Genomic DNA, 111583 nt, shown 5'->3' with positions numbered 1-111583 from the left:
GAGCATCTCCACCATGTCGTCGAGCTTCTGCTCGACCTGCCGGACCTCGTAGTGGTAATACCCGACACCGGCGGCGGCGACCATGAGGCCGCCCACGATCAGTTTCCCTGGCATGTTTCTCTCCCTGTTTTGACTCATCCGGGCCGTGCGAGACCAGACCCGACAGCGGGATTGCCTTGTCCCGCGCCAACAAGATACCCACTCCGGGACATTTCCGCACTGCGGTCGAGGCTCGCTACGCGTCGGGGGTCTATCTAGGGATTGAGCCCGCCGGCGGGGTGGACGGAAGTCGGGCCCCCACGGCCCTGCGCCCTCCGGGCTCGTTGATGTCCGGTCCGGGCGGCGGCAGCAAAGGGGTCATTCCTCGCGGGCGGGAATCGAGGCGAAGTAGGCCGACACGGCGGCCATCTCTTCTTCCTCCAGCTCCTGGGCGATGCCCTGCATCAAACCGGCCAGGGCGGTCTTGCGGGCCCCCTGGGCATAGGCCTGGAGCTGTGCCATGAGATAACGCGGGGGATGGCCGGCGAGCGGTGGCAGGCTGGGGTTGCGCTCGCGCCCCTGTTCGCCATGGCAGGAGGCGCAGGACTGGATGTTTCGCTCCGGCAGCCCTTCGAGCGCAATCTCGCGCCCTTTTTCTACCAGGTCTTCGGGCACCCGGTGCGGCCCTCCCGCCGGTTTCATCTCGGCGTAGTGGCGGCTGACCGCCTCGATCTCGTCATCGTCCAGATGCTGGGCGATCTGGGCCATGGTGGCATTCGGGCGCTGGCCTTCCCGGTAGGCCGTCATCTGCTCGACCAAGTAGGCCTCCGGGAGCCCCGCCAGGCGCGGGAATGGGGGCTGTCCCTGGCCCTGGCCCTGTTCGCCGTGGCACTGGATGCAGGCGGTCGCGCCGCGATCATTGCCTTCCTGCGCAATTTGGGCGCCCGGGTCGTCCTCGGCGACGGCGGCGCCGCCCAGCAGCCACAGGGCGGTTAACAGCGCGAGTGGCCGGACAGTGATTCGGTTGAAGGTGTGCGCTCGTGCCATCGGATCACCACGATTGCAGGACGTTATCTTCAGGAACATAGGGCGGTTTCAACGATGGTGCAATTGCGGTGCACATTTGGCGGGCTTGTGAGGTGTGCGCCGCCGGATATAGCCGCGGTCCGGCGTGCCGCATCCGGGGCGACCAGGAAAGGACGGAAAGAGAGCAGGAAGAGGACACCCAGCTTCCTGGGTTTCGCACGGCGCGGCGGCGCATCCGGGAATCATTCCGCCGGGAGGCAGTCCGGAAGGGAATCCTCCAGCCTGCGGGGCGTGATGCCGAGGTCGGCGAAGCTTCCCGCCGTTTCGTCGGCGACGTTGTCCTGCTGCATCAGGAAGATCTGGTCCCGGGTCAGGGGTGCGTTCGGTAGCAGCGAGCCGAGCCGGGCCAGTGCGTGCCAGAGCGCGAAGGGCACAGGCACCATCGGGCGCTGGCGTTCCAGGTGAACCAGTACCCGAGTCAGGATCTGGCGGTACGTCATGATGTCGGGACCACCGAGTTCGAACACCGGGTGTGCGGGCGGGGTGGCGGCGAACAGCCTGGCCACGGCGCGGGCGACATCGGCCACGTGCACCGGCTGCAGGCGGGTCTCTCCGCGGCCGAACAGGGGGATCACCGGCAGGCGCGCAAGGCCGGCCAGGTTGCGCAGGAAGGCATCATGCGGGCCGAAGAGCACGCTGGGACGCACGATCAAGGCGTCGGGGAACGCGCGGATCACGGCCGACTCGCCTTCGGCCCTGGCGCGTATGTAGGCGGAGCGCGACTGGCTGTCGGCCCCGATCCCGGAGATCTGCACGACTCGCGCCAGGCCCGCCTCGCGCGCCGATCGGGCGAGGCGGGCAGCGCCTTCCACGTGGATGGTGGTGAAGTGGAGGTCGCGGTGTTCCACATACAGGCTGACCGCGTTCACCACGCCGCTGGCCCCCTCCAGGGCCCGGGTGACGGCGGCATCGTCACGGATATCGGCGCTGCAGTGCTCCACCTGGGCATGTTGTTCCAGCGCGGCGGGTAACGCCGCCCGGCGCGAAGCAATCCGCACGGGGTGTCCGGCGTCGATCAGCTCGTGCACGATCGCGCTGCCGAGAAAGCCGGTGCCGCCAAATACCGTGATCAGGTCCGGGCGCATGGCGAGTCCCCTTTGTGCGCTCTAGGTAGGCGCCAGATGTGGGGTGTCAATGATCAGTCGTCCAGGTACTGGGTGAGACCGCGCAGAAGTACGAAATGTCCCGGGCCGGCGTGGATTCAAGGGCTGTGTGTGCCTTTTGGGAACGGTCAGGCGTCCAGTCAGCGCGTGCGTCGACATCCGGCCAGCTGCCCGGCCCAGGCATCAAGCAGCCGCTGACGCACACCGGCGTCGTCGCCGCGCCGCAGCTCCTCGCGGCTAGCGGCGAAGGTTTGGGTCATCCAGCCGTCCTCGGCGGCGCATTCGACCCGAATCTCCCAGCCATCGTCGTGCGGCTCGACATCGAACGTGTAGGTCGCCAAATGCAGTTCCTCCAGCAGGCCGCTGACCATCTCCCGCGCCCGGGAGAACTCCTCGACGGATAACGTCATCGTGTCGTCCCTCATGTTGCCGTGCAGCCACTGTTCGAAGCGGCGGATGGAGTGCTCGAACTCCGAGCGGTAGTGCGCTGCCGGGGGGTGATTGCCCGCACCGGCCAGCGCTTCGCGGTAGATGTTCAATGTGCGCTCGACCCATTCCCGCGTGGCGGCCTCGCCGTCACGCTTGATCAGGAAGCGGATGCGTTGCAGTTCGTCGGTCACGGTCTGCTCTGGAACGGGGCTTGTATCTGCCATGATGTAGGGTATTGCGGGCGCCTCTGCAACCGGTGGCCCTTCGAGGCGAGTCCGTTATGGGCCGCCGGAGCGGGCGGGGCCGATGCGGGTGGGGCCCGCCCCGAGTGCGCTCCGGGTTGGCGAGGCCTGGGCGGACACCAGTGGAACTGTGCAACGCCGCGGCGCGAGAGGCGGCAGACCGGGAAGCGGATGCAGGAGCGTCTTTCACACGTGGTGGGTTTCGATGATGCGCCGTTCGCGCGGCCACATCGGGGTGATGTGCTGGTGGTCGGTGCGGTATTCGCCGGCATGCGGCTGGACGGTGTGATCTCGACGCGGGTGCGCCGTGACGGAGCCAACGCCACCGCGCGTCTGGCCGAATGCGTGCTGGACAGTCCGTTTGCACCGCAACTGCACGCGATCCTGTTGCAGGGGATCACCCTGGCCGGATTCAACGTGGTGGACCTGCCGGCGCTGCACGCGCGCACCGGGTTACCGATCCTCGCGGTAGCGCGCCACGCACCGGATCTGCCCGCGATTCGTCGCGCGCTGCTCGGGCCTGTTCCTGGGGGCGTGCGCAAGTGGCGACTGATCGAGGCCGCCGGCGTCATGGAACCGCTGGCGGGGTTGTACGTGCAGCGCTGCGGGCTGAGTCCCGAGGCGGCGCAGAGGCTTCTGGAAGACCAGCGCGTCCATAGCCGGTTGCCGGAACCACTGCGGGTGGCGCACATGATCGCAGGCGGTGTGACGACCGGGGCGAGTCGTCACCGTCCCTGACCCGGGGAGCCTCACCGGCGCGGTCAGGGGCGTGCGTCCACTGCATGAGTGCAGGCGAGATTGGGGCACCCTCCGGGTAGGGCGTCAGGCCTGTGGCTACACTCGTTGCAGGCAAGCCTGAAGGAGGTCTCGATGGCCTGTGCGTATGTCGGGACGTCCGGCTGGAACTACCGGGCGTGGAAGGAAGACTTCTACCGCGGGGTTCCACAGCGCGAGTGGCTCGCCCACTGTGCGCGGTATTTCAGCGGGCTGGAGATCAATGCCACCTTTTACCGCCTGCCCGCGAGTACGACCGTGCGGCGGTGGGCGGAGCAGACGCCGCCGGATTTCGGCTTCGCGATCAAGGGCAGCCGCTTCGTCACGCATATCCACCGACTCAAGGACGCCGGGGACCCGGTTCGGCTGCTGCGCGACCGCATGCAACCGATGGGGAGCCGGCTGCGGGCGGTCGTGTGGCAATTGCCGCCGAACTTCGCGGTGAACCAGGAGCGTCTGGAGGCGTTCACCAACGCGCTGGGCTTCTGGCCGGAGGTGCGGCATGCGATCGAGTTTCGCCATCCCAGCTGGTTTACCGTGGCGGTGGCGGGGCAGCTGGACGCGGCCGGAGTGGGGATCTGCCAGTCCGATGCCCCGGACTGGCCGTGCTGGGAGGCCATAGCGGGCCCGCTGGTCTACTGTCGTCTGCACGGGCATACCCGCACCTATGCCTCGGCCTACAGCGACCGCCTGCTGGACCAGTGGGCCGACCGCGTGCGGCAGTGGCTGGCACAGGGGCGCGAGGTGCATGTCTACTTCGATAACGATGCCGAGGGCGCCGCGCCCCGGGACGTCCAGCGCCTGATCGAACGGCTGCGGGATGCAGGCTGATGGCTCAGGCATCCGCCTCCGCGCGATGGCGGCGGTACAGCCGCAGGGCCGTTAGCCCGACCAGTAGCGAGGCCAGTCCACCGATCACGAACACATGTGCGGGCGTGGCACCGGCGGGCCCGGTAAGCAGCCAGAACAGGACCGGTGCCACCAGCATGGCGGAGAAAGCCAGGAAGTTGCTGGCGGCGATGAAGCGGCCGCGCCGGTCAGCGGGGCTGTGACCCTGCAGGTAGGCGGTGATCGGTACGATGAAGAAACCGGAGGCAATGCCCAGCAGGGCCATCAGCACCAGCGTTGCGGGGTAACTGTCGGTGGCGAAGTACAGCAATGCGCTGATCAGGGCCGCCGCGATCATGCCGGCCGGGGCATGGTGCATGGCGATGCCGCCACGCGACAGGTAGCCGGCAAGGATGCTGCCGGTTCCGATGCCGAGCGCCAGCGTAGTCAGGATGATGCCGGTCGCGAGCTCGCCCAGCTCCAGATGGACCTCGGCGAACAGTGGGACGTTGAGTTGGTACAGCGTGCCCAGAGCCCAGAACCATGCGATGCCGAGGATCACCATGAACAGGACGCGGTGTGGCCGGATCTCGGTGACCGACTGCATGACGGTCGCGAACGGGTTCAGGCGGAACGGCGCGGGGTTGTCGGTGGCCAGGGTCGGGGCGATGAACAAGCTGGTCACCAGACCGGTGACGGACAGCGCCACGATCAGGGCCGCCGGGACCCACAGCGCCTCGCCGGCGAACTCCATCACGAAGCCGGCCAGCGCGGTGCCGAGGATGATCGCCAGGAACGTCCATAGCTGGATGTGTCCGTTGGCGCGCGATAGCTGCGGGTAGCGCACCAGCTCCGGCAGGATGCCGAACTTCGCCGGGCTGAAGAACGTGCTTTGCAGGCCCATCAGGAAGGTGGTCACCAGCAGGCCGGGGAAGTTGTCGGTGATCAGCATCAGCGCGGCGGTCAGCAGCACCGCGGCCTCGGCCATGCGGGTGCAGACGATCACGATCTTCTTGCTGTAGCGGTCGGCGATGTAGCCCGCCCATGGCGAGAACAGCACGAACGGAAGCAGGAACACGAAACCGACCAGGCTGTAGTAGAAGGTGCCTTCGCCCTCGGCGACGAACTCGCGGATGGCGATGAAGATGACCACCAGCCGGAAGAAGTTGTCGTTGAGGGCGTTGATGAAGACCGTCGCCATGTGGGCGACGAAGCTCTTCCTGCGGATGTCCGAGGTCTCGGTCATGGGATCTGCGGCGCGGCGGGGTTTTTGAAAGAACTATAGGTCAGGTTTGAGCGCAAAACGGGGCGGAACACGCGCAATGTCGAAAAAAATGGAGATGAAACGAGGTTAAATCGGGTGTCATTGGCGCTCGAAGCTGCAATTTCTGCCGTCGAATGGGTATTCCAGGGAGGGGCCCATGCGACGAGCCCATCGCCACTACGTACCGGGTCATTGCTGGCATGTCACCCGCCGCTGTCAGAAGCGGAAATGCCTGCTGAAGTTTGCCCGGAAACCACGGCCGGCAAACAAGAAGACACCCATGACCTTGTTTGCGGACTGCATCGTCGGTTTTTGCAGTGAGTCCCGGATGCACGCGACCCGAGGAGAAGAAGGGGGCACCCATCATCCTCCATGAGCAAGAATTCACGTGGGCCGAGCTCATATGGCACTCCCGCGCCTACCAGGCGAGCGCCAGCAAGCCGGCCCCGAGGCAGACGACGATGACCGGGATGATGGTCTCGCGGATCACCTGACCCTCGCGGGCCTGCAGGCCGGCGGCCCCGGCCGCCATGGCGATGTTGTGCAGCGAGATCATGTTGCCCACCCCGGCGCCGATCAGTTGCAGGGCGAGGACGGTTGGGAGCGCCATGCCCAGGGCATCGGCAGTGTCTGCCTGGAGTTGTGCAAACAGCAGGTTGGAGACGGTCGCGCTTCCGGTCATGAACGAGCCCAGGGCGCCGAGGAAGGCACTGAACATCACGAAGGTCCCGCCCAGTGATTCCGCCAGGCCCTGCCCCAGCACCTGTGGCATCGACGGCAGGCCGGCGGCGTTGGAGCCGGAGCTCAGCAGGAGCTGGGTGAGGGCGATGATGAACGCCAGCACGATGGCCGCCACGCGCAGCTTGCCCCAGGTGGCGGCCACCGCCTGACCCAGCGTGGCGCGGCTTACGCGGAACAGGATCAGCGCGGTGAGCAGGGCCAGGCCAAAGTAGAAATAGGGTGTGTACAGCGGGGCGAGGCTTTGCCCCAGCTCAATGCCGTGGAACTCGCCCGGTGACCAGCGCACGGACTGCAGGGCCTCGCGCAGCGGCATGATGGTGCGCGAGGCGATCAGTGCCACGGCCATGACCGCGAACGGCACAAAGGCCAGGAGCACGCGCCCGACTGGGGCCCGCTCGACCTCTGGGCGCCGTTCGTGCCGGGGTAGCAGGAAGCCGCGATGGGCCGCCAGGGCAATCACCGCCATTGCCACCACGCCGCCGATGATCGCGGGCAGTTCCGGCCCCACCAGCCAGGCAACCAGCAGATAGGGGATGCCGAACGCCAGCGCCGACAGCACGGCGAAGGGCACGAACTCGCGGAAGCGCCCGCGTTCCTCGCCGAGGGTCGCCACCCAGACCATGAATAGCGTAATGAACGGTGCGAGGACGGTGTGGATGACCGCCGTCTGCAACACGGCCGAGCGGGTGGTCTCCGCATCCAGGCCGAGGCCGGCGAAGCCGATGATCACGGGCGTTCCGGCCGCACCGAAGGGGACGGCGGTGCTGTTGCCGATCAGGGCGATGGCGACCGCCTTCAGGGGCCGCATGCCGAAATACACCAGCAGCGGTGCCGCCAGTACCGCGGGGGTGCCGAAGCCGGCGATGCCCTCTACGAAACCGACCAGCCCCCACCCCAGCAGCATGGCCAGCACCCGGTGGTCGCGCGAGACGCTGGCGATGACTGACTGGATTGCACTCATGTGCCCGGTCCCGATCATCACGTTCAGCACCAGCAGTGCCATCAGGATGATCAGCAGGACCTCCACGAAAACGATGGCAGCATCCAGCAGACTCGCTACCAGCACCGTGCCCGATATCTGCCAGACCAGAACGGCCAGCACCAGGGTGGCGAAATAGGCGATGGGCGCCGCTTCAAAGGCCGGCCGCCGCAACGGCACCAGCCACACGAACAGCAACACGAACGGCACCAACGTGAGCCAGAACAGCACGATCCCTCTCCCGTTATGCGCAAGGCGTCATCCTAACCCGGGGCTCGGTTCGGGAATAACCGAATCAGGCTGCCACAAGGCCCCTTGGCGTTATGCCCCGCGAAGAGCTCGCAGGGTCGCGCAGCGTCCTGGAGGTCAGGGCCGGACGCTCGGCCCCATGGGCCGTGGATACTTGTCTATAGTGACGCTGAATTGCTCACGTCCGGGTCTACATGATGCAGAACTCCGAAACCCAGTCATCCGGGGGCGCCGCGGATGCCCTTGATACGGACTTCTTGAAGAAACTTCCGAAGGTGGTCGATGACCTCCGGGACCGCTGGTACATCGTGCGCCAGCGCGGGTTCCGGCCACAGGACGTGATGGATGTCCGGGGCATAACGCGGGCTTTGGTGAGCGGTCTGACCGGCTCGGCCATGGTTGACTCTTTCACCACCGCTCGCCGGATTGATGAGCGGCTGGCGCAGTATGCGGCCACCACGGTGCGTCCCAACCCGGCCGATCTCGAGACCATTGGAGCCCTGGTTCTGCGGCTGCGCGAAAGTGTGCGCGGCGAAGTGCCGTTCGCCGCGGACGACGCCGAGACGGCCGCGTCGGGCCCGATGATCCAGCGGCCTCTGGTATGCCTGTTCGGGGCGGATGCTTCGCCGGAGAGCGAGACCGCCTTGCTGCTGGGAATACACGGCTATTCGGTTGTTGCGTGCGCCGATGAGGCAGCCCTGCCGCATCCGGGCGACGCGACCCCACCCGACGTGATGATCGCCGAACTGGCGGCGATGGATGACGCCGAACTGTCGCGGCTTGTCCATCTGCGTGACGCTTCGCTGCCGGGCGTGCCGCTGGTCATCCTGGCGCCAGTCAGCGGAGGAGCCGCAGGACAGGCCGAGCTGCATGTGCTCCGCGCCGGTGCCGATGCCCTGTTGAAGCGGCCCGTGACGGACCTGGACTTGGTGGGGGCCATACGCGGGCTGGTGCAGGACGACTTTCTGATCCCGTACCGGGTGCTGATGCTCGGCGCGGACACCGGGTCTGTCGAGGAGCCGGCGTCCATGTTGCGGCAGGCCGGCCTGGAGGTGGGCATCAGCGTGGACCCGCTGGAGGTGGTTGATCGAGTGGCGGATCGTCGGCCAGAGGCGGTAGTGATCGCCGGGTCTTTGCCGGGGGTCACCGCGGAGGAGATCAGCCGTCTGTTGTTGCCCCACGACATGTCTCTGGATATCCCCCTGTTGGCTTTGGATGTGCCGGGGGCACCGGATGGCTCGCCCGGCAATGGGATGCTCGACTACCTGCCGCCCGCCAGTACCGATGCGGACATCGTCTGCCGGGTTCGTGCGCGGGCTGCATGGCACCGCCGTACTCGGTCGCGGGCGCACGGCCAGGCCGAGCGTGTCCGATCGCCGACACTGGTGCATCCCCTGGAGTTCGAGCGTCTCGTGTTATGCCATCTCGACGGCCTTGATCCTGCGCAGGGGGCCGCGGTGGTCCTGCAGTGGGCGTTCGATGACCCGGGGGCGCTACTCGCCCGCCTCGGTCCGATCGACTACCAGCAGACTCGCAACCAGTTCGTGCGCCGGATTCGCGAGGCCATGGCCCCGGGTGATCTGGTGGTGAGCCATGGTGAGGCGGGCTTGATTGCGATTGCCCAACGCAAGGACATGAAGGAGATCGTCGAACTCGCGCAACGCGTGCATGAGCAGACTGCCGGTGCCGCTGTGTCCGGTCTCCCCGGTGGAACCGTTGTGGCCAGCATTGGTGTCGGACAGGTGATGTGGGAACGTCCGCTCAAGGCTCTGGACCGTGCCATCGCGCTTTGTAGCGAGGCCCGCGACAGCGGCGGCAACCGGGTGCAACTGGATCCGGAGTTGCTGACGCCGGATCTGGAGGTCGAAGAGCGCAATCACTGGCGGCGCACCATTGCCCATGCCATCAAGGAAAAGCGACTGTTCCCGGTGTTTCAGCCGATCGCGAATATCAGTGGGTCCGATCAGATCGAACGCCATGAGGTGCTGCTGAGAATCCGCGAGCCGAATGGCAAGATCCTGTTGCCGGGACAGTTCGTCGAGATGGCGGAACGGCTCGAGCTCGACCGGCATCTCGATCGCTGGGTCATCAGTAATGCCCTTGGCATCCTCAATGCCCGAACCGTGAGCCACCCGCAGTCGCGGCTGTTTGTGAAGATGTCCCGCGGCTCGCTCGGCGATTCGAGCTTTTTGCCCTGGCTGGGCAAACAACTTGCCGTGCACCCGGTATGGCCGGGAAGCCTGGTTCTGCAACTCCGCGAGGGCGATGTGCTGGGCCGGATGGATCAGCTCTCGGCCTTCGGCGATGCGCTTCGGGATCTGGATATCCGCATCGCCCTGGAACACTTTGGCGCCAGTACCGATGCCGATACGCGCCGGATGCTTGCCGAAATGCGGCCCGACTACGTCAAGATCGCGCGGGAACTCACCGTGGGGCTGCATCACTCCGCCACGCCTTCGTTACGGCTCAACGGCCTCCTGGGTCAGGCCAAGGAGGTCGGTGCCTACACCATGGCCAGCTATGTGGAGGATGCCGATGGTCTGGCCTTGTTGTGGCAGGCCCAGATCGACCTGGTTCAGGGGAACTTCATCCGGCAGCCAGAGGAAGAGCTGCGCTACGAACTCGAGTTTCCAGGCCTGGACGACGCGGGCTGATCGGCTCGGTCAGACAGGACAGTACGCCTGCGAAGAATGCGGTCAGGCCGGCAAGGCGCAGGGGGTGGTCACGAGCAACGGATGGTCCAGGACGGTAGGATCGGCAGGCGGGGTCGCCAGGCCCCGCAGTGACGGACCGTTCCAATCACATGACGCAGGGAGGCGTTCATGATTCTTCTGGTTGTATACAGTTTCGCGGTACTGGCCGCATTGGTGATGCTGTTGTCGCGACGGCGCGCCGCGCTTGGCGTGCGGGTGCTGTATGCCCTCGCGACCTTGGTGCTGCCCTTTGCCACGGTATTGCTCGCGCATGCGCTGAACGGTGGCGAGACATCCGGGGCGGGGGCTTTCGGGCTGGTGCTGTTCGCGTTCCTTGGCAGCCCGTTGTTGATGTGGTGGGTGTTTGCCTATCGCCACCCTGCAGGGGGCCCCGAGGACCCTGCTGAGAGGGGCATCGCGCCGGGCTCACCGCCGCCGGAGGCGGCCAGATCGGCCGCGCCGGATGCCGTCCAGGAGTCCGCGGTGGCCGCGGCACAGCGGTCGACTGCGCGGATGCACCCCTTTCACCGTGCGGCGCTGGTGCAGACGCCGGGGTCGCTCCTGCTGGGATTGGGACTGGCTGAAAAGCTCGGGGGTAATGACGGTCCGATCTTTCCGTTTCTGGCGAATGGCTGGCTGGTCGACGGCATGCTGGTGCTGGGGACGGTTCTGTTTGCCGTATCGCTCCGTATGATCGTCGCAGAACTGCGCCGGCCGTCCGCACCGCAACGGGATACCGAAGCGCTGGGAATCCGTAACCCGCGTCGCTGAGCCACCCGCAGACGCAGTTTGCCGCGACCGCTTCTCGTACGCCCGGTGACTGTTCCGGTGGACTGGATCTTGTGAGCTCTCTAACGGAACGGCGCTTCCGGGTATGACGGATCGGTAGCAAGCCTCTCTGGCGCGGGCTATGTTCTGGGTGGAGCCGCTGTGGTGGACGAATTCCTCGACTCGCGGGATCGGCCCTAAAATGGTCGGTCGGCGTGGACGGAGGACTTGTGTGGGGTCGTGGGTATGGATGAGTAGCGCGGTACGGAGGGTTTCGTCATGCAGAGATACGTCGTCGGCAGGGTGGAATCCGATTCGCGGGCAGGGCCTGGCTTGCGGTACCCATGACGTCGGTGGTTGTCACCGCGGCTGGCTGGGGGACGAAGGTATGACGACCGCATGGGGTGACCCCGCTTGAAGGTGCTCGTCATCCTCGGCCACCCGCGCGCCGATAGCCTGTGCGGGGCGCTGGCCGAAGCCTACAGCGAAGGGGCGCGCGCGGCCGGGACCGAGGTGCAGTCCCTGAATCTGGCGAGCCTGGAGTTTGATCCGCACGTCCACACCCCTTCGCCCAATCAGCAGCCACTCGAAAAGGACCTGGAGATCGCGCGCGGCCTCGTCGAGTGGGCCGATCATCTGGTGTTTGTCTATCCCACCTGGTGGGGCACCATGCCGGCGCTGCTCAAGGGCTTTCTGGACCGGATCATGATGCCGGAATTCGCCTTTCGCTCCTGCGAGGGCGGTACCGGGTACGAAGGGTTGCTGCAGGGCCGCTCGGCGCAATTGATCACGACCATGGATACGCCGCCGCTGATCCACCGGCTGGTGTATCGCCAGCCAGGTGCCAATGCGATGGCGCGCGCCACGCTGGGGTTTTGTGGCGTCCGGCCGGTGCGCTCGTTGATGTTCGGTTCGGTGCGCCATAGCGACGAGGCCCAGCGCGAGGCCTGGTTGCAGCGCGCAGGCCAGGAAGGGCTGCGTCTGGCCAGGGGGCGCGAAAGTGCGGGCGAGTGGCTCGCGCACAAGGCCGGTGCCTGGCTCCAGGCGTTGCGCTTGCAGTTCTATCCGATGACCTTTGTGGCCTACGCGGTGGGGGCGCTGGCCGCCGCCCCGGCAGGCGGGGTGTTCGGCAACCCGGTGTTCTGGCTCGGGTACCTGTGCCTGTTTCTACTGGAAGTGGCCACGGTGCTGGTGAACGAGCGCGTGGATTTTGGCTCGGACCGGCAAAACCGGTTCTATGGCCCCTTTACCGGTGGATCGCGCGTGCTGGTGGAGGGGCTGTTGTCCGCGCGCGAGCTGGGCGGGGGGATTGCCGTCGCATTGGTGGGCTTCGCCCTCGCGTTCGTGGCATTGCTGGCGACCGCACCCGGGGATTCGGGGCCGATCCTGGTGGTGATGGCCGTCCTGGCGGTCCTGGCGATCGGCTACACGGCGGCGCCGCTGAAGCTTAGCTATCGGGGGCTGGGGGAGCTGGACGTTGCGCTGACGCACAGCCTGGGTGTGCTGCTGTGTGGCTATGTGTTCCTGGCGGGCGACTGGACCGCGTCCTTGCCCTGGCTGCTGAGCCTGCCGCTGTTCCTGGCGATTGTGCCGTCGATCACGCTATCCGGCATTCCCGATCGCGAGGCGGACGCCGCGGTGGGCAAGGGCACCCTGGCCGTGCGCCTGGGGAACGCCGGCGCGCTTTGGGTGGCGTTGTCGTTCACCATCCTGGCGGCCGTCAGCGGCGCGTGGTCCGATGCGCTGGGATGGGTTCAGGGGGCCTATGCCGGGATCGGGTATGTGGTGGTCCCGTATGCCGCCTGGCTGGTCTGGCTCCTGTGGCGTGCGCTGCACCGCGAAGGCCCCAGGGGGCGCATTGACGGATTGATGGCGGCATCCCTGGGCTATGTGCTCTGGTTCGGACTGTTCCCCCTGGTGAACCTGGTCATGGGCTGATGGTGATATCTCCGACGAAGCCAATAGCCATGGAAGGCAACGGAGAGGACAGACAGGAACAGGATGAAGCGCCATCGACCAGGCTCCAGCAAGGATGAGGGCATCGAGCCTGGTGTGCTGGGGAAACACTGATCACGGCGTATGTTCGCGCTCGAGTCGCTTTTGGGTGTCAGCAAGGGACGGCGACTGCCGTGCAGTCACTCTGCCGCAGGTGAGCCGCAACGCCGTGCGCGCACCCGTTTTTACCAACAGCGGGCGGCCGTGCCCCGTCGTTCAAGGCGTTGTGGGGTTGGTGCGCCTAGGGAAACACTGATCAATGTACACACTCGCGTTGGTACCCCAGGTTTTCCGAGACAAGGCGCGTCGTGCAGCGGGTAGTGGTTCTACCCGCAAGCGGCGCAACGCAGGATCGGGGAACCTGGGGTACCAACCCCACAAACCATTCAATGCAGGGGCTCGGCCGCTTTTGCGCGGGAACGGCGTTGCGGTTCCCTTGTGCAGAATGACTGCACGGCAGTCACCGCGCCTTGTTCGCACGCAAAAGCGACTCGAGCGCGAGCGTGTACATTGATCAGTGTTTCCCTAGTCTCGGAAAACATGGGACACCAACGCCAACATACTCCTTGATCAGTGTTTTCCTGGCGGCCAGGTTATGACAGGCCGACCCGTTGGGGCCGGCCTCTCGTTCAGGGTGGGTTTAGTTGTCGTCTTCGTCGTCGTCGCTGTCCAGGTCGAAGCCGCCTTCGGCCTCGGCATCGCCTTCCGCGTCGACTCCATCATCGTCCATGTCGGTGTCAGCGCCGGCTCCCGCGCCGGCCCCCATGCCGCGGTCGCTACCCATGCCACGGTCGTCACCCATGCCGCGGTCGCTACCCATGCCGCGGTCGCTACCCATGCCGCGGTCGCTACCCATGCCGCGGTCGTCACCCATGCCACGTTCGCTACCCATGCCGCCGCTTGCTTCGGCTCCGGTTTCGGCAGCGCCTTCGGCAGAGGAGCCCAGATCCTGGGCCTGGGCGGCGCCCAGGGCACCGAGTGTGAACAGCGAGCTCAGGGCAATGGCAATGCCGGTCTTTCGATAGTTCCACATGGTTCTTGCTCCTACGTTTTTGGCAAAAGTCGCACCGACTGGATGCCACCCCTCGGGGGGTGCATCGGTCGCGTGCAAGCCATGGATAACGCTGGTGGGGGGTCGGATAAACCCTGTGCGTGAGGAGTTGAACGCTAGTTCACAGATGTAGGCGGCAAGTTGTGGAGGGGTTCGCGTGCAGGCGGGAAGCGGGCGGGGGCAGCCATCATTGGCTCAGGTGTTGGCTTAAGGCCCGGGGATGCGGCTTATGCGGAGGGTGGCTCGCCAGTCAGCCGCTGCGGGCTGCTGGCATCGGCGGCGCCGCGCAGTTTCCTACGCGCCTTGTCCCGCCAGTTGGGGGCCAGGGCTTCACAATCGGCGAGTTGCTGCAGGTGCTGGTGGTTCGGGCGCCGATAGACCGCGGCCATTGCGGCAGCGATGCTGAGGCTTTCCGGCAGGCGTTCGAGCCGTTCGATGGTGTCGCCCGGAGTAAGGGTGCCGGGCTCCAGAACGCGGTAGAACCAGCCGCAACGCCCGGTTTCCTGGACCCGGCGTGCCAGGCCGGGGATGTCGAAGCGGACGTCCAGCTTCCAGCAGGGTGTTCGGGGCTGGCTGACCTGCACCCGGACGGAGCCGATGCGATAGACATCGCCGATGTGCACGCTGTGCTCGTCCATGTCGCGGCTTGCGAGGTTTTCGCCAAAGCCGGGGGGCTCGAAGCGCGTGGCCCGCGCCGGGTGCTCCGTCTGCCACCAGGCGTAATGGTCGAGGCAGTAGTGGAGCAGCGCCCGTTCGGGACCGCCGTGATTGTCAGGGTCGGCCTGTTCGTCACCGGTCAGGCCGAGGCGACACACTGATACCTCGCCTGGCACGGGTTGCTTGTCGATGGCGCTGGCGCGGCCCTTGGCGTAGTCGGGGGCCACGCGGCCGGTGTAAAGGCCACTGAGGGTGGAGATCGTCATCTGGGACCTTTCCCTGTTGTCGTGACGTTGACCATACAACAGCCCGGGCGCGCCGATAGAGGCCGAGAATGAGCGATCCGTTGGGCCTTCATCGCCCGCTCAGGTAGATCAGGCGGGCGATGAAGGCGATGCCCAGGATGATCCAGCCGACCGGGTAGGGCAGTACGCCCGAGAAGAATGCGGTCAGGCTGGCGACGAGCAGGACGCCGATGACGAGCAGAGGGATATCCATCCCCTTGAGAGCCAGGATTCCGGTAGACGTTCCGCGCGGGCGGGACACGCCGGGCACTTGCGCTTACGGGTCGCCTTGCCACTGATCGAGGATCTCCAGGATCTCGTCGATGGCCGGGGGCTCGTCCGTCAGCGGGCCGGGTACCAGCAGCCCACGATGCGAGGCCTCGAGGATCAGCGGGTCCGGATGCCCGTCCAGGTGCAGGGATTCGACCGGCACCACGCCGTCGCCCAGTTCGTCGTCGGTCTGCTCCCACCATTCGCTGATGCGCCCGGCCACCGCCTCGAGGTCGATCTGTTCGTCCAGCGCGGCGAGGCTCTCGCGCATGGCGGGAGTGGGTTCGGGCAGTTTGCCGCCGATGATGCGGACCGGTATGCCGTCCGGCCAGGGGCGTGCGTTGAGTTGGGCCAGGAAGCGGCTGCCCGGGCGCAGGTCGATCTTGGCCGCGCCGGTGCCGTCGCGCAGGCCGGCAAACAGCGAGAACCGCTGCTGCTGGATGTCGGCCAGCCACTCGCGTACCTCCAGCCAGACTCGCAGCCGGGCCCACTCGGAGCCATGATTGGGGGTGGCCACCAGGATCACGCCGGCGACGGGTCGCCCCCCGACACGCGGGGTCGCATCCTCCGGATGCCGGTAGCGCGTCACGAAGTCGCGGATCACCAGACCCCCCATGCTGTGGCCAATCAGGATCAGCGGGTCGTCGCCTTCGAGCTGCGCCCAGTGTTCCGCCAGCAGGTCCGCGCTGTGGTCGATAGCCTGGTCGTTGGGATAGCGGAATTCCCAGCCATTGATTCCGGCGTCGTCCAGCGCGGGCGCCAGGGCGTCCCAGATATCGCCGGGCTCGTCCAGTCCGTGCAGCAGCAGAACGTCCGGCGGGCGCTCGTCGTCGAACCGGTCCGAACGCGGCAGGAAGCCCTGCAGATCGTCGGGCAGCTCCATGGTCTCGGGGAACCATTCGTGCAGGCGGTCCTGGACTTCGACGCGCAGCTCGCGCTCCTGTTCCGGATTCTGCTCGGCCCAGCCGACCCAGATGGCCAGGGCGAGCAGGGGCGCGCCCACCAGGATCAGGAAGGCGCCGAGGCGCCGGCGGCGCCGGTTCGAATCGGGACGGCTGGCATTCATGGACGATCACCATCGGACAAGCCGAGCTCCACGGCAAGTGGGGGGCTGGCGCGGGCGATTCGATGCCCTGTGTATCATGACGGGAAGTCCCTCACGGAAGTTTCGACATGCGACGCGCGTACTTGCTCCCCTGGCTTCTGGTCCCCCTCTTGCTGACCGCGTGCGCCGGGCTGGATGTCCGCGACTTCGGCCTCGATGGGGGTGGTGGTGATCGTGCCGAGGAGGCCATCCGCGAGGCCCTGCGGGTGGGCACCGAGCGCACGGTGGAGCGGACCGGCCGCGAGGACGGCTACTGGGGCAACGCGTTGATCCGTATCGGTCTTCCTCCAGAGCTGGAGCAGGCCGGCGATACGCTGCGGCGCGTCGGGTTTGCCAGCCAGGTGGACGATCTGGAGCGGCGGATGAATCGTGCAGCGGAGTCCGCAGCGCAGGAGGCCGTTTCGGTGTTTGTCAGTGCCATCCGCGGGATGCGGCCGGAGGATGTGTATGGGGTGCTGCGCGGGGCCGATGATGCCGCCACGCAGTATCTGCGCGATGCGTCGGAGTCCACCCTGCGCGAGCGCTACATGCCGATTGTGCAGGAGCAGATGGAGCGGGCCGACGTCTATCGGGTGTACCAGCCGCTGCGCGACGCGGCGGGCCGCATTCCGGGCCTGTCGGGGCTGGACGTCGATCTGGATCGCTACGTGACCGATCACGCCCTGGATGGCCTGTTTACCATCCTCGCGGACGAGGAGCGTCGCATCCGCGAGGACCCGGCCGCCCGCACGACCCAGCTCCTGCGTGACTATTTCGGTCAGTAGCGCACTGCGTGCAGATGGCCGGTGTGCGGCGTGTCGGAAAGCAGCAGGGATGGGATCTCTTCGGCCCGTAACGGGCGGGCGAAATAATAGCCCTGGATGCAATCGAATTTCAGTTCGCGGCCGATTGCCAGTTGTTCCTTCGTCTCCACGCCCTCGGCAATGGTCCGTAGGCCCAGCGACTCGGCCAGCAGGACCATGCCGCGCGAGAGGTCGTGGGCGGACGGATCAATGCCGAGTCCGGAGATCAGCTGGCGGTCGATCTTGAGGATGTCGATGGGGAAGCGGTTGAGGTAGGCCAGCGAGGAATAACCCGTGCCGAAGTCGTCGATGGCGAGCTGGATGCCGAGTGACTTGAGCTGCTTCAGGGCATCGGTGGCCGCGTCCATCGCCAGCACCGTTTCGGTCAATTCGATGTGCAGCAACTCCGGCGGTAGCCGATGGCGATCCAGCGCGGCCGCGACATGGGCCGCCATTTCGGGGCGGACGATGTCGTGCGCCGAGAGGTTGATTGCCACATACCATGCGGGGCGGCCGTGTTCGGCGGCCAGGGCCTTCCACGCACCTGCCTGGCGGCAGCCCTCGTCCAGGGCCAGATCGCAGATGCCATGGATTAACGTGGAATCCTCCGCCACGTCCAGAAACTCCGCCGGGGATAGTTCTCCGCGGATGGGGTGTCGCCAGCGGATCAGCGCCTCGACGCCGACATGGCGCTCCTGCGCCAGGGAGTAAATCGGTTGGTAGCGCAGGAAAAACTCGTTGTGCCGCAGCCCGCGCCGGATATCGAATTCCTGGCGCATGCGCCGCAGTTCCTCGGTGACCGGGTGCAGCGCGGGGATGACCAGCCAGGCCATCAGCTGGCCGATGCCGACGAAGAATCCGGTACGGGTTAGCCAGCGTTCGGTCTCCTGCGCGATGCCGGCGGTGACATCCACCGGCGTCATGGGTCCGGCCAGCACGCCGGCCACCAGGGCCACGACCAGAGCGGCGCCCGCGCCGAAGCGCGCCGCGGCGAACAGGATGGGCACGTAATAAAAGTGCGGGACGATACTGTCAGCGCCACCCGCGGTGTAGACGATCAGCCAGGACAGGGCGAGCCCGCCGAGGATCAGCAGACTAGCGCCCACGAATGACATGCCCACCCAGGCACGGAGTGTGGTGCGGGCGAGGTAGTCGGTGTAGCGGATGCCACCGGTGGAGGGCAGGGCCGAGGGAAACTTGGACATCGCGCTCTTCCTTTGGCCAATCCCGGGCCGGTTATTACACCTTTGGCTGTGCGACAAGGCGGCACGGCTTCAGGGTGGCATGTCCAGTCGTCCAAGCGACCGCGCCTGTATCCCGAGTGTAGTGCATGTGAGTCAGAACGCCGTTCTGCAACTCGGCAGCGCGGATCTGGCAAATCGGTACCCCAGGAACGCTGCGGGGTCGTTCCTGATACACCTAAAAGGAAGCGATTGCCGGGCGCGAGGATCCTTCCGTCTGGCCATTCGCGGACCTTGAGGAACTTTGGTCCGGGCTCCCGGCAGACCGTCGATAGATCGCAGGCGCACGGTGGATGCGATTCAGGCGAGCAGGCGCAGGACGAGTTGAGGTGCCAGGTTGGCCTGGGCGAGGATGGCGATTCCGGCCTGCTGGAGGATCTGGGCACGGATGAGTGCCGCGACCTCGGCGGCGTGGTCGGTGTCGAGGATCCGGCTGCGCGCGGCCTGGAGGTTTTCGCTCCCGATGCCCAGGTTGTCGATGGTCGATTCGAGGCGGTTCTGTACCGCGCCCAGGCGACTGCGGCGCGCGCTGATCCGGTCCAGGGCCTGGTCGAGCCGCGCGAGGGCGTCGCTGGCCCCCTGGGCCGTGCCCAGGTCGATCCCGGCCAGGTTTCCCTCCACGTCGGCGGTGGCGGGCAGCCCCAGGGTGGCGAGGCCGGCGGCTCCACTGATGGTGATGGTCTCGCGCGCGGTGATGTCCAGGCGTCCGTCGAGGGTTGCGGAGGCGCGCGCCGGGCTTCCGAGTTCGCGATTGATGGCCGTGGCCAGGGCCGCGACCGAGTCGTAGTCCCCGTCCGGTACGTCGACCTCCGGGGCGTCGCCGATACGGATGCGGAAGTCTCCCGCGACGGTGAACGGACCGTTCGCGAACAGCGCCGTCAGGTCCGCCGAGCGGCTGGTGGCGACCACCCCGAGCCGGCGCGTACCCATGCCGTCGCCGAGATCCACGGCGAGGGTCTGCCCGGCGTTGGCGCCGACCTGAAAGAACGCGGTGGACGCGCTTCCATCGAGCAGGGTGCGGCCGTTGAATGTGGTCTGGGTGACCACCCGGTCGGTCTCGGCCAGCAACTGCCGGGCCTCGCGGTTCAGGGCCTGGCGGTCGGAGGCGGACAGGGTGCCGTTGGCTGCCTGCAGGGCCAGCTCGCGGATGCGCTGGAGGTTGCCGCTCATGGAGCCCAGCCCGCCCTCGGCGGTGCGAGCCAGCCCGATGCCGTCCTGCGCATTGCGCATGGCCTGGTTCAGGCCACGAATCTGGGTGGTGAAGCGTTCGCTGATGGCCATTCCGGCGGCGTCGTCGCGCGCCGAGTTGATGCGGCGCCCGGAGGCCAGGCGTTGCAGGGCCACCTGCAGGGCGCCCTGGGAAAGGCGCAGGTTGCGCTGGGCGTTGAGCGTCAGGAGATTCGTGTTGATCACCTGGGCCATGTTGTCGGGTCTCACGGCCCCGTCACCGGGCCTGTCGGTACCCGGTGCCATGCAGCCGGGATCATGCAGCCGGGATCATGCAGCCGGGATCATGCAGCCGGGATCATGCAGCCGGGATCATGCAGCCGGGATCATGCAGCCGGGATCATGCAGCCGAAGTTTCGCGGCTACAGTGCGTTAACGGCGGTCTTGAACCGAACTTTAGGCCCGGGAAACCCAATCATTTCCATGGTGGCCCCAACCTGTTCGGTACGCCCCATAGCGCTTGCAGGTGCTCCTCCCGGCCGCAATGGGTCACGTAGTTGGCGTAGCGTTCCGGGTGGTTGCGGTAGTAATTCTGGTGTTTGTCCTCGGCCCGATAGAAGGGTGCAGCGTCCCGTATGCGCGTCACCACCGGTTGGTCGAAGCGGCCCGAGTGGTTCAGCTCGGCCCGTGAGGCTTCGGCGATGGCGCGCTGGGCGGCATCCTGCGGAAAGATGGCGGTTCGATAGTGGGGTCCGCGATCACAGAACTGCCCGTGGGGATCCAGCGGGTCAATACTGCGCCAGAAGGCCTCCAGGATCTCGCTGAAGCCGATGCGCCCGGGGTCGAAGAGGATACGCACGGCCTCGACGTGGCCGGTGCGCCCGGTGACCACCTGCCAGTACCCGGGATCGAGGGTATGCCCCCCGGTATACCCAAGCTCGGTTTCAAGCACGCCTTCCAGCGCGTCGAAGGGTGCTTGCATGGACCAGAAGCAACCGCCGGCCAGCACCGCCTGTTCGGGCTCGTCGGCCTGGGTCAGGGCCGGCGCCAAGAACAGGAGCAGGGCGGCGAGCCAGAGTGTGCGAGTGAAGGACATGATGCCTCCCCAAGATGCGTGGGCCGTTGGTGAGGCCCGTACCCGCGCGGATGGTGCCCGCCCCGGGAGATGCGGACTCCCGGAGCAGTCCCTACGGGTGATCGCGCGGGATGGAAGAGATGGATTCCACGACCAGGTTGGCGCCGTCGCGGATCTCGTCGACGATGCCCTGGACGGTCTGGACCTGGGCGTCGGCCTGCTCGGCGACCTCACGGACCGTGTCGATGCGATCGGCGATTTCGCGTGTGCGTTCCAGGTTGCTGTTGATGACCTCGGCGATTCGGGTGGTTGCTTCGCTGGTGCTGGCGGCGAGCTTGCGCACCTCCTGGGCAACCACGGCAAAGCCGCGGCCCTGTTCGCCGGCGCGAGCGGCCTCGATGGCGGCGTTCAGGGACAGCATCCGGGTGGTCTCGGCCACGGTGCGGATGGTCTCTATGATGGACTCGATGTTGCGTGCCTCGGCGTTGAGACGTTCGACTGCCTCCTGGGTGCTGGTCACCTCGGCACGAATCTGCACGGTGTGCTGTGCGTTGAGCCGCAGTGAGTCCTCGCCGCTGCGGGCGTGATCGGCAGTCTTGCGGGCCATGTCGTGGGCGACGGCCGAGGCCTCGCGGGTGCGCTGCGCCGTATGCACGCTGGCGGTGATGTCGGTGGCGAACTTGATGACCTTCTCCACCCGGCCTTGTTGGTCGAGAATCGGATTGTAGGTGGCCTCCAGCCACAGCTCCTGGCAGTTGGCCTTCAGCCGCCGGAACTTCCCGCTCATGAGCTGGCCCTGCGCCAGGCGCTCCCAGAAATCGGGATGATCGCGATAGAAGGTCTCGTCGCAGAAGATACGATGATGCTGGCCGCGTATGTCGTCGAGGTTGTACCCGACCGCCTGGAGGAAGTTGTCGTTGGCCTTGAGGATCTCGCCCTGCGGGGTGAACTCGATCACCGCCATGGAGCGGTCCAGGGCGGTGAAGACGGCTGCCTGGTCGCGCAGTTGTTCCTGCTTTTCGGTGACGTCGTAGGCGATCTTCGCGATCTTCTCCACCTGGCCCTGGGTGTCGCGCACGGGGAAGTAGGTGGCTTCCAGCCAGATGGTTTCGCCCGTGCGCGTCACTCGGGGGAAGGTTCCGGTATGCGATTCCCCGGCCGCCAGGCGGCGCCAGAAGTCGCGGTACTGCAAAGAGCGTGCGTACTCGGGGCTGCAGAACATCCGGTGGTGCTGGCCGATGACGTCCTCGCGCGGGTGGCCTATGGTCTTCAGGAAGAGCTCGTTGGTATCGAGGATCTGGCCGCGCGGGGTGAACTCGATGTAGGCGACGGCCTCCCGAACTGCGTCTAGCACGGCCGCGTCGGTGGTTCCCGTAGCGGGATGGGCCGTCGGCGAAACGGCGGGGTTGAAAAACATGGCGAGCTCCTTGTGACCGGGTGCGGTAGAGGCCGTTGAAAACAATGTACAGGTAATGTACAAGAAAAGTACAGATGTTTCCTGTTAGGAGCGATGCATGGTTGATTGGACAAGAATCAGGGTGCCAGCCGCCGCCCTCTGGCTGGGAGTCGCGGTCCTGCTGGCCGGGTGTGGGGGCACCTTCCCGCAGCCCGGTCCGGATCCGGAATTCGACGACGGACTGAGTGCGCAGGCCCTGTTTCAGCGAACGCTTGCGGCCCACGGCGGGGACCTGCGGGAATACCCGGGTGATCTGAATCAGGCGACCGATGGCGAGTGGGGCCGCGTGATCCAGCGCCTCCAGCCGCTGGTAGCCGACGGCGACTACCGTGGCCAGGGCGAAGAGCGTTATCGCCCCGCCGATGATCTGTATGCGGTCCACTACACCGGTCCCGAGGGCACCAAGAGCGTCTTCCGTCACGGTGACGAATTCCGCTTGTACTACGATGGCGAGCGCAGTTCGGACCGTGACCGGATTCGCGCCAGCGCGATGACCACGGACGCCGGGGAGCTGTTCCACTACGGTCCGAGCTTCGTCAAACACCGGGCGACCGACATGGAGCGGCTGGCGGACCAGCGCCAGGGCGGTGTGAACTACCGCCGGGTACTGGCCACCATTGAGCCCGGGTTCGGCGAGGCGGACGAAGACCGGGTGGTGATGTGGATCCACCCCGAAACCGACCTGCTTTATCGTGTGCATGTCACCCTGAACGGCTTTGGCCCCACCCAGGGTGCCCACGTGGATACGACCTTCCTGGAGTACGCGGAGATCGAGGGGTACACCCTGCCTACGCGCTTCGAGGAACGGGTGCGCGGGCCGCTGCGGCTGTTCGTGCACGAGTGGTGGGTGACCGGTCGGGACAGCGGACGCGACTGGGCGCCTGCGGATGTCCGTGGGCCCGGTTTCTCGGGGGCTGCGGCGCCCCCCGCGGCGGACACTGCCGCACCGTAAGGGATGTGTTCGGGTGTGCCGTCATCGGCTCGCCATGAACGACGTGAGCCGATCCAGGGCCGATCTGCCGACTCCGAACGCCCCTGCGGTTCCGGATGCGCCGGCGGTTGCAGATTGCTTGTGGGGTCGCTGTGCGGCCGAGCCCTACTGGCTGGAGGTCGCGGAAGCGCTCGAATCCGACCCCGATGGGATGGCGGACCAGCCACCTTCCTGAAGGCGCCGGACCACGGCCAGTGCCGTGCGGCGGCTGTAGTCGTGGATCTTCCAGTGATCCGGCATCCAGCCGACCAGGAAGCGGTAGAAGTCGGCCTGGGCAATGGGGAACAGCGCACGCCACTCGTGCTCGATGGCGCCGGCTTCCGTGCCCTTGCCCCGTTCGTTCAGGGCCTCGCGCAATGCCTCGAAATAGGCATCCAGCAGGTCGGCCTCCCAGTTTTCCTGTTCCCGTTCGTCCAGGCAGCTCCCGAGGAAATAGGCCACATCGCGCATGCCGCAGCCGCCTCCGACATACTGGAAATCCACGGCGGCAACGGCGTCGCCCTCTGGCGCAAAGCAGAAGTTGGCGACCTTGGCATCGCCGTGGACCAAGCTGCGGTAGCGGGCGCCGGTCAGGGCGTCGTCGAGGGCCGCTGCCGTCTCGCGAATCGCCGGGTCCTCGATGGCGGCCCACTCGTCCGGGCGGGTGGCCAGATGCCAGTAGCTGCCCTCGGGCCACAGGCCGGTGGGCTCCCGCCCCATGAAACGCGCGTGGAAGCGGGCGAGCCAGCGCAGGCAGAGCCGCGCCTCGGCGCGGGTCAGGTGGTCCCTGCGCTGCGGGAAACCGGCAGCGTCGAGGTCCTCCAGCACGATCAGGTGCTCGTCGCCGATGGTCGCGGTATCCAGACAGCGGGGCACACGGCTGGTGGCGTCGCATTGGTTGGCCCAGTCGCGGTACCAGGCCATTTCCACCTGATAGGAGCGGACCTTGCGCTGATGCGAGCGGTTGTTGCTCCAGCCGCGCGGATGGTCCAGCTCGTCGGGGAACACGATGTGCTTGAGGATGACTGTGGGGGAGTCGCCGCCTTCAAGAAGGTAGCGCACGATCTCGCCGTAGCCGCTCCAGAGGGTCTGGATGACCGGGCCGCGCACCGCCGTGCGGGCACAGGTGGCCTGCAGGACGAAACGGGTCGCTGCGTCGGTCATCCGCGGTCGGGCAGGGCGCGACAGCTCCAGAACACGCCCAGCATCTCGAGCATGGCGGCGTCGTCGCGGGTCCAGAACACGATGTCGTCGGTGGGATTGGCGTAGCGCCCGCCGTAGGCCGTCTCGGTGGCTTGTAGTCGGGCGCGGGCCCCGTTGAAAGCCAGCACGGCCTGCTCGCCCTCGAAGGTGGCGGTGAGTTCGGGGCCGTAGGCGCAGATGTAGGCCACCTCGCGCGGGGCATCATCGCCCCGCGGCAGCGCGCTGCAGCCGGCGATCAGCATGATTCCTGCCAGTACGATTGCTAGGCGCACGCGGTGGTCTCCCGTTGATGATGGATTATCGTAGCGTTCGGCCGGTCGGTACTGCATGTGGCCCTGTGTTACCGAGGGAAACACTGATTAATGTACACGCTCGCGTTGGTACCCCAGGTTTTCCGAGACAAGGCGCGTCGTGCAGCGGGTAGTGGTTCTACCCGCAAGCGGTGCAACGCAGGATCGGGGAACCTGGGGTACCAACCCCACAAGCGATTGAATGCAGGGGCTCGGCCGCTTTTGCGTGGGAACGGCGTTGCGGTTCCCTTGTGCAGAATGACTGCACGGCAGTCACCGCGCCTTGTTCGCAGGCAAAAGCGACTCGAGCGCGAGCGCGTACATTAATCAGTGTTTCCCGAGGGTGTTCCGACCGTGCGGGTCGCGTGGACCGGGCTGATTCAGGCGCTGCGGCCCGGGTGCGCTGCGGCGGACGAAGCGGGCTCGGCGAGCATCTGTTGGCAGTCGGCGGCTGGCTGCGGGCGGGCAAACAGGAAGCCCTGCAGGGTCTGGCAACCGGCCTCCTGCAGGAAGGCTTGCTGCGCCTCGGTCTCCACGCCCTCGGCGACGGATTCGAGGCCCAGGTTATCCGCGAGGCTGAGGATGGTGCGCACGATGGCGCCCGCGCTTGACTCGGTCTCCAGGTCCGCGACGAAGCAGCGATCGATCTTCAGCACATCCAGCGGAAAACGGCGCAGATAGGCCAGCGATGAATACCCGGTGCCGAAGTCGTCCAGGGCTACGCGCACCCCGCGCTCGCGAAATTGCCCCAAGGTGCGGATGACCTGGTCGGTATCGGCCATCAGCATGCTCTCGGTGACCTCCAGCTCCAGGGCGTCCGCACTCAGCTGGGTGTGTTCCAATACCCGGTCGATGCTGTGCGCCATCTGGCGATCCCGAAACTGGGGAGCGGCCAGATTGACGGACACGCGGACCGGTGGCAGCCCGGCCTGATGCCAGGCCCGACACTGACGGCAGGCCTCGGTCAGTATCCACTGGCCCAGTTCGACGATCAGCCCGGTCTCTTCGAGGATCGGGATGAAGGCGCCCGGCGAATGCACCGTGCCGGCACCATCCTCCCAGCGCAGCAGGGCCTCGACGCCGACGATACGGCCATCGCCGGCCGCCACCCGCGGCTGGTAGTGGAGGAAGAACCCTTCCTGGTGATCGACCGCGCGCCGCAGTTGGCCCTCCAGCGAGACGCGTGTCCGCACGTCGTTGTTGAGCTCGCCGGAACAGAACTGGATGGCATTGCCCTCGGTGCGCTTGGCCTGGTGCATCGCGGATTCGGCGCGGCGCATCAGGTCGGACGCATCCTGGGTGTCGTGGGGATACACGGCGACCCCGACGGAACCGGGCACATAGAGCTCGTGCTCGCCAGCCTTGATGATCTGGCGCAGCGGCTCCAGCAGGCGGGTGACGGCGCCGGCGACCGAGCCGGGAGACTCCACCGGGAGCAGGGCGCCGAACTCGTCGCCGCCCAGGCGTGCCAGCACGCCACCGACCGGCAGACGGTTTTCCAGACGCCGGGCCACATGTTGCAGGACCTCGTCGCCGGTGGCCTGGCCCATGCCTTCGTTGACGCTCTTGAAGCGATCCAGGCCGATATGGGCCAGCACCAGTGGACGCCCCAGGCGCTCGGCATCGGCGACGGCCTGGTCGGCGCGTTCGGCAAAGCGGGTTCGGTTGGGCAGGCCGGTGAGGGCGTCGTGGTAGGTGATGAAATGGAGGTGGCGCTCCGCCTCGCGCCGTTCGGTGATGTCGTGCACCACGCCGGCCATGCGTTGGGGTCGGCCCTGGGTATCGAAGTCCACGCTCCCGCGCTGGTAGACGATGCGGACGGAGCCGTCGGGGCGGACGATGCGGTGCTCGATGTCGTATTCCGGTCCTCCGGGGGTGAGGGCATCGTCGACCGCGCGCTGCACGCGCTCGCGGTCGTCCGGGTGCACCGCCTGCATGAATGCCTCGTGGGTCGCACCCCATTGGTCGTATTCGAGGCCGAAGATGCGGAATACCTCGCTGGACCAGCGGATGCCCCCGGCGTCGAAGTCCGAGATCCAGTTGCCCAGATGGGCGATCTGCTGCGCCTCCTGCAGTTCCGCCTCGCGCTGTTCCAGCGCCTCGCGCGCCGCGCGACGCTCGGTGATGTCCTGGAACGAGACCACGGCGCCGGTAACACGGTTGCGGGCATCGAACAGCGGGGCGGCGTTGATCAGTACCGGGAACCCGTGTCCCGCGCGGCTCCAGAAATACTCCTCGCAGGCCTGCAACGGCTCGCCGGTGCGCAAGACTCTGTAGACCGGGCATTCCGTGGCGGGGAAGGCTCGGCCGTCGGGCCGGCTGTGGTGCGACAGTTCGTGCGAATTGTGGCTCAGGGCCTCGTCTTCGCTGGCGAACCCGAGCAGTTCGCAGGCCGCGGGGTTGAGGAAGGTGTAGTTGCCATCGGCGTCGATGCCGAAGACGCCCTCGGCCAGGCTCCCCAGCAGGTTCTCGCGCAGGAGTTCGCCCTGCTTGCGGTCCGTGACGTCGATTCCGAGGGTCTGAAAATGGGTGATCTCGGCGGCTTCGTTGAAGAAGGCGCGGCTGGTCCAGCGGATCCAGCGGTCGGCCCCGTCGCCGCGGCGCACCGGGTTCTCGATGGTGCGCACGGGCGCGTCGGGGGTATAGCGCAGCAGGTCGGCACGGTTCTCGGGCTGCCGCTCTTCGGGGAGGTCATGGATCCAGCGGTGCCCGAGCAGGCTGCCGGCGGGCGCCGCGAAGTATTCGTGGGCCGCCCGGTTGGCATAGAAGATGGTGGTGTCGGGTCGATAACAGATGATGATGAAGGGGTGGTTTTCCACCAGGTCCTCGTACTGGACCTTCACCCCGGACGAATTGCTCATGCATTTCCCCTGTCGGACGCGTCCTGCTGGCCCCTTCCACCCGAACGCGTTGTCCCGAGTCTGTCAGGGGAATTCTGAAGGCGCAAACCGTATTCAAGAGGCAGATTTCAGGGGCGGTCAAGCGGCGTCAACGCGGCGCCGTTCAGTGGGGCGCGAGTACGGGCGGAGATGTTAGCGCGGGCGTTCGCGGGAATCGAGTTGATCCAGCGGGTCGTGGGCGTCCTCGCGCTGGCGGACGCGTTGTTCGTGTGTCCGGGGGTCGGTAAGGGAGGGATCCGCCTGCACGTTTCGCACGACCAGGAAGGTCCATACCGTCGCAAACACCCACAGGAACAGACCGATTGCCAGCGGGAAGCCGCCGTAGCCGGAGATGCCGGCCAGGCCGGTCAGCAGGGCATAGGCGATCGACACAAGGGCGGCCGCCCAGGCAATGGCGATCGGCGCGGCGCAGCTGTGGGCGGCGGCGCCGTAGCGGTACGCCGCCACCGGTGGCAACACGATGCCGATAAAACGGTAGAGCGCAGGTTCCCGCGCGGGTTGATGCAGGCTGGTCATGTCGATCCCTCTCTCCGGGGTGCCGCTTTCCCCGGAGTCTGGTCCGAATCCGGGATGTTTTCCACGTGGCCCGGCGCCCGCTGCGCGAGGACTGGACGTGGATCACGGCCCTGGCGCTCGGCCCGGCCGCGAATGGACTGCGTTCCGGCCCCTGCGCGGGCGCGGTCCGGTTGCTATCCGTTCAGATCACCGGCGATGGGGATGGTTCAGGGCCTGGGTTTGGCGGTGTCGGCCGCGGCAATGGCGACCCGGTCGCGCCCGCCGCGCTTGGCCTGGTACAGGGCGCGGTCCGCGGCCTCGACCACCTGCGTGGCGTCGCGGGTCTCGTTGGGGGTGAGGCAGCCGACCCCGGCGCTGGCGGTCAGTGTGGGGGCCACGCGGGAACTCGCGTGCGGGATCGCCTCCTCGCGGATGCGCTGCAGGCAGCGCTCGGCCAGCGCGTGGGCCGCGTCGATATCGGTGTCCGGCAGGATCAGTACGAACTCCTCCCCGCCCAGGCGTGCCAGCAGGTCCTGTTCGCGGCCGACGACGCCGGCGAGGCAGGTGGCGATCCGCTGCAGGCAGCCGTCGCCGGCCGGGTGGCCGTAGCGGTCGTTGTATTCCTTGAAATGGTCGATATCGAGCATGATGGCGGAGAGCGGGCGCTGGTCGCGCCGGGCGTGGGCCCACTCGCGTTCGAGTACGAGGTCGAACTGTCGACGGTTGGCGATGCCGGTGAGCGAGTCGCGGTAGGACAGGGCCTCCAGTTCGGACTTCAGGCGCAGCAGTTCTTCTTCCTGTTGCTTGCGCTCGCTGATGTCGAACATGAAACCGACCAGGGCCTCGACTTCGCCGTTTTTGCGCATTACGTGGACGACGTCGCGGATCCAGATGTAGTGCCCATCCCGTGTCAGGGCGCGGTAGTCCGCCTCGTGGTCGACCCCGGACTGCGACTGGGTGACGCAGAAGTTGACGACCGATTCGCGATCGTCCGGGTGCATGCGCTCCACCCAGTCGTCGATGCTGACCCAGCTCTCCGGTGTCCAGCCCAGCAACGCCTCGATCTGCGGGCCGATATAGGTGAAGCGCATGGTGGCCCAGTCGATCCTCCACGGGATGGCGCGGGTGGATTCCAGCAGCGTGCGATAGACGGTGCTGTCCGGTTCCATCTCGGGGTGCGTGGTGGGCGATTCGATGCCCGGTCCCGGGGCCGTCCCTGTGTTCTCCGGCTGGTCGGCTGCGGTCGCGTTCATGGCGAATCAAGTCCTTCTTCGGGGCGCAGGCGGTATTGCGTGGTGGTTGGATTGATCAGCTGGCGGCGAGGGGCTGGATCAGCAGCTCGATCTGCGGGGAGAACGCCTCGCTGCCGAGCGTCCTGGCCGGCGTGGTGGTGCCGAAGACGCGCAGGACCAGGCGTTCGGGGGCGACCCCGGCGTTCTCCAGGCGGCGGCCCGCCGCCATCGCATCGTCCTCCGTGCCCTCCGATGAGGTGTCGGATGCGTCCATGCCGTGTCCATGCGCGATGACGGTCACCAGGCTGGCACCAAACTCGTCGAGCAGCCGGCCGATGGTATCCAGTGCGCGGGCCTGGTCCGCACCTTCCGGCAGGGTCACGCGGATACCCGAATCCTGATGATCGATCGCGCTGGCCTGTCCGGACAACTCCTGGCGCAGGCGGGCCCCCAGGACGTCCATGTAGTAGCCCAGGCGGCCGGGGTCCAGGGTTTCGTGACCCTGTTCCCTCAGGAAGACGCGTCGTTCGCTTTCGGCACTGGACGAGCGGGCGATGTGCAGGCCCGGTGACGGTTCGGTGGGTTCCGGCGAGTGGGTTTCCGTCTCCGTATCCGTATCCGTATCCGTATTCGTACCTGCGGCCGTGTCCGTGTCCGGATTCGTTTCGGGCTGGCTATCGGTGCCTGCGGGTGGCGCCGTATCGGTTTCCGGCGCCGCGGGTTCGGAGGCGGGGCGGTCGCCAGTGGGAGGCGGTGCATCCTGCTCCACCGGCAACAGGGCACAGCCCGAGGCCATCGCGAACAGTAACAGGGGGAGCGCCAGGATGCGGCCCGAGCGACGGGTGTTCGAAGATTGGAACATGGTCTCCTCAGTGTTGGCGGCACCAGTCGAGGAAGGCCTCGGCGGACAGGGGACGGCTGAAGTGGTAGCCCTGTCCGCCTTCCACGCCCTGCGCGCGCAACCATTCCACCTGGTGGGCCGATTCGATGCCCTCGGCGACGATCTGCAGATTGAGCGAGCGGGCCATCTCGATGATGTGGCCGATGACCTGGCTGGTCACCGCTTCGTGGGCGATGGCATCGGCAAAGGTCTTGTCGATTTTTAGTGTATCGAGTTCGAAGCGTTCCAGGTAGGCAAGGCTCGAATATCCGGTACCAAAGTCGTCGATGGCGATGTGGTGGCCGCGCCGGCGCAGTTCCCGCAGGCGGGCGCGTATGGCGTCTTCGTTGAGCAGGGAGCGTTCGGTCAGCTCCAGCTTGATCGCGGAGGGTGCGACACCTGCCTCGCGCAGGGCCTTGCGCAGCGCATCCCCGAAGCGGTCGGAGGCCAGGTCGTGGCCGGTAATGTTGAGGTTGATGGTCTGCTCGGGATGCGCCCGCAGGTTGTCGCCCAGATCGCGGAGGATCGCGCGCAGGATCGCCAGGGTCAGATCGGTGGCCTGCCCGGTGTCCTCGGCGAGCGGCACAAAGACATCCGGGCGGATGGTCTCGTCGCCCTCGCGATGCCAGCGGGCCAGGGCCTCGGCACCCCGGCAATGGCCGTCCGCGAGGTCGACGATGGGCTGGTACTCGACACTCAGGCGCTCGTTGGCAATGGCCTCGCGCAGCTCGCTGGCCAGGCTCAGGTGGCGGCGCAGGTAATGCAGGACCAGGAGTAGCCAGAGGGTCACCAAGAGCAGCCCGAAGATGCCCGCCACGATCAGGGTGGAAAGGTAGCGATCCCAGAAGGCCGCCAGCGGCTGCGCGGCAATGATGTCGACCGGGAAGATCGTGTCCAGCGAGAAGCGGCTGACGATGCGCCCCTGGGCGCGGTCGACGCTCAGGCCAATGGGGGTGGTGTCGGGTGATGGCAGGTCGGCGTCAGCGGGATAGCGGCTCATGGGAAGGCCTTCGACCCACAGGCCGACCCGTTGCTTGTCCAGCATGCCGGGACGGATCAGCAGGCGCGGGTCGATCGCGACATCATGCTGGCCGAAGCGCATCAGGAACAGCTCCACACCGCCCACGGCGGTGTCCGCGCTCGGCCACCAGGCGACCACGCCGGTGTCGTAGATGCGGCTGGCACGCGGTGGTGTGAGGGCCTCGCCCTGGACAAACCCCGCACCGCACTGGCGTTCGGCCGCGCGCCAGTACCCGATGGCACGCACATGAGGCCGGGCGATGGCCGCGTCCTGAAGGCGTTCCAGGTGCTCCGGGGAGCAGGGCTCCAGGTCCAGCTGGTTGAGGCTGTCCAGCAGTTCGCGGGCGTCTACCAGCGCGGCTTCGGTCTGTTCGCCCAGACGCTGGGAGAGTTCGGCCAGGCGCTTCTCCTCGGCGACCACGGATTCCTGCCACAGAAACCAGGCCAGGGCGGCGAGCGGCAGCAGGATGCCGAGCAGGGTCGCGGCGGAGACCGAGAGCAGGACCTTGTCGCGTCGGGTGACCATATTCACCAGGGGCCGGGATCGAACGGATCGAGAGTAGCACGGGGCGCAGCTCAGGCCCGTACCCGCAATCCCACGGAGATTCGGCAACGTCTATGGTCAGAATGAGGAGTCCGTGTCGGGAGGTGTTGCCATGAACCAGGATCGGGAAGAGGGCGGAGATGGGGGCGCGACGATGTCGCACGAAACATCCGGAACGCGAATGCCGCAGGCCGTGCGCAGCCGGATCAGCATGCATGACGGTGTCACCGATTGGTGCGACTGCTGTTCCTGCGAGGCCGAGCCGTACTGGGCGGAGGTGGCGGAGGAGCTGGGAATCGATCCGGATGCGGGCGTGGCACGTGGAGGGCGCGCCCGCGGGTCAGTCGCAGCTCCCGACTGAGTCACGGGCGCAGATGCGGCCGTCGGTCCAGATGCTGCGGCTTAGGTAAGCAGCATCCAGCCGGGCACCGGAGAGGTCGGCATCGGTCAGGTTGGCGTGGGCGAGATTGGCATTCTCGAGGTTGGCATCGACCAGGCGAGCCTGGATCAGGTCCGCGCCGGTCAGGTTGGCGCCAGCGAGATTCGCGCCCTCCAGTCCGGCCAGGGCGAGGTCCGCGAAACGCAGATCCGCGTCGGTCAGCCGGGCACCATGCAGGCGCGCCCCGGCCAGGCGGGTGCTGTGAAGTGACGCGCCCGTCAGGTCGGCATCGCGCAGGTCGGCGCCGGCCTTGTCACAGTAGTTCCAGTTGACCCCGGGCCCCGCGGCCTGTTCGCAGTTGGGCCCCGGGTCGCGCTCGAAGGCAATCCCGAAGGCGAGCAGCAGGCCGACGGCCAGGGTGACTGCAAGGCCACCCGCGATCCAGGGCCGCGGCCCGCGGACCCACTGACTCCAGGGCGGCGCTGGCCGTTCCAGGATCTCGGCCCATTGTTGGCGATGGGAGATCATCGCGGGCGATTCGGGACAACGGCGGTCCCCCTTGCGGCGCTCGCGGATCTCGGCGGGCGGGTTGTCGTCGCGCCGTTCCCGCCGGCGTTCGTCCTCGCGCAGGCGGGCCTGGTTCAGGCGTTCGCGGCCCTCCGGGGTGTGGGCGTTCTGCAACTCTTCGGGGATCAGGTGAGGGCGCTGGTCGATGCGCCACCAGGTCTCGCGGTCGAGGCTGACCTGGTCATCCGGGCGCAGCCGGCCCAGGATCAGGAAGCGGCTGATCGAGCGCTGAGGGTAGGGCCCGCAGACCTGATCATCGCGTCGGGTAAACCACAGCTCATGGCGTCCGTCGCCGGTTCCCGGGGGCGGATCTTTTGCATCTGGCCGGGGATCGGGGTTATCGCTGGTCACGGTTCTTGCAGGCTCCCCTTGGCACCGCGTCCGTTACGGTGGATGCCGCGAGTATAGGGCATGAAACCGGGCTTCTGGGCACGGATTACCGGCTGGGGGCCGGGGGCTGGATGCCCCAGGTATCGAGCTGGTCGCGGAGTTCCCCGGCGGCGGGCTCCGCCTTCTCCAGGATTTCGTCGATCCGGTTGAAGTGCAGCAACCGGATGCCACCAGTATCCGGTACCAGGTAGAGATCCGGCGGGTCGAGGCGGGTCATGTGGCGGATGATGGAGCCCTGCATGATGCTGAAGCTCTTGAACAGCAGGTCGGTGATGCCGATCTCCTCGGTGGCGTTCGGCGAGCCATTGCCGGACACGTCCACGGCGATCACGTAGTCGTATTCGCCCTGCAGCAGATCATAGGGCAGCGGATTGGAGGCTCCGCCGTCGATCAGGGTCTGGCCGTCGTCGTGCCGGACCGGTTCGAACAGGCCGGGCACTGCCATGCTTGCCTCGATCGCCAGGAACAGGTCGCCCTGGTCGATCACCACGCTCTCGCCGGTGCGAAAGTCGGTGGCGACCACGGCGAAGGGGATGCGCAGGTCGTCGAAGTCGCGCGCCTCGGTGTGCTCGGCGAGGAAACGCAGGAACTCGCCCGAATCGAACAGGGCATTGCGGCCCAGGCGCAGGGGGACAAGGTCCAGCAGCTTGATCTCGGAGCGCGCCAGCCCGGTCAGGGCATCAAGCTCGGATCCGGAAAAGTCGTCGAACAGGTCGAAGATCTCGTCGGCATCGAGCCCCGCGGCGTACAGGCCGCCGATCACGGCGCCGATGCTGGTGCCGGTGATGCGGTCGGGCAGGACCCCCCGGTCGTCGAACACCTGCAGCATGGCGATATGCGCCAGTCCCCCGGCCCCGCCCGAGCCCAGCGCCAGGCCAATGGTGGGGGCGGGCGGTTCAGCGGTGTCCGCAGCCAGTGCGACCGGGGCGGTGGCCAGGAACAGGGCAAGGAAAAGGAACGACAGCCGTCTCATGGGGCGATGCGCTTCCGGGGCGTGGGGGTGTCATGCTGCTACCCTGAGCCCGAATGCACGGACGGGCAAGCAGAGGGTCGCGCATGCGGGTCACAACAGGGAGTGGCGAGAGGGTCCCCCGCGCCTTCAAGTGGAGCTATCTCGCCTTCGTGCTGGTGCTGGTTCCGGTGTATGCCGTGGTGCACGGCTGGTTCAATTTCCTCTGGTTTTCCAACGTGGCGTTACTGGGCGGGCTGCTGGCGGCCTGGCTGGAGAGTCGCCGGATCGCGAGCATGATGCTGGTGGCCGTGGTGCTTCTGGAGCTGGGCTGGGTGCTGGATTTCCTGCTGAGCATGGCGGTCTGGGGCTGGGCCCCGCTGGGAGCTGTGCACTACATGTTCAACCCCGAGATCCCGCTGTTCGTGCGCCTGCTGTCGCTTTACCATCTGCCGCTTCCGTTCGTGCTGATCTGGATGGTCTGGCGTCTCGGGTATGACCCCCGTGCCTGGCGTTACATGGTGGTGCTGGGCTGGGTCATCCTGTTGCTGACCTTCGCGCTCGCGGATGCCGACAACAACGTGAACTGGGTGCTGGGTCCGGTTGGGCAGGTGCAGGAGTGGATGCACCCTGTGGCATGGCTCGCGGTGGTCATGGCGGTATGTTCCGGGGTGTGGTGGCTGACGCATCTGCTGTCTGCCTGGCTGTTGCCGCAGCGCAGCATCGCGCGCTGCGGGCGGGCTTGGTAGGCTGACGGGCTTCCCCGAGCAAGGAAACGGGAGCGGAAATGATCGAGACTACGCCGGTAGCGCGGGTCGGGCTTGTCGAACCGGACACGTTCCTGCGGCAGTACAAGGCGGTCGCGCAACCGGTGATCCTGGAGGAGCTGACCCGAGAGTGGCCGGCACGGGAGCGCTGGACACCCGACTATTTTCGCGAGGTCGCCGGGGATGCCGTGGTGCCGCTGTACGACAGCCGGCCCGCGCGCGACAACGAGCATCAGCACGCCGCGTCCCTGTACATGCCGCTGGCGGAGTATCTGGACCTTCTGGAAGGGGGCGAGCGCGATCTGCGCCTGTTCTTCTTCAACCTGTTTGCCGCCCGGCCGACGCTGGCGCGCGACTTCGAGTTTCCCGACATCGGTTTGCGACTGTTCCGCAAGCTGCCCGTGCTGTTCATGGGCGGCAAGGACGCGCGTGTGCAGATGCACTTCGACATCGACCGCCCGGATATCCTGTTGTGCCACTTTGGCGGGCCGAAACGCGTACTGCTGGTCGCTCCCGAGTACACGCCGTACATGTATCACGTGCCTTTCTCGTTCAGTGCGCTGGCCTCGGTGGACTTCGAGGATCCCGACTACCAGCGCCATCCGGCGCTGCGGCATGTGCAGGGCCACCTGGCCGAATTGCACCACGGGGACGTGCTCTATATCCCGCCGGGGTTCTGGCACTACGTGCTGTATGACGACATCGGCTTTTCCATGGCACTGCGGGCGTTTCCGCGTGACCTGCCGAATGTCGCGCGGATGCTGAGCAACCTGCTGGTGACGCGGACCATCGAGGGCACCATGCGCAAACTGGTCGGGCAATCCTGGAACGACCGCAACGAACGCCGCGCGGTGGAACGCACCGAACACTTTCTCGCCCGGCATCCTGCGGCCTGATGGATCCATGCACGCGCTCGCGGAGTAAGATCAGGGTGCTGGCCTTTTCTTCTTCTGCCTGGAACGAGGTGCTGCTGTGAGTGAAGCCCTGCACGTGGTCTGTCCGCATTGTGACGCGGTGAATCGAATCCCTGCGACACGGCTGGGTGCCGGCCCGAAGTGTGGCCAGTGTCATCGGTCGTTGTTCGGCCAGGATCCGCTGGAACTGACCGCCACGAACTTCCTCCGCCACCTCGAGCGCAATGATATCCCGCTGTTGGTGGACTTCTGGGCGCCGTGGTGCGGCCCCTGCAAGATGATGGCTCCGCAGTTCCGCCAGGCCGCGGCGGATCTCGAGCCGACCGTGCGGCTGGCGAAGGTGAATACCGAGGCGGAGCCGGAGCTGGGCCGGCGGTTTGCGATCCGCAGTATCCCGACCCTGGCGCTGTTCCGCGGCGGACGCGAAGTGGCGCGCCAGGCGGGCGCGATGGGGGCGGCGGATATCGTGCGCTGGACCCAGAGCCAGGTTTAGCCGGGCAAAGGTGGCTTCGTCGCGGTCGTCAGCACCGTAGGATGCCGACGGTAATCAATCAGCGGCTGCCCAGTTCGCGCCAGGCCTCGTGGCCGCAGCTCATGCAGTGGTATTGCGCCTCGAAATGCCCCGGCTGGTTCGCACGTTCCCGGATCGTACCGTCCTGGAAGGTGAAGCTGCGCAGGGTGCAGCGCGGGCATTTTTCGACCGGGTCGCGGGGCGCACGTGGCTCGCTGGCCGCAGGCGTGTGGGTGCCATCGGTCCTGTCGGCGGCGTCCTCGATTGCCTGATTGAGCTCCCGGGTCAACTCGGCCGTGACCCGGTGGGCGGCCTCTGTGGTGTCCTCGCGGGCCATGGCCTCCAGCTCGGCCAAGCGGTCACGGATGTGCTTTAGACGGGTTTCGAGTTCGGTCACGGGCGCCTCCAGGGTGGTATGCCCAGCATAGTCGGTTCGCGTTCGACGGGGGTTAATCCAGCCGGACTACTGTACGGCCGCGGATCTGGCCCTTCAGGATCGACTCGCCGTAGTCCGGCAGGTCTTCCAGGCCGATCTCGCGGGTGATGGCGTCAAGATCATCCCCGGGGAGCAGCGCCGCCAGGCGCTCCCAGGTGCCCCGCCGCCGCTCGGCGGGGCACCGGACCGAGTCGATCCCCAGCAGGTTAATCCCGCGCAGCAGGAACGGCAGGACCGTGGTCTGGAGCTGCGCGCCGCCGGCCAGGCCACAGGCGGCCACCGAACGTCCGTACGCCATCCCGGCGAGTACATGGGCCAGCATGTCGCCGCCGACCGTGTCCACACAGCCCGCCCAGCGTTCGCCCAGCAGCGGCTTGGCCGGCGCGTTGGCCAGCGCCTCGCGAGCCACGATGGTGCTGGCGCCCAGTTGGTGCAGGTAGTTGGCGTTCTCCGGGCGTCCGGTCACGGCGGTGACCGTGTAGCCCAGGCGTGCCAGGAGGCGCACGGCGATGCTGCCCACGCCGCCGGAGGCACCGGTGACCAGAACCTCGCCGGTGCTCGGTTGCAATCCGTGGTCTTCCAGGGCCTGCACCGCCAGCATGGCGGTAAAGCCGGCGGTGCCCGCGGCCATCGCCTGGCGCGCGCTGTAGCCGGGCGGCTGAGCGATCAGCCAGTCGCCGCGGACGCGCGCGCGCTGGGCGTAACCGCCCCAGTGGGCCTCGCCGACACGGTAGCCGGTCAGCACGACGGGATCGCCCGGGCGGTAGCGCGGGTCCGCCGATTCGAGCACGGTCCCGGCCAGGTCGATGCCCGGTACGTGGGGATAATCCCGCACCAGGTTGCCCAGCCCCTGCAGGATCATGCCGTCCTTGTAGTTGAGCCCCGAATAGTGAACCTGGAGCAGGACCTCGCCCGCGGGCAGGTCGTCGAGGGTGAGTGTCCGGATCGTGGCCACCGGGCCGTCGAGCTGCTGTTCCAGGAGCAGGGCCTTGAAGGATTCGGTCATGCGAATCAGCGTCTCGTCAGGGAATGCAACGGCAGCCTAACAAACGGCCGTCTTTTCTGGCGCGAAGGGCGGGGAATGTTGCTAACCTCATTGAGATGGGCGAACGGGATTGCGCATGTTCGCCGGGCGGCGTTGCGCCACGCGCCGATTGTTTCCCGTTGCGAGGATCATCATGGCGGCAGACCCCTCCGGGTGTTTCCATTCACAGATCATTGAATACGCCCCGGTCTGGGTGAATACCCTGGATCCCGAGGGGCGGGTGACGCTGTGGAATCGGGCGGCGGAACGGATCAGTGGCTATAGCCGCGAGGAAGTTGTGGGGCACGCGAGTGTTTGGGAATGGCTTTTCCCCGACCCGGACTATCGCGTAGCGGTCTACGCCGAGGGGCAGGCCATCATTCACGAAGGCCGCGAGATCGCGGGCCTGGAGTCCACCATCCGCACCCGTAGTGGCGAACAGCGCACGCTGTCCTGGTATGCCCAGCGGTTTTTCGATGCCGAGGGCACGCTGCTTGGGGCCAGCGTGATGGGCGAGGACATCACCGAGCGCAAGCAACTGGAACTCAGGGCACAGCACCAGTACCGGTTGCAGGAGGTGGTCTCGGCGATCTCCGCGCAGTTTGCGGACCTGTCGGCGGACGCGGTGGACGCGGCCGTTGTGCAGGCCCTGCAACGTCTGGGCGAGTTCTTCCGGATGGGGCGAGCCTACGTGATCTGTTTTCGCCCGGACCATGAGACGATGGACCTGGTGAGCGAGTGGTGCGCGCCCGGGGTCGCCCCCTTCCTCGACGAGATGCAAGGGATACCCATGGAGGCGCATGGTTGGGTGACCCGCCAGATTCGGCAGGGACACCCGGTGCACGTCCCCGATGTGGGTGCGCTCCCCGAGGCTGCGGTGGTGGAGCAGGCCGAGTTCCGGCGCCAGGATATCGAGTCCCTGTTGCTCATCCCGTTGATCAGTGATCAGAAGGCCTTCGGGCTCTTGGGCCTTGATTCGGTGGCCCGGCACTACGAGTGGAGCCCCGAACAGATCGCCGTGCTGCAGGTGGTAGCCGATATCATCGCCGGCACCTTCGCGCGCAAGGAGGTGGAGGCGGAGCTGGCACGCCAGGCGCGGGTAGACGGCCTGACCGGCCTGGCCAACCGGCGCGAATTCGATGCCGTGCTGGAGCGCGAGTGCGGTTCGCGGCGCGAGGTGAACCTGGCGCTGTTGATGATCGATATAGACCACTTCAAGCCGTACAACGACCGCTTTGGCCACCAGCGTGGGGATGACTGCCTGCGCCAGGTCGCGGAGGTATTGCGCGCCGCGGCACACCGGCCCACCGATCTGGTGGCGCGTTATGGCGGCGAGGAGTTTGCCTGCATCCTGCCGGACACCACCCTGGAGGGTGCGCGGGCGGTCGCCGAGCGGGTGCGCCGCAAGGTCGAGTCGTTGCAGCTGGGCCACCCGGATAACGTGACGGATGCGGTGACGGTCAGTATCGGGGTATCCGCGGTCGACGGGGGACGATCCGTGGCGCCGGAGGATCTTCTGGGGGAGGCGGACCGGCAGCTTTACCGCGCCAAGCGCGAGGGACGCAACCGGGTCTGCGCGGCGGGGCTCTGATTACCCCCGCCGGGGTTATTCTGCGCCGGCGGCGCGCGTCGGGCGTTCGCGCGGATCGGCGGAGCGGGCATCTTCGCGCTCAAGCAGGGTGACGACCGGGACCGACTCGCTGTCTTCGTTCACCAGCTGATCGCCTTCCATCCACGGTGGCGGCAGCTGCGGACGCATGTCCTGGACCTGGGCGAAATTCGGGAACTCCACCTTGGAGAACAGTTCCGCGGCGGATTCCTGCGCTTGCGGGTTTTGCAGGGTCAGCACGAAGCCGGTGGCCAGCACCAGCAGGGAAAACTGGAAGCGCTGATCGCTGTAGGTGGAACGTGAACGCAGCAGGTCGAGCATTGGATGGTCTCTCGGGAGTCTTGCCTGCATAGACAGTACGCCCGGACGAGGGTTTCCATCAAGCAGGCCCGGTGCGGAGCGGGACTTTGAGTTGCCACCGACCCGGGTCGTGTCAGGGGCAGCCGGGGGCGTGTTGCTTCAGGATGCGCGACGGCAGACCAGAAAGACCTCTTCGACGCCGTCGGTGGCGACCATGCCGGGGGTCAATTCGAGGGGCTTTTGCAGGCGCAGTCCCAGGGGCATCAGGAAGCGGTTGTAGACCTTCATCGCGACCGGCCGATGACGTTGCAGGAACCACATGCCGAGGTCATTGAGGCGCGAGGATTTGGGCTTCATGCCGAAGATTGCGCTTTGCTCGATCTGTAGCTGGTGGCGTTCCAGCAGTTGCGTCAGCTTGGCCGGTTCATAGCGCCGGTAGTGGCCGACGATGTCGTCGAACGGCGTCCAGTATTCCGGGTGTAGCGGGGTGGAGAGCAGTACCCGGGCCCCGGGTGCCGCCACCCGCGAGAGCTCGGCCAGGGCCGCCTCGTCGTCTTCCACGTGCTCGACGATGTCCAGCGCGCACACCAGGTCGAAACTCTGGTCGGCGTAGGGCAGGGCGGAGATGGGGGCGGTGTGGGTGATGCCGCCCGCGCTTTCCAGTGCCGCCAGGGCCGGTGGGCTGATATCGACAAAGTGGGTGCCGGCGATCGGCAGGCGCGGGCGCATGCCGGGCCCTACTTCGAGCCGGCGGGTATGCGATTCGGCCAGGCTGGATACCAGGCCCCAGGTGTTGAAGCGCTCCGGGTGCACCAGACGCGTGTCCGCCCACAAGCCATCGTAGAAGCGCTGGTTGACGTCGCCGATGTCCGAATGTTGCTGCGGGGCAGTATCGTGGGTCACGCGGTGGCCGGGCTTGAATGGTGCGCCACAGTGTAACCAACCTGACGGGCGGTCACAGGCTGGCTGGGTAGACTCCGGGAAGCCGTTCTCGGTTTGGCGGGCGGGTCAGCGCCATTCGCTGTGTCATTCGTCGGTCTCAATGCGCCGTGAGTGGCGGCGCTGAATCCGGTGGCGCAGCGCGGCGCCCAGTAGCAACAGCACCGCCAGCGCAAACAGGGGCAGGAGGGTTTGCGGTTGCAGGGCCTCGCCGCTCGCGAGGGCGTCGGTGGCCCCGTGGATGGCGGTGGCGTACACGCCCCACTTGACGGCGAGCCCGAGCACGGCTGCCAGCAGGAAACGGCCAAGTGGAAGGCCCAGCGCGCCGCCGGCGTAGTTCACCATCGAATGGGGAAAGCCGGGGAGCACGCGCAGCGCGATCTGCGTGGCGAGGCCACTGTGGCGGTGCAGGAAATCGGCCAGCCAGGCGTCTTCGCGGCGTTCGTGATCGGGATGGCGCGCCAGGCGGGCGGACACGCGGTACGCACCCCAGGCACCACTGACGCTACCTGCGAGGAGCAGACCGATGGCTAACAGGGGCGGATGGAACGGGGCGATCAACCAGAGGATGAGCGTGCCGGGCAGGGCAAAGATCAGCATCAGGGCCATCAGGAGCACCAGCCCTGCCGTGGCCCAGGGGCCGCCCGCGACGGCATCGCCCCAGGCCAGCAGGCGGACCGGATCGCCCACCCACAGCGCGATGCCGATGCCCAGCGCGATCAGCAGCACCAGCAGGCCGCGCCCGATGTTGGCGCGGGAACACCCGTTGGGTCGGGGGAGGGGGTGCGTCATTGAGCGGGGCCTCCGGGGAGCGTCCGGCGTGATGCGGTCAGAGTAGCGGATGCGCAATCACAAGGTTCGGTGGGCAGGTCGCATCGGCGCCGCGGATCGGTACACTCGGCTCAGGCACCCGGGGAGGAGACGCGCATTGAGCAACAAGCTGGAGAATCAGACGGCACACAAGATCCTGCGCGGGCTCAAGTCGCACTATCCGGTGTTCTACCTTCTCGGCTGGGACGAAGATCGCATGGAGCGGCTGCTGCGTTCGGTCGCACGCTCGTTCTACGGCGAAGACGGCCATCTGGAGGTCTGGTCGGCGAGTCACGGGTTTGGCGAGCACGACGACCCGAATGCACTGACGACGGACCCGGTAGCGGCAGTGGCGCGGGTGGCGGCCGGCGAGACGGATGCCCCGCGCATGGTCCTGCTGAAGGATCTGCCCATGTGGTTCGATGACAACCCGGCGCTGGTGCGCGGAGTGCGCGACCTGTACTACCAGCTGAAGAAGGGACGCAACGTGGTGTTCCTCAGCTGCCCGTTGCTGAAGCTGCCGGAGATCCTGAAAAAGGAGGTCTTCCTGGTCGAGGTGGACCTGCCGTCCGAGGTCGAGGTGCTGGAGCAGCTCGAACACACCCGCGGCGCCGAGGCGGTCCCGCGCGAGCAGTTGTTCCGGGTGGCGGCGGGAATGCGCGGCCTGTCGCTCAACGAGGTCGGGCACCTGAGTGCGCGGCTGTTCCGCGGCAAGCCGCTGCCCGAGGCCGACATGCTGGCCGAGATCCAGGAGGAGAAGGGCCAGATCCTGCGCAAGGAGAGCTGCCTCGAGTTCTATCCGCCACAGCGCTCGCTGGAGGATATCGGCGGTCTGGAGAACCTCAAGGAATGGGTGCGTACGCGCGCCGACCTGTTCACCGAGAAGGCCTGGAACGACAACGTGCCGCTACCCGCCGGGGTGCTGTTCATGGGGGTCAGCGGCTGCGGCAAGAGCATGGCCGCCAAGGCGATCGCCACCGCCTGGAAGCTGCCGCTGGTGCGGCTGGACATGAGCCTGGTGCTGTCCGGCAGTTTCGGTACCCCGGAATACGCCTTTGCCCGGGCCACCCGGATCGCCGAGGAGATCGCACCGATGGTGTTGTGGGTGGACGAGCTGGAGAACGCCTTCGGTTTCGACAGTCACGCCGCGGGCAGCGCCGGCAATGTAAACATCTTCTCCAGCTTTCTCACCTGGCTGCAGGAGAAGTCGCCCCGGGTGTTCGTGGCGGCGACCGCGAACCGCATCCAGCAGCTCCCGGCCGAGCTGATGCGCAAGGGGCGCTTTGACCAGCTGTTCTTCCTCGATCTGCCGAACGTGGAGGAGCGCAAGGAGATCCTGCGCATTCACGTCCAGCGTCACGGCGGTAACCTGGAGGACTTCAACCTGAACTACATGGCGGCCAGCACCGAGGACTGGAGTGGGGCCGAGATCGAGCAGGCGGTGAAGTCGGCGCGGATCGACGCCTACCAGGAGGGGCGGGTGTTCAACCAGCGCGACGTGATCCGCAACGTCATCAACACGGTACCGCTGTCGCGGACCATGGTGGAGCAGATCCGCGAGATCAAGAGCTGGGTCTTCCAGCGCGCGATCAATGCGTCGAAGCCGGAGCCGAAGGGCGCCGCGTCCGGCCCGCCGAAGCCGCCCGGCTGACCGCCGAGCCTGGTTTTCCGGGCGCCGGAGAGTGGGCCCCGGGTGGCCTATACTCCGGTCAGGGGGACGCCAGAGCCGGTACGGGTCCCGGTCCCCCACGGGTTCAGATACGGGTCGCCGGTGGAGGAATGCTCATGTGGCGCAATGTTTCTTTCGCGATTGTCCTGGCGGCGGTCCTGGGTCTCGGCGGCTGTGCGACCTATCAGGGGTCGCAGGAACAGGCCGGGATGGTGATCGGCGGCGTGCTGGGGGGCGTGCTTGGCTCGCAGGTCGGCTCCGGGCGTGGCCGGACCGCGGCGATCATCGCCGGCACCCTCGCGGGCGCGGCGATCGGTGGCTCGGTGGGCCAGTCCATGGACGAGGTCGACCGGTTGAAGACGGCCCAGACCCTGGAGAGTGTGCGGACGGGTGTGCCCTCGCGGTGGGTCAATCCCGACAGCGGCAACCAGTACACCGTGGTGCCGACGCGGACCTACGAGACCACCGCCGGCCCGTGCCGCGAATACACCATCGACGCGGTGATCGGAGGCCAGACCGAGCAGGTGTACGGGACCGCCTGTCGGCAGCCGGACGGCAGCTGGCGTATCCAGGGCTGAATGGCGGGCCTGGTCCGCGCCTCAGACAGACGCTTCCGGGGTCGGTTGCCCCGGCCCGGCCGAGTCGTCGGCGGTCCGGGTGTCCTGGAAGTCGGATTCGGCTCCAGCATCCAGGGTGCGCGAGACGACGCAGTCACGCCCCTCGCTCTTCGCCTGGTAGACGGCCTGGTCGGCGACCCGGAAGAGGTCGTTCATGTCCACCTCGCGACCACAGGGACGACTGGTCACGCCGAAGCTGGCGGTAATGGTCAGTCCGGCGGGCTTGAGTTCGCGCAGTTGCTGGCGTAGTTCCTCGGCACGGGTATGGGCATCAAACAGGTCGCACTCGGGCAGGACCAGCAGGAATTCCTCGCCGCCGAAGCGCAGGGCGACATCGACCTCGCGCCCGGTGGTACGTAGCAACTCGCCCACGCCAACCAGGACCTCGTCGCCCACCAGATGGCCGTGGCTGTCGTTGATCTGCTTGAAATGGTCGATATCCAGCAGGATCAGGCTGAGGGCCATGTCCTTCTGGTTGGCTTCGGTGAAGAAGCGTGCGGCGCATTCGGCCAGGACATTGCGATTGCGCAGGCCGGTGAGGGGATCGATCATCGCCATGTCGTAGAGTTTCTGGCGCTGGCCCTGGACTTCCTCGAGCAGGCGCTTGTTCGCCAGGAGGTTGCCGATGCGGGCGCGGACCTCGTCTTCCAGCACCGGCTTGGTCACGAAGTCGTTGACCCCCAGGCGGAAGAGCTCGGCGCGTCGGTTCGGGTCGTCGAGGCCGGACATCGCGACGATCGGCAGGCTGGTCTTGTCGGGGAAGCGGTGGCGCAGGCGGCTGACCAACCCCATGCCGCTGATGTCGCCCTCGACCAGGATATCGCTCAGGACCAGATCCCAGGTTCCCTCGTCGAAGGCATTCAGGGCGGCGGAGGCGCTGCGAAAGTGCGCTACTTCCAGACCCATGCCCTCGAGGATGCGAGTCATCACCCGGGCGACGGTGGGGCTGTCCTCGACATACAGCACATGCCCCTTGTGGGCGTGTTCCACCGGCCGGCCGTAGCGTGCGGCCTGGTGGAACAGGTCACGGATGTTGGTCTTGTCGTGGAGATCGGTGGCGCCGGCCTCGAAGGCCGCGCGGCGTATGTCGTGGTCCTGCTTGGTGGTCAGCAGGATCAGCGGCAGATCATGGCCGGCGGGTTTGGCGCGTGCCTGGCGGCAGAACTCGATCCCGCTCATGTCGGGCAGGGTAATGGAGGCGCAGACCAGCTCGAGGTCGTTTTCCTCGATGCGGGCGAGGCCCTCCGCACCACTTGCGGCCATGATCGGCTTGTGTCCGGCGGCCAGGACCATTCGGCTCCACAGCGCCCGGAATACGCGGGAGTGATCGACGACCAGGATCTTCATGGCCGGCCGTCCATTGGGCGGTCTCGCCGGGGCGCGGTCGTGACCGGCGGTCGGAGCGTGTCTGCCGTCATGCTGGGCCCTGACTCCATTCAGTGATCCGCAGGCAAATCCGGATAATGCGCGTCTTCGCACCGGGCTTCAAACGAGCCGTCAAGACGCGCTGGACAGCGCGTGCGGGCACGGGAACAATGAGGCCATCTGGCGTGCGACGAAACACTACAGCCAGGGGAAAGGAGTCCGGCATGAGCTACATGCAGCGAATGGGGAGTCTGCTGCGGTTCGGCAAGGCCGGCGAGCGGCGTACAAAGGCACGCCAAGAGGCCGCTCGCGGGCTGCGGGTGCTGGTGGTGGATGATTCGCGCACGGTGGTCGCGCTGCTCACCAGCATGCTCAAGCAGAACGAGCTGGAGCCGATTGGCGTCGGCGATGCCGAGGAGGCGCTGGCTTTGGCGCGCGAGAATCCACCGGACCTGATCTTCCTGGATATCCTCCTGCCCGGGATGACCGGGTTTGCCATGCTGCGTCAACTGCGCCGGGACCCCGCCACCGCGAAGGTGCCGGTGATAATGATCAGCGGCAACGAGGACGCGGTCGAGCAGTTCTTCCTCGATCGCATCGGCTCCGACGACTTCATGAAGAAACCCTTCGGCCGCGGAGAGGTGTTCACCCGCATCGAGCGCCTGGTGGCGAAGGGGCGTCTTCCGGCCCGCCCGACGCGCTTCTCCGGGTAGGAATCCCGGACCCGCACTCGCGTTTCAGGCGGCGTGCCGGGCCCGCCAGTCGCCGATCTCGTCGTGCAGGCGCTGTTTTGCGCTGGCTTCCAGGAACGCGGCGTCGACGGCGTTGCGTGCCAGTTTTTCCAGGTCATCCAGGTCCAGCTGCAGGGCCGCGGCCGTGGCGCGGAAGTTTTCCCCCACGTAGCCGCCGAAATAGGCCGGGTCATCCGAGCTGATGGTGACGCACAGCCCCGCGTCCATCAGGCGCTTCAGGTTGTGTTGTTCCAGGCGCTCGAACACGCACAGCTTGATGTTGGACAGCGGGCAGACGGTCAGCGGGATCTGCTCCCGCGCCAGGCGCTGCATCAGGTCGGGGTCCTGCTCGGCCTGGACGCCGTGGTCGATGCGCGCGACCTTGAGCAGGTCCAGTGCCTGCCAGATGTAGTCCGGTGGCCCCTCCTCGCCGGCATGCGCGACGGCGGGGAATCCCTCGGCCCGCGCGCGCTCGAACACGGCCTGGAATTTCTCCGGCGGGTTGCCCAGCTCCGCGGAGTCCAGCCCGACCGCGTGGATGTGCTCGCGCCAGGGCAGGGCGGTCTCCAGGGTCTCGATCGCGGCCTCGGCGCTCAGGTGGCGCAGGAAACAGAGAATCAGGCGGTTGGTGATGCCGAGCTCCCGTTCGCCGTCGGCCAGCGCGCGGTGGATGCCGTCGATGACCGTCGCGAAGGGCACGCCGCGTTCGGTGTGGGTCTGCGGGTCAAAAAAGATCTCGGTGTGGCGGACGTGGTCGTCCCGGCAGCGTTCGAGGTACGCCCAGGTCAGGTCGTAGAAATCCTGCTCGGTCAGCAGGACGCAGGCGCCCGCGTAGTAGATATCCAGGAAGGATTGCAGGTCGTGAAACTGGTAGGCGGCCCGAACCTCCTCGACCGAGGCATACGGGAGATCGACATCGTTGCGCTCGGCCAGGGCGAACATCAGCTCGGGTTCCAGGGAGCCCTCGATGTGCAGGTGCAGCTCGACCTTGGGGAGCGTGGCGATGGCGTCTTGCATGGCGGGATCCTGCGGTGTCGGGGAGGAAAGTGCGCAGAGGCTAGAACTGCCCGGGGCGCCCGACAAGTAACCGGGGTCACCCGAGGGGCGAGAGCAGTTCCCGGAAGAACCGCGCCAGCAGGCCGGGTTCCAGCCACAGCATGAAGGCGATGCCCCAGGCGCCGCCCCACAGGTGGGCGCTGTGGTTGATGTTGTCGCGGTTCTGGCGCTGGGCATAGAGCGAATAGCCGACATAGACCGCCGCAAACACGATGGCCGGGACCGGGATAAAGAACACGAACAACAGCGACCACGGCTGCAGCAGGATGTAGGCGAACAGCACCGCGGAGACCGCGCCGGAAGCGCCCAGCGAGCGGTAGCCCGGGTCACGCAGATGGCTCAGGTGGCTTGGCAGACTGGCGAGGACGATGGCGGCCAGATAGAACAGCACGAAGCCGCCCATGCCGATCGCGGGCACCAGCACGCGCTCCATGGCCATGCCGAAGAAAAACAGCGTGATCATGTTGAACGCGAGATGGGTGCCATCGGCATGGATGAAGCCGTGGGTTACCAGGCGCCAGTATTCGCCGCGCTGCACCGACGGTGGATGATGGATCATCGCCTGCAACCAGCGCGGGTTCTGCCATGCGAGCAGGGAGACCGCGACGGTGGCGACGATCAGGTACAGCGTCACACTCGGTTCAAAGTTCACCGGCAACCTCCAAGGACCCGTAGCGCCAGGCCTGCAGGCCGTCGGGCCAGCCGCCCGGCGCCAGCCCGGCCTTTTGCAGCAGGGCATCGAGGAAGGTCTCGGGATCGGGCAGTTGTTCCCAGACCGCAGGGAGGAAGGTGGCGCGGCGCGCTCCGGCCTGAAGGACCAGGCCGTCCCGGCCCGGTTGTAGCTGATCCAGCAGGCCCTTGCGCTGCGCGGCCTCCATGGGTCGCGACGCAGTCAGCAGCGTGACCGAGTAGGCAAGACCGGCCAGTTCCGACGTGCGCAGCGGCAGAAAACGCGGATCATTGAGCGCCGCCGCGCGGGCGTTGTGCAGGACGTCCGCGGCCAGGGGCCGGTGGGCCTCCAGCGTGCCGATGCAGCCGCGCAGGGTTTCCCCTTGCTTCAGGGTGACGAAGCTGGCGCCGGGATCGGGTAGCGGGTCGGGCTCCTGTTCCAGTGCAATGGGGCGGGCGGGGGCATGGTGCGCGGCCCGCCGGATGGCATCCGCGGCCAGTTCCAGCAGGCGTTCGCGCGCCGGCGCGGGCAGGTCGATGGCGTGCGTCATTGCAGCATCCAGGCGCCGTAGCCGACCACCTGGTCGCGCGGGCCGGCGGTGTCGCCGGAGTTGCGCTGGTCCAGTGTGGTAATGGCAAGACCGCGCTGCCGTGCCAGCCGCAACAGGCCCGCCAGCGGCCGGCAGCCGCAAGCCTGTTCCGGCCCCAGCGCGTGTTCGTCCAGTTGTTCGATGGCGCGGGTGGTGGCCGTGTCCAGGCGGCACGCGGTGGCATAGTCGTGGAAGTGGGAGAGATCCGAACTCACGACGATCAGGGTCTCCGGGCCGCCCCACAGCCGTTCCAGCACGCTCGCGACCTGCTCGGACGAGGCATCCCCGACCACCAGCGGGACGAGTTCGAATGTCCCCAGTGCCACCTGCAGGAACGGCAGGTGGGCCTCCAGGCTGTGTTCCGGTCCGTGGGCGATGTCCAGTAACTGGACGCCGGGCAGGTCCGCGATGGCTTCCAGGGCTTCGTGGTCCACGGGGATGTCTCCCAGCGGGCTGCGGTAGGCCGTTGCCGTAGTGGTCGCGATGCCGCGAAAGGGCACGCGATGCGACGGACCCAAGAGGATGACGCGCTGGATCTTCCCCGCCAGGGGGCGGATGTGCGCATAGACCGAGGCCGCCACCGGGCCGGAGTACGGGTAACCGGCATGCGGCGCGATCAGGGCCTTGGGCGGCGCCGCGTCCGTTACCAGCGGGACGGCATCGAGCAAGCGGGTGACCGTGGCGCGCAGCTCCTCGGGCTCGGCCGGGTAGAACTGGCCCGCGATGGCGGGCTCGCGGATGCGGGGCTGTGCCGTCATTGGGGGGGGGGCTCCATCAAACATTATGTTGTTGAATATTGGGATTGTGTCCTCATATTCAAGACCATGAATCACGGTCTGGACTGGATATGAACGACATCCCCGAACACGACGCATTCACCGTCGCCACGCGCTACTGGCATGCCCTGGAGGATGGCCGCGTACAGTGCGATCTGTGCCCGCGCTACTGCAAGCTGAAGCCCGGACAGCGCGGCGCATGCTTTGTGCGCGCCAATCTCGACGATGCCGTGGTGCTGACCAGCTATGGGCGTTCCTCCGGCTACTGCGTGGATCCGATCGAGAAGAAGCCGCTCAATCACTTCCTCCCGGGCAGTCCGGTGCTGTCGTTCGGCACGGCCGGCTGCAACCTGGCCTGCAAGTTCTGCCAGAACTGGGACATCAGCAAGTCACGCGAGATCGACACGCTGGCCGATCGCGCTGATCCCGAGACCATTGCACGTGCCGCCGAGGCGCTGGACTGTCGCGCGGTGGCCTTTACCTACAACGACCCGGTGATCTTTCACGAGTACGCCATCGACGTGGCGGCGGCCTGCCGCGCGCGGGATATCCGCACGGTGGCCGTGACGGCCGGTTACATCACCGAGCAGGCGCGCGGCGAATTCTTTGCCGCCATGGATGCGGCGAACGTGGACCTGAAGGCATTTACCGAGCGCTTCTATCACAAGCTGACCGGGGCCCATCTGCAGCCGGTACTCGACACCCTGGAATGGCTGGTGCACGAGACCGCTACCTGGGTCGAGATCACCACGCTGCTGATCCCGGGGGAGAACGACAGCGATGCGGAGATCACCTCCATGGCGCAATGGGTCCGGGAGCATCTGGGGCCGGATGTGCCGCTGCATTTCACCGCCTTCCATCCGGATTTCAAGATGACCGAACACCCGCGCACGCCGATCGAGACGCTGCAGCGGGCGCGTCGCATCGCTCGCGAGCAGGGTCTGCATCACGTGTACACCGGCAATGTGCATGACACGCAGGGCCAGAGCACCTGGTGTGCGGGCTGCGGGCAACGCGTGATTGGCCGCGACGGGTACGAACTCTCGGACTGGAAACTGAACGCCGATGGTTGCTGCAACGCCTGCGGCGCGTCGGTGCCCGGGGTGTTCGAAGCGCGCCCCGGCAACTGGGGCGCCCGGCGTCAGCCGGTGCGGCTAGCCGATTTTCGGGGGTCTGATTCGCAGGGCTTGAAAAGGCCCTCTCCGCGACCTAGTTAACTCGGTAGACAGGATTTGCAACGGAGGTGATCACCATGGACCTGAAAAAGCTCAAGCCGTGGAACTGGTTCAAGCGCGAGGAGACCGCGAGCACGGAGGTCGTGCCGGCTCGGCGCGAGAGCGCCGACCCCTTGATGCGCATGCACCGCGAGATGGACCGGATGTTCGAGGACTTCTTTGGCTCGGCCCTCGGGATGCGCGGGGGTGATGCCGCCGCCTCGCTGCTGCTCAAGCCCAGTGTGGATATCGCCGAGACCCGCAAGGCCTACCGGATCACGGTGGAGGTGCCGGGGATCGACGAGGACGCGATCGACCTGACGGTGGATGGCGACGACCTGATCATCTCCGGCGAGAAGCGCCAGGAGACCGAGGAAGACGACCAGGGCTACCATCGGGTGGAGCGGGCCTACGGACAGTTTCGCCGTATCCTCAGCCTGCCCGGGGACGCCGATATCGATGCCATCCAGGCGCGGTTCAAGAACGGTGTTCTGAAGATCGACATCCCCCGGCGCAAGGACGACGCCCGGCCGGGCGTGCGCCGGATCGAGATCGGCTCCTGAGGGGGGCGTCACACGGCGGCCTGCCGTGCGCTGAATGATCGCCGGGACCGCCCGACGACAAGGATGTGAGACCAGCGAATGACACGACGGATCGTGATCTGTGCGGACGGAACCTGGAATCGCCCGGAGGAGGACGTCGAGTCGGACGTGCCGACCAATGTCCTGCGCCTGGCGCGGGCCATTGCGCCCGCCGATGCCATGGGGGACCCGCAGCAGGTCTACTACGACTGGGGCGTGGGGGCGTACTACGCAAAGATCTCGGGTGGCGTGACCGGGCGTGGCATCCACAAGAACATCCAGGATGCCTATCGCTACATCGTGCAGAACTACGCCCCCGGCAGCGAGATATTCCTGTTCGGTTTCAGCCGCGGGGCGTACACCGTTCGCAGCCTGTGCGGCTTGATCAACAACTGCGGGGTCCTGAAGCGCCCGGATGCACGGTTGATCGAGCAGGCCTTTCGGCACTACAAGAACACCGGCGCCAGCCATGCGCCCGAGGGCGAAGCCTCGCGTACCTTTCGCGCGAAACATGCACATCCCTCGCGGGAGATCCGCTTTGTTGGCGTCTGGGATACGGTCGGCGCGTTGGGAATCCCGTTCTCTTTGCTGGGAATGTTCGATCGTACGGACGAGTTCTACGACACCAAGCTGGGGCCCAACGTGCGCATCGCCCGCCATGCCATGGCGATCGACGAGACACGAGCCGACTTTGAGCCCACCCTGTGGGATCCGCGCCCGGGGCTGGATCTGAAGCAGCTGTGGTTCAGTGGCGTGCATGCCGACGTGGGCGGCGGCTACGCCCCGGATGCCGAGGGGCGTCTCGCGTCAGAGGCCCCGCTGGCGTGGATGATCGAGCAAGCCCGGATGGCCGGGCTGCAAGTGGAGAGGCATCTGCCGGATAACCTGCGCCCCGACCCGCTGGCGTCGCTGCACCGCTCGCGGCGGCACATCTATCGCCTGCGACGGCGCTATCGGCGTCCGTTGTACCAGTCGGGTTACCCGACCGAGGTGCATCCGAGTGCCCTGGAACGCTACCGGAAGGATGTCGACTACCAGCCCGAGAACCTGCGCGCGTTTCTGGACGAATGGGGCTGGCCGGACGCCGACTGAATTCCCCCGGACGGAGTAAACGCTCGCGTTGGGAGGCCGGGTCTCCGTTATCCTGTAGGAATAGCAGACGGAGATTCCCTCAATGCAGCCATTTCCCTCGAAGAACGTGTTTGGCGGGGCCCTGGAGCCCTGTAGTCGCGGGCCGGTCACCGGTTTTTATCGCGACGGCCGTTGTGCCACCGGCTACGACGACCAGGGCATGCATACCGTGTGCGCCGAGCTCACCCGCGAGTTTCTCGATTTCTCCCTGGCACGCGGGAATGATCTGATCACGCCGGTTCCGGAATTCGGCTTCCCCGGCCTGGAGGCCGGGGATCGCTGGTGCCTGTGCGCCGCGCGCTGGCTGGAGGCCTACCGGGCGGGGGCGGCGCCCGGGGTCTTCCTGCGCGCGACGCACGAGGAGACCCTGGCGGTGATCCCGCTGGACATCCTCAAGGAACACGCGCGCGACCCAGCTGATTGAGATGGAGGCCCTCCTCGGAGGGTCGGTCGGGGGCCGGGGTGGGCCCCGCTGAAATACAGGGAGAAGACGGATGGATCCGTACATGGTGGGGCTGACAATCGCTCGGGTCGATAACGTGGGCATGGGGAATCGGGGGGTGGCCGGTGGTTGACCGCATGGCCGTGCCCGAGATCGAACGCTTCCGGATCACGCGGACGCTGGGTACGAGTGCCCGCGACGGGCTCTATGTCGCGCACGACCCGCTGCTGGATCGGCAGGTCGCGATTCGGACGCTGACCAACGTCGCGGCGGACGCTTCGACCCGCCAGGCATTGCTTGAAGACGCCCGCCGGTTAAGCCGCTTTCGGCACCCGAACATCGCTCCAATCTTCGAGGCGGGGGACTACGCCGAGGGCGTCTATCTGGTGTTCGAGTACGTCGAGGGCGAGACCCTGGAGCAGATCCTGGCGCGCGGACCCTTGCCGATCGATCGCGCCCTGGCCCTGATGCGCGAGCTGCTGGATGCGGCGGCTGCGGCGCACGAGCAGGGCATCCTGCACGGGGCCCTGCAGCCGGCGAACGTGACCGTGAACCCCGAGGGACATGCGCGCATCACCGGGCTGGGCATGGCGCTGCCTGACGTGGCCGCGCGCGGCGAGAGCCACCTGCCGGATACACCCTACTATCTGGCGCCGGAACGGCTGGCGAACGAGGCCGCGACCGAAGGGTCCGACGTGTTCTCCCTGGGGGCCTTGTTCTTCGAGATGCTGACGGGCGAGCGCGCGTTTGCCGGTGATAGCCCCGCGGCGATCCGGCAGGCGATGCAGGCGGGGGCGCTGGAGCCACCCTCCGGTCGCACCGGCAATGGCGACGAACGCTTCGACGCCCTGGTACTTCGGGCCACCCGCCCGGATCCCGCCGAGCGTTTCGCATCGGCCCGCGAGTTTCGCGAGGCGCTGGTGGTGGCCGTCGAGGGCGAAGGCCAGACGGGCGACGGATCGCAGGACTTCATCCTGCGGCGGATCCGACGCAAGCCTGATTTCCCCGGCATCTCCAGCCACATCCGCGAGATTACCCAGTGTTCCGACGACACGATGAAGCGCTCGGTGGCCGAGCTGTCGAATGCCGTGCTGAAGGACTACGCCACCACGCAGAAGCTGCTTCGGCTGGCGAATTCACCCTTTTACAGCAACTTTGGCGGCAATATCCGCACCGTTTCGCGCGCGATCGTGCTGCTGGGCTTCGAGCAGGTGCGCACGGCGGCGCTCGGGCTGGTGCTGTTCGAAAACCTCAAGGGCGGGCGTCATTCCGGACGCCTGATGGAGGCGCTGGTCGGCACCCTGTTCAGCGCCATGCTGGCGCGCGACCTGGCGGAACAGGTCGGCGGGGTGGAGAGCGAGCAGGCCTTTGTCTGTGCGCTGTTCCACGATATCGGCCGCATGCTGGTGTTGTACTACCTGCCGGAGGAGGCGGACGAAATCCGCATTCGTGTGGGTCAGGGTACGAGCGAGGGCAGTGCCGCCCGTCAGGTCCTCGGGATCTCCTACGAGGCCCTGGCGCGCAGCGTGCTGGAGGACTGGAACTTCCCGCGCGAGATCGTTACGTCGGTGGAACGGGCTCCCTCGGGCACGCTGCCGGCAGCGCGGGATGCCGACCAGCGCCTGCACCGCATCGTCACCCTGGCGTCGGAGATGGGGCAATGCATTACCCAGGCGGATCGCGACCAGCAGGGCGCCTTGCTCACCGATCTGCGCAAGCGCTACGAACGTGCCCTGGGCGTGGATGCCCGCGGCATGCAGCGGGCCATCAAGTCCGGGCGCGAGCACATGGATCACTTCCTGACGGTGGTCAAGCTGCCGCCGGAGGGCCGCGAGCCGCTGAACCGGCTGAAGGCGAATCTGGGTGTGCAGATCGATGACAGCGACGCGGCGGATATCGAGCCCGCGGGGGGGAGCGGCGAAGCGGCGGCGGCCGCCACCGCCGATCCTGACGCACAGGCCGCGGCACTGATGGAGACCCTGACCGACATGCTGGACAGCATGGTGGGCGAGTTCGAGCTGAACACCTTGATGCAGGCAACGCTCGAGACCCTGTACCAGACACTCGGTCTGCGCCGGGTAATGCTGATGCTCGCCGATCGCGAGCATCGGGTGCTGGTGGCGCATACCGCCTTCGGAAAGGATGCCGAGACGCTGTCCGGACGGCTGCGACTCACGCTTGCGGGCAAGGGCGACATTCTGTCGCTGGCCCTGGAACAGAAGAAGGACCTGGTCATCACCGACAGCCACGAGGCCTCGATCAGCCGTTATATCCCCGACGAGTTCCGCCAGGCCCTGGACGCGCGCAGTTTTCTGCTGCTGCCGCTGGCGGTGCGCGATCGTTGTATCGGGCTGCTGTATCTGGAATTGCCGGAAGGCGCCGCCGTGGAACCGACGGTCCTGCGGGCCCTGAAGGCCGTTCGCAATCAGATGGCTCTGGCCATTCGGCAGGCGCGCGATTGACGCCGCCTTCACCCGCGCACGCGCGCGGGTGAAGGCGGTCTGCACAGTGTCGATCGCTCCCCCTCAGTCCGCCGGATGGGACCGGCGGATGCCGGCTTTTGCGAACGACTAACGGATTCTGCACTCAATCGCTGTTTCCCCTCGATAAGTGGCGCTAAGGTGGAGATGATGCAAAGCTGGTCGAACATTATGGCGGCCAGATGCGACAGTTGGACAACAGTGGTATGCCCTGGGGACTGTTACAGCAGGAGATCCCGGTTTCCGATCTGCAGGTTGGTATGTACGTCAGCCGGCTCGATCGTCCGTGGCTGGAGACGCCCTATCTGGTCGAGGGGGTGCGGATTCGCTCGCAGGACGATATCGACGAGCTCGCTCGCCATTGTGTGCATGTGTTCGTTGATCTGGATAAGAGCGCGCCGGAGTCGCTGAGCCGGCTGCCACCGGCCGCGGGATCCGCACGGGCTGCCGCGACGGCCTCGAGCCGGGCCGAGGCCGCCCAGTTCCGCGGCATGACGGTCTATCGCGATCACTGCTCGGTGGAGCAGGAGCTCCCGGCGGCAAAGGAGGCTCAGGCGATTGTCGGGCGTGTTCTGGAGCAGATCCGTGCCGGCATGGAGCGCAATCCCGGGGTACCTCTGTCGGCGGCCCGGGAGGCGTCCGAGGCGTTGCGCGAGAGCGTGGAGCGCAACCCGGACGCCCTGCTGCTGCTGGCCAGGCTGAGCCACTCGGACGACGTGCTGTACGCCCACTCGCTCAATGTCGCGATCCATCTTCTGGCGCTGGGCCGGCACATGGGGCTGGATCGAGCCGAATTGTCGATCCTCGGGCTGGGGGGGCTGCTGATGGATATCGGCAAGATGCAGATGCCGCCGACGCTCCTGGGGCGCCGCACGCGGCTGTCCCCGGATCAGCGGCGCGAGATTCAGCGGCACGTGGAATATGGCGAGACCATTCTGCAATGCTCCCACGGGATCCCGGAGGGCGTGCGCGACATTGTCGCCCAGCACCACGAACGCGAGGACGGGCGTGGCTACCCACGGGGTCTGGTGGCCAACCAGATCAGTGCCTATGCGCGCATGGCGGCGATCGTGGATTCCTACGAGGAGATGCTGACGGAGGGCGGCCTGGCCGGGACCCCCTTCGAGGCCCTGAAGGAACTGCGGGAGAACGCGCGCTGGGGGCTGAATTCGGCGCTCGTGGATCAGTTCACCCACTGCGTGGGGCTGTTTCCCGTGGGCAGCCTGGTGGAGCTGGATAACGGCGAGGTCGCGATCGTGCTGAGTCACCGCCGTACGCAGCGCTTCATGCCCCGGGTGATGCGCATCCTCGATCCGTCCCATATGCCGTATCCCGACCCGTGGGAGCTGGATCTGGGGTCGCACGCGCCGGAGTCCGAGGGGGCGCGGCGGCAGATCCTGCGCGACCTTCCGGCGGGTGCCTACGGGGTCGATCCGGCGCGCTATTATCTTTGAGTAGGTGCGCATTCCGTACATGGGATCCGCATCTACTGATTTCGCCGCATGGGCGTAGCCGCCGGAACTCTGCCGATGTCGAAGCTGTTGGATTATCAAGATTTTCTCCGTGCCCTGGATGGGGTTTCCCCGTGCCCGCAGGAGGCCGGGGCGCAAGCAGCCGTGACCGTCATCGAACTGGAGGGGCTAAGGGACGTGGACGCGGCCCTGGGGTATGCCGCGGGAGACGAGCTGATCCGGAACGCGGGTCAGGCGCTGGCCCGCGCCCTGGCGGACGGCCTGGTCGGTATCACTGGACGCCATCAGATCACCTGTGTGCAGCCGGCCGTGGCCGGGAGTGGGTTCGCCGAGCTGGCGGCCCACAAGATGCTGCGGGTGTTGAGTGAACCGTTTGCCTGTGGCGAGCGGCAGGTGCTGCTTTGGCCGCGTGCCGGGCTGGCTCTGGCGGGCCCCCGGATGGCTGCCCCGCAGGAGTTGCTGGCTCACGCCTATGCTGCAGTTCGGCAGGCGCGGCGGGCTCGGGCGCGCCTGCGCCTGTATGCCCCGGAGGCGGCGGCAACCATGCTGGAGGGCGTGGATCTGTGGTCCCAGCTGGGGCAGGCCATCGAGGAGGGAAGCCTGCACCTCGAGTATCAGCCACAGGTCGCGCTGGCATCGGGCTGCGTGCAGTCGGTGGAAGCCCTGTTGCGCTGGGATCACCCGCAGTACGGTGCGATCCGTCCGGACACCATGGTGCGGGCGGCGGAGGGAACGGACCTGATGCCCCGGCTGACGCACTGGGTCTTCAACACAGCCCTGCGCCAGTGTGCCGAGTATCGCCAGGCCGGACTGGACGCGGGGATCTCGGTGAACTTTTCTGCCGATGACCTGCAGGAACGGGAGGTGGTGGATCTGGTGGCGCAGTCACTGGAGGTCTGGCAGGTGCCGGCGGAGAGCGTCACGGTGGAGCTGACCGAAACCGCGATGATGGAGAGCCACGACGCCGAGGCGCGTGCGGCCCTGCACGGTATGAAGGACCTGGGCTTGCGGGTGTCCATGGATGATTTCGGTATTGGCTATTCGTCGATGGAGCGGCTGCTGCGCATGCCGCTGGACGAGCTCAAGATCGACATGACCTTTGTCCACGAACTGGTGTCCAGCCGGCCGCACCAGCGCATCGTGGAATCCATGATCGGGCTCGGCCAGAAGATGGGCTTGAGCGTGGTGGCCGAGGGAGTGGAAGATCAGGAAACCCTCGAGCGCCTGCGCGCTCTGGGCTGTGACCTGGTGCAGGGGTTTTACCTCGGGCGGCCGGCGCGCCTGGCGCAATTCATGCACCAGACGCGTTCGGGCCTTGGCCCGGGCGTGTGCTGAACGCGCCCACCTCGTCCTCGTTGCGGCGCGTCAGCGCATCGCTCCCGCCGTCCGGAAGCCTGTCGCGTGCTCCCGGGTCAGGCAGTCGGTCACGTCGCCCCCCGCCCGTGGATGGTCATCCAGCAGGGGCAAGGCGGGGCTTGTCGGGCCCGTTCTTCGTGGGGGATCCCTGGGTGATCATGCGCCGCGCCTGCCGGCATCGCGCGAACGCAGGTACCAGTGGATGACGATCCAGTCGTACAGGGCATGGGTGACGATCACCACCAGCAGGTTGCCGGTCAGGTGATAGAGCAGCCCGAGGTAGAGCCCGATAACGGTGGCGAACACGAAGTACAGGCGGCTGATCGAATGGGCGAGTCCAAACACGATCGCCGCGGCGACGATGGCCCACTCGGGTGACCAGCGTTCGGTCAGCCAGCCCTGCAGCACGCCCCGCACCAGCAGTTCCTCGCCCACGCCGGCGAGGATGGCGATTAGCAGTACGGCGCCAGGCAGGGCGTGGCGAAAGAGCTGGTGCACGAAATCGCGCACCTGGTCGGCCAGTGCGCGGTAGGGCTCCCAGCCGCTGATCGCGAGCGTGCCGAGCAGCATCAGCATGGGCAAAACGGCAAGGATGCCCAGCGCGGCGGCCTCCAGGCTCCAGTCGATTCGCTCGTCGAGCGGGATGCCGGCCACCCGGGCCAGGATCAGGGCGAGCGGGATCAGCGCGGCCTGAAAGGCCAGCCCGGCCAGCAGCGGGTGTCGCGCGACCGCTTGACGGAGGCTCATGGGTGTTGGGCCGGGGCGTGTGGACTCATCCGCGAGAGGATGCCCGATTCCGGGGGTGGTTGTCCCGAACGGAACGACCCCCGCGGCGCCGAGACCGGCGGGCGCGGGGGCCGGGTGGGGAGGCTGGATGGCCTGTGGTGGCCATCCAGACGGGGGCCGGCGTCAGGTCTTGGCTTCCTCGATGCGGATCAGGGCCAGTTCGTGGAACAGTCCCTTCATCAGGCTGACGCACATCAGCAGCAGCACGATGACGAATGGCAGGCCGGTGCTCACCGCCCCCGCCTGCAATGCATTGAGGGCCGCCGCACCGCCAACCGCCAGCAGGACCCCCGCAACCACGCCCTCGGTGGTGGCCCAGAACAGGCGCTGGGATTGCGGGGCGTCGGTCTTGCCGCCCGAGGTGATGGAGTCGATCACCAGGGAGCCCGAGTCCGAGGAGGTGATGAAGAACACCAGCACCAGGGCGATCGCCAGGAACGAGGTGATGGCGGTGAACGGCAGGTGCTCCAGCATCTGGAACAGGGCCAGGGAGGAGTCGGAGATGCCGTCTGCCAGGGCCCCGATGCCGTCCCGCGCCTGGGCCAGGCCGGAACCCCCGAAGGCGCTCATCCAGACCACGGTGACCAGGGTCGGCACCAGCAGTACGGCGGTGACGAACTGGCGTACCGTGCGGCCGCGGGACACGCGGGCGATGAACATGCCGACGAACGGCGACCAGGAGATCCACCAGGCCCAGAAGAAGATGGTCCAGGCGTGGTAGAAGGTCTCGTCCTCGCGCCCAACCGGGTTGCTGAGCGGGATGAAGTACTGCACATACCCGGTGACCGTGGTGCCGATGTTGGAGAGGAATGCGAGGACGCCCCCGGCCACCATCACGAACAGCAACAGCAGTGCGGCGAACACCAGGTTGATGTTGCTGAGCACCTTCACCCCGCCGTGGATGCCGCGCATGATCGACAGCAGAGCGATGATGGTCACGCCGATGATGATGGCGACCTGGGTGTTCAGTCCGGAATCGATGCCGAACAGGAACTCCATGCCTGAGGCGGCCTGCTGCGCGCCGAGGCCCAGCGAGGTGGCCAGACCGAACATGGTGGCGAGCACGGCGAGGGTGTCGATCACGTGGCCGATCGGGCCCCAGATGCGCTCACCGAGGATCGGATAGAACGCCGAACGGATAGTCAGTGGCAGGCCCTTGTTGTAGGCAAAGAACGCGAGCGCCAGGCCGACGACCGCGTAGATCGCCCAGGGATGCAGGCCCCAGTGATACATGGTCGCCCCGAGCGCCGCCTGCCGGGATTCCTCGGTCCCGCCTTCGATCCCCAGCGGCGTGCCGAACCACTCGGTGAAGTAGCCCACCGGCTCGGCCACGCTCCAGAACATCAGGCCGATGCCCATGCCCGCGGCGAACAGCATCGAAAACCAGGAAATGACCGAGAATTCCGGCTTGGCGTCCTGGCCACCGATGCGGATGCGCCCGATGGGCAGGACGATGAGGGCCAGGCAGAACAGGACAAAGATGTTGCCGGCCGACAGGAACAGCCAGTCGAAGGTGCGGCCGATCCACTGACGTGTGTTGTCGAGGTGCTCGTTCGCCTGTTCCGGAAAGACCAGGGACAGGATGACGAATACGACAATCAACAGGGCGCTGGTGACGAAGACCGGATTGTGCAGGTCCAGCCCAAGCGGGTTGATGTTCTGATCACCGATCTCGTGCTCGGTGTCGTATTCCGCTTCCAGTTCCTTTTTCTGCTCTTCGAGATCGTGCGGATTCTCGCTCACCGTCTTCTCCTCGCTTCTTGGTCTTGTATGGCGGCCACACCAACTGCCGCGGTGGCAATCTCGTTGAGTAAAGACCGGCAATCGGCGGATTGCAAAGGCCGCGGCCGGTTCTTGTTGGGCCGGCGTAAGAAAACACTGATCAGTGTTTCCCTAGCGGCGCGGGGCCTCACAAAGCGCGCGCACATGGGCCGCCGCACTTCGACCCAGGGCCGGGAGGGCGTAGCCGCCTTCCAGCATCGAGACCAGACGCGCGCCGGCATACCGCGCGGCGATGCGGGTGAGTTCGTGGGTGATCCACGAAAAGTCGTCCGCGTCGAGGTTCAGGCCCGCGAGGGCGTCGTCCTGATGCGCGTCGAAGCCGGCCGAGACGAGCACCAGTTGGGGGCGGAACTGTTCCAGTGCCGGCAACCAGTCGTGGCGGACCGCCGCGCGGAATTGCGCCCCGGTCGTGCCGGCGGCAAGCGGGGTATGTATCAGATGGTCCCGTTCGGCTCGCGGCGTGTCCGGGTAGAACGGGTGCTGAAAGCTGGAGCAGTAGAGCACTCGGGGATCATCCCGGAAGATGTCCTCGGTGCCGTTTCCGTGGTGCACGTCGAAATCGGCGATGGCCACGCGCGACAGCGCGTAGTGCTCCAGGGCATGCGCAGCGGCCACCGCGATGTTGTTGAACAGGCAAAAGCCCATCGCGCGATCGCGTTCGGCATGATGGCCGGGCGGACGGATGGCGCAGAAGGCATTGTCCACGTCCTCCTCCATGACGGCCCGCACGCCCTCGATGCCGGCCCCGGCGGCGCGCAGGGCGGCCTGTAGCGAGTGTTCGCCCATGGCCGTGTCCGGGTCCAGCAGCGCGTGATGTCCTAGGGCGGGGGCGTTGGCGCGAATGCGGGCGACGTGTGCCGGGGTGTGCACCCGCTGGAGCTGCGCATCGGTGGCTGGCGGGGCATCCAGAAGGTGCAGGCCTTCCATCAGGCCTTCGTCGAGCAGGGCGTTGCGAACGGCGTGCAGGCGGTCGGCCCGTTCCGGGTGGTGGGGCCCCGAGTCGTGCAGCAGGCAGTCGGGATGCGAGATATACGCCGTATGGGTCACGGAAAAGCCTCCGCGCGATCATCTCCAGAGAGTATAGGTGCATGCGGAGTACGTGTGCGGTGGCCGCGCGGCCGCCGGACCTTTACCGTGGTACCGACGATGAACCACCCGTGCAGAGGGGAACCGCATGAAGGCCTTGTTGATTGATCCGGAGCAGCAGACGATCGAAGCCGTGGACGTCGAAGGACGTGACGACATCGCCCGGCTGATCGGGTACGACACGCTCGAGTCCGACGAGATCGGGCCGGATGGTGATCGCCTGTTCTTCGACGAAGAGTGTTTCCTGCGCGGAACCACCGGGCGCTTTCAGATCGACAGCGTGATCCCGGTTTCCGGCAAGGGGCTCGTGGTTGGCAGTGACGACGCTGGCGCGACCCTTAAGGACGTCGCATCCGATCTGGAGTCCATCCGGGGCCGGATGAAGTACCTCTAGGGCGAGCTCAACGAAGCTGGCTGTCCTTGGAGGCCCGCCGGTTGTAGGGGCTGGTGGCCTGCTGTGCCGCGTCCTCCGCCTCCTGGCAGCCCAGGCACAGGCGCACGCCCGGCAGGGCCTGGCGCCGGCCTTCGGGAATCGGCGCCCCGCATTCCTCGCATTCTTTCAGACCTTCCCCGGTGGGAATCTGGCTGCGCACCCGTTGCAGGGCGTCCTCGACCGTGTTGTCGATCTGCTCCTGCTCCGCACCGTCTTTTGCCCATCCGCCTGCCATCGCGAGGCCTCCGCCCGTGGTCAACAAGACTGAGACCGGCGCAACCTGGCCTGAAGTTCCCGCAGCGCCGCCTTCGAGCCGTATTGGCGAGGCGGGCTATCCGTGTCCGAACTCGCGGGCGACGTAGTCGATGTCCTTGTCGCCACGACCGGAGAGGTTGGCCAGGATCGTCGTGCCCGGGTTCTCGCGGCCGTGCTTCATGGCCCAGGCCACCGCATGGGCGCTTTCCAGGGCCGGGATGATGCCCTCGGTGCGCGAGAGCTGGTAGAAGGCATCGAGGGCCGCGTCGTCGTTGATGGCGTGGTAGGCGACGCGCTGGGTGGTCTTGAGGTAGGAGTGCTCGGGGCCGACGCCGGGATAGTCCAGCCCGGAGGCGATGGAGTGGACCGGGGCCGGGTTGCCCTCCGCGTCGGCCAGCAGCATGCACTTGAAGCCGTGGATCATGCCCGGCTTGCCGTAGGTCATGGTGGCGGAGTGCTCGCCGAGCTGGGTGCCGCGCCCCAGCGGCTCCACGCCGTTGAGTTGCACCTGGGCGTCCTCGATGAAGCCGGCGAACATGCCCATGGCGTTGGACCCGCCGCCGACGCAGGCGACCACGTGATCCGGCAGCTCGCCACCACTCATCTCCAGGTACTGTTCGCGGGCTTCGATGCCCACCACCGACTGGAAGTTGCGCACCATCAGCGGAAACGGGTGCGGCCCGACCACGGAACCGATCGCGAACAGGGCCTCGTCTGCCTGCGACAGGTAGGACTGGAAGGCGGAATCCACGGCCTCCTTCAGCGAGCGACCGCCGAAGGAGACGGGCACTACCTGGGCCCCCATCAGCTTCATGCGGGTCACGTTGGGTGCTTCCTTGGCGATGTCGATCTCGCCCATGTGGATCTCGCATTCCATGCCGAAGTAGGCCGCCGCAGTGGCCAGCGCCACGCCGTGCTGGCCGGCCCCGGTCTCGGCGATCAGCTTGCGTTTGCCCATGTGCTTGGCCAGCAACGCCTCGCCCATGCAGTGGTTCAGCTTGTGCGCGCCGGAGTGGTTCAGGTCTTCGCGCTTGAGATAGATATGCGCGCCCACCGAACGGCTCAGGTTATGGGCGTAGTACACCGGCGTCGGGCGCCCCTGATAGTGCTTGCGGATGTAGCGAAGTTCGTTCAGGAAATCGCCGGAGCGCGCCAGGGTCCGATAGGCGTGGTTGATCTCGGCGAAATGCGGTTCCAGCTCCGGCGGCAGGAAGGCGCCGCCGAATTCGCCGAAGTAGCCTTCCGGGTTGGGGAAATCCTTGAGATACGACATGGGCAGTCTCGATGCCAGGTTGGTGGGCCGGGTGGAAGGGCCCGTTGGGTCGGATCGGGTTTCGTGACCCGGGGTGACCGGGCCGGGTCCATATCATCCGTTCCCCGAACCCGATTGCCAACCCGGGCGGATCCCGGTCCGCGTCGTCCTACGCGGAAAAGGGCAGGTCGTTATAGCGGATTACGCGGTCCAACTGGGTCGCGTCGAGCTCGAGGCCGTAGTCCTGCTGCAGACGCGTGCGCAGCTCGGTGGCGGTGGTCGGGGGCGGGTCCATCTCGCGGGTGAACTGGCCGACGTCCTCGATGACGGCCCAGGGGTAGAGGATCCAGCGCCACTCCTGCACGGCCTGACTGTGGAAATCGGCGGGGCACTGGGTGCTGGCCTTTTCATGCAGCACGGCGGTGCGCACGGCGGCCGGATCGAAGCCCTCCAGATGGGGGCGGGCGGCCACCAGGGTGTCGCCGGAGTCGTTGACGTCGTCCACCAGCAGGACCTGTTCACCGCGCACATCCCCGGCCAGCGGGACCGTCACCGCCGCTCGCTGTTTTTCACGGGCCCCCGAGGTGTAGTGTTCGACCTTCAGGCTGAGCAGCTTGTGCACGTGGAGGAAGTCGCACAAAAAGCGCGCCGGCATGAATCCGCCGCGGGCGATGGCCACGATCGTGTCCGGCCGAAAGTCGCTGGCCCGTATTTGGCGTGCCAGGTCGTCGGCGGCGCTGACCACCTCCTCGACCGAGATCAACTGCACGGGCATCTTGCCGGGTTCAGCCATGCTCGGCGATCTCCACGCCCGCTGCCTTCATCTTCGCGCGCGCCTCCGTGCCGCCCTGCGGCGAAATCGGCAGCGAGGCATACGGGATCAGGTGAACGTCAAATCCTTCCTCGCGTGCGCCCAAAGCGGTCGCCGCAACGCATACGTCCAGGGCCAGTCCGCCCATCCAGATGCGTTTTATACCCCGGTTGCGCAGTTCGCCCGCCAGCCCGGTCTGGTCGAAGGCGGAGTACTGGTCCTGGTCGAAGCGTACCCCCGTGGTGACCTTGACGGTGCCGGCCGGCAGGGCCAGGTCCGCGTGGAAGCGGGCCCCGGGCGAATCTTGCAGGCAGTGCGGGGGCCAGGGCCCGCCTTGTTCCACGAAGCTCGCATGCCCGGCTGGGTGCCAGTCGCGCGAGGCATACACCGGAATATCCAGCGCGGCGGCCGCCTCCAGCCAGCGGTTGAGTACCGGGATCACGGTATCCCCGTGCTCGATAGCCAGCGCGCCGCCGGGGCAGAAGTCGTTCTGTACGTGGATCACCAGCAGGGCGTCGCCGGCTTGCAGGTGATTGCGCGGATCGTCAGTCATTTGAGTGGTCTCCGTCTCCAGTTTCGGACGTTCGACCCGATGCGGCGTAGCGGGCCTGGATGGTGCGGGTCACTGCATCCTGGTGTGCCTGCAGCGCGGGACTGATGGCTACGGGATACGGCGTTTCGGCGGGCTCGATGGCGCGGATCCCGGGGGGCAGTTGTTCCAGCTGCGCCCGGGCATATTCGCGCAGTGTATCCAGGTCACGGGAATGGCCCGGCAGGCGCTGGCCGTCACGCATCACGGGCTGCAGCAGCGGCTCCCCGGGCTGGCTCTCGTCCTGGCGCCCGATGGTGTCGCCCGCGAACCGGTTGCCTTCCCGGCGGCGATAGATCTGCTTGGCACCGGGCAGGATGGGCTTTCCGCTGGAGAGCTTGAGACGCCCTTCGCCGGCGTATTCGGCCAGCTTGTAGGCAATGTCCAGGTCGGGGGCATCGGGGGCAATGCCCATGCTGGTGCCGACCCCGAAGGCATCGATCGGTGCGCCGTGTGCCAGTAGCTCGGCAATCCGGTGTTCGTCGAGCCCGCCGCTGGCGAAGATCCCGACCTGTTGCAGGCCTGCTTCATCCAGCATCCGCCGTGCCTGGCGGGCCAGTTCTCCCAGGTCGCCGGAGTCGAGGCGGACGGCGTGTACGCGGAAGTCATCGCCCAGCTCACCGCTCAGCTCGATGACCCGGCGCACCCCTTCGAGGGTGTCGTAGGTATCGACCAGCAGCACCGTTTCCGGATAGAGACGGGCAAAGGCGCCGAAGGCCTCGGCTTCGTCATGGTGCGCCTGGATGTAGCTGTGGGCCATGGTGCCACTCACCGGTACGCCGTACTGCTTGCCTGCCAGTACATTGGAGGTGCTGGCGACGCCCGCGATATGGAAGGCGCGTGCACCCTTCAAGGCAGCATCCAGCCCGTGCATGCGGCGCGCCCCGAAATCGACCACCGGCCGCCCGTCGGCCGTGGCCACCAGGCGGGCGGCCTTGCTGGCCTGCACCGTTTGCAGATGAATCTGGTTCATCACCAGGGTCTCGATCAGCTGGGCCTCGGGGAGTGGCGCGGTGACCTCGAGGATGGGCTCGTTGGCGAAGACCGGGGTGCCCTCGGGCATGGCGCGGACCGTACCGGTGAAGCGGAAAGCCTCCAGCCAGCGCAGGAACCGTTCGGAGAAGCGGTCGAGGCCGGCCAGGTAGTCGAGATCCGACGGCTCGAAACGGAGGCCTTCGAGTTGTTCCAGCACCGTATCGAGTCCGCAGGCCAGGAGATAGTTGCGCCGTTGCGGCAGGCGGCGTACGAACAGGCTGAAGACCGCTGCCTCGTACAGGCCTTCTTCGAAATAGGCCTGGAGCATGGAGAGCTCGTAGAAGTCGGTGAAGAGCGCCAGGCCATCGTCGCTTGGGGTTGCGCTGCGCCCGGCCGCGATCATGCGGTCAGTTCCTCCAGGATCCGGACGTGGATGTCGTGATCACCCTTGGTGTGCAGCACGAAGCGGACATGGCCGACGGCATCCAGTCTGGGGGTGGCGGCGATCACGGTTTCCAGGGCGATGCGCGCGGCTTCCTCGACGGGGTAGCCGAAGGCCCCGGTGGACAGCGCGGGAAATGCGATGCTGTAGGCCCCGGCCTCTTCGGCGCGGGTGAGGGCGTTGCGATAGCAGGCAGCCAGCAACCGGCTGGCCGGTTCGTCGTGCCCGTAGACCGGTCCCAGGCAGTGGATCACGAAGCGATTGGGCAGGTTGTGGGCATCGGTCAGTACGGCCTGGCCGGGCTCGATTGGGGCCAGCGGCTGGCATTCACGCTCCAGGCCGGGCCCCGCAGCGCGGTGGATGGCCCCGGCCACGCCGCCGCCGGGCCGCAGCCAGGCGTTGGCGGCATTGACGACCGCGTCCATGTCGCGCTGGGCGGCGATGTCGCCCATGGTGCATTCGATGGTGACGCCGCGAACCTTGACGCGCATGTGTCTCTCCCGTGCTGAATGGTCTCGGCTACTACGGCCCTTGTCTCAAGCATAGGGTACGCATTCCGGTCAGGTGAACCGGCGACCCGTGCTTATCTAGCGATGCGGTCGCGCACCTCCGCGGTCAGTTCCAGCGAGCGCCGGCGCGCCGCATGGTCGAAGGTGGAGGTGGTCACGATCAGCTCGTCGGCGCCGGTCTGCTCGAGAAACCGGCGGATCTCCTCTTCGACCGTATCCGGCGCGCCGATCGCGGAACAGGCCATGGTCTGTTCGACGATCGCGCGTTCGGCGCGGTCGAGGCGTTCGCGGTAGCCCTCGATGGGCGGCTGGATCGGTTCGGGCCGACCCCGCCGCAGGCTGACAAAGGCCTGTTCCATGGAACTGGCCAGGGTCCGCGCCGCGGCGTCGCTGTCGGCGGCATACACGTTGTAGCCGAGCATCGCATAGGGGCGCTCCAGCCATGCGGAAGGCCGGAACTGGCTGCGGTACAGCTCCAGTGCGTTCATCAAATGCCCGGGGGCGAAGTGCGAGGCAAACGCATACGGCAGGCCCATCTGCGCGGCCAGCTGGGCACCGAACAGGCTGGAACCGAGGATCCAGACGGGCACGTGCTGGCCGGCGCCGGGGATGGCGCGGATCACCTGGTCCGGCTGGGGGTCGTCGAAATAGCTCAGGACCTCGGCGACGTCACGTGGGAACTGGTCCGGGTCGATATCCGGGGCCCGGCGCAGGGCGCGCGCGGTGGTCGGGTCGGTGCCGGGTGCGCGCCCCAGCCCGAGGTCGATGCGGCCCGGGTACAGCGCGTTCAGGGTGCCGAACTGTTCGGCGACCACCAGCGGGGCGTGGTTGGGCAGCATGATGCCGCCGGCACCCACCCGAATGCGCTGTGTGGCGGCTGCCACCTGGCCGATCACCACCGCCGTGGCTGCGCTGGCGATGCCGGGCATGTTGTGGTGTTCCGCCAGCCAGTAGCGCTGGAAGCCGAGGGCCTCGGCGTGTTGCGCAAGATCGAGGGTGTTGTGCAAGGCGTGGGTGGCGTCCCGGTCAGCGGTGATCGGGGCCAGGTCGAGTACGGAAAAGGCAGTCATGTGCCTGATTGTACCGACCTGCTCGATCCGTGCAGACGTGGGCGATCCCGATGGGGTCTATAGTCGAAGGAAGACACTGCGGAGGGTGCGCCATGAGTATCCCCAGGACCCTGAACAACTTTCTGGACGAACATGCGGTGACCTACCAGCTGGTGCCCCATCCGCATTCGAATTCGGCCAGCCGCACGGCCGAGGCGGCCCATGTCCCGGGCGACGCCGTGGCCAAGGCGGTGTTGCTGGTCGAGGAGGATGGACAGTACCGATTGGCCGTCGTGCCGGCCACGCGCCGCGTAAAACTGGGGCAGTTGCACCGGTTGTTGGGCGAGCACGTGGGCCTGGCTACCGAGGACGAGGTGGCCAGCGTCTTTGCTGACTGCGAACGCGGCGCAATCCCCGCTCTGGGTGCCGCTTACGGGCTGGAAACCCTGCTTGATGACAGTATGCTGGAACCGCGCAACGTGTATTTCGAGGCTGGCGATCACGAGTCGCTCGTCCGGCTGCGCGAAACGGATTTCCTCCATCTGCTCGGCCAGCCGCGGCGGGGCCAGTTCAGCGCCCACATCTGACGTCCGCTCCATCAGCGTCTCACGCGTGGGTCGGATCGATCTTGCAATGCCACATCGTCTACCGTCAGCCTGAGTTCGTTGCGACAACTGGGTGACGACGATGGATCCGTTTCTGGAGATGGCGCTCGACGAAGCGCGTACGGGGCTGGGCGAGGCGGGGATCCCGATCGGGTCGGTGCTGGTGCACCGGGGCGAGGTGATTGGGCGCGGGCACAACCGGCGAGTGCAGCAGGGCAGCGCGATCCTGCATGCGGAGATGGATGCGCTGGAGAAGGCCGGCCGGCAGTCGGCGCAGGTGTATCGTGAATGCACGCTCTACACCACGCTCTCGCCCTGCGCGATGTGTAGCGGCGCGATCGTCCTCTACGGCATTCCGCGAGTGGTGATCGGGGAGAACGAGTCGTTCCTGGGGGAGGAGGCGTGGTTACGCGGTCACGGCATCCAGGTGGACGTAGTCCAGGACCCGGGCTGCCGCGAACTGATGCGTTCGTTTATCGAGACGCACCCCGAGCTGTGGCACGAGGACATCGGCCACTGAGCCGGATAGCCGGCGCAAGAGCCGCGCCCCGGCGTGTCCCTCAGCGTCTCCTTCAGGGTGTCTCGAGCCGCTGCTGATCGGCGTAGGGGTAGTCGCTGGCCTCCAGGTTTTCCTGAAAGGTCTCCAGGCGTTCCACGGCGAGGTCCGTACGGTTGAACTGGGCAATGTGGAACAGTGCGTCCCCTTCGTTGATCAGGGGCAGGTTGAGCTGACCAATGATGATGCCGGAGGCCGGGGCGAGGATCTCGGTCTCGGTTTCGCCAAACGGGTCGGAGATGATCGCCAGGCGGGTCTGGTCGCGGACCACGCGGTCCCCGTGGCGCACGAAGGTGCGCAGGATGCCGCTTTGGGGCGCGCGGACCCAGCCGCTGGTGCGCGCCATGATGGGTTCCTTGCGCGGGCGCCGGCGTACGGCCGGCAGCATGCCCAGATGGCGCATCACCTCGATGATGCCGTGCACCCCGCCGCGGATGGAGAGCTCGTCGAAGCGCAGGGCCTCGCCGGCCTCGTACAGCAGGATGGGGACTTCCCGTTCCGCGGCGGCCTCGCGCAGGGAGCCGTCGCGCAGGGCCGAGTTGAGAATCACCGGGGCCCCGAAGGCGCGCGCCAGATCGAGGGTCTCGGCGTGATCGAGGTTGGCGCGGATCTGCGGCAGGTTGGAGCGGTGGATGGCGCCGGTGTGCAGGTCGATGCCATGGGTACTGTTCTGCACGATTTCGCGCATGAACAGGCGCGCAACGCGAGCCCCCAGTGAGCCCTTCTGCGAGCCGGGGAAACAGCGGTTCAGGTCACGCCGGTCGGGCAGGTAGCGGCTCTGGTTGATGAAGCCGTGCATGTTGACCACAGGGATGGCAATCAGGCTTCCCTTTATGCGCCGCAGGGCCGGGACTTTCAGCAGGCGGCGGATGATCTCGACGCCGTTGATCTCGTCGCCGTGGATGGCGGCGCTGACAAACAGCACGGGCCCTTTGCGCCGACCGCACAGCACCTGTACCGGCATGTTGGTCGGGGTGTGGGTGTACAGCGCTCCCAGTTCCAGCTCCACCGTGCGCCGCTCGCCGGGGCGGACGGTGGTGCCACCAATGGTGATCGGCTTGTTGCGCAGCGACCGGGGTATGCCGGGCATCAGGGAGCCACCGAACAATGTGCATACGCACGCGCGGGTCGCTCTTGCGTGCGGTCCACCCGCTGCGAGTGACGTGTAGCCTTGCGACTCGAGGACACTAGCCGCTCCCTTTGGTCTTCGTCCGGTTGGGCTTGGCGTTCTTCTCGATGAACTCGATGATCATGCCCGCCACGTCCTTGCCCGAGGCATTCTCGATGCCCTCCAGGCCGGGCGAGGAGTTCACCTCCATCACCACCGCGCCATGGTTGGAGCGCAGCAGATCCACGCCACAGACGTTCAGGCCCATGACCTTGGCCGCGCGTACCGCGGTGGCACGTTCTTCCGGGGTGATGCGGCACAGGGAGGCGCTGCCGCCGCGGTGCAGGTTGGAGCGGAACTCGCCGTCCTTGGCCTGGCGCTTCATTGCTGCGACCACCTTGTCGCCGATCACGAAGCAGCGGATATCCGAGCCCTTGGCCTCCTGGATGTACTCCTGCACCAGGATGTGCTGCTTCAGGCCCATGAAGGCCTGGATCACGCTCTCGGCCGCCTGCTTGGTCTCGGCGAGCACCACGCCCAGCCCCTGCGTGCCTTCCAGCAGCTTGATCACGCAGGGCGCGCCGCCCACGGTCGCCAGCAGGTCATCGATGTCGTCCGGCGAGTGGGCAAACCCGGTCACCGGCAGGCCGATGCCGCGGCGCGAGAGCAACTGCAGGCTGCGCAGTTTGTCGCGCGAACGCGAGATGGCCACCGACTCGTTCAACGGGTAGACGTTCATCATCTCGAACTGGCGCAGGATGGCGGTCCCGTAGAAGGTGATCGATGCCCCGATCCGCGGGATGACCGCGTTGAACTGGTCGAGGATGTCGCCCTTGTAGTGGATCTGCGGGCTGTGCGCGGTGATGTTCATGTAGCAGCGCAACGGATCCACCACACGGACCTCGTGGCCGCGCTGTTCGGCCGCCTCGACCAGGCGTCGGGTGGAATAGAGTTTGCTGTTGCGCGAAAGGATGCCGAGTTTCATTCAGGCGCCTGCTGGGCTGTAGGGATTTGCGGTCGGTGGCTGGCGACAAACGAGGCCTGGGGATCGACAAGAAAGCGACCGCGCATGGCCTCGCGGCCGAGCAGCATGCGAAAGAGCATGGTATCGCGGCTGGTCAGGGAGAGTTCAACTGGCAGTACTACGGCACCGAGTTGCACCCGGGTGGCGATGAAGTAGCGCTCCCCGGTGTGCCCGCCGGAATCCGTCACCTTGCGGACATCCAGCACCGGTGCCTCGCACCACATTTCGGTCTCGCTATCATGCTGGTGGGGGTGAATGCCGAAGCGCACCCACTCGTGGTCATCACGTGTGAAGGGTTCGATCTGGAAGGTATGCAGCGCGGAACTGCGGGCTCCGGTATCGACCTTGCACTTGATCGCGGGGATGCCGAGGTCGGGCAGGCCGACCCATTCGCGCCAGCCGAGGATGGGCCGGTCGCGGATGTGGGGTGAGGTCTGGCTGGAAGGGGACGGGCGATCCACGTCGGCTCCCGGAAAGGATGGAAGCCTCACTATAACCAATCGCCCGCCCGGCGCGAGTGAACCTCAGCGGGGCTGCGCCCGTGCGGCGGGGATCGAGCAGGTGCTCAGTCCTCGGCGATTGCCGCGTTGGTCAGGTTGTCCAGCGCGTTGCTCATGGTATCGAGGATGTCATCGCGGTCGTCGATGCCGTGGCGCTCGGCCATCCATTCCGGATCGTTGTAGGCGAGCCAGGTCTGGCCGCCTGCGTCGGTCCACGCCAGCGCCTTCATCGGCAGGTCGATGCCGGCGGTCTGCTGGCTGGTGAACAAGTGGCTGCCGAGCGCCGGGTTGCCGAACATCAGGAGTTCGGTCGGGCCGAGTTCGATATCCACGCCGTCCGCCTTGGCGGCGTGGTCCCAGCGCAGGGCGACGCCGATGTCGTTGGCTGCCAGGGCATTCTCCAGCCGATCCAGGGTCTCGGAGGCGGAATGCGGGCTGGCCTTGGCGATCATCCCGGGTACGTCGGCGGCCAGCGCCGGGGTCGCGATCAGGGCCAGGGGCAACAGAGCGGTCAGTAGCGTCTTCTTCATGACAACGTCCTCGTGCAGTAATGGGTGCGTCGAGCGGGTGGCGACGATCGACCGGGTGGTTTCGTCATCACGTCCGGAAAAGGTAGGCGACCCATGCAGAATTTTCAGCGACCGGTCGGCGGAAGCGTGATCGGGTCGTGGGACGACGCCCGTGTGCGGTGTTCGGCCCTGGGTGGCCGAACACCGCTCGAGGATTACTGCATCAGCAGATAGCCTTCGTGCTGTAGTTCGATGATCTCGGCATCGGCCATCGGTACTACGTTCACGAAACCATGCACGTCTTCCACGTCGATGCCGCGCAGGCGCGCCGAGGCCTCGCACATGCGGAACTCGATATTGCCGGCCTGGGTGAGCGAGCGGGCGCGGCGCATCAGTTCCTCGTGCTCGCCGAACTCGTCGCGAGTGAAATACGGGACCTCGGCACCGTGCAGCACCAGGACGATGTGCGATTCGAACGGGTCCGCCTCGTAGATGTTGTTCAGCATGCTCACACGGTCCAGTACGCCCTCCAGTTCGCTGGGGCTGCTGGTATACACGTCGTAGACCACCTTGCGGGGCTCGTACTGCCGGTCCATCTTTTCGGCCGAGCCCCAGGGCAGGTTGTCGTCCGCGCCGGCCACAAGCGGCGTGGCCAGGAGGCTGGCGGCGGCCAGCAGGATCAGCAGAAGACGGGTCAGTGGGCGGTTGTTTCGTTTCATGGGGGACTCCGATTGTTGCAGTAGTGCGTGTGGGATTGACGTTCTCGCCCGCCAAAGCGTTCCCCGGCAAGTGGACTTTACATCCGGGTTTCCGGCCCCTGGCTGCGCAAAACGCGCTCGAGGATGGATTCCATCGCAAAGGTGATGCGCCGGCCCAGGGTTTGCGGACGATGGTAGATCAGCTCGAATAAGTCCGCCTCGCGGGTCAGCTCCAGTAACAGATCGTCGCTGGTGCGCAGTTCGTCGGCCAGGCCCATCTCGCGGGCCTGTTCGCCGTACCAGTGTTCCCCGGTGGCGACCTGCTCCAGGTCCAGTTGCGGGCGGTAGCGGGCGAGGAAGGTCTTGAACAGCTCGTGGGCCTCTTCGAGTTGTTCGCGGAATTTCTTGCGCCCCTCGTCGGTGTTCTCGCCCAGCATGGTCAGGGTGCGCTTGTACTCGCCCGCGGTGAGCAGTTCGATGTCGATATCGTTGCGCGACAACCAGCGGTGAAAGTTGGGGATCTGGGCGACCACGCCAATCGAGCCGAGCACCGCGAATGGCGCGGCGACAATGCGGTGACCGACCGCCGCCATCATGTAGCCGCCGCTGGCGGCGACGCGGTCCACCGCCACGGTCAGGTCCAGCCCGGCTTCGCGCAGGCGTGCCAGTTGGGCGGCCGCGAGCCCGTAGGAGGGCACCAGCCCGCCGGGGCTCTCCAGGCAGACGATGGCGCGGTCCTGTTCCGGTCGCGCCATGGTGAGGATGGCCGTGACCTCCTCGCGCAGGCTCTCGACGTTGGAGGCGCGGATATCACCGTCGAAGCGCAGGACGTACACGCGCGGGCGTTCGGCATCCGCCTCGCGGTCGGAACGGGTGCCACCGAGCTTGTCGGTCTGTTCGGTTTCGGTTGTGGTGGTCGAGTCCCCAATCCCCTTGCGCGGCAGCTTGCGTGCGGCCCAGTGGCGCAGGCGTTCCACCCGCCCGCGGCGGCGCTCCACTGCCCGGCGCACGGTCTTCTCCATCCGCTCGAAACGATCGTTCAGGCGTTTGACGTGCAACCGGTCCGGCTTGCCCTCGCGCGACCGGCCGACGAGGCCGGCGATCGCACTCAACACAATGAGCCCGGCGATCACCGCCGTGGCGGCCTTGGCGACGAAAAGTCCGTATTCCTGAAGAAATTCCATTGGGTGTCCTTGATGAGCCGGGATGTCCGCGCAGGCATAATGCCAGCATGGATACCGATACAGTTGAAGACCCTCGTAGCGCGGGACGGTTTCACGGCCAGGAAGGTTCCGCGGCCGGTCCGACGCCGGAGCCGATCATCCATGCCGGGTATGCGACCCTGAGTCTGCGCCAGGTCGATGCATGGAACGGCGTGCCCAAGGGCACGGCCTTCCGTCTGTTCAAGGCGCGCAAGCATCAGCTGCGCGAGGGCGTGGACTTCTTCTACATCCCGGAAGGCCGCGACCCCGAACTCACCGAGACCCTGCGCCTGGACGGCCGAATCTACCCCTCCACCGTACACCTGGTCCTGCTGACCGGCGCGGCCTATGCCCGCATGCGCGAGGAATGGCATGCGCGGACCCACAATCCGGGCTGCGGCTGCCCCGAGGAACACTAGGGGTGCGCGCATCAATGGTCCCGTTCGTGCTCGAGTCGATGGTGCTCGCTGCCCCGGCAAGCGACCGCCATGCCCTCGCTCTGCACAAGGGAGGCGCAACGCCGTCAGCGGGCCCAACGTTAGAAGGCAAACGCGGCCGCGGCGTGTCATGCAATGGTTTGTAGGGTTGGTGCCCCAGGTTTCCCGACCCTGTGTTGCGACCCGAGACAGACCAAAACCGGCCGGTAGCATCACGCTCGGTGGCGCGCCGCGCCAGGTTTCGGGAAACCCGGGGCACCAGCGCGAGCGGGTAGATTGATCCGCGTCACTCTCGAACAGTGGCGCATGCTGCAGGCGGTGGTGGACGCCGGGGGCTTTGCGCGTGCTGCGGAACGGGTGCACAAGAGTCCGTCGAGCATCAACCACGCGGTGCAGAAGCTGGAAGAACAGCTGGGCGTGGACGTCTTCGAGATCAAGGGCCGCAAGGCGGTGCTCACCGCGGCCGGCGCGGCGCTGTTGCGGCGGGCCGGCCACCTGCTGGAAGAGGCGGCGGAGATCGAGACCCTGGCCGGTGCGCTGGCCGCCGGGGTGGAATCCGAAATCCGGTTGGCAGTGGATCAGCTCCTGCCGCGGGCGCCGGTGATCGGGGCCCTGGAGGTCTTCTCGCGGGCCTATCCGGCCACTCGCATCCAGCTGCACGAGGTGGTGCTGAGTGGTGGGCCGGATCTGCTGCGCGAAGCGGCGGTGGACATCCTGCTGGGTCCGGAACTGCCATCCGGCTATCTCGGGACCTGCCTGGGCGAGTTGTCGATGGTGTGCGTGGCGCACCCTTCGCATCCCCTGGCGCAGGGTGAAGCGCCGCTGACCCGGCGCGATCTGCAGCCGCACCGCCAGGTCGTGGTGCGGGACTCGGGTGCCCAGGCCTCCGGTGAGGGCGGCTGGGTGGAGGCGGACCAGCGCTGGACGGTGTCGCACATGGGTACGGCCTGCGAGATCCTGCGCTCCGGGATCGGCTTCGCCTGGATGCCGGAGGACCGGATCGCCGAGGATCTTGCCGCGGGAGGCCTGGTCGAACTGAATCTGGAGGCCGGGGCGCGGCATGCGGTGCCGTTCTACATTACACATGCCGATCGCGACCGCGCCGGCGCGGCCAGTCAGTCCCTGATGGACGCACTGGAGCAGGCGTTTCGAACCGAGCGATCGTCCTGATCGCCGCTTGGGGGGCGGGTTCGCCCGCGAAGCCCCGCCCGCGTCGGACGATGGCCACGAAGCACAACCCAAGAAGTCCCAACCAGCAAGGAACCAATCATGTGCGGGATCGCAGGAGAATTCGTCTGGGGTGAACGGCGCGCGAGCGGCGAGGCGGTCGCGCGCATGCTGCCCTGTCTGGAACAGCGCGGGCCGGATGCCGACGGCCTGTGGGCTTCTGGTCGGGTCGCCCTCGGCCACCGGCGGCTGTCGATCCTGGACCTGTCGCAGCGCGCGCACCAGCCGATGTTCGATCCGGAGACCGGGCTTGCGCTGGTGTTCAACGGCGCGATCTACAACTTCCGTGCGCTGCGCAGCGAACTGGAAGGACGCGGCCACCGCTTCTTCTCCACCGGCGACACCGAGGTCATCCTGCGCGGCTACGCCGAGTGGGGCGAGGGCATCGTCGCCCGACTGCATGGGATGTTCGCGTTCGCACTGTTCGATGGCAACGCCCAGCGTCTGTTGCTGGCGCGCGACCGCATGGGCATCAAGCCGCTGTACCTGGCCCGCGTCGGTGAGGGCATCCGCTTCGCCTCCAACACCCAGGCGCTGCTGGCGGCCGGCGACGTGGACACCGAGCTGGATGCGGAGGCCCTGCACATGCTGTTCTCGCTGCACGCGGTGGTGCCCGCGCCGCGCACCGTGCTGCGCGGCATCCGCAAGCTGGAGCCGGGGCACTACCTGAGCATCGACGCGCGGGGCCAGGAGCGGTTGCAGCGCTACTGGACGCTGCATGCACACCGCCCGTCCGAGCCGGTATCGGACGGCGAGTGGCAGGAACGCATCGAGCATTCGCTGCGCCAGGCGGTGCGCAAGCGGCTGGAGGTGGCCGATGTGCCCGTCGGCGTGCTGCTCTCCGGTGGGCTGGACTCGTCGCTGCTGGTGGCGCTGGCGATGGAGGAGGGTGCGCAGGATCTGCGGACCTTTACCGTCGGCTTCGAAGACCAGCCGGAGGAGAAGGGCTCCGAGTTCGAATACTCGGATCCGGTCGCCGAGCGTTATGCCACCGACCATCAGGCCACGCTGATCCCCAATGATCAGGTGCTGGCGCGCCTGCCGGAGGCCGTGGGTGCCATGGCCGAGCCGATGTTCGGCCAGGATGCGGTCGCGTTCTACCTGCTGTCCGAGCAGGTCTCGCAGCATGTGAAGGTCGTGCAGTCGGGGCAGGGCGCCGACGAGGTGTTCGGTGGCTACTTCTGGTATCCGCAGATGGCGGAGGATCGCCATGGCGACTGGGTGGAGCGCTTCCGGCGCCACTACTTCGACCGCGATCATCCGGAGATGGCCGAGATGCTGCGTCACCCGCCGGCGAACGACGTCACTGGTGACTGGCTGCGCGAGCAGTTCGCCGAACTGGAGACCGACCGCGCGGATTCCTTCATCGACGCCGTGCTGGCGCTGGACGTGACCACGCTGATCGTGGACGACCCGGTCAAGCGCGTGGACAACATGACCATGGCCTTCGGCCTGGAGGCGCGGGTGCCGTTCCTGGACCACGAGCTGGTCGAGACCGCCGCCGCGATGCCGCCGCATCTGAAGCTGGGCGATGGCGGCAAGGACGTGCTGCGCCGCATCGCTCGTGGCCGGCTACCGGACGCGGTGCTGGACCGGCCCAAGGGCTACTTCCCGGTGCCGGCACTGAAGTACGTGCGCGGCGATTTCCTCGAGTTCATGCGCGACATCCTCACCTCGCGCGCCTCGCGCGAGCGGGGCCTCTATCAGCCGGCCTACATCGACAAGCTGCTGGATGCGCCCGATCAGTACTTCACCCGCATCCAGGGCTCCAAGCTCTGGCACGCCGCCCTGCTGGAGTACTGGTTGCAGACCCACGTGGACCGGTAATCGCCGTATGGAACAGGTGCGGATCCGGCGCGTCTACGACCCGGTCGATCCCGGGGATGGGACGCGTGTGCTGATCGACCGCCTGTGGCCGCGCGGGGTGAAAAAGTCGGCGCTCCTGCTGGACGCCTGGGAAAAGTCGCTCGCTCCGTCCACCGACCTGCGACGCTGGTTCGGCCACGATGTGGAGCGCTGGCGCGAGTTCTGTCGCCGGTACCGGGCGGAACTGGGAGCGGCTCCCGAGGCCTGGGGCCGCTTGCTGGGGTATGCCCGTCGCGGCCGCCTGACGCTGCTGACGGCCACCCGGGACGTCGAGCACAGCCATGCGGCGGCCCTTGGCGCTCTCCTCGACGCCGAACGCGCCGAGGAGGAACCAACGGGCGAGCGCGCCTCGCCGGTATGCTTCGCGCCCGACGAGTCCGGGCCGGCCCCGGATTGATCGTGTCTCGTCAAACCTCCTTCAGGCGCGGCATCAGCATGGTGAGGTTGCAGGGCATGGTGCGGTCGTCGAGCTGGGCCTGGATGATGCGGTCCCAGGCGGTGCGGCAGGCGCCGGTGGAGCCGGGCAGGACGAAGAGGTAGGTGCCGTTGGCGACGCCGGACAGGGCGCGCGACTGCAGGCTGGAGGTGCCGATCTCATCGAAGGAGAGCATGCGGAACAGCTCGCCGAAGCCCTCGATGGTCTTGTCCAGAAGGACCGATACGGCCTCGGGGGTGCCGTCGCGGCCGGTAATGCCGGTGCCGCCGGTGGTCAGGACGGCGTCGATAGCGGGATCGGCGATCCAGCGCGAGAGTTCGGCGCGGATGGCATAGATGTCGTCCTTCACGATCTTGCGCTCGGCCAGCCGGTGACCGGCGCTTTCAAGGCGTTCCACCAGGGCGTCGCCGGAGCGATCCTCCGCGAGTTCGCGGCTGTCGGAGACGGTGAGCACGGCGATGTTCAGCGGTGTCTTGACGGGCGTGGTTTCCGGCGCGGAATCGGTCATGGCAACGTCCTGTTGGTGTATCGTGGCGTCCATCTTAATGAGTTGCTGGAGTTCCGGGAATGTCGGAGCGGGTACAGAAGGTCCTGGCGGCGCGCGGGCTGGGTTCGCGGCGCGAGATCGAGGGCTGGATCGAGCGCGGCGAGGTGCAGGTGAACAACCGCACCGTGAAGCTGGGCGACCAGGTCGACGAGCACGACGTGATCCGCGTGCGCGGGCGCATCGTGCGGCGCCCGGAGCATCCGCATCGGTGGATCGTGTATCACAAGCCGGTGGGCGAGATCTGCAGCCGCTCGGACCCCGAGGGGCGGCGGCCGGTGTTTGCCAGCCTGCCGCGGTTGAAGGGGCAGCGCTGGGTGGCCGTGGGCCGGCTGGATCTGAATACCTCGGGCCTGTTGCTGTTCACCACCGATGGCGAACTGGCCAACCGGCTGATGCATCCGAGCATGGCCCTGGAACGCGAGTACGCGGTGCGCGTGCTGGGCGAGGTGCCGCCGGCGACCCAGGACATGCTGCGCGAAGGCGTGGAACTGGAGGATGGCGCGGCCCGTTTCGACAGTCTGGAGGAGCAGGGTGGGGAAGGCGCCAATCACTGGTTTCATGTGGTGGTCAGCGAAGGCCGCAACCGGCTGGTGCGCCGCCTGTGGGATGCGGTCGGGGTCACGGTCAGCCGCCTGATCCGGGTGCGCTACGGGCCGGTGGTCCTCGGGCACGGGCTGAAGACCGGTGCGGTGCGGGATCTGGAGACCCGCGAGGTGGCCGGGTTGTACGAGGCGGCGGACCTGCCCGTGCCGGACTCCGTGCGCACGCGCGGTCGCGGCGGCCCGCGACGCGATCCGCGCGGCAAACCGCGGGATCAACGCCCCGGCAAGGCGGCGCCGGCGGGCAAGGCCCGCACCAGCCGGGCGGCGCGCGAGGACGGCTGGAGTTCGTCGCCGCCGAAGAAGCCGGGCAAGTCTTCGTCCCCCGCGGGGCGCGGCGGCTCCCGGGGCGCGAAGCCTGCGGGAGGTCGACCCGGCGGCCGCTCGGGCGGCGGTGGCAAACCGGGCGGTAGCCGTCAGCGGTAGCGCCTGTGCGGATCCCCGAGCTTCTGGATGCCCTGCGCGCGGAGTACGGTGACCTGCAGTGGTGGCCGGCGGAGACGGCGTTCGAGGTGATGGTCGGCGCGGTGCTGACGCAGAACACCAGCTGGACCAACGTCGAGAAGGCGCTGGCCAACTTGCGCGGTATCGACGCGCTGTCGCCGGAGGGCTTGATGGCCCTGAGCCGGGAAGAGTTGGCCGCACACATTCGTCCCAGTGGCTATTTCAACGTGAAGGCGGATCGCTTGCGCCACCTGCTGGCCTTCCTGGAGGCATCCGGCGGGATCGAGGGGCTGGCCGCGCTGGACACCGACGCGCTGCGCGCGGCGCTGCTGGGGGTCAAGGGTGTCGGACCGGAGACCGCCGACGATATCGTGCTGTACGCCTTCGGGCGCCCGGTGTTCGTGGTGGATGCCTATACCCGCCGGTTGTTCGAGCGTCTGGACCTGCCGCAGGCACGGGCTCCGTACGATGCGCTGCGCGAGCACGTCGAGGTGGCACTGGGGCCGGATGTGGCGGCGCTGAACGACCTGCATGCGCTGATCGTGGAACATGGCAAGGAGCGTTGCCGGCCGCGGCCGCGCTGTGATGCCTGTCCGGTGCGGCGGCACTGCACCCACGCCGAGGCCTGAAACCCACCGCCCGGCCGGTTGACGCCCGCGGCGGGGCGCCGGAACCTGAGAGGCATGTCCGACTGACCAGGGAGGTCCCATGCGTTACCTGTACACCCTGTTGATTATCGTGTTCGTCGCGGTGGTTGCGATCTTTGCGATCCAGAACCTGCGTCTCGTAACGCTCAACTTCCTCACCCTGTACGTAACCCTGCCACTGGCGCTGCTGATTGTCGGAATCTACCTGCTGGGCCTGGTCTCCGGGGGTGCCCTGGTCGCGTTGCTGAAGCGCTGGATACGCGGCGCCAGTCGTTGAGCCGCGTGGTGTCCTTCGGGGCGGCATCCCTCGATGGCTGACATGATCCGCCGCCATCCGCTGGCGGTGATCGTGGTGGCGCAGCTGTTCGGGACGTCACTGTGGTTTTCGGTCAACGGGGTTGGGCTGTCGCTGCAGCAGGCACTGGGGTGGTCGCCCGCCGAGATCGGCTGGCTGACGATGGCCACCCAGCTCGGTTTCATCACCGGGACCCTGGCGGTCGCCGCCACGGGGCTGGCGGATCGCTTTCGCGCCAGTCGTGTGTTCGCCATTTCGGCGCTTTTCGGGGCCGGGCTCAACGCCGTCTTCATCCTGCTCGCCGGCGTCTGGGAGCTGGCCCTGCTGACGCGCTTTCTGGTCGGGCTGGCACTGGCCGGGGTCTATCCGCTGGGCATGAAGCTGGTGATCGGCTGGACCCCGCAGTACAAGGGCTGGGCGCTGTCCTGGCTGCTCGGAATGCTGACCCTGGGGACCGCGCTCCCGCATCTGCTGCGTGGCGCCACGCTCGATTTCCCGTGGGCGGTGCCCGTGCTTCTGGCCTCGGGCCTGGCCCTGCTGGCCGCGCTGATGATCCTGCGTCTGGGGGATGGCCCGCATCTGCCGCCACCGGGGCGCACGCCGGGGCTCGGGAAGGGCTTCTATGCCCTGGCACGGCGGGATTTTCGCGCCGTGGCCGGGGGCTACTTCGGGCACTGCTGGGAACTGTATGCGTTCTGGACGCTGGTGCCTCTGCTGGTCGCCCGTGAGCTTGCACGGATGGAGGCCGATGCGGTCCTGATTCCGTGGCTGGCCTTTGGCGTGATCGCGCTGGGGCTGGCGGGCTGTGTCTGGGGTGGGCGCCTGAGTCGGGGCCTGGGAAGCCTGCGTGTGGCGCGGGTGGCACTGGCAACCTCGGGCCTGGCCTGTCTGCTGTACCCGCTGCTTGCGGGGCAGTCGCCCTGGTTGCTGTTCGGCCTCCTGGCGCTGTGGGGGCTCACGGTGATCGCGGACTCGCCCCAGTTCTCCGCGCTGGCCGCGGACAGCGCGCCGGAGGATGCCGTGGGTTCCGCGTTGAGCGTGATGAATGCGATCGGCTTTGCGCTGACCTTGCCGGGCATCTGGCTGACCGGCTGGTTATGGGCGGATGGCGGGGTTTGGGTCCTGTGGCTGTTGCTGCCCGGCCCGTTGCTGGGGCTTTGGGCGCTGGCGCGCCTGTCGGCGCCGCATCGCGCCCGGGAAGCCGTGGATTGACTCGAGTGCCGGGCTGCGGCGGCCGCGCAGCCATGCGGGGCGCTCAGTTGCTGTGGGGTGCCGGGTCGGGTGCCGTTAGCAGGGTCTGGGCGCGTTCAAGCAACTCGGCGGCGGCATCGGGCTGTTCGCGCAGGGCGCGGCTCCAGTGCGGGAACAGGTTCTGTTCCTCGCGGCCTTCGTGCTTGGCCAGCGCGCCGGAGATCAGGGCGAAGAACGGGGCCACGGCCCAGGCCTCGTCCACGCCTTCGCTGAATTCGTGTTCCAGCATCGCGGTCTGTTCCAGGATCTCGTCGTGCTCGCGCAGCATGATCGAGGTGGGATCCTGGCCGTTCGGGCTGCGGGGCAGGTCCAGCAGGGGGACGATCAGGTCGTTTTCCACCTCCACGTGGCGCCGCAGGCCGTCGACATAGGCGTGGAAATCCGGCGCTGCGCCTTCGAGGTCGCCGGCGTTGACCTTGTGCAGGGCGCTGGCGAACAGGCGGTCGATGCGCAGGTGATCGCGTTCCAGCAGGTCGACCAGGTCCACCGGGGCGACGTCCTCGCGGCGTTGTACCGCGAGCTTCCACAAGGGCGGGCCGTCTTCGAGCACCCGCCAGTGGATGGCCTGACGCAGCTGCAGGCTGACCGCGTCCATCAGCATCTTCGGTTCCTGATCCAGCCAGACCTCGAAGACCTGACCGCTGCGCAGTTCGCGCAGGGTGTAGTACGCGCGGGTGTGGGCATGCTCGGCCAGGCCGCGGAGGTCGAGTACGAAATCAGCCACGGTCTGCGCCCGTGATGCCCCGGCGTGCGGCCATGGCGGCACCGATGGCGCGGCGGTCTTCCGGGCCTAGCAGGTGCTCGGCAAAGGGGAGTACGGCGCGCTCTTCCAGATCGAGGTGGATGCGGTATTGGCGTATCCAGGCGTCGGCCCCGTCGAGGTCCGCCGGCTGGCCCGCGGCGATGCGTTGCAGGGCCGGCTCCAGTCGATCCCAGCCGGCCTCGATCTCGTCATGTTCGGCGGTCAGGCGGTCCAGCCATTCGCACAATTGCGGATGACTCTCGGGGTGGCCACAGTGCTGGCGCAGCACGGGGAACAGGTCCTGGTCCTCGTCCGCGTGGTGGTTGGGCGCTGCCTCGTGAAAGTAGTTCAGGACCCGTTGCGCGGCGCCTCGGGCCTCTTCGTCGGCGCCTTTGTCGGCCAAATGGGCGGGCAGGCGCTCGAGGATGTCCAGAGAGTTGAGGATTCGGCGATGGCACGCCCGCAGCAACTCGATGGGCTGCTGGAATCCGGGAACACTTTCGTGGAGTTGCGCGTGCATGGGGTATCGGACCTTCGCAGAGTGGTCAACAAGCAGGCGACTTTCGCCGAAGCGCTCGCGCCCCGTCTTGATCTCGATCAATGTAAATTGAATATAGCTTAAAGTATGCTGTGCGAAACCTGGCCTGGAGCTTTTGATGCACCCTCGGAACCGGATGTTCATCCTCGCGGCCCTCGCCTATGCCCTGCTGGGCGGGCTGCTCGGCATCCTCTGGCTGGCCCATCCCGGCCTGATCCCCGGCAATGTGCCGCGCATCCATGGCCACCTGATGCTGCTGGGGTTCGTGACCATGATGATCTATGGCGTGGGTCTGCATGTGTTGCCGCGCTTTTCCGGACGTTCGCTGTTCTCCGAGCGCCTGGGCCATGTGCAGTTCCTGCTGGCCAATCTCGGGCTCCTGGTGATGATCGCGGGCTGGCTGGTCTTTCATAACCCGACCGTCGCGGTCGGCGGGGCGATGGCCTGGGGGGCGATGATCCTGTTCGCACTGAACATTGCACTCACCGTGCGTCACTACGGTCCGAAGGGGGCGTAATGAGTCATACGGAATACAACGGCTGCGAGTTGCCGGACGACCTGTTCTATGACCTGGACTATGTCTGGGTCCGTCCGGAGGACGACGGCACCTTTACCCTCGGGATTACCGATCCCGCCCAGACCATGGCGGGGCGGGTGCAGTACTTCCGCTTTCGCAAGCCGGGTTCGCACCGCGCCGCGGGCAAGCCGGTGGCGCGGCTGGAGTCCGGCAAGTGGGCGGGGGGCATCCCTACGCCGTTCGACGGCACCATTGAGCGCATCAATCCGGCCGTGGAGGCCGATCCGGGGCTGGTGAACGTGGCCCCCTATACCGATGCCTGGGTCGTGGTGATGCGCCCGGACGATCCGGAAGCGGCGCTGGAGCGGCTACATACCGGGGCCGAGGCGATTGCCGGTCTGAAACAATGGGTCGATCGCTACGACATCCACTGCATGCGCTGCGCGGACTGAGGGCGGGATCATGAAAGTGGAACTGCTGGTGTCCGAATGGTGCGCCTCCTGCCACGATGCCGAGCGCATCTGGCGCGAGGTGGCGGAAAACAAACAGATCGACTTCGCGGTGGTCGACATGGGCCAGCCCGAAGGGCGCGAACTGGCGACCCGGCTGCGCATCCGGTCGATCCCGGCCGTGGTGGTGGATGGCGAGCTCAAGCACATCGGGCTGCTGGATCGCACCGCCGCGTCCGCACTGGTGGCGGAGGCCCCGGAACGCACACAGAAGGCCGCGCGCCATGTCGGGCTGGGGTTGTCGGCCTCCAGCCGGGCCTCGGTGCTGGGCGCGATGATCTGGCTGCTGATTGCGGGTGCCGCGTTGCCACTGGGCGGGTTCTTCCTCGAGGGTGCGGCGCGTCCGGCCGCGCTGCATGGCTTTACCCTGGGTTTTCTTCTGTTGCTGATCATGGGGCTTGGCGAGCACATGCTGCCGCGCTTTACCGGCCACCCGATCGCCAGTGGCTGGCTGTGGGCCTGGACGCCGCAGATCCTGGTGCATCTGGCCGTGCTGGGCATGGGGCTCGGCTGGATCCTGGGCATTGCGATGTTAACGGCGGTGGGTGCGGTGGCGGCGCTGGTCGGGTTGGTCCTGTTCACCCTTCGGGTGGTCCCACTGCTAGTACGTCCGTCGTTGTGACCCGGGCGCGCGCTAAACTTGCGGTTCACGCAGCCAACGGAGTCCTCCTGTGAGTCTTTTCGAGAAGCGTATTCGCGAGCTGGAACAAAGCCTGCCGCATCTGGAACCAGGGGAGGTGGCGCGCTGGCTCGAGCAAGAGAAACCGTTTCTGCTGGTGGATGTGCGCCAGCCCGAGGAGGCGGCCGCGGGGACGATCGAGGGTGCGATCAACATCCCGCGGCCCAAGCTAGAGGCCGGTATCGAGTCTCATATGGCGGATGCGGACCAGCCCGTCGTGGTGTTCTGTGGCGGTCGCGGCCGGTCCCAGCTCGTGGCCGACAGCCTGCGCACGATGGGTATCAATGCGCATGTGCTGCGCGGGGGCTACGCGGCGTGGCGGGAGACCTGGCCTCGGTGAGGGCGCAAGGCAAAGGCTAGGGAGACGCTGATTAATTCGCACGTCCGCGTTGGTGCCCCATTTTTTCCGAGACAAGGTGCGGTGCGCAGCGCCGTAGTCACTCTACGGTCAAACGCCGCAACGCAGGATCGGGGAAAATGGGGCGCCAACCCCTTGAGGGCTCGGTCGCCCGTTGTTGACGAAAATGGGCCCGTTGACCGCGTTGCGGCTTGCTTATGTAGCTCGGCTACACTTCGCTCACCGCGCCTTGTCAGCGAGCAAAATCGATCGAGCGCGGACGTGCGAATTAATCAGCGTCTCCCTGTGTGCGGCTCCCGCTTACGAGGACTGTGATGGGCGCTATGGCTTTTTTGCCGGGTCTTGGCTAGTCTCCCGAGTAAGTTTCCCGGTTTGCGGAAATTCCCTGAATATTATTTGCCTGGCGCGTCTCCCCGGAGGCGCGTTCTGCATTCTGGAGTAAGAAAGTGAACAAGCCGAAGATCATTGTCTCCACCACGGACATGGAGCGCCTGGACAAGCTGCTGGAGTCGCTTCCGGATGGCAGTTTTCCCGGCAAGGCCGATCTCGAGTCCGAACTGGATCGCGCGGATGTCGTGGATTCGCACGAGGTTCCGGGTTCGGTGGTGACGATGAACTCGAAGGTCCGGTTCCGGGTGATCGAGTCCGGTGACGAGTTCTCGATGACACTGGTGTACCCACGTGATGTGGACGAGAGTGGCGGCACGCTGTCGATCCTGGCGCCGGTGGGCAGTGCGCTGCTGGGCCTGTCCGAGGGCGACGAGATCGAGTGGCCGCGCCCGGGCGGGGGGCAGATGCACGTGCGCATCGAGGAGGTCGAGTACCAGCCGGAGCGCGCGGGCGAATACCACCGCTGACGCGGCGTCCCCCCCTCAGCCCCAGTAACCCTGGCGATACCACTGGCCGCTGCGCAGGCAGCGGTACAGCCAGAGCCGGCGGCCCTGACGGTCGCGGCTGCAAGCGTAGTCGCGGCGCGCGTCCTGGCCGTGATCCCACCAGCCGTCTTCCAGTCGTCCCAGCCATTGGGGCTGGTCGGGGGGCGCGGCGGGCTCGGGGCCCTGTAGCCAGAGGGCCGTTCCGCAGGCCCGTTGGCCCGGGGTTGGAGCGGTGGGGGCCGGGGTGGTGGCGAGATCGTGTCGCGGCCGCTGGGCATCCTCCGGTCTCGGTGTGCGGCGGTTGATCAGACGGGCGACGGCCTGCTCGCCCAGCCGGGCGCGCAGGCGAGCCAGCACGGCGGGTAGCTGATCGGCCGGTGGTCTGCTCGCCGGGTCTGCGGCGAGCAGACTGTCGCCCCGCGCCGGTGGGTCCAGCAAGCGGGGTGCCTGCAGGCGCAGGCCGATCACCGCCTCCGGCAGGGTCTCGCGATCCAGTCGGGTCTGCCACAGGGGCAGCCACTCGTCGGTGCGAATGCCCGGCTGCCCGCGCTCCAGTGAGATGCGGGTACACGCCTCGCGGTGGGCCAGTTCCAGTGTCATCCCCTGCAGGCTGCGGTTCAGGCCGCGCAACTGCGCCTCGGCCTGGCGCAGCAGCCGCTTGAGCGGGAAGGCCAGGGTCGCCGTGGCGTGGATCTCGTGCTCCAGGCGCAGGGACAGATCCAGCACCGGGGGTGGCGCAAAGCGGGGCAGGGTCTCCGCGCGCCGCGCCAGCAGTCGGTCCAGCAGGTCCAGCAACTCCGGTCCGTGGCGTCGGGCCAGTTCGGGGCGCGACAGGCGCAGCAGATCGCCCAATTGGCGCAGGCCCACGGCGCGCAGGCCTTCGCGGGTCGCGGTGGCCAGTGGCAGGGCCTCCAGCGGAACCGGGGACAGGATGCGGCGCAGGGCCTCGGGGTCTTCCGCGATCGCGGGGTTGCGCAGGCGGGCCAGCAGGCGCGCGGCGGCGGGGCTGCGGGCCAGGCCGATACGGGGATGGAAGCCTAGTTCGGTCAGGGTGTCCCGCGCCTGGTGGCGCAGGGCCTCGAGGCCGCCGAACAGGCGGCGGCTGCGCCCGACCTCCACCAGGATGCGCTGTGCCTCCGGCTCCGGATGCACGTGGTCGGAGAACCGCAGCAGTACGCCGGCCAGCATCTCCAGTTGGGCCTGCAGGGTGTCCGGGGCATGCTCGACCAGTTCCGGGGTATCCAGCACCGCCAGGGCATCCCCCAGCGCCATGCCGGGCCGGGCGCCCGCGCGGCGGGCGGCGCGGTTGGCGGTGTGCACCCGGGGGGCAGGGTCGGATTCCACCACCAGCAGGGGGCGCTGAAGCCGCCCGGCGTCCGGCTCCGTCCGGGCCAGCGCGTCCAGCGCAAGGTGCGGCAGGTCGATTGCCATCCAGTGTTCCTGCCGCGGCCGTGCGGCGCGGTTGGCGGTATGTGTCTCCGGTGGCCGGGGTGCGGTGGCGGGCAGGGCTGCGGCCGGAAGCAGGCTCAGTTGTTGTCGGACCGGCTCCGGGTGTGTGGCCGCACGCGAGGGACGGGCAGGCTGGCCCATCTCAGGCCTCCGGTGGTTCGGGAACCTGCAGGGGGTGGCCGGAGCGGGCCCAGTGGCCGGCCCCCTTCAGGCAGTGCAGTTCCAGGCCGGAGGCCGCGGGCTGCCAGCGCAGGCGCTGGTGGGCCGGCGAAGGCTGTGCCGCGGCGTTTGGTGGCCGGTACAGGATCGCGCAGGCCCGGCTCTCGCTGGCAGCCAGACGCAACCGGCGCAGCAGGGCCGTCTCCACGGGGCCGCGCAGCCAGGCGAGCAGGACGCCGAACGCCGGGTCGCGCAGGCACTGCTCACCGGCCCACAGGGTGTCGCGATCATGCTCGGTATGGATCAGGAGGACTCGCTCCGGCGGGATGCCGAGTGTCTGCCAGCCGGGTAGCCAGGGCGTGGCCGGCGGTGCGATCAGCGCGATCCAGTAGCCGTCGCGGCCGCAGGCGGCGAGCATGGGGACCAGCAGCCGGGTCTCGCCACAGCCGAACGGGGCGCCCAGCAGTTCGATCAACTGGCCGCGTGGCCAGCCGCCGCCCAGGGCCCGGTCCAGCTCGGCATGGCCGCTGGGCCAGACCGGGGCATCCGTGGCCGGAGCCGCACTGCGGCCGCGCCAGAGCGCCGGGTGGTCGAGCAGGGTATCCAGCGCGCTCATGGCTTAGGGAAACACTGATTCATGTACACGCTCGCGCTCGAGTCGCTTTTGCGTGCGAACAAGGCGCGGTGACTGCCGTGCAGTCATTCTGCACAAGGGAGCCGCAACGCCGTGCGCGCGCCCGTTTTCGTCAACAACGGGCGGCCGAGCCCCGTCGTTCAATCGCTTGTGGGGTTGGTGCCCCAGGTTTCCCGATCCTGCGTTGCGCCCCGAATCCATCAAAAACGGGCGGGTAGAACCACTACCCGCTGCACGACGCGCCTGGTCTCGGAAAACCTGGGGTGCCAACGCGAGTGTGTACATGAGTCAGTGTTTCCCTAGGCCTGCGGGTCGAGATCGCGCAGTACGCCCACGCCGATGCCCTCGATGGCCAGGTCCTGGCGCTCGAGGTCGATCTCGATGGGGGCGAAGTCGGGGTTCTCCGGGAGCAGGCGCACCTTCGGGCCGTCCTGCGCGAAGCGCTTGACGGTGACTTCGTCCTCGATGCGGGCGACCACGATCTGGCCGGGCCGGGCCTCCGGGGTCTGGCGCACGGCCAGCAGGTCGCCGTCGAGGATGCCGGCGTCGCGCATGCTCTCGCCGTGTACGCGCAGGAGATAGTCCGGGCGGGCGCGGAACAGGGCGTCGTCGACCCGATAGTGGCGCTCGATATGCTCGGTGGCAAGGATCGGCGAGCCGGCGGCGACGCGCCCGACCAGAGGGAGTTCGGCCGGTGCGCCACGGGCGGCGCCCGGCAGGCGTATGCCGCGGGAGGTGCCGCCCAGCAGTTCGATCGCGCCTTTCTTCTCCAGGGCTTTCAGATGGCACTCGGCCGCGTAGGGCGAGCGGAAGCCGAAGGCCCGGGCGATCTCGCTGCGGGTCGGTGCCGTGCCCTGGGTGGCGATGGTCTCGGCGATGTAGTCGAAGATGGCTTGCTGGCGTGCAGTGAGCGACACGGGGCACCCTCCAGTTACTGTCTATATATACAGTACAGGGGTGGTTCGCTGGAGGGCAAGGGCGACTGCACGATAGAGCGCACGGAGAAAGCCAAAGAAGGTTCATCGAAGCCGGTTTGTTCCACCACGAAGCGCACGAAGAAGGTCAAGGGCGGTTGCGCCACAGAGGGTTACGGAGAAAACCCAAGGAGGTGTCGAGACCCGGGCGTAGGATGCTGTTGAGCGAAGCGAAACGCATCGATCCGGGAACCTCGCCACCCTTGGGATGGCTACACGATGCGCTTCGCTTCGCTCATCACATCCTGCCGGCCGTTGCCTTTCTTCGTGCCTTCGTGGTCAACCCGTCCTGGGTTTGAGGTGGTGTTCAGGTGGGGGTGTAGTCCAGTGGCAGGGCAGTGCGGTCGACCACGCGGCGCAGCACGAAGCTGGAATGGACGCTGTCCACGCCCTCCAGGCGGGTGATGCGGCGCAGCAGGAATTCCTGGTAGGCATCCATGTCGGGGACGACCACCTGCAGCATGTAGTCGGCGGACTGGCCAGTGATCAGGTAGCAGTGCTGGACCTCGGGGTAGCTCGCCACGGTCTCCTCGAAGTGGGCGAAGCGCTCCGGGGTGTGGCGGTCCATGCCGATATGGATCAGGGCGGTCAGCTCCAACCCCAGGCTGCGCCGATCCAGCAGGGCCACGCGGCTCAACAGGACGCCGGCCTGTTCCAGGGCACGCACCCGACGCAGGCAGGGGGAGGGGCTGAGCCCCACGCGATCGGCCAGGGCCTGATTGGACAGGCTCGCATCCTCCTGCAGGATCTCGAGGATGCGGCGGTCATAGCGGTCGAGTCGGTGCGGTTCGGGTTTCATGGTTGAATCTTGCTCTATATTGGCTTTATTGCGCAAGGATAGTGCGCAACTATTGCGTTATTTGGGAAAAACGCAAGGTTATGCCGGGGACAATGCGTTAGGATAATGCACAGATAGAAATCCGGAGCGCGGCACCCGACCACACGGCGAGGCCGCGCCCCTTACAGGAGACGAACACGATGGCCTTCGATCACACCAAGTACGCCCCGTTCCCGCCGATCGACAAGTCCGATCGCCGCTGGCCGGCCCAGCGCACCACGGCCGCCCCGCGTTTCTGCGCGGTGGATCTGCGCGACGGCAACCAGGCGCTGGTGCACCCGATGAGCGTGGAACAGAAGATGCGCTTCTTCGAGGTGCTGGTGGAAATCGGTCTGACCGAGATCGAGATCGGCTTCCCGGCCGCCTCGCAGATCGACTACGACTTTACCCGCCGCCTGATCGATGAAGACCGCATCCCCGAGGGCGTGTACATCCAGGTGCTGACCCAGGCGCGCGAGGACCTGATCCAGAAGACCTTCGCGGCGCTGGAGGGCGCCCCGCGCGCGGTGGTGCACGTGTACAACTCCACCAACCCGGCGCAGCGCGAGCAGGTCTTCCGCATGGATCGCGACGGCGTGCGCGGCATTGCCGAGAACGGTGCACGCTGGGTGCGGGATTACGCGGCGAAGTACCCCCAGACCGACTGGATCTTCCAGTACTCGCCGGAGAGCTTCTCCACCACCGAGCTGGACCACGCGGTCGAGGTGGTCGATGCGGTGAATGCGATCTGGCGCCCGGACCAGGGCCAGAAGGTCGTGATCAACCTGCCGGCCACGGTCGAGTCCGCCACGCCGAACGTCTTTGCCGACCAGGTCGAGTGGTTCTGCGACCACGTGCAGTACCGCGAGCATTTCTGCGTGTCGCTGCATACGCACAACGACCGGGGCACCGGTGTGGCCGCGGCCGAGCTGGGGCTGCTGGCCGGGGCCGATCGCCTGGAGGGCACGCTGTTCGGCAATGGCGAGCGCACCGGCAACATGGATCTGGTCACCGTCGGCATGAACCTGTACTCGCAGGGCATTGACCCGACCATTGACCTGTCCGACATGGAGCGGCTGATGGACGTGTACAAGGAGTGCACCGACATGCCCATCAACCCGCGCCACCCGTGGGCGGGCGAGCTGGTCTACACCGCCTTCTCCGGCAGCCACCAGGACGCGATCCGCAAGGGCCTGGCGCATTACAAGGAGAAGGGCGGCCACTGGAACGTGCCCTACCTGCCGATCGACCCGAGCGATCTGGGCCGGCGTTACGAGGAGGTCGTGCGCATCAACAGCCAGTCCGGCAAGGGTGGGGTCACGCATGTGCTGGAGCGCGACTACGGCATCGAATTGCCGCGCTGGCTGGCGATCGAGTTCGCCCGCATCGTGCAGAAGGATGCCGAGACCTCGCAGATCGAGGTCTCCTCGAAGCGCATCCACGAGCTGTTCGAAAAGCATTACCTGACGCCGGTTACCGGCTGGGATCTGGTGCGTTACGAGATCGAGAAGGACGGTCCTGTGGTGCGGCTGGATGCGACTATGGGCCCGCCCGGGCGTGAATCCCGCCTGCGGGGCGAGGGCCACGGCGCGGTCGCGGCGCTGACCTCCGCCATGGAGGCCGAGCGTGGCGTGCAGGTGAAGGTCACCCATTTCGACGAGCACGCGATGGAGTCCGGCACCGAGGCGCGCGCCATGGCCGCCGTGGACGTGCAGGTCGATGGCGAACGCTCCGTGGGCGTCGCCCTGGGCGAGGACACCACGGCCGCCACCCTGCAGGCCGTGCTCAACGCCACGGGCCGCCGCCTGGGCGAGCGCGCCGTGGAGTCAGCCGCCGTCAGCGCCTGATCTCGCCGGGCCCGCGGGGCCTTTCCTGGCCCCTGTGGGAGGGTGCTTGCAACCAAGCCTCCCGTTCGCATCACAGCGGACGGGAGGCTTCGCGCCTGATCACCGCACGCGCTTCTCCAGCATGGTCTGCATGCGGGTCAGGCGTTCCTGGAGCTTGAGGGTTTCCTGCTGTATCTCGTGGATCTCCGCGTGCAGGGCCTGGTTCTCTTCGTGCACGCTGTCATGGATCATCTGCTGCTCGATCTCCATCGAGCGGTCGTGCATGCGCTGCATGGCGTCCACGATGATGGCGATGAACAGGTTCAGCACGGTGAAGGTGGCGATCAGGATGAAGGGCACGAAGAACGCCCAGGCCCAGGGGTAGATGTCCATCACCGGGCGGGCGATGTCCTCGGACCAGCCCTCCAGCGTCATCACCTGGAACAGGCTGTACATGGTGGCGCCGAGTGTGCCGAACTTCTGCGGGAAGGATTCACCAAACAGGCCGGTAGCGATGATCGCGAACACGTAGAAGATCAGCACCAGCAATCCCATGATGGAGATGATGCCGGGGATCGCCCGCAGCAGCGCCTCTACGATGAAGCGCAGCTTCGGCACCATGGAGACCAGGCGCAACAGACGCAGCACGCGCAGCACGGAGAATGGCCCCGAGGCCGGGATCAGTGCGATCCCCACCACGAAGAAATCGAACACGTTCCACGGGTTGCGCCAGAACCGCAGGCGGTAGACGAACAGCTTGGCCAGCACCTCGGCGGTGAAGATCGACAGGATGATGGCGTCCGCACTCAGGATCACCGGGCCCATCCAGCCCATCACGGTGTCCGAGGTCTCGAGTCCCAGGGTCAGGGCGTTCAGCAGGATCAGGCCAATGATGAAGCGCTGGGTCAGCCGGGCCTCGATAAAGTGTTCCAGGCGTGCACGCAGCGTGGGGGTTTCGCTCATGGTGTCGAAGATCGTTGGAGTCCTTGGGGACGCGCAAGAGTAGGGTAAAGCCGGGGTTCCGGCAATCGCGCGAGCGCAAGCACGCGCCACGTCAGGAGTGCCTGGCAGACGGCACGAATGGACAGATTCCCGGGAACGGAAGGAGAGCAGGGATGTGGGATGAACGCTACGCCGAGGACGACTACGTCTACGGCACTGAACCGAATGATTTTCTGCGCGCGGCAGTGGCCAACGTGCCGCGCGGGCGGGCCCTGTGCCTGGCCGAGGGGGAGGGCCGCAACGCGGTGTTCCTGGCGCAGCAGGGGTTCGACGTGCTGGCGGTGGACAGCTCCGCGGTCGGCCTGCAGAAGGCCCAGCGCCTGGCCGAGGACCGGGGGGTGCAGATCGAGACCCTGGTGGCGGATCTTGCCGATTACGCGATCGAGCCGGACTCCTGGGATCTGATCGTATCGATCTTTTGCCATTTGCCCCCGGACGTTCGGCGCCGCCTGCACGCCGAGGTGGTCGCGGGCCTGCGCCCGGGCGGGGTGTTCATCCTCGAGGCCTATACACCGGCGCAACTCGAATGGGGCACGGGAGGCCCGCCCACTGCGGAGTTGATGATGACGCGGGAGGCGCTGACCGAGGAACTGGAAGGGCTGGAGTTCGAAGAGGCCGTGGAACGCGAACGCGACGTGATCGAGGGGCGTTTCCACACCGGGCGCGGCGCGGTGGTGCAGGTCCTGGCGCACAAGCCGCGGAACGACTGGGGCTAGGGAAACACTGATTAATGTACGCGCTCGAGTCGCTTTTGCGTGCGAACAAGGCGCGGTGATTGCCGTGCAGTCATTCTGCACAAGGGAGCCGCAACGCCGTGCGCGCGCCCGTTTTCATCAACAACGGGCGGCCGAGCCCCTACTTTCAATGATCTGTGGGGTTGGTACCCCAGGTTCCCCGATCCTGCGTTGCGGCCCTTGGCGGTAGAACCACTACCGGCTGCGCACCGCGCCTTGTCTCGGAAAACCTGGGGTACCAACGCGAGCGTGTACATTAATCAGTGTTTCCCTAGACGCGGGGGCGCCCGTTCTTGGAGGTTGCCGGGCCGGTGTTCAGGCCGCTGCGGGCGGGACGGCCACACCCGCTTCGCGCAACCAGTTTCCCAGGGTGATCAGCGGTAGCCCCACCAGCGCGGTCGGGTCGTCGCCGCTCATGCGCGCGAACAGGCTGATGCCCAGCCCCTCGGACTTGAAGCTGCCGGCACAATCCAGCGGCTGGTCCAGTGCGACGTAGCGCCGGATCTCCTCGGCGCTCAGCTCGCGGAAGGTCACGGTGAACGGTACCTGGCCTGTCCGCACCTTCCCGGTGGCCGTGTCCAGCAGGCACAGGCCGGTGTGGAACGTAACCGTTTCCCCGGACAGCGCCGCGAGTTGCGCCTCGGCGTGGACGCTGTCGCCGGGCTTGCCGAGGACCTGCCCGGCGTGGCTGGCGTTCTGGTCGGAGCCGATGACCAGATGGTCGGGATAGACATCGGCGACCGCCCGGGCCTTGGCCTCGGCCAGACGCGTCACCATCGCCTCGGGCAATTCATGCGCCAGCGGGGTCTCGTCCACCCCCGGGCGCGCGGTCTCGAAGGGCAGATGCAGCCGCTCCAGCAGTTCGGCGCGATAGCGCGAGGTGGAGGCGAGGACCAGTCTTCGTGCGGTATCAGCCATCGTCGCCGTCGATCTCGATCAGGGCGTCGTCCGGATTGGCGGCGGCCCCCTTGGTGACGTTCACTGCGGTGACCGTGCCGGATACGGGTGCGGCGATTTCCGATTCCATCTTCATCGCCTCCAGCACCAGCACTGGCTGCCCGGCTTCGACCTTGTCACCCTCGGCCACCAGCACGTCGATGATGGTGCCGGGCATGGAGGTGGTGACGTCGCCCGGCCGGGTCGCACGGCGCGACTTCTTGCCTCCGCTGCCCCCGCGGCTGCGTTCGGCGCCGCCGTTGCCGGCGGTCTCGATGCTGTCCAGGGTCTCGATCTGGACCTCTTCCGGCATCCCGTCGACCGTCACATACATCGGGCGGGTGTCCTCCCGGTGATGGCCGGAGCCGTTGACCTGGATGTGATAGGTCTCGCCGTGGAAGGTGACGTTGAACTCCACCGGGGCCGGGCAGCCGGCCTGGGTGTTCTCCGGCAGGTTGAGCGGTTCCGGGCTGAGCGTGCCGTCGCGGCGCTGCTCCAGGAATTGCCGTCCTACCTCGGGGAACAGGGCGAAGGTCAGGACATCCTCCGGGCCCCGGGCGAGGTCTCCGATCTCGTCAGTCAGGGTGGCCATCTCCGGTTTCAGCAGGTCGGCCGGGCGGCAATCGATGACATCGGCATTGCCGATGGCCTGTTGCCGCACGACGCTGTTGATCGGGCCGGGCGCCCGGCCGTAGTGCCCGGTCAGGTATTGCTTCACCTCGTTGGTGATGGTCTTGTAGCGCTCCCCGGCGAGGACGTTCATCACCGCCTGGGTGCCGACGATCTGCGAGGTGGGGGTGACCAGCGGCGGGTAGCCGAGATCCTCGCGGACCCGGGGGATCTCTTCCAGCACCGCATCAAAGTGATCCAGCGCGTTCTGGTCACGCAGCTGGTTCGCCAGGTTGGAGATCATCCCGCCGGGCACCTGGTTGATCTGCACGCGGGTGTCGACGCCGGTGTACTCACTCTCGAAGCGCTGGTACTTCTTGCGCACCTCGTGGAAGTACAGCCCGATCTTCTGCAGCGCGACCAGATCCAGGCCCGTGTCGTGCTCGGTGCCGGCGAGGGCGGCGACCAGGCTCTCCGTTGGCGGGTGGCTGGTGCCCCCGGCGAATGCCGAGATCGCGGTCTCGATATGCCGGCAGCCGGCCTCGATGGCCTGCCAGTGGCACAGCTCGGACAGCCCCGATGTGGCGTGGGCGTGCAGGTGGATCGGCACGTCCAGGGCATCCACCAGCTCGGTGACCAGCTCGCGGGTGGCGCTCGGGGTGAGCAGCCCGGCCATGTCCTTGATCGCGATGCTCTGCGCGCCCATCGCGACCAGCTCGCGTCCCAGGGCGACGAATTCGGCGGCCGAATGCACCGGTCCGGTGGTGTAGCAGAGCGTGCCCTGGGCATGGGCGTCGGCCTCGCGGGTGGCCTCGATCGCGGTGCGCAGGTTTCGCGCGTCGTTCATCGCGTCGAAGATGCGGATGATGTCGATGCCACCGGCGATCGAGCGTTCGACAAAGGCGCGCACCACGTCGTCGGCGTAGTGGCGATAGCCGAGCAGGTTCTGCCCGCGCAGCAGCATCTGCAGCGGGGTGTTCGGCAGCGCGGCCTTCAGCTGGTGCAGCCGCTCCCAGGGGTCCTCCTTGAGAAACCGCACGCAGGCATCGAAGGTGGCACCGCCCCAGGCCTCCAGCGAGTGAAAGCCGATGGCGTCCATCTGCTCGCAGATTGGCAGCATGTCCTCGGTGCGCATGCGCGTGGCGATCAGGCTCTGGTGGCCGTCGCGCAGGGTGACATCGGTGATGTGAACTCGATCCATGGTCAGTCCGGTGGCCGGGGTTATAACCCGTGGTGGGCGGCGAGGGCTGCGGCAACGGCCACCGCCAGTTGGCGGTCCGAGCGCTTGCCGGGGAAGTGCGTCAGCTCCGGGTGGGCCGCGACGAACCCGGTATCGAAGTGCCCGCTGCGGAAGGTCGGGTGGTCAACGATGGCCAGGTGGAACGGGATGGTGGTCTTGACCCCGAACACGCCCATGTCCCGCAGCGCACGATTGGCGCGGGCCAGCAGGTCGTCCCACTCCAGGGCCCAGCAGATCAGCTTGGCGCACATCGAGTCGTAATGCGGCGGGATGGTGTAGCCGGTGTAGATGGCCCCGTCGGTGCGAACGCCCGGGCCGCCCGGGGCGAAGTAGCGGGTGATGCGGCCGAAGCTCGGCAGGAAGTCGTTCTTCGGGTCTTCCGCGTTGATGCGGAACTCCATCGCATAGCCGCGGCGGGTGATCTGCGATTGTTCGTAGCGCAGCGGCTCGCCGGCGGCGATGCGCAGCTGTTCCTGCACGATGTCGACCCCGGTGATCATCTCGGTAACTGGATGTTCTACCTGAAGTCGTGTGTTCATTTCCATGAAATAGAACGAATCATCCGCATCCATCAGGAACTCGACGGTGCCGGCGTTCTGGTAGCCGACGGCGAGCGCGGCGCGCACCGCCAACTCGCCCAGATACTGGCGCTGCGCCTCGTCCAGTTGTGGCGAAGGGGCGATCTCCACCAGCTTCTGGTGGCGGCGCTGCACCGAGCAGTCGCGTTCGAACAGGTGGATCGCATGGCCGTGGGCATCGCCGAGGATCTGCACCTCGATGTGTCGCGGATTGACCACGGCCTTCTCGAGGAAGATCTCGGTACTGCCGAAGGCACGGGTGGCCTCGGAGCGCACGCGCTCGAAGTTGTGCTCCAGAGCGGCGGCATCCTCGCACAGGCGAATGCCGCGTCCGCCGCCGCCATTGGTGGCCTTGAGCATCACCGGGTAGCCGATGCGCTCGGCCACCTCCAGCGCCGCGGTGACGCCCTCCAGGTTGCCCTCCGAGCCGGGTGTGACCGGCACCCCGGCCTCGATCATCGCCCGGCGCGCGGCCACCTTGTCGCCCATGCGGCGGATCACCGACGCATCCGGGCCGACCCAGATCAGGTCGCGGGCGGCGCAGGCCGCGGCAAAGTCGGGGTTTTCGGAGAGGAAGCCGTAGCCCGGGTGCACCGCGTCACAGCCGGCGGCGCGCGCGACGCTGATCAGGCGATGGATGCTGAGGTACCCGCCCATGGAGTCCGGGCCGATGGCGTAGGCCTCGTCGGCCTTCTTCACGTGCAGGGCGTGGCGGTCGGCATCGGTATAGACGGCGACCGAGATGATCCCCAGTTCGCTGCATGCCCGGATCAGGCGCACGGCGATTTCGCCCCGGTTGGCAATGAGCAGCTTGCGAATCAAACGGAAGGCCCCGGGCAGGTCGATGACAACCCGAGTATCGACGTCGTTTGGGGCGGCTGCAAGTTTCTGTTTCGCTTTGACAGATCGCCCTCGCGCGCGTATATTCCGCGCCCTTGCAACCGAGCCGTTTATGAGTCGCATCCCCGTTTCTCTTGACCCGTGGCAACCGCGTGCGCGGCACCTGGAATTCGAGGGTGACCTGCGTGCGGAAGAGCTGCCGCGGTTGCGTGCCGATGCCCTGGCGGGACACCCGTTGCGGGTGCACGCGCAATTCCAGCTGAAACGCGGGGCGCTGGACGAGATACGGCTGAGCGGGACGATTACCGGCGAGCTGTGGCAGACCTGCCAGCGTTGCCTGCAGCCGATGGCATGGGAATTCCGCCTTGAACCGGATGCCGTGCTGCTGCCACCGGAAGGCACGCCGGCGGGCATGAGCGAGGGCGATGACTTTGTCGCTCTCGAGGCGGATGGCCTGTTGCGCCCCGCGGCATGGGTCGAGGAAGAGATCCTGCTGGCGTGGCCACTGGTGCCGCGCCATGCGGACTGCGAACCCGCCGCCGGGGCCGAATTCGAGGAAGGCGAGGGCGCCGAAAATCCGTTCGCGGTGCTCGAACAACTCAAGAAGGGCGGCCCGGACCGGGGCGGCTCATGACGTGAGCGCCGGCCGGGGCATTGTCCGGGCCGAACCGTTATACTTGCGCCCGATTTGATACCGGGCTCACTCCCGTCGCCACGGGATTTTGATCAATCTGGAGATGCATCATGGCTGTTCAGCAACGCCGCAAGACTCGTTCCAAGCGCGATATGCGCCGCTCCCACGACAGTCTGACGGGCGCTACTCTGTCGACCGACCCGACCACCGGCGAGATCCATCGTCGTCACCACATGACTCCGGATGGTTTCTACCGCGGTCGTCAGGTGATCCAGCAGGCCGTCGAAGTCGACGAAGACGAAGATTAAGGTCCAGGGAATGACCGTCCCGGGGCCACGGCTGCGTTTGCGCCGTGGCCTTTCCGCGTTTGAATACGGCCGCTGTGCGGTCGTCCGTCGGGCCCGAGCATGACTGCCAGTTTTACCATCGCACTGGACGTGATGGGCGGCGACCACGGTGCGTCCGTCATCCTTCCGGCTGCGCGCCGTTCACTGAAGGTCGCAGACGATTTCCGCCTGTTGCTGGTCGGTGACCAGGAGACCATCGAGTCCGGGATATCCGGCTGGTCCGCGAGCGAACGCGAGCGGGTCGAGATGGTGCATGCCAGCCAGGTGGTCGGCATGGACGAGTTGCCGGCCGTGGCCCTGCGCACCAAGCGCGACTCCTCCATGCGGGTCGCCATTGACCAGGTGAAGAACGGGGCGGCCCAGGCCTGCGTCTCCGCCGGCAATACGGGTGGTCTGATGGCCACTGCGCGGTACGTCCTGAAGACCCTCCCCGGCATCGATCGTCCGGCCATCGCCACGGCCCTGCCGTCGATGAACGGGCATACCCACATGCTCGACCTGGGCGCCAATGTGGATGTCGAGGCCGCGCATCTGTATCAGTTCGCGGTGATGGGATCGGTGCTGGCGAATGCCGTGGACGGCCTGGAGGCCCCGCGGGTCGGCCTGCTGAACATCGGCTCCGAGGCGATCAAGGGCAATGACCGCGTGCGCGAGGCCGGCCGCATGCTGGAAGAATCCAGCCTCAACTACATCGGCTTCGTCGAGGGGAACGACGTCTACTGTGGCGATGTGGACGTGGTGGTCTGTGACGGCTTTGTCGGCAACGTCGCGCTGAAGATCAGCGAAGGCGTGGCCAAGATGATCTCCTCCAAAATGAAGGCGGAGTTCGATGCATCGGTGTTTTCTCGATTGTCCGGCCTGTTCGCACTGCCGGTACTGCGCCGGATCCGTCATCGGTTCGACCACCGCCGTTACAACGGTGCTTCGCTGCTGGGCTTGCAGGGTGTGGTGATCAAGAGCCACGGCAGTGCCGACGAGCTGGCCTTCGAGCACGCGATCCGCATTGCCCGCATCGAGGCCGAGGCGAACATCTCGAGTCGGATCGACAAGCAGCTTGGCCAGCTCCTGGGCCAGGAGACAAGCGAGTGAAGCATGCACGCATCAGCGGGACCGGGAGCTATCTGCCCGAGCGCATCCTGACCAACGCCGAGCTGGAGGCGATGGTCGATACCTCGGATGCCTGGATCCGCGACCGCACCGGAATCCGCGAGCGGCATATCGTCGCCGAGAACGAGGTGACCTCGGATCTCGCGCTGAAGGCCGCCGAGCGTGCAATGGACGCCGCTGGCATCCGCGCCGCCGACCTCGACCTGATCCTGGTCGCAACCACCACCCCCGATCAGATCTTCCCCAGCACCGCGTGCATCCTGCAGGCCAAGCTGGGTGTGGGGGGCTGTCCGGCCTTCGATATCCAGGCGGTGTGCAGTGGGTTCGTGTATGCCCTGGCCACTGCCGACCGCTTCATGCAGAGCGACGAGATCCGGCATGTGCTGGTCGTGGGGGCGGAGACGCTCTCGCGCATTACCGATTACACCGACCGCGGCAACTGCATCCTGTGGGGCGACGGTGCGGGTGCCGTGATCCTGTCGCGTTCGCCGGACCCGGGCATCATCTCCACGCACCTGCATGCCGACGGCCACCACAAGAGCCTGCTGGAGGTTCCGGGTGGCGTGTCGCAGCCGGACAGCAACCCGGATCTCGACTTCATTCGCATGGAAGGCCGAGCCGTCTTCCGCGTGGCAGTGAATACCCTGGACCAGATCGTCGACGAGACCCTCGAGTACAACGGGATCGACAAATCCGAGCTGGACTGGCTGGTGCCGCACCAAGCGAACATCCGCATCATCCAGGCGACCGCGAAGAAGCTGAACATGTCCATGGACAACGTCGTGGTCACGGTGGATCGCCACGGCAACACCTCGGCCGCGTCCATCCCGCTGGCGCTGGATACCGCCGTGCGCGACGGTCGCATCAAGAAGGGTGACCTGATCCTGACCGAGGCCTTTGGCGGCGGATTCACCTGGGGCTCCGCGCTCATCCGGATGTAACCGGGGTCCGTGGCGCATCACCCGGATGCGTCATCGCGAGGCGCGCAGCGCCGTGGCGATCGACCGGGAGGGTCCTCGGCATCCTGGGGAAACACAAGGAGCATTCGGCATGGGCCGCGAGATCGAACGCAAATTCCTGCTGGCCAGTGATGCCTGGCGTGACCGTGTCGTGCGTGCGCAGCGCATGCGCCAGGGCTACCTGTGCGGCAACGACCGCGCGTCCATCCGCGTGCGAGTGGACGAGGGCGGCGCCAACCTCAACATCAAGAGCGCGACCCTCGGCGTGGAACGCGACGAATACCAGTACGACATCCCCGTGGACGAGGCCCATCGCCTGCTGGACACGCTGGCCGGCCCGCAGGTCGAAAAGACCCGCCACTGGGTGGACGTCGAGGGCTGGGAATACGAGGTCGACGTGTTCGAGGGCGCCAATGCGGGCCTGATCGTGGCCGAGCTGGAGTTGCCGAGCAGCGACGCCGAATTCCCGCGTCCGGACTGGCTGGGCGAGGAGGTCTCGCACGATCCGCGCTACTACAACACCGAACTCGCCCGGAATCCCTATCGCGAGTGGCCGGATGCCTCCTAGCGAGATCTTCGCCGCGGACTGCCGCGCCTGCCCGCGCCTGGCGGGCTTTCTGGAGGACGTGCGGGCGAAGCACCCCGAGTATCACGCCGCGCCCGTGCCGTCCTTCGGCCCGCTGGATGCGCGGCTGCTGATCGTTGGCCTGGCACCCGGTATGCACGGGGCCAACGCCACCGGGCGCCCGTTCACCGGCGACTATGCCGGTGTGCTCCTGTATCAGACCCTGCACGAACACGGCTTCGCCAGTGCACCGGAGAGCGTGCGTGCGGACGACGATCTGGAGCTAATCGACTGCCGCATCACCAACGCGGTCAAATGCCTCCCGCCGCAGAACAAGCCGACCACCGAAGAGATCCGCACCTGCAACGGCTTCCTCGCCGCCGAGATGGCCGCGATGCAGCCACGGGTGATCCTGGCATTGGGCAAGATCGCCCACGACGCCATCCTGCGCGCGAAGGGCCTGCCGCTGTCGAGTCTGCGCTTTGGCCACGGCGCCGAACACGCGCTGGACGCACACACCCGTCTGATCGACTCCTACCACTGCTCGCGCTACAACACCCAAACCCGCCGCCTGACCCCCGCCATGTTCAACGAACTCTTCGCCCGCATTCGCACGTACCTCGCGTAGATATTCGCGTCGGAGGTTAAATCTTCCAGTCATTGCGAGGCGCTTAAGGCGCCGTGGCAATCGGCGGTGCCGGCGAGGCGGTCAACTGCTTATGCGATCGAGCACCCGAAGTGGCGGCAAAAGTGGGCGCGGATATCTGCAAAGGTTGGTTCTCCCAGTTTTGCGTACTGATGGGTGATCAGTCGGCTGCTGAGGGTGAAGATCTTGTAGTACCGGACCCAACTCGTTTTGGGAAGAGAACCCTCTGTCAGCACCTCGGAGGTGATTTCGAACGCATGATCAGCGTCTCCCTAACGCGGCGGAGTCTCCGAAGCGATCGACCTCGGAAAGGACTAAAACGGGGCGGCGTTTGCGGGTCGTCAGGTCTGAAAAGGGGAATGGGATTGCAACGATGGCCCCCGGCTCAGCGATCATCCCAGACCTCGTCCTCGGGGGTGTCCCAAATCGGTCCCAGTGTCGTCTCCTGCGCCTTCTTGAGGTCTTCGATCGGGGTGTCACTCAAACCGTGCTTCGCCTCCAGATAACCAATGAAATCGAGCACCTCGCGCGAGAGGGGCTCCGGCAGGCGCTTGGCCTCCTGATAGATCTGTTCGGCGATGTCCATGGCTCGACCCTCTCGATACGTTGGCCTTCGGGGCGGGAGGCAAGAGAAAAACTGAGTATCAGGATAGCCCGGACATCGCCGGGCTCGCACGCGGGCTATGCCGGGCGGCGGGGGAATTCCGGTATCCTGAAACCATCATGAGTACCTCCGAAACCGGATTCGATCACAAGCGCTTTGTGCAGACGCTGACGCAGTCGCCTGGCGTCTACCAGATGCTGGATGCGGCCGGGAACGTGCTGTACGTCGGCAAGGCGCGCAACCTGAAGAGCCGGGTGCCCAGCTATTTCCGTGGGAGCGACGACCGCGGGCCGCGCATCCGCTCGATGGTGCGGCAGATCGCGGATATCCGTGTCGCGGTGACGCATACCGAGGCCGAGGCGCTGCTGCTGGAGGCCAACCTGATCAAGCGTCACCGGCCGCGCTACAACGTGCTGCTGCGTGACGACAAGAGCTACCCCTACATCTACGTGTCGAACCAGGAATACCCGCGCCTGGGGTTTCATCGTGGCGCGCGCAAGAAGGGTATGCGCTACTTCGGGCCGTACCCCTCGGCCGGCGCGGTGCGCGAAAGCCTGGCGCTGCTGCAAAAGCTCTTTCAGGTGCGCCAGTGCGAGGACAGCGTGTTTGCGCACCGCTCGCGCCCCTGCCTGCAGTACCAGATCGGACGCTGCACCGCGCCCTGTGTCGGCCATATCTCCCCGGAGGACTACGCGCGCGACGTCGAGGCGTCGGTCAAGTTCCTGGAAGGCAAGAGCGAGGCGGTGATCGAGGAGCTGATGGAGCGGATGGAGGCGGCCTCGACGCGCCTGGACTTCGAGCATGCCGCGCGCCTGCGCGACCAGATCGCGCGGCTGCGCCAGATCTCCGAGCAGCAGTTCGTCTCCGGCGGCGAGGGGGATGCCGACGTGTTTGCCCTCGCGCAGGAGGCAGGGACCTGCGCGGTGGAGATCTTCTTCGTGCGCAATGGGCAGAACCTGGGCAACAGCGAGCTGTTCCCGAACGTGCCGGAGGCGACCGAGACCGACGAGATCATGGCCGCGGTGCTGGCGCAGTACTACGCGGAACGCGAGCCGCCGGCACGCATCCTGCTGTCGCACGAGCCGCAGGGTGCCAAGACCCTGGAGGCTTACCTGGCAGAGCGGCGGGGCGGCAAGGTCGCGTTGGCCTGGTCGCTGCGCGGCGACCGCGCACGCTGGCTGGACATGGCGCAGCGCAATGCCGAACTGGCCCTGAAGACCCGGATTGCCAGCCAGGCGGGACAGACGGCGCGCCTGGATGCGCTGACGGCCGAGCTGGGCCTGGAGGAGACGCCGAAGCGCATGGAGTGCTTCGACATCTCGCACACCGGCGGCGAGGGCACGGTGGCCTCCTGCGTCGTGTTCGGGCCGGAAGGGCCGATCAAGTCGGATTATCGGCGCTTCAACATCGAGGGGATCGAACCGGGCGATGACTACGCGGCCATGCATCAGGCGCTCAGCCGGCGCTTTGCACGGCTCAAGAAGGGCGAGGGGCAGGAACCGGATATCCTGTTCATCGATGGCGGCAAGGGCCAGGTGACCCAGGCGCTGAACGTGCTGGCCGACCTCGGGCTGGACCACATCAAGGTCGTGGGCGTGGCCAAGGGCGAGGAGCGCAAGGCGGGCATGGAAACCCTGATATTGAGCGGGGTAGAGGCGCCCTCTATACTCCCCGCGCATTCGGGTGCGCTGCATTGGATCCAGCAGATCCGCGACGAGGCCCACCGCTTTGCGATCACCGGGCACCGCGCCCGCCGTGCCAAGGCGCGCAAGGAGTCCACCCTGGAGGCGATCTCGGGGCTGGGGCCGAAGCGTCGCAGCGCACTGCTGAAGCACTTTGGCGGCCTGCGCGGGGTCAGCCGGGCCGGGGTCGAGGAGCTGACCAAGGTGCCGGGGATTCACCGCCGGCTCGCGCAGGCGATTTACGACCAGTTTCACGAGAGTTGAGCCACTGCCATGTTTCCCCAATTGCCCACCTGGCTGACCTGGTCGCGGATCGTGATGATCCCGTTACTGGTGCTCGCGTTCTACGGCCTGTCCATGCCGCAGGGCGGAATCGTGGCGGCCATCATCTTCGCCCTGGCGGGCGTGACCGACTGGCTGGACGGCTATCTGGCCCGGCGCTGGGAGGTGACCAGTCGGTTCGGGGCATTCCTCGATCCAGTGGCGGACAAGCTGATTGTCGCCGCGGCCCTGGTGCTGGTAGTGGACCACAACCCCGAGCTCGGCATTGCGCTGGCCGCGATCGTCATCATCGGGCGCGAGATCGCGATCTCCGCGCTGCGCGAGTGGATGGCCGAGGTCGGTGGCAGCGCCAAGGTGGCGGTGTCTTGGGTGGGCAAGGTGAAGACCACCGCGCAGATGGTGGCGATCTTCCTGCTGCTGTGGGCCGAGCCCATTGTTGGCTTGCCCACCTTCCTGATCGGCGAGTGGCTGCTGTACCTGGCCGCCGCCCTGACCCTGGTCTCCATGATCCAGTACATGCTGGCGGCCGCGCGCTCGCAGTAAGGGGCGGCGTGTTTGTCGGCCGGGGCTTTGGGGCTACACTGCGGACACCTGCCCGGTGCTGCGCGTGGACTGCCCATGCCCGTTTCTGATCTTGATCTCGACAACATGCAGACCCTGGAGGCCCTTCAGGGGCTGCTGCCGGGTTTTGTCTATCAATTGCGCAGGACGCCCGATGGGCACTTCGACTATCCCTACGTGGGTGAAGTGGTGGAGGGCTGGTTCGGTGTGGATCGTGCGGCCCTCAAGAAGGATGCCGCGCCGTTGCTGGACTGTATCCATCCCGAGGATCGTGAAGCGGTGATGGGGAGCTCAATGGAATCGGTCGAGCATTCGGAGCCCTGGCTTCAGGAGTTCCGCATGCAGTGCCGCGATGGCACAGTGATCTGGCTGTCCGCCTATGACACCGCGCGTCGGCTGGCGGATGGCACGATCATCTGGACCGGCTTCGCCACCGATATCACTACGCGCAAGGAGCTCGAGGCGGAGCTGCGTCAGAGCGAGGCGCAGTTCCGCGCCTTCGTCGAGACTGCCAGCGACGTGATCTATTCGCTGCGCCCGGACGGCGTGCTCACCTACGTCTCCCCCAACTGGACGGAGAACCTCGGCTATCCGGTCAGCGCGGCGATCGATCACTCGATCGACGAATATGTGGACCCGGAGGATCTGCCCGCGTGTTACGCGTTCCTGCAACGGATTGCGGACACCGGGAAGAAGGAAAGCGGTATCGAGTACCGCATCCGCCACCAGGACGGGCATTACCGCTGGCACACCAGCAATGTCTCGCCCGTGCTGGACGACGCGGGCCGGGTGACGGCGTTCCTCGGCATCGCTCGGGACATCACCGAGCGCAAGGAGACCGAGGCGCAGATGCAGCGCCTGGCGCATTACGATCCGTTGACCGACCTGCCCAATCGGACCCTGTTCTACCAGATCCTCGATCACGAGCTGACCGGCGCGCGCCGTGAGGCCCAGCAGGTCGCGCTGATGTTTGTGGATCTGGACGAGTTCAAGCCGGTCAATGACCAGCATGGTCACGCAATGGGGGATCGGCTCCTGCGTCTGGTGGCCCGGCGGCTGTTGGGTTCCATAAGGCAAAGCGATGTGGCGGCGCGCATCGCGGGCGACGAATTCGTGGTGATGCTGCCACGCTTCCAGTCGGCGGAGACGAGTCGTGCGCAGGCCGTGGCAATCGGCGAGAAGATCCGGGCTGCGCTGGCCGAGCCGTTCGACTGCGACGGGACCGAGGTTCAGATCTCCTGCAGTATCGGGGTCGCCCTGTTCCCGCTGGATGCGGCGGATGGCCCTGCGTTGTCGCGGGCGGCGGATGCGGCGATGTACGTGGCCAAGAACGCCGGGCGCAACCAGGTGGTCGTTTTCGACCGGGCGGTGCACGGCGGAGATGCGATTGGTTACCGCGGGTATTGACCTGCGGCCAATCTGCGGTAGAATACGCGCCGATAACGAAGAGCGGGAATAGCTCAGCTGGTAGAGCACAACCTTGCCAAGGTTGGGGTCGCGAGTTCGAATCTCGTTTCCCGCTCCAACAGATTTTTGAAACCCCGGTTCGCCGGGGTTTTCTGTTTCGGCCTCTGGAGATGCGCCAGCATCTGTGGGGCCGAAACCCACCCGATACAGGCTGGGTGGCAGAGTGGTTATGCAGCGGATTGCAAATCCGTGTACGCCGGTTCGATTCCGACCCCAGCCTCCATCATTGCAGCACCTGCGACAGGCCGCCCTTTGGGGCGGCCTTTTGCGTTTGCGGCGCCCGCACCCGGGGTGTTGGGTGTCGCCGGTCAGGGTTCTGCATGAAGCCCCGTTCCCTCAATGCGCGAGGCGCGGCAAAAGCCCCCCGTTTTTCGTGGGGCGGGTGCTTCGGACGACGCCAGAGCCGAACTTGCGCATCGGGCGCGCATTGCCGATCAGTGCATGGCACTATGCGGGAGTCCGCCTTCCCGAGAGAGTGTGTGCGCGCAACGGATTTGCCCCAATCGGCCCGAACCAGGCGGCCCCTGCTACGGTGGGTGCGGGAGATGCGCGTTTTCCGCGGCCTTGGCCTCTCGTTGGCCTGCCTGCTCGTTGCGTTTGGGGCGCCGTCCTCCGCGGCCTCCGCGCCGGATTTGCGCGTGGGCGTGTACGACAACGCGCCCAAGGTCAGCGTGGACGCGCACGGGGAGGCCGACGGCCTGTTCGTCCGCCTGCTGGACTCCATCGCCCGCCGCGAGCATTGGCAGATCGAGTACGTCCCCTGCGAATGGGCGCAATGCCTTGCCGATCTGCGCGAAGGCCGGCTGGATCTGATGCCCGATGTGGCCCGGACCGACACGCGCGAGGCATTCTTCGACTTTCACCAGATTCCGGTCGTCCAGGGTTGGAGCCAGGTATACGCGTTCCCGCAGTCGGGGTTCGGCAGTCTGGAATCCATGGGTTCTCGGCGCATCGCCGTGCTGGAGGGTTCGGTGCAGGAAAGCCACCTGCGCCGGCAACAAATTGGCAACCCGGGTCTCGAGTACCAACTGGTTCCCTACAGCGATCTCCCAGCGGTGCTGGCCTCGGTGCCGGCCGGCGAAGCCGATGCCGCCGTCAGCAATAACTTCTACGGACGCCAGCACGCCCGCGCCTACGGGCTGGTGGAGACGCCGATCACCTTCGGCCAGGTGGGTCTGCACTATGCGGCCGCGCCGGGCGCACAGGCGGAGCGTCTGGCACTGATCGACGCCTATCTGGAGCGCTGGAAGCCCCTGGCGGGCTCGCCCTACCAGGAGGCCCTTGAGGCCACGCTGCTCGCGCAGGACGAGCCGGGCCTTCCGGGCTGGGTGATGTGGGCTCTGCTCGCAGCGCTGGCTCTGGTAATGCTGTTGGCGGTGATGGGCGTGTTCCTGCGCTGGCAGGTGCGTCTGCGTACCAGTGAGCTAAGGGCGGTCAACCAGCGTCTCGAGCACGTGCTGGACAGCGGACCTGCGGTGACCTACCAGCTCGATGCCCGTACCTTCGAGCCCTTGTGGGTTAGCCCCAATCTGCAGCGCCTGTTCGGGATTGAACCTGCGAGCGCGATGCGTCCTGGTTGGTGGGAACACCAGTTGCACCCCGAGGACCGAGCGAATGCGCTGCGCGAGAATCAACGCCTCCTTGAGGATGGTGAGATCGTGCGCGAGTTTCGCCTGTTCGATGGCTGGGGCAAGCTGCGCCACGTACGTGACGAGATACGCGTGGTGGCGAGCGATAACGTGCGCGGCGGGCAGGAAATCGTCGGCAGCTGGACCGACCTGACCGCCAGCATGGAGCAGAAGGAACAGCTGCGGCAGATGACGCACTACGATGCGCGTACCGGCCTGCCCAATCGCGCCCTGTTGCAGGACCGTCTGGGCCACACGGTGGAACGCGCCATGGCGGACGGCGAGGCGCGCTGGGTTGTGCTGATGGACCTGGACCGCTTCCGCGACGTGAACGAGACCCTGGGGACCGCGGCGGGGGATATCGTGTTGCAGGGCATTGCACAGCGCCTGAGCCAGGCCCTGTCGCCCGAGGACACGGTAGCCCGTATCGGTGCCGACGAGTTCTGCCTGATCATCGAGAGCCCGCCCGAGGAAGCCCTCGGCACCTTCGTGCAGTCGCTGATCGATACCCTGCGGGCCCCCTTCGAGATCGCGGGGCGCGCGCTGGTGCTCACGGCGAGTGTCGGTGTGGCGCGTTTCCCCGACGACGGCCAGACGCGCGAAGAGCTCCTGACCGCCGCCGAGCTGGCGATGCAGGATGCGCGGCGCCGGGGAGGGGACAGCTGGTGCGCCTACGACGCCGAGATGGGCACCCTGACCGAGCATCGGCTGTTCCTGGAAAACGACTTGCGGCAGGCCATCGTCAACCACGAGTTCGTGCTCCACTTCCAGCAACAGTTCAACCTGGCCAGTGGCGAGTGCGTGGGGGTCGAGAGCCTGGTGCGCTGGAACCATCCGCACCGGGGCATGGTATCCCCCGCAGAGTTCATCCCGCTGGCCGAGGAGACCGGCCTGATCCAGGCGATCGACCGCTGGGTGCTGGAGGCGGCCTGCCGCCAGCTCGCAGCCTGGGACGAGGCGGGCCGGAACATCCCGATGATCGCCGTAAACTTGTCGGCGCGCGAGCTGCACGACGAGCAACTCGTCACCACCGTGCGCGAGACCCTGGGGCGCTTCGCCATCGCGCCCGAACGCCTGGAGGTCGAGCTGACCGAAACCATGATCATGGAGTACCCCGAGCGCGCCCTGGCGGTCCTGCGTCGGCTGGACAGCCTCGGCGTGCGTCTGGCCATGGACGACTTCGGCTCCGGCTACTCCAACCTCGCGCATCTGCGTCGCCTGCCGCTGCACCGCCTCAAGGTCGACCAGTCGCTGGTGCGCGACATCGGCCATTCCCGCCACAACGAATCCATCATCCGCGCGATCATCGCGCTGGCCGCCGCCCTGGAACTGGACCTCATCGCCGAGGGCGTCGAAGAAGAACCCCAGCGCGCCTTCCTGCTGCAGGAAGGCTGCGCCATCGGCCAGGGTTTCCTGCTCCACCGCCCGGCACTGGCCGCTGACCTGTTCCGCTAATCGTGTGGTGATGGAGTTCCGAAGCGTCGAGCTCGCCTTGCTAGTGGTGCGCGCCCGGAGAAGGCGGCGAGCCGAGCCCGGACGGAGCGATATTTGTACCGGGCTCAGGGAGTGCTGGGTGGCTGACTTTTCGTGTGCCGGAAGCCCGTGATCAGGATGCGAATTTGCCCCTGAACCGAGTCACGGGCTGGGCACCAATGCGGCGGAGTCGTGAGGGAAGAGCTTGGGGGCTTCTGAAGTGTTTTGGTTCGGGTCATGGGCCAAGGGAACCGCCCGGCCGCATTCCGATATCGACCTGGCTGTGATCCCTTCGGGGAAGGCAACAAGCCGGTATTGGGATCGGCTTCGTGAGCGCACCGAGGAGCTTCCCACGCTGTATAGCTTTGACCTGGTGGATATCAGCGAGGCAAGCGAGACGCTGCGCTCGGAGATCGAACAGTACGGGGTGCGGGTGTGACTTCGCGGGTCGGTTTCACTCGATAGCGCGTCGGGCTTTAAGGCTGTGCAGGGGGCGGATCCGAGGGGAGTGATCAAGAGTCCAACACCTGGCGTCCTGCGATGCGTCGGCAATTCAGGACTTCGTCGTTGGATGATGCTCCCGGAGCCATTCTTTCAGGGCACCATCCATGCGGGTTTGCCAGCCCTTTCCGGTCGCGCGGAAGGCCTCCACAACCTCCGGCGACAGGCGAATCGTGATCCGTTCCTTGGTGACCACCATTGGGGGGCGGCCGGGGCGCCGCAGTGCCCGCGCTTCCTCCTCGTCAGGCGCGTGTGTCTCCGGGTCCGCTTCGATGCCGGCCTCAATCGCTGTTTCCTCTTCCGGGTCGTTCAGCAAGACCCGACGGCCATTACGTAGCGTCAACGATCTGGACATAACGACTGATCTCCCGGTTATTCGCCTTGCGCAGGCTGATGATTCTTCGCACATTCTCTCGGTCCGTGAAGATGACGCAGTACAAGCGATCACCCATCAGGGCGTATCCCAGCATGCGACATTCGCCGTAGTCCTTTCGACGATCCTCCATGGCCAGAAGGGTCTCCCACTCCAGGCTCACGGCCAGCGCGAGTGAGACCCCGTGCTTGGCCTGATTCGCGGCATCCTTGTCCGCGTCGAACTCAATCTCCATTTGATTATTGTATGTACAAAATCATTGCTGGGCCAATGGCTGGTCTTGGTTCCGGGGGGCGGGATCAGGCTGCCGACCGAGGGAAGAGCTGCCGGGCGGCCGCCATGCCTCGCAGATAGCGGGTTTGGCGGGCATCGCACCGGGCCGTGAGATGGGTCGGTGTTCCGATGGCGCTGCCGAATTGCTGCAACATGCGGCTAGCCGCACGGATGAACTGATCGGGATCAATGCCCAGACGTGCCAGCAGGGGCGGGGTGCCATCGTGGATGAAGCCGCGCTTGTCCTCGCGGATGACGCGCCCCGTTGCCTCCACGAGATCCAGATAGTCCTCGAAGCCGAAGGGCACGGCGCACTCCGCGCGGCCAGTGGCGTCGAATGGAAGTAGCGGGGCGCGGACCAGTTCGTCCAGGACCGTCTCCGGCTGCAAGGATTCTGTTTGGTGCGGAACGGATCGTGACCGGTTCCCTCGTGTGACGGATCTCGTAGCGTTGGTGTGTCCCGCCGGCGCAGTGCTGTCGCCTGGAACCGCGGGATCGACGGCGGCGCGTCCGGCTACCGTTGTTCCATCCCCGGACGTCGCTCGCAGCAGGGCAAGCCGTTCCGCGACCGAGGTGTACTCGGAGGCCTCCGGCGTGGGGGCCATCCTGGCCCGGATCGGGTTCAGGTCCACGTACGCCATGGCCGTCAGAACCGCTTGCTCGTCGAGCAGGGCCTGGCTCTTGAAGCGCCCCTCCCAGAACCGTCCCGTCACGCGGTCCTCGGCGTTCGCCTGACGGGCGATCGACTCGTTCAGCACGCGCATGAACCACGACAGGTCAGCGAGTCGGGAGCGGTACGTCTCCACCCAGGCATCCACGATCTTCATCTCGGCCGCACCGAGCCCCTGTGGATCGGCCAGATACCGCTGCACCATCACCGGCCCCGTGAAGAGCTGCGTCCAGCGACGGAGGACCTCGTCGCGCTCCAGGGGCTCGACGCGCGCCTCGTCCACCCGCACAACGATATGGAAGTGGTTGCTCATGACCGCATAGGCCGCGATATCGACGGCGAACACAGACGCAAGCTGTTTCAGGCGGTCGGCGATCCA

The 111583-nt window shown here is 66.8% G+C and carries 115 protein-coding genes and 2 tRNA genes (1 of these 117 cut by a window edge); 53 read left to right on the top strand and 64 right to left on the bottom strand.

All coding sequences use genetic code 11. The features are described from left to right. The 4 genes from D575_RS0102125 to D575_RS0102110 all read right to left on the bottom strand — a co-directional run. Positions 1 to 114, bottom strand: the 5' end (the start) of a protein-coding gene (locus D575_RS0102125) for a hypothetical protein (protein WP_018144264.1). The gene continues 1161 nt to the left of window position 1, outside the view; 114 of the gene's 1275 nt are visible here — the first part of the coding sequence; it begins with the start codon at positions 112 to 114; the stop codon falls past the left edge of the window. Positions 115 to 357: 243 nt separating this feature from the next. Next, positions 358 to 1026, bottom strand: a complete 669-nt coding sequence (locus tag D575_RS0102120) for a c-type cytochrome (protein ID WP_038031896.1) — start codon at positions 1024 to 1026, stop codon at positions 358 to 360. 221 nt (positions 1027 to 1247) lie between these two features. Continuing rightward, the gene (locus D575_RS0102115; protein ID WP_018144262.1) at positions 1248 to 2150 is read right to left on the bottom strand and encodes a complex I NDUFA9 subunit family protein; all 903 of its coding nucleotides are present in this window, start codon (positions 2148 to 2150) and stop codon (positions 1248 to 1250) included. A 158-nt stretch (positions 2151 to 2308) separates the two neighbouring features. Next, on the bottom strand, positions 2309 to 2788 hold the full coding sequence (locus tag D575_RS0102110; RefSeq protein ID WP_018144261.1) for a hypothetical protein: 480 nt from the start codon (positions 2786 to 2788) through the stop codon (positions 2309 to 2311). A gap of 222 nt (positions 2789 to 3010) precedes the next feature. On the opposite strand from D575_RS0102110, the gene D575_RS0102105 reads away from it, so the two are divergent. Then, a complete protein-coding gene (locus D575_RS0102105; RefSeq protein WP_018144260.1) occupies positions 3011 to 3577 on the top strand; it encodes a DUF99 family protein in 567 nt (188 codons plus the stop codon). Positions 3578 to 3709: 132 nt separating this feature from the next. Next, positions 3710 to 4444 carry a DUF72 domain-containing protein gene (locus D575_RS0102100; protein WP_018144259.1) on the top strand — a complete coding sequence of 245 codons (735 nt, stop codon included), beginning with the start codon at positions 3710 to 3712 and terminating at the stop codon, positions 4442 to 4444. 4 nt (positions 4445 to 4448) lie between these two features. Here D575_RS0102100 and D575_RS0102095 read toward each other — a convergent pair whose 3' ends face one another. Then, a complete protein-coding gene (locus tag D575_RS0102095) occupies positions 4449 to 5687 on the bottom strand; it encodes an MFS transporter (protein ID WP_018144258.1) in 1239 nt (412 codons plus the stop codon). 436 nt (positions 5688 to 6123) lie between these two features. Beyond that, a complete protein-coding gene (locus D575_RS0102090; protein ID WP_018144257.1) occupies positions 6124 to 7656 on the bottom strand; it encodes an L-lactate permease in 1533 nt (510 codons plus the stop codon). Between the two features lie 212 nt (positions 7657 to 7868). Between D575_RS0102090 and D575_RS0102085 the strand changes: the two genes are divergently transcribed. The 3 genes from D575_RS0102085 (at position 7869) to D575_RS0102075 (ending at position 13073) form a co-directional block, all read left to right on the top strand. After that, entirely contained in the window at positions 7869 to 10328 is a 2460-nt protein-coding gene (locus D575_RS0102085; protein ID WP_018144256.1) for an EAL domain-containing protein, read from the top strand. 168 nt (positions 10329 to 10496) lie between these two features. After that, positions 10497 to 11138, top strand: a complete 642-nt coding sequence (locus D575_RS0102080; protein WP_018144255.1) for a hypothetical protein — start codon at positions 10497 to 10499, stop codon at positions 11136 to 11138. 411 nt (positions 11139 to 11549) lie between these two features. Continuing rightward, complete coding sequence (locus D575_RS0102075; protein WP_018144254.1) at positions 11550 to 13073, top strand: NAD(P)H-dependent oxidoreductase; 1524 nt, start codon at positions 11550 to 11552, stop codon at positions 13071 to 13073. Positions 13074 to 13770: 697 nt separating this feature from the next. Here the strand turns inward: D575_RS0102075 and D575_RS0102070 are convergent. The 4 genes from D575_RS0102070 to D575_RS0102055 all read right to left on the bottom strand — a co-directional run bounded on the left by D575_RS0102070 (position 13771) and on the right by D575_RS0102055 (position 16458). Further along, positions 13771 to 14163, bottom strand: a complete 393-nt coding sequence (locus D575_RS0102070) for a hypothetical protein (RefSeq protein WP_018144253.1) — start codon at positions 14161 to 14163, stop codon at positions 13771 to 13773. 245 nt (positions 14164 to 14408) lie between these two features. Beyond that, positions 14409 to 15104 carry an MOSC domain-containing protein gene (locus tag D575_RS0102065; protein ID WP_018144252.1) on the bottom strand — a complete coding sequence of 232 codons (696 nt, stop codon included), beginning with the start codon at positions 15102 to 15104 and terminating at the stop codon, positions 14409 to 14411. A gap of 88 nt (positions 15105 to 15192) precedes the next feature. Beyond that, on the bottom strand, positions 15193 to 15336 hold the full coding sequence (locus D575_RS14430; protein ID WP_018144251.1) for a hypothetical protein: 144 nt from the start codon (positions 15334 to 15336) through the stop codon (positions 15193 to 15195). A gap of 63 nt (positions 15337 to 15399) precedes the next feature. Further along, a complete protein-coding gene (locus D575_RS0102055; protein ID WP_018144250.1) occupies positions 15400 to 16458 on the bottom strand; it encodes a triacylglycerol lipase in 1059 nt (352 codons plus the stop codon). A 107-nt stretch (positions 16459 to 16565) separates the two neighbouring features. On the opposite strand from D575_RS0102055, the gene D575_RS0102050 reads away from it, so the two are divergent. Then, complete coding sequence (locus tag D575_RS0102050; RefSeq protein WP_018144249.1) at positions 16566 to 17261, top strand: DUF4197 domain-containing protein; 696 nt, start codon at positions 16566 to 16568, stop codon at positions 17259 to 17261. Here the strand turns inward: D575_RS0102050 and D575_RS0102045 are convergent. The 4 genes from D575_RS0102045 to D575_RS0102030 all read right to left on the bottom strand — a co-directional run bounded on the left by D575_RS0102045 (position 17255) and on the right by D575_RS0102030 (position 22179). Further along, on the bottom strand, positions 17255 to 18484 hold the full coding sequence (locus D575_RS0102045) for a bifunctional diguanylate cyclase/phosphodiesterase (RefSeq protein ID WP_018144248.1): 1230 nt from the start codon (positions 18482 to 18484) through the stop codon (positions 17255 to 17257). The two genes, D575_RS0102050 and D575_RS0102045, sit on opposite strands and share 7 nt — an antisense overlap. A 336-nt stretch (positions 18485 to 18820) precedes the next feature. Next, on the bottom strand, positions 18821 to 19942 hold the full coding sequence (locus D575_RS0102040) for a flagellin (protein WP_018144247.1): 1122 nt from the start codon (positions 19940 to 19942) through the stop codon (positions 18821 to 18823). A gap of 220 nt (positions 19943 to 20162) precedes the next feature. Then, on the bottom strand, positions 20163 to 20783 hold the full coding sequence (gene msrA, locus D575_RS0102035) for a peptide-methionine (S)-S-oxide reductase MsrA (RefSeq protein WP_018144246.1): 621 nt from the start codon (positions 20781 to 20783) through the stop codon (positions 20163 to 20165). 91 nt (positions 20784 to 20874) lie between these two features. Further along, positions 20875 to 22179 carry a PAS domain S-box protein gene (locus tag D575_RS0102030; RefSeq protein WP_018144245.1) on the bottom strand — a complete coding sequence of 435 codons (1305 nt, stop codon included), beginning with the start codon at positions 22177 to 22179 and terminating at the stop codon, positions 20875 to 20877. Between the two features lie 97 nt (positions 22180 to 22276). Between D575_RS0102030 and D575_RS0102025 the strand changes: the two genes are divergently transcribed. Then, the gene (locus D575_RS0102025) at positions 22277 to 23170 is read left to right on the top strand and encodes a hypothetical protein (protein WP_051069911.1); all 894 of its coding nucleotides are present in this window, start codon (positions 22277 to 22279) and stop codon (positions 23168 to 23170) included. A gap of 144 nt (positions 23171 to 23314) precedes the next feature. On the opposite strand, the gene D575_RS0102020 is transcribed toward D575_RS0102025, so the two are convergent. The 7 genes from D575_RS0102020 to D575_RS0101990 all read right to left on the bottom strand — a co-directional run bounded on the left by D575_RS0102020 (position 23315) and on the right by D575_RS0101990 (position 31734). Beyond that, positions 23315 to 24352, bottom strand: coding sequence for a phosphotransferase (locus D575_RS0102020; protein ID WP_018144243.1), 1038 nt, complete (start codon positions 24350 to 24352; stop codon positions 23315 to 23317). Then, the gene (locus D575_RS0102015) at positions 24349 to 24633 is read right to left on the bottom strand and encodes an MliC family protein (RefSeq protein WP_018144242.1); all 285 of its coding nucleotides are present in this window, start codon (positions 24631 to 24633) and stop codon (positions 24349 to 24351) included. Before D575_RS0102015 ends, D575_RS0102020 begins: the two co-directional genes overlap by 4 nt. A 428-nt stretch (positions 24634 to 25061) precedes the next feature. Then, on the bottom strand, positions 25062 to 27542 hold the full coding sequence (locus D575_RS0102010; protein ID WP_018144241.1) for an EAL domain-containing protein: 2481 nt from the start codon (positions 27540 to 27542) through the stop codon (positions 25062 to 25064). A gap of 171 nt (positions 27543 to 27713) precedes the next feature. Next, positions 27714 to 28097, bottom strand: coding sequence for a hypothetical protein (locus D575_RS0102005; protein WP_018144240.1), 384 nt, complete (start codon positions 28095 to 28097; stop codon positions 27714 to 27716). Positions 28098 to 28303: 206 nt separating this feature from the next. Further along, positions 28304 to 29329 carry a sensor domain-containing diguanylate cyclase gene (locus tag D575_RS0102000; RefSeq protein ID WP_018144239.1) on the bottom strand — a complete coding sequence of 342 codons (1026 nt, stop codon included), beginning with the start codon at positions 29327 to 29329 and terminating at the stop codon, positions 28304 to 28306. Between the two features lie 55 nt (positions 29330 to 29384). After that, positions 29385 to 30170: a hypothetical protein gene (locus tag D575_RS0101995; RefSeq protein WP_018144238.1), complete on the bottom strand. Its 786-nt coding sequence runs from the start codon at positions 30168 to 30170 to the stop codon at positions 29385 to 29387. 7 nt (positions 30171 to 30177) lie between these two features. Further along, on the bottom strand, positions 30178 to 31734 hold the full coding sequence (locus D575_RS0101990; protein ID WP_018144237.1) for an EAL domain-containing protein: 1557 nt from the start codon (positions 31732 to 31734) through the stop codon (positions 30178 to 30180). Positions 31735 to 31933: 199 nt separating this feature from the next. Between D575_RS0101990 and D575_RS0101985 the strand changes: the two genes are divergently transcribed. Continuing rightward, positions 31934 to 32113 (top strand): hypothetical protein, encoded by a 180-nt coding sequence (locus D575_RS0101985; RefSeq protein ID WP_018144236.1) that lies wholly within the window; start codon positions 31934 to 31936, stop codon positions 32111 to 32113. On the opposite strand, the gene D575_RS0101980 is transcribed toward D575_RS0101985, so the two are convergent. Both D575_RS0101980 and D575_RS0101975 read right to left on the bottom strand, forming a co-directional pair. Continuing rightward, entirely contained in the window at positions 32093 to 33049 is a 957-nt protein-coding gene (locus D575_RS0101980; protein ID WP_018144235.1) for a pentapeptide repeat-containing protein, read from the bottom strand. The two genes, D575_RS0101985 and D575_RS0101980, sit on opposite strands and share 21 nt — an antisense overlap. An 85-nt stretch (positions 33050 to 33134) precedes the next feature. Beyond that, positions 33135 to 34061 carry a patatin-like phospholipase family protein gene (locus tag D575_RS0101975; RefSeq protein ID WP_018144234.1) on the bottom strand — a complete coding sequence of 309 codons (927 nt, stop codon included), beginning with the start codon at positions 34059 to 34061 and terminating at the stop codon, positions 33135 to 33137. Positions 34062 to 34210: 149 nt separating this feature from the next. On the opposite strand from D575_RS0101975, the gene D575_RS0101970 reads away from it, so the two are divergent. The 3 genes from D575_RS0101970 to trxC all read left to right on the top strand — a co-directional run bounded on the left by D575_RS0101970 (position 34211) and on the right by trxC (position 36211). Further along, complete coding sequence (locus D575_RS0101970) at positions 34211 to 34786, top strand: hypothetical protein (RefSeq protein WP_018144233.1); 576 nt, start codon at positions 34211 to 34213, stop codon at positions 34784 to 34786. Positions 34787 to 34824: 38 nt separating this feature from the next. After that, positions 34825 to 35700: a cupin-like domain-containing protein gene (locus D575_RS0101965; protein ID WP_018144232.1), complete on the top strand. Its 876-nt coding sequence runs from the start codon at positions 34825 to 34827 to the stop codon at positions 35698 to 35700. 76 nt (positions 35701 to 35776) lie between these two features. Next, a complete protein-coding gene (trxC, locus tag D575_RS0101960) occupies positions 35777 to 36211 on the top strand; it encodes a thioredoxin TrxC (protein ID WP_026182010.1) in 435 nt (144 codons plus the stop codon). Positions 36212 to 36269: 58 nt separating this feature from the next. On the opposite strand, the gene D575_RS0101955 is transcribed toward trxC, so the two are convergent. Further along, a complete protein-coding gene (locus D575_RS0101955; protein WP_018144230.1) occupies positions 36270 to 36626 on the bottom strand; it encodes a hypothetical protein in 357 nt (118 codons plus the stop codon). Between the two features lie 52 nt (positions 36627 to 36678). Then, complete coding sequence (locus D575_RS0101950) at positions 36679 to 37671, bottom strand: MDR family oxidoreductase (protein ID WP_018144229.1); 993 nt, start codon at positions 37669 to 37671, stop codon at positions 36679 to 36681. A gap of 172 nt (positions 37672 to 37843) precedes the next feature. Between D575_RS0101950 and D575_RS0101945 the strand changes: the two genes are divergently transcribed. Next, a complete protein-coding gene (locus tag D575_RS0101945; protein ID WP_018144228.1) occupies positions 37844 to 39280 on the top strand; it encodes a diguanylate cyclase in 1437 nt (478 codons plus the stop codon). A gap of 15 nt (positions 39281 to 39295) precedes the next feature. Here the strand turns inward: D575_RS0101945 and D575_RS0101940 are convergent, their stop codons facing one another. From D575_RS0101940 to D575_RS0101930, 3 genes are all read right to left on the bottom strand, one after another. Continuing rightward, positions 39296 to 39619, bottom strand: coding sequence for a hypothetical protein (locus tag D575_RS0101940; RefSeq protein ID WP_018144227.1), 324 nt, complete (start codon positions 39617 to 39619; stop codon positions 39296 to 39298). Between the two features lie 138 nt (positions 39620 to 39757). After that, positions 39758 to 40501: a class I SAM-dependent methyltransferase gene (locus D575_RS0101935; RefSeq protein ID WP_018144226.1), complete on the bottom strand. Its 744-nt coding sequence runs from the start codon at positions 40499 to 40501 to the stop codon at positions 39758 to 39760. Between the two features lie 123 nt (positions 40502 to 40624). Next, positions 40625 to 41329 carry a TVP38/TMEM64 family protein gene (locus D575_RS0101930; protein ID WP_018144225.1) on the bottom strand — a complete coding sequence of 235 codons (705 nt, stop codon included), beginning with the start codon at positions 41327 to 41329 and terminating at the stop codon, positions 40625 to 40627. 136 nt (positions 41330 to 41465) lie between these two features. Here D575_RS0101930 and D575_RS0101925 point away from each other — a divergent pair, with 136 nt between their 5' ends. Then, a complete protein-coding gene (locus D575_RS0101925) occupies positions 41466 to 42998 on the top strand; it encodes an AAA family ATPase (protein WP_018144224.1) in 1533 nt (510 codons plus the stop codon). A gap of 134 nt (positions 42999 to 43132) precedes the next feature. Beyond that, positions 43133 to 43594 (top strand): glycine zipper 2TM domain-containing protein, encoded by a 462-nt coding sequence (locus D575_RS0101920; protein ID WP_018144223.1) that lies wholly within the window; start codon positions 43133 to 43135, stop codon positions 43592 to 43594. A gap of 21 nt (positions 43595 to 43615) precedes the next feature. On the opposite strand, the gene D575_RS0101915 is transcribed toward D575_RS0101920, so the two are convergent. Next, positions 43616 to 44980 carry a diguanylate cyclase gene (locus D575_RS0101915; protein ID WP_018144222.1) on the bottom strand — a complete coding sequence of 455 codons (1365 nt, stop codon included), beginning with the start codon at positions 44978 to 44980 and terminating at the stop codon, positions 43616 to 43618. Between the two features lie 242 nt (positions 44981 to 45222). Between D575_RS0101915 and D575_RS0101910 the strand changes: the two genes are divergently transcribed. Next, positions 45223 to 45711 (top strand): PleD family two-component system response regulator, encoded by a 489-nt coding sequence (locus D575_RS0101910; RefSeq protein WP_018144221.1) that lies wholly within the window; start codon positions 45223 to 45225, stop codon positions 45709 to 45711. Between the two features lie 24 nt (positions 45712 to 45735). On the opposite strand, the gene D575_RS0101905 is transcribed toward D575_RS0101910, so the two are convergent. From D575_RS0101905 to amrB, 4 genes are all read right to left on the bottom strand, one after another. Continuing rightward, positions 45736 to 46746 (bottom strand): adenosine deaminase, encoded by a 1011-nt coding sequence (locus D575_RS0101905; protein WP_018144220.1) that lies wholly within the window; start codon positions 46744 to 46746, stop codon positions 45736 to 45738. A gap of 76 nt (positions 46747 to 46822) precedes the next feature. After that, positions 46823 to 47437, bottom strand: coding sequence for a rhomboid family intramembrane serine protease (locus tag D575_RS0101900; protein ID WP_018144219.1), 615 nt, complete (start codon positions 47435 to 47437; stop codon positions 46823 to 46825). Continuing rightward, the gene (amrA, locus tag D575_RS0101895; protein WP_018144218.1) at positions 47427 to 48005 is read right to left on the bottom strand and encodes an AmmeMemoRadiSam system protein A; all 579 of its coding nucleotides are present in this window, start codon (positions 48003 to 48005) and stop codon (positions 47427 to 47429) included. The genes D575_RS0101900 and amrA overlap by 11 nt, the downstream gene beginning before the upstream one ends. Then, on the bottom strand, positions 48002 to 48802 hold the full coding sequence (gene amrB, locus D575_RS0101890; RefSeq protein WP_018144217.1) for an AmmeMemoRadiSam system protein B: 801 nt from the start codon (positions 48800 to 48802) through the stop codon (positions 48002 to 48004). Before amrB ends, amrA begins: the two co-directional genes overlap by 4 nt. Before the next feature lie 89 nt (positions 48803 to 48891). Between amrB and amrS the strand changes: the two genes are divergently transcribed. The 7 genes from amrS (at position 48892) to D575_RS0101855 (ending at position 57475) form a co-directional block, all read left to right on the top strand. Next, a complete protein-coding gene (amrS, locus tag D575_RS0101885; protein ID WP_018144216.1) occupies positions 48892 to 50037 on the top strand; it encodes an AmmeMemoRadiSam system radical SAM enzyme in 1146 nt (381 codons plus the stop codon). Between the two features lie 35 nt (positions 50038 to 50072). Then, the gene (locus D575_RS0101880; protein WP_018144215.1) at positions 50073 to 50597 is read left to right on the top strand and encodes an Hsp20/alpha crystallin family protein; all 525 of its coding nucleotides are present in this window, start codon (positions 50073 to 50075) and stop codon (positions 50595 to 50597) included. Positions 50598 to 50675: 78 nt separating this feature from the next. Then, positions 50676 to 51707, top strand: a complete 1032-nt coding sequence (locus D575_RS0101875; RefSeq protein WP_018144214.1) for a DUF2235 domain-containing protein — start codon at positions 50676 to 50678, stop codon at positions 51705 to 51707. Between the two features lie 82 nt (positions 51708 to 51789). After that, positions 51790 to 52170, top strand: a complete 381-nt coding sequence (locus D575_RS0101870) for a DUF2237 family protein (RefSeq protein ID WP_018144213.1) — start codon at positions 51790 to 51792, stop codon at positions 52168 to 52170. A 155-nt stretch (positions 52171 to 52325) separates the two neighbouring features. Beyond that, positions 52326 to 54650, top strand: a complete 2325-nt coding sequence (locus D575_RS0101865; RefSeq protein ID WP_018144212.1) for an HDOD domain-containing protein — start codon at positions 52326 to 52328, stop codon at positions 54648 to 54650. Between the two features lie 224 nt (positions 54651 to 54874). Then, a complete protein-coding gene (locus tag D575_RS0101860; protein ID WP_051069914.1) occupies positions 54875 to 56122 on the top strand; it encodes an HD-GYP domain-containing protein in 1248 nt (415 codons plus the stop codon). Between the two features lie 75 nt (positions 56123 to 56197). Beyond that, complete coding sequence (locus D575_RS0101855) at positions 56198 to 57475, top strand: EAL domain-containing protein (RefSeq protein ID WP_018144210.1); 1278 nt, start codon at positions 56198 to 56200, stop codon at positions 57473 to 57475. A 177-nt stretch (positions 57476 to 57652) separates the two neighbouring features. On the opposite strand, the gene D575_RS0101850 is transcribed toward D575_RS0101855, so the two are convergent. The 3 genes from D575_RS0101850 to D575_RS0101840 form a co-directional block, all read right to left on the bottom strand. Then, entirely contained in the window at positions 57653 to 58243 is a 591-nt protein-coding gene (locus D575_RS0101850) for a CPBP family intramembrane glutamic endopeptidase (RefSeq protein ID WP_018144209.1), read from the bottom strand. A gap of 162 nt (positions 58244 to 58405) precedes the next feature. Next, positions 58406 to 60025, bottom strand: a complete 1620-nt coding sequence (locus D575_RS0101845; protein WP_018144208.1) for a BCCT family transporter — start codon at positions 60023 to 60025, stop codon at positions 58406 to 58408. A gap of 150 nt (positions 60026 to 60175) precedes the next feature. Continuing rightward, positions 60176 to 61111, bottom strand: a complete 936-nt coding sequence (locus tag D575_RS0101840; protein ID WP_018144207.1) for a histone deacetylase family protein — start codon at positions 61109 to 61111, stop codon at positions 60176 to 60178. Between the two features lie 127 nt (positions 61112 to 61238). Between D575_RS0101840 and D575_RS0101835 the strand changes: the two genes are divergently transcribed. After that, positions 61239 to 61544 carry a hypothetical protein gene (locus tag D575_RS0101835; RefSeq protein WP_018144206.1) on the top strand — a complete coding sequence of 102 codons (306 nt, stop codon included), beginning with the start codon at positions 61239 to 61241 and terminating at the stop codon, positions 61542 to 61544. A gap of 7 nt (positions 61545 to 61551) precedes the next feature. Here the strand turns inward: D575_RS0101835 and D575_RS0101830 are convergent, their stop codons facing one another. The 7 genes from D575_RS0101830 to D575_RS0101800 form a co-directional block, all read right to left on the bottom strand. Continuing rightward, complete coding sequence (locus D575_RS0101830; protein WP_018144205.1) at positions 61552 to 61818, bottom strand: DksA/TraR family C4-type zinc finger protein; 267 nt, start codon at positions 61816 to 61818, stop codon at positions 61552 to 61554. Positions 61819 to 61914: 96 nt separating this feature from the next. Further along, positions 61915 to 63111 carry a tryptophan synthase subunit beta gene (gene trpB, locus D575_RS0101825; RefSeq protein WP_018144204.1) on the bottom strand — a complete coding sequence of 399 codons (1197 nt, stop codon included), beginning with the start codon at positions 63109 to 63111 and terminating at the stop codon, positions 61915 to 61917. 148 nt (positions 63112 to 63259) lie between these two features. Further along, entirely contained in the window at positions 63260 to 63883 is a 624-nt protein-coding gene (locus D575_RS0101820) for a phosphoribosyltransferase (RefSeq protein ID WP_018144203.1), read from the bottom strand. Continuing rightward, positions 63876 to 64454, bottom strand: a complete 579-nt coding sequence (locus tag D575_RS0101815) for an isochorismatase family protein (RefSeq protein ID WP_018144202.1) — start codon at positions 64452 to 64454, stop codon at positions 63876 to 63878. Before D575_RS0101815 ends, D575_RS0101820 begins: the two co-directional genes overlap by 8 nt. Then, the gene (locus D575_RS0101810; RefSeq protein ID WP_018144201.1) at positions 64447 to 65868 is read right to left on the bottom strand and encodes a nicotinate phosphoribosyltransferase; all 1422 of its coding nucleotides are present in this window, start codon (positions 65866 to 65868) and stop codon (positions 64447 to 64449) included. The genes D575_RS0101815 and D575_RS0101810 overlap by 8 nt, the downstream gene beginning before the upstream one ends. After that, positions 65865 to 66398: a macro domain-containing protein gene (locus D575_RS0101805; protein WP_018144200.1), complete on the bottom strand. Its 534-nt coding sequence runs from the start codon at positions 66396 to 66398 to the stop codon at positions 65865 to 65867. Before D575_RS0101805 ends, D575_RS0101810 begins: the two co-directional genes overlap by 4 nt. A 92-nt stretch (positions 66399 to 66490) precedes the next feature. Beyond that, positions 66491 to 67486, bottom strand: coding sequence for an LLM class flavin-dependent oxidoreductase (locus D575_RS0101800; RefSeq protein ID WP_018144199.1), 996 nt, complete (start codon positions 67484 to 67486; stop codon positions 66491 to 66493). 92 nt (positions 67487 to 67578) lie between these two features. On the opposite strand from D575_RS0101800, the gene D575_RS0101795 reads away from it, so the two are divergent. After that, on the top strand, positions 67579 to 68052 hold the full coding sequence (locus tag D575_RS0101795; RefSeq protein WP_018144198.1) for an aminoacyl-tRNA deacylase: 474 nt from the start codon (positions 67579 to 67581) through the stop codon (positions 68050 to 68052). A gap of 100 nt (positions 68053 to 68152) precedes the next feature. Further along, a complete protein-coding gene (locus D575_RS0101790; RefSeq protein ID WP_018144197.1) occupies positions 68153 to 68590 on the top strand; it encodes a nucleoside deaminase in 438 nt (145 codons plus the stop codon). A 52-nt stretch (positions 68591 to 68642) separates the two neighbouring features. Here D575_RS0101790 and D575_RS0101785 read toward each other — a convergent pair whose 3' ends face one another. The 6 genes from D575_RS0101785 to sohB all read right to left on the bottom strand — a co-directional run bounded on the left by D575_RS0101785 (position 68643) and on the right by sohB (position 73649). Next, complete coding sequence (locus D575_RS0101785; protein WP_038031894.1) at positions 68643 to 69716, bottom strand: succinylglutamate desuccinylase/aspartoacylase family protein; 1074 nt, start codon at positions 69714 to 69716, stop codon at positions 68643 to 68645. Positions 69717 to 69813: 97 nt separating this feature from the next. Further along, positions 69814 to 70719 (bottom strand): 30S ribosomal protein S6--L-glutamate ligase, encoded by a 906-nt coding sequence (rimK, locus tag D575_RS0101780; RefSeq protein ID WP_018144195.1) that lies wholly within the window; start codon positions 70717 to 70719, stop codon positions 69814 to 69816. Beyond that, the gene (locus D575_RS0101775) at positions 70716 to 71219 is read right to left on the bottom strand and encodes an ATP-dependent zinc protease (RefSeq protein ID WP_018144194.1); all 504 of its coding nucleotides are present in this window, start codon (positions 71217 to 71219) and stop codon (positions 70716 to 70718) included. The genes rimK and D575_RS0101775 overlap by 4 nt, the downstream gene beginning before the upstream one ends. A 104-nt stretch (positions 71220 to 71323) precedes the next feature. Next, positions 71324 to 71788, bottom strand: coding sequence for a DUF302 domain-containing protein (locus D575_RS0101770; protein WP_018144193.1), 465 nt, complete (start codon positions 71786 to 71788; stop codon positions 71324 to 71326). A gap of 194 nt (positions 71789 to 71982) precedes the next feature. Further along, complete coding sequence (locus D575_RS0101765; RefSeq protein ID WP_018144192.1) at positions 71983 to 72486, bottom strand: DsrE family protein; 504 nt, start codon at positions 72484 to 72486, stop codon at positions 71983 to 71985. 77 nt (positions 72487 to 72563) lie between these two features. After that, entirely contained in the window at positions 72564 to 73649 is a 1086-nt protein-coding gene (gene sohB / locus D575_RS0101760) for a protease SohB (protein WP_018144191.1), read from the bottom strand. 47 nt (positions 73650 to 73696) lie between these two features. On the opposite strand from sohB, the gene D575_RS0101755 reads away from it, so the two are divergent. From D575_RS0101755 to D575_RS0101740, 4 genes are all read left to right on the top strand, one after another. After that, complete coding sequence (locus tag D575_RS0101755) at positions 73697 to 74086, top strand: hypothetical protein (protein WP_018144190.1); 390 nt, start codon at positions 73697 to 73699, stop codon at positions 74084 to 74086. Between the two features lie 294 nt (positions 74087 to 74380). Further along, complete coding sequence (locus tag D575_RS0101750) at positions 74381 to 75274, top strand: LysR family transcriptional regulator (RefSeq protein ID WP_255346784.1); 894 nt, start codon at positions 74381 to 74383, stop codon at positions 75272 to 75274. 99 nt (positions 75275 to 75373) lie between these two features. Next, on the top strand, positions 75374 to 77158 hold the full coding sequence (locus D575_RS0101745) for an N-acetylglutaminylglutamine amidotransferase (RefSeq protein ID WP_018144188.1): 1785 nt from the start codon (positions 75374 to 75376) through the stop codon (positions 77156 to 77158). Positions 77159 to 77165: 7 nt separating this feature from the next. Next, positions 77166 to 77594: a DUF488 domain-containing protein gene (locus D575_RS0101740; protein ID WP_018144187.1), complete on the top strand. Its 429-nt coding sequence runs from the start codon at positions 77166 to 77168 to the stop codon at positions 77592 to 77594. Between the two features lie 10 nt (positions 77595 to 77604). Here the strand turns inward: D575_RS0101740 and moaB are convergent, their stop codons facing one another. Further along, a complete protein-coding gene (moaB, locus tag D575_RS0101735; RefSeq protein ID WP_018144186.1) occupies positions 77605 to 78141 on the bottom strand; it encodes a molybdenum cofactor biosynthesis protein B in 537 nt (178 codons plus the stop codon). 59 nt (positions 78142 to 78200) lie between these two features. On the opposite strand from moaB, the gene rluB reads away from it, so the two are divergent. From rluB to D575_RS0101715, 4 genes are all read left to right on the top strand, one after another. Further along, the gene (rluB, locus tag D575_RS0101730) at positions 78201 to 79205 is read left to right on the top strand and encodes a 23S rRNA pseudouridine(2605) synthase RluB (protein WP_018144185.1); all 1005 of its coding nucleotides are present in this window, start codon (positions 78201 to 78203) and stop codon (positions 79203 to 79205) included. Positions 79206 to 79210: 5 nt separating this feature from the next. After that, positions 79211 to 79852, top strand: a complete 642-nt coding sequence (locus D575_RS0101725; RefSeq protein WP_018144184.1) for an endonuclease III domain-containing protein — start codon at positions 79211 to 79213, stop codon at positions 79850 to 79852. A 79-nt stretch (positions 79853 to 79931) separates the two neighbouring features. Further along, positions 79932 to 80147 (top strand): lipopolysaccharide assembly protein LapA domain-containing protein, encoded by a 216-nt coding sequence (locus D575_RS0101720; protein WP_018144183.1) that lies wholly within the window; start codon positions 79932 to 79934, stop codon positions 80145 to 80147. A gap of 42 nt (positions 80148 to 80189) precedes the next feature. Beyond that, positions 80190 to 81377, top strand: a complete 1188-nt coding sequence (locus D575_RS0101715; protein ID WP_018144182.1) for a nitrate/nitrite transporter — start codon at positions 80190 to 80192, stop codon at positions 81375 to 81377. 43 nt (positions 81378 to 81420) lie between these two features. Here D575_RS0101715 and D575_RS0101710 read toward each other — a convergent pair whose 3' ends face one another. Continuing rightward, positions 81421 to 82140, bottom strand: a complete 720-nt coding sequence (locus tag D575_RS0101710) for a hemerythrin domain-containing protein (protein WP_018144181.1) — start codon at positions 82138 to 82140, stop codon at positions 81421 to 81423. Then, positions 82133 to 82759, bottom strand: coding sequence for a hemerythrin domain-containing protein (locus tag D575_RS0101705; protein ID WP_018144180.1), 627 nt, complete (start codon positions 82757 to 82759; stop codon positions 82133 to 82135). Before D575_RS0101705 ends, D575_RS0101710 begins: the two co-directional genes overlap by 8 nt. Before the next feature lie 55 nt (positions 82760 to 82814). On the opposite strand from D575_RS0101705, the gene D575_RS0101700 reads away from it, so the two are divergent. The 5 genes from D575_RS0101700 (at position 82815) to rnk (ending at position 85616) form a co-directional block, all read left to right on the top strand. Next, complete coding sequence (locus tag D575_RS0101700) at positions 82815 to 83213, top strand: hypothetical protein (protein WP_026182008.1); 399 nt, start codon at positions 82815 to 82817, stop codon at positions 83211 to 83213. Then, the gene (locus tag D575_RS0101695; protein ID WP_018144178.1) at positions 83213 to 83665 is read left to right on the top strand and encodes a glycine cleavage system protein H; all 453 of its coding nucleotides are present in this window, start codon (positions 83213 to 83215) and stop codon (positions 83663 to 83665) included. The genes D575_RS0101700 and D575_RS0101695 overlap by 1 nt, the downstream gene beginning before the upstream one ends. Before the next feature lie 10 nt (positions 83666 to 83675). Next, the gene (locus D575_RS0101690) at positions 83676 to 84344 is read left to right on the top strand and encodes a thioredoxin family protein (protein WP_018144177.1); all 669 of its coding nucleotides are present in this window, start codon (positions 83676 to 83678) and stop codon (positions 84342 to 84344) included. A 49-nt stretch (positions 84345 to 84393) separates the two neighbouring features. Then, entirely contained in the window at positions 84394 to 84741 is a 348-nt protein-coding gene (locus tag D575_RS0101685) for a rhodanese-like domain-containing protein (protein WP_018144176.1), read from the top strand. Between the two features lie 464 nt (positions 84742 to 85205). Beyond that, entirely contained in the window at positions 85206 to 85616 is a 411-nt protein-coding gene (gene rnk / locus D575_RS0101680; protein ID WP_018144175.1) for a nucleoside diphosphate kinase regulator, read from the top strand. Positions 85617 to 85631: 15 nt separating this feature from the next. Here rnk and D575_RS0101675 read toward each other — a convergent pair whose 3' ends face one another. From D575_RS0101675 to D575_RS0101660, 4 genes are all read right to left on the bottom strand, one after another. Further along, complete coding sequence (locus tag D575_RS0101675; RefSeq protein ID WP_018144174.1) at positions 85632 to 87065, bottom strand: DNA polymerase Y family protein; 1434 nt, start codon at positions 87063 to 87065, stop codon at positions 85632 to 85634. 160 nt (positions 87066 to 87225) lie between these two features. After that, positions 87226 to 87858 carry a translesion DNA synthesis-associated protein ImuA gene (imuA, locus tag D575_RS0101670; RefSeq protein WP_018144173.1) on the bottom strand — a complete coding sequence of 211 codons (633 nt, stop codon included), beginning with the start codon at positions 87856 to 87858 and terminating at the stop codon, positions 87226 to 87228. A 317-nt stretch (positions 87859 to 88175) separates the two neighbouring features. Further along, positions 88176 to 88793, bottom strand: coding sequence for a transcriptional repressor LexA (gene lexA / locus D575_RS0101665; protein ID WP_018144172.1), 618 nt, complete (start codon positions 88791 to 88793; stop codon positions 88176 to 88178). Between the two features lie 364 nt (positions 88794 to 89157). After that, positions 89158 to 89649 carry an Lrp/AsnC family transcriptional regulator gene (locus D575_RS0101660; RefSeq protein WP_018144171.1) on the bottom strand — a complete coding sequence of 164 codons (492 nt, stop codon included), beginning with the start codon at positions 89647 to 89649 and terminating at the stop codon, positions 89158 to 89160. Between the two features lie 179 nt (positions 89650 to 89828). On the opposite strand from D575_RS0101660, the gene D575_RS0101655 reads away from it, so the two are divergent. Then, positions 89829 to 91514, top strand: coding sequence for a 2-isopropylmalate synthase (locus D575_RS0101655; protein WP_018144170.1), 1686 nt, complete (start codon positions 89829 to 89831; stop codon positions 91512 to 91514). A 99-nt stretch (positions 91515 to 91613) separates the two neighbouring features. Here the strand turns inward: D575_RS0101655 and D575_RS0101650 are convergent, their stop codons facing one another. Further along, entirely contained in the window at positions 91614 to 92456 is an 843-nt protein-coding gene (locus tag D575_RS0101650; protein ID WP_018144169.1) for an ion transporter, read from the bottom strand. 152 nt (positions 92457 to 92608) lie between these two features. Here D575_RS0101650 and D575_RS0101645 point away from each other — a divergent pair, with 152 nt between their 5' ends. Then, positions 92609 to 93211, top strand: a complete 603-nt coding sequence (locus D575_RS0101645) for a cyclopropane-fatty-acyl-phospholipid synthase family protein (protein ID WP_018144168.1) — start codon at positions 92609 to 92611, stop codon at positions 93209 to 93211. A 333-nt stretch (positions 93212 to 93544) separates the two neighbouring features. Here the strand turns inward: D575_RS0101645 and D575_RS0101640 are convergent, their stop codons facing one another. From D575_RS0101640 to D575_RS0101630, 3 genes are read right to left on the bottom strand one after another with little or no spacing between them, the layout of a single operon-like run. After that, positions 93545 to 94147 (bottom strand): nucleoside triphosphate pyrophosphatase, encoded by a 603-nt coding sequence (locus D575_RS0101640; protein ID WP_018144167.1) that lies wholly within the window; start codon positions 94145 to 94147, stop codon positions 93545 to 93547. Next, entirely contained in the window at positions 94140 to 95975 is a 1836-nt protein-coding gene (oadA, locus tag D575_RS0101635; protein ID WP_018144166.1) for a sodium-extruding oxaloacetate decarboxylase subunit alpha, read from the bottom strand. Before oadA ends, D575_RS0101640 begins: the two co-directional genes overlap by 8 nt. Positions 95976 to 95995: 20 nt before the next feature. Then, a complete protein-coding gene (locus D575_RS0101630; RefSeq protein ID WP_018144165.1) occupies positions 95996 to 97414 on the bottom strand; it encodes an acetyl-CoA carboxylase biotin carboxylase subunit in 1419 nt (472 codons plus the stop codon). 130 nt (positions 97415 to 97544) lie between these two features. On the opposite strand from D575_RS0101630, the gene D575_RS0101625 reads away from it, so the two are divergent. From D575_RS0101625 to D575_RS0101600, 6 genes are all read left to right on the top strand, one after another. Then, complete coding sequence (locus D575_RS0101625) at positions 97545 to 98066, top strand: DUF177 domain-containing protein (RefSeq protein WP_018144164.1); 522 nt, start codon at positions 97545 to 97547, stop codon at positions 98064 to 98066. 110 nt (positions 98067 to 98176) lie between these two features. Further along, on the top strand, positions 98177 to 98374 hold the full coding sequence (rpmF, locus tag D575_RS0101620; protein ID WP_018144163.1) for a 50S ribosomal protein L32: 198 nt from the start codon (positions 98177 to 98179) through the stop codon (positions 98372 to 98374). A gap of 99 nt (positions 98375 to 98473) precedes the next feature. Next, a complete protein-coding gene (plsX, locus tag D575_RS0101615) occupies positions 98474 to 99502 on the top strand; it encodes a phosphate acyltransferase PlsX (protein ID WP_018144162.1) in 1029 nt (342 codons plus the stop codon). After that, positions 99499 to 100461, top strand: a complete 963-nt coding sequence (locus D575_RS0101610; protein WP_018144161.1) for a beta-ketoacyl-ACP synthase III — start codon at positions 99499 to 99501, stop codon at positions 100459 to 100461. The genes plsX and D575_RS0101610 overlap by 4 nt, the downstream gene beginning before the upstream one ends. 109 nt (positions 100462 to 100570) lie before the next feature. Beyond that, positions 100571 to 101047 carry a CYTH domain-containing protein gene (locus D575_RS0101605; protein ID WP_018144160.1) on the top strand — a complete coding sequence of 159 codons (477 nt, stop codon included), beginning with the start codon at positions 100571 to 100573 and terminating at the stop codon, positions 101045 to 101047. Continuing rightward, positions 101037 to 101672: a uracil-DNA glycosylase gene (locus D575_RS0101600; RefSeq protein ID WP_018144159.1), complete on the top strand. Its 636-nt coding sequence runs from the start codon at positions 101037 to 101039 to the stop codon at positions 101670 to 101672. Before D575_RS0101605 ends, D575_RS0101600 begins: the two co-directional genes overlap by 11 nt. A gap of 403 nt (positions 101673 to 102075) precedes the next feature. Here D575_RS0101600 and D575_RS0101595 read toward each other — a convergent pair whose 3' ends face one another. Beyond that, complete coding sequence (locus D575_RS0101595) at positions 102076 to 102276, bottom strand: DUF2281 domain-containing protein (protein WP_018144158.1); 201 nt, start codon at positions 102274 to 102276, stop codon at positions 102076 to 102078. A 137-nt stretch (positions 102277 to 102413) separates the two neighbouring features. Between D575_RS0101595 and uvrC the strand changes: the two genes are divergently transcribed. The 7 genes from uvrC (at position 102414) to D575_RS13580 (ending at position 109826) form a co-directional block, all read left to right on the top strand. Continuing rightward, the gene (gene uvrC, locus D575_RS0101590; RefSeq protein WP_018144157.1) at positions 102414 to 104240 is read left to right on the top strand and encodes an excinuclease ABC subunit UvrC; all 1827 of its coding nucleotides are present in this window, start codon (positions 102414 to 102416) and stop codon (positions 104238 to 104240) included. Positions 104241 to 104249: 9 nt separating this feature from the next. Continuing rightward, positions 104250 to 104801, top strand: coding sequence for a CDP-diacylglycerol--glycerol-3-phosphate 3-phosphatidyltransferase (gene pgsA / locus D575_RS0101585; RefSeq protein WP_018144156.1), 552 nt, complete (start codon positions 104250 to 104252; stop codon positions 104799 to 104801). Positions 104802 to 104876: 75 nt separating this feature from the next. After that, on the top strand, positions 104877 to 106226 hold the full coding sequence (locus D575_RS0101580; protein ID WP_026182007.1) for a diguanylate cyclase domain-containing protein: 1350 nt from the start codon (positions 104877 to 104879) through the stop codon (positions 106224 to 106226). Positions 106227 to 106268: 42 nt separating this feature from the next. Beyond that, positions 106269 to 106344, top strand: a tRNA-Gly gene (locus D575_RS0101575). 91 nt (positions 106345 to 106435) lie between these two features. After that, positions 106436 to 106509 (top strand) — tRNA-Cys (locus D575_RS0101570). A gap of 415 nt (positions 106510 to 106924) precedes the next feature. Beyond that, the gene (locus D575_RS0101565; RefSeq protein ID WP_026182006.1) at positions 106925 to 109369 is read left to right on the top strand and encodes an EAL domain-containing protein; all 2445 of its coding nucleotides are present in this window, start codon (positions 106925 to 106927) and stop codon (positions 109367 to 109369) included. A 223-nt stretch (positions 109370 to 109592) separates the two neighbouring features. Next, a complete protein-coding gene (locus D575_RS13580) occupies positions 109593 to 109826 on the top strand; it encodes a nucleotidyltransferase family protein (protein WP_231367497.1) in 234 nt (77 codons plus the stop codon). A gap of 114 nt (positions 109827 to 109940) precedes the next feature. On the opposite strand, the gene D575_RS0101555 is transcribed toward D575_RS13580, so the two are convergent. The 3 genes from D575_RS0101555 to D575_RS0101545 form a co-directional block, all read right to left on the bottom strand. Continuing rightward, positions 109941 to 110204 (bottom strand): BrnA antitoxin family protein, encoded by a 264-nt coding sequence (locus D575_RS0101555; protein ID WP_018144152.1) that lies wholly within the window; start codon positions 110202 to 110204, stop codon positions 109941 to 109943. A gap of 13 nt (positions 110205 to 110217) precedes the next feature. Then, complete coding sequence (locus D575_RS0101550; RefSeq protein WP_018144151.1) at positions 110218 to 110496, bottom strand: BrnT family toxin; 279 nt, start codon at positions 110494 to 110496, stop codon at positions 110218 to 110220. Positions 110497 to 110560: 64 nt separating this feature from the next. Next, on the bottom strand, positions 110561 to 111583 hold a 1023-nt coding region (locus D575_RS0101545), incomplete at its 5' end, for a hypothetical protein (protein WP_018144150.1).

Source organism: Thioalkalivibrio sp. AKL6 (genome assembly GCF_000376905.1).
GTDB classification, from domain to species: domain Bacteria; phylum Pseudomonadota; class Gammaproteobacteria; order Ectothiorhodospirales; family Ectothiorhodospiraceae; genus Thioalkalivibrio; species Thioalkalivibrio versutus.
Note: the sequence above shows the minus strand (reverse complement) of the source record. Positions and strands in the feature narration are given on the sequence as shown.

Coding starts and splice junctions, on each gene's coding strand:
- D575_RS0101790 (WP_018144197.1), top strand. CDS start 68,153: ATGGATCCGTTTCTGGAGATGGCGCTCGACGAAGCGCGTACGGGGCTG.
- moaB (WP_018144186.1), bottom strand. CDS start 78,141: ATGACCGATTCCGCGCCGGAAACCACGCCCGTCAAGACACCGCTGAAC.
- D575_RS0101875 (WP_018144214.1), top strand. CDS start 50,676: ATGACACGACGGATCGTGATCTGTGCGGACGGAACCTGGAATCGCCCG.
- D575_RS0102070 (WP_018144253.1), bottom strand. CDS start 14,163: ATGTGGAACTATCGAAAGACCGGCATTGCCATTGCCCTGAGCTCGCTG.
- D575_RS0102100 (WP_018144259.1), top strand. CDS start 3,710: ATGGCCTGTGCGTATGTCGGGACGTCCGGCTGGAACTACCGGGCGTGG.
- D575_RS0101650 (WP_018144169.1), bottom strand. CDS start 92,456: ATGAGCGAAACCCCCACGCTGCGTGCACGCCTGGAACACTTTATCGAG.
- D575_RS0102065 (WP_018144252.1), bottom strand. CDS start 15,104: ATGACGATCTCCACCCTCAGTGGCCTTTACACCGGCCGCGTGGCCCCC.
- D575_RS0102040 (WP_018144247.1), bottom strand. CDS start 19,942: ATGGCCCAGGTGATCAACACGAATCTCCTGACGCTCAACGCCCAGCGC.
- amrB (WP_018144217.1), bottom strand. CDS start 48,802: ATGACGGCACAGCCCCGCATCCGCGAGCCCGCCATCGCGGGCCAGTTC.
- D575_RS0101810 (WP_018144201.1), bottom strand. CDS start 65,868: ATGATCGCGGCCGGGCGCAGCGCAACCCCAAGCGACGATGGCCTGGCG.
- D575_RS0102005 (WP_018144240.1), bottom strand. CDS start 28,097: ATGACCAGCCTGCATCAACCCGCGCGGGAACCTGCGCTCTACCGTTTT.
- D575_RS0102115 (WP_018144262.1), bottom strand. CDS start 2,150: ATGCGCCCGGACCTGATCACGGTATTTGGCGGCACCGGCTTTCTCGGC.
- D575_RS0101720 (WP_018144183.1), top strand. CDS start 79,932: ATGCGTTACCTGTACACCCTGTTGATTATCGTGTTCGTCGCGGTGGTT.
- rpmF (WP_018144163.1), top strand. CDS start 98,177: ATGGCTGTTCAGCAACGCCGCAAGACTCGTTCCAAGCGCGATATGCGC.
- D575_RS0102120 (WP_038031896.1), bottom strand. CDS start 1,026: ATGGCACGAGCGCACACCTTCAACCGAATCACTGTCCGGCCACTCGCG.
- D575_RS0102015 (WP_018144242.1), bottom strand. CDS start 24,633: ATGCTGATCGCCGGCTGCAGCGCGCTGCCGCGGGGCGATGATGCCCCG.
- D575_RS0102105 (WP_018144260.1), top strand. CDS start 3,011: ATGCAGGAGCGTCTTTCACACGTGGTGGGTTTCGATGATGCGCCGTTC.
- D575_RS0101990 (WP_018144237.1), bottom strand. CDS start 31,734: ATGGTCACCCGACGCGACAAGGTCCTGCTCTCGGTCTCCGCCGCGACC.
- D575_RS0101800 (WP_018144199.1), bottom strand. CDS start 67,486: ATGACTGCCTTTTCCGTACTCGACCTGGCCCCGATCACCGCTGACCGG.
- D575_RS0101975 (WP_018144234.1), bottom strand. CDS start 34,061: ATGAGACGGCTGTCGTTCCTTTTCCTTGCCCTGTTCCTGGCCACCGCC.
- amrA (WP_018144218.1), bottom strand. CDS start 48,005: ATGACGCACGCCATCGACCTGCCCGCGCCGGCGCGCGAACGCCTGCTG.
- D575_RS0102050 (WP_018144249.1), top strand. CDS start 16,566: ATGCGACGCGCGTACTTGCTCCCCTGGCTTCTGGTCCCCCTCTTGCTG.
- D575_RS0101905 (WP_018144220.1), bottom strand. CDS start 46,746: ATGCAAGACGCCATCGCCACGCTCCCCAAGGTCGAGCTGCACCTGCAC.
- D575_RS0102030 (WP_018144245.1), bottom strand. CDS start 22,179: ATGTTTTTCAACCCCGCCGTTTCGCCGACGGCCCATCCCGCTACGGGA.
- rluB (WP_018144185.1), top strand. CDS start 78,201: ATGTCGGAGCGGGTACAGAAGGTCCTGGCGGCGCGCGGGCTGGGTTCG.
- D575_RS0101855 (WP_018144210.1), top strand. CDS start 56,198: ATGTCGAAGCTGTTGGATTATCAAGATTTTCTCCGTGCCCTGGATGGG.
- D575_RS0101995 (WP_018144238.1), bottom strand. CDS start 30,170: ATGTTCCAATCTTCGAACACCCGTCGCTCGGGCCGCATCCTGGCGCTC.
- D575_RS0102080 (WP_018144255.1), top strand. CDS start 10,497: ATGATTCTTCTGGTTGTATACAGTTTCGCGGTACTGGCCGCATTGGTG.
- sohB (WP_018144191.1), bottom strand. CDS start 73,649: ATGGAATTTCTTCAGGAATACGGACTTTTCGTCGCCAAGGCCGCCACG.
- D575_RS0101915 (WP_018144222.1), bottom strand. CDS start 44,980: ATGAAGATCCTGGTCGTCGATCACTCCCGCGTATTCCGGGCGCTGTGG.
- D575_RS0102025 (WP_051069911.1), top strand. CDS start 22,277: ATGGTTGATTGGACAAGAATCAGGGTGCCAGCCGCCGCCCTCTGGCTG.
- D575_RS0101795 (WP_018144198.1), top strand. CDS start 67,579: ATGAGTATCCCCAGGACCCTGAACAACTTTCTGGACGAACATGCGGTG.
- D575_RS0101740 (WP_018144187.1), top strand. CDS start 77,166: ATGGAACAGGTGCGGATCCGGCGCGTCTACGACCCGGTCGATCCCGGG.
- D575_RS0102045 (WP_018144248.1), bottom strand. CDS start 18,484: ATGTCCAAGTTTCCCTCGGCCCTGCCCTCCACCGGTGGCATCCGCTAC.
- D575_RS0101550 (WP_018144151.1), bottom strand. CDS start 110,496: ATGGAGATTGAGTTCGACGCGGACAAGGATGCCGCGAATCAGGCCAAG.
- D575_RS0102020 (WP_018144243.1), bottom strand. CDS start 24,352: ATGACCGACGCAGCGACCCGTTTCGTCCTGCAGGCCACCTGTGCCCGC.
- D575_RS0101880 (WP_018144215.1), top strand. CDS start 50,073: ATGGACCTGAAAAAGCTCAAGCCGTGGAACTGGTTCAAGCGCGAGGAG.
- amrS (WP_018144216.1), top strand. CDS start 48,892: ATGAACGACATCCCCGAACACGACGCATTCACCGTCGCCACGCGCTAC.
- D575_RS0101595 (WP_018144158.1), bottom strand. CDS start 102,276: ATGGACATCGCCGAACAGATCTATCAGGAGGCCAAGCGCCTGCCGGAG.
- D575_RS0102095 (WP_018144258.1), bottom strand. CDS start 5,687: ATGACCGAGACCTCGGACATCCGCAGGAAGAGCTTCGTCGCCCACATG.
- D575_RS0101860 (WP_051069914.1), top strand. CDS start 54,875: ATGCCCTGGGGACTGTTACAGCAGGAGATCCCGGTTTCCGATCTGCAG.
- msrA (WP_018144246.1), bottom strand. CDS start 20,783: ATGTCCTTCACTCGCACACTCTGGCTCGCCGCCCTGCTCCTGTTCTTG.
- D575_RS0101910 (WP_018144221.1), top strand. CDS start 45,223: ATGAGCTACATGCAGCGAATGGGGAGTCTGCTGCGGTTCGGCAAGGCC.
- D575_RS0101850 (WP_018144209.1), bottom strand. CDS start 58,243: ATGAGCCTCCGTCAAGCGGTCGCGCGACACCCGCTGCTGGCCGGGCTG.
- D575_RS0101645 (WP_018144168.1), top strand. CDS start 92,609: ATGTGGGATGAACGCTACGCCGAGGACGACTACGTCTACGGCACTGAA.
- plsX (WP_018144162.1), top strand. CDS start 98,474: ATGACTGCCAGTTTTACCATCGCACTGGACGTGATGGGCGGCGACCAC.
- D575_RS0102055 (WP_018144250.1), bottom strand. CDS start 16,458: ATGAATGCCAGCCGTCCCGATTCGAACCGGCGCCGCCGGCGCCTCGGC.
- D575_RS0101700 (WP_026182008.1), top strand. CDS start 82,815: ATGCACCCTCGGAACCGGATGTTCATCCTCGCGGCCCTCGCCTATGCC.
- trpB (WP_018144204.1), bottom strand. CDS start 63,111: ATGTCGTATCTCAAGGATTTCCCCAACCCGGAAGGCTACTTCGGCGAA.
- D575_RS0102010 (WP_018144241.1), bottom strand. CDS start 27,542: ATGAGCAATTCGTCCGGGGTGAAGGTCCAGTACGAGGACCTGGTGGAA.
- D575_RS0101690 (WP_018144177.1), top strand. CDS start 83,676: ATGAAAGTGGAACTGCTGGTGTCCGAATGGTGCGCCTCCTGCCACGAT.
- D575_RS0101830 (WP_018144205.1), bottom strand. CDS start 61,818: ATGGCAGGCGGATGGGCAAAAGACGGTGCGGAGCAGGAGCAGATCGAC.
- D575_RS0101965 (WP_018144232.1), top strand. CDS start 34,825: ATGATCGAGACTACGCCGGTAGCGCGGGTCGGGCTTGTCGAACCGGAC.
- D575_RS0101940 (WP_018144227.1), bottom strand. CDS start 39,619: ATGCTCGACCTGCTGCGTTCACGTTCCACCTACAGCGATCAGCGCTTC.
- D575_RS0101785 (WP_038031894.1), bottom strand. CDS start 69,716: ATGCCCGGCATACCCCGGTCGCTGCGCAACAAGCCGATCACCATTGGT.
- D575_RS0101695 (WP_018144178.1), top strand. CDS start 83,213: ATGAGTCATACGGAATACAACGGCTGCGAGTTGCCGGACGACCTGTTC.
- D575_RS0101605 (WP_018144160.1), top strand. CDS start 100,571: ATGGGCCGCGAGATCGAACGCAAATTCCTGCTGGCCAGTGATGCCTGG.
- D575_RS0101655 (WP_018144170.1), top strand. CDS start 89,829: ATGGCCTTCGATCACACCAAGTACGCCCCGTTCCCGCCGATCGACAAG.
- D575_RS0101870 (WP_018144213.1), top strand. CDS start 51,790: ATGCAGCCATTTCCCTCGAAGAACGTGTTTGGCGGGGCCCTGGAGCCC.
- D575_RS0101765 (WP_018144192.1), bottom strand. CDS start 72,486: ATGAAACGAAACAACCGCCCACTGACCCGTCTTCTGCTGATCCTGCTG.
- D575_RS0101930 (WP_018144225.1), bottom strand. CDS start 41,329: ATGACGCACCCCCTCCCCCGACCCAACGGGTGTTCCCGCGCCAACATC.
- D575_RS0102000 (WP_018144239.1), bottom strand. CDS start 29,329: ATGAACGCGACCGCAGCCGACCAGCCGGAGAACACAGGGACGGCCCCG.
- D575_RS0101600 (WP_018144159.1), top strand. CDS start 101,037: ATGCCTCCTAGCGAGATCTTCGCCGCGGACTGCCGCGCCTGCCCGCGC.
- D575_RS0101755 (WP_018144190.1), top strand. CDS start 73,697: ATGGATACCGATACAGTTGAAGACCCTCGTAGCGCGGGACGGTTTCAC.
- oadA (WP_018144166.1), bottom strand. CDS start 95,975: ATGGATCGAGTTCACATCACCGATGTCACCCTGCGCGACGGCCACCAG.
- D575_RS0101820 (WP_018144203.1), bottom strand. CDS start 63,883: ATGGCTGAACCCGGCAAGATGCCCGTGCAGTTGATCTCGGTCGAGGAG.
- D575_RS0101815 (WP_018144202.1), bottom strand. CDS start 64,454: ATGACTGACGATCCGCGCAATCACCTGCAAGCCGGCGACGCCCTGCTG.
- pgsA (WP_018144156.1), top strand. CDS start 104,250: ATGTTTCCCCAATTGCCCACCTGGCTGACCTGGTCGCGGATCGTGATG.
- D575_RS0101985 (WP_018144236.1), top strand. CDS start 31,934: ATGCCGCAGGCCGTGCGCAGCCGGATCAGCATGCATGACGGTGTCACC.
- D575_RS0101835 (WP_018144206.1), top strand. CDS start 61,239: ATGAAGGCCTTGTTGATTGATCCGGAGCAGCAGACGATCGAAGCCGTG.
- D575_RS0101660 (WP_018144171.1), bottom strand. CDS start 89,649: ATGAAACCCGAACCGCACCGACTCGACCGCTATGACCGCCGCATCCTC.
- D575_RS0101715 (WP_018144182.1), top strand. CDS start 80,190: ATGATCCGCCGCCATCCGCTGGCGGTGATCGTGGTGGCGCAGCTGTTC.
- D575_RS0101920 (WP_018144223.1), top strand. CDS start 43,133: ATGTGGCGCAATGTTTCTTTCGCGATTGTCCTGGCGGCGGTCCTGGGT.
- D575_RS0101745 (WP_018144188.1), top strand. CDS start 75,374: ATGTGCGGGATCGCAGGAGAATTCGTCTGGGGTGAACGGCGCGCGAGC.
- D575_RS0101805 (WP_018144200.1), bottom strand. CDS start 66,398: ATGCGCGTCAAGGTTCGCGGCGTCACCATCGAATGCACCATGGGCGAC.
- uvrC (WP_018144157.1), top strand. CDS start 102,414: ATGAGTACCTCCGAAACCGGATTCGATCACAAGCGCTTTGTGCAGACG.
- imuA (WP_018144173.1), bottom strand. CDS start 87,858: ATGAGCGCGCTGGATACCCTGCTCGACCACCCGGCGCTCTGGCGCGGC.
- rimK (WP_018144195.1), bottom strand. CDS start 70,719: ATGAAACTCGGCATCCTTTCGCGCAACAGCAAACTCTATTCCACCCGA.
- D575_RS0101950 (WP_018144229.1), bottom strand. CDS start 37,671: ATGACCGAATCCTTCAAGGCCCTGCTCCTGGAACAGCAGCTCGACGGC.
- D575_RS0101580 (WP_026182007.1), top strand. CDS start 104,877: ATGCCCGTTTCTGATCTTGATCTCGACAACATGCAGACCCTGGAGGCC.
- D575_RS0101770 (WP_018144193.1), bottom strand. CDS start 71,788: ATGAAGAAGACGCTACTGACCGCTCTGTTGCCCCTGGCCCTGATCGCG.
- D575_RS0101865 (WP_018144212.1), top strand. CDS start 52,326: ATGGCCGTGCCCGAGATCGAACGCTTCCGGATCACGCGGACGCTGGGT.
- D575_RS0101640 (WP_018144167.1), bottom strand. CDS start 94,147: ATGGCTGATACCGCACGAAGACTGGTCCTCGCCTCCACCTCGCGCTAT.
- D575_RS0101945 (WP_018144228.1), top strand. CDS start 37,844: ATGGCGGCAGACCCCTCCGGGTGTTTCCATTCACAGATCATTGAATAC.
- D575_RS0101675 (WP_018144174.1), bottom strand. CDS start 87,065: ATGGCAATCGACCTGCCGCACCTTGCGCTGGACGCGCTGGCCCGGACG.
- D575_RS0102085 (WP_018144256.1), top strand. CDS start 7,869: ATGATGCAGAACTCCGAAACCCAGTCATCCGGGGGCGCCGCGGATGCC.
- D575_RS14430 (WP_018144251.1), bottom strand. CDS start 15,336: ATGGATATCCCTCTGCTCGTCATCGGCGTCCTGCTCGTCGCCAGCCTG.
- D575_RS0101625 (WP_018144164.1), top strand. CDS start 97,545: ATGAGTCGCATCCCCGTTTCTCTTGACCCGTGGCAACCGCGTGCGCGG.